This is a genomic window from Actinoplanes sp. NPDC048967 (genome assembly GCF_040649415.1).
Classification (GTDB): Bacteria; Actinomycetota; Actinomycetes; order Mycobacteriales; family Micromonosporaceae; genus Actinoplanes.
The window spans coordinates 1,339,168-1,454,510 of sequence record NZ_JBEZFL010000001.1 but is presented as its reverse complement, the minus strand read 5'-3'; the positions used below and the strand labels follow the sequence as shown (position 1 = coordinate 1,454,510).

At 71.9% G+C, this 115,343-nt stretch carries 91 protein-coding genes, 1 tRNA gene and 3 pseudogenes (2 of these 95 only partly in view); 63 read left to right on the top strand and 32 right to left on the bottom strand.

Annotated features, from left to right (window positions below; translation table 11 throughout):
* The 10 genes from AB0C12_RS06640 to AB0C12_RS06595 all read right to left on the bottom strand — a co-directional run.
* Window positions 1–272: the start of a hypothetical protein gene (locus AB0C12_RS06640; protein ID WP_360544877.1), read on the bottom strand. The gene continues 1,516 nt to the left of window position 1, outside the view; the window shows 272 of its 1,788 coding nt (coding positions 1–272); the start codon lies at window positions 270–272; the stop codon falls past the left edge of the window.
* Entirely contained in the window at window positions 272–547 is a 276-nt protein-coding gene (locus AB0C12_RS06635; protein WP_360544875.1) for a hypothetical protein, read from the bottom strand. Before AB0C12_RS06635 ends, AB0C12_RS06640 begins: the two co-directional genes overlap by 1 nt.
* Window position 548: 1 nt before the next feature.
* Window positions 549–1,955, bottom strand: coding sequence for a hypothetical protein (locus tag AB0C12_RS06630; RefSeq protein WP_360544873.1), 1,407 nt, complete (start codon window positions 1,953–1,955; stop codon window positions 549–551).
* Window positions 1,948–2,676: a hypothetical protein gene (locus AB0C12_RS06625; protein WP_360544871.1), complete on the bottom strand. Its 729-nt coding sequence runs from the start codon at window positions 2,674–2,676 to the stop codon at window positions 1,948–1,950. The genes AB0C12_RS06630 and AB0C12_RS06625 overlap by 8 nt, the downstream gene beginning before the upstream one ends.
* Window positions 2,673–6,167, bottom strand: coding sequence for an FtsW/RodA/SpoVE family cell cycle protein (locus tag AB0C12_RS06620; RefSeq protein ID WP_360544869.1), 3,495 nt, complete (start codon window positions 6,165–6,167; stop codon window positions 2,673–2,675). Before AB0C12_RS06620 ends, AB0C12_RS06625 begins: the two co-directional genes overlap by 4 nt.
* A 534-nt stretch (window positions 6,168–6,701) precedes the next feature.
* Window positions 6,702–7,370 (bottom strand): response regulator transcription factor, encoded by a 669-nt coding sequence (locus tag AB0C12_RS06615; protein WP_360544867.1) that lies wholly within the window; start codon window positions 7,368–7,370, stop codon window positions 6,702–6,704.
* On the bottom strand, window positions 7,367–8,473 hold the full coding sequence (locus AB0C12_RS06610) for a sensor histidine kinase (protein ID WP_360544865.1): 1,107 nt from the start codon (window positions 8,471–8,473) through the stop codon (window positions 7,367–7,369). Before AB0C12_RS06610 ends, AB0C12_RS06615 begins: the two co-directional genes overlap by 4 nt.
* A gap of 5 nt (window positions 8,474–8,478) precedes the next feature.
* Complete coding sequence (locus AB0C12_RS06605; protein ID WP_360544863.1) at window positions 8,479–9,300, bottom strand: ABC transporter permease; 822 nt, start codon at window positions 9,298–9,300, stop codon at window positions 8,479–8,481.
* Window positions 9,293–10,183, bottom strand: coding sequence for an ATP-binding cassette domain-containing protein (locus AB0C12_RS06600; RefSeq protein WP_360544861.1), 891 nt, complete (start codon window positions 10,181–10,183; stop codon window positions 9,293–9,295). The genes AB0C12_RS06605 and AB0C12_RS06600 overlap by 8 nt, the downstream gene beginning before the upstream one ends.
* Before the next feature lie 83 nt (window positions 10,184–10,266).
* Window positions 10,267–10,602, bottom strand: coding sequence for an SCP2 sterol-binding domain-containing protein (locus AB0C12_RS06595; protein ID WP_360544859.1), 336 nt, complete (start codon window positions 10,600–10,602; stop codon window positions 10,267–10,269).
* A 117-nt stretch (window positions 10,603–10,719) separates the two neighbouring features.
* Here AB0C12_RS06595 and AB0C12_RS06590 point away from each other — a divergent pair.
* The 10 genes and pseudogenes from AB0C12_RS06590 to AB0C12_RS06545 form a co-directional block, all read left to right on the top strand.
* Window positions 10,720–11,157: pseudogene (locus tag AB0C12_RS06590) on the top strand (hypothetical protein); the annotation flags it as partial.
* A gap of 575 nt (window positions 11,158–11,732) precedes the next feature.
* On the top strand, window positions 11,733–12,035 hold the full coding sequence (locus tag AB0C12_RS06585; protein WP_360544857.1) for a hypothetical protein: 303 nt from the start codon (window positions 11,733–11,735) through the stop codon (window positions 12,033–12,035).
* A 25-nt stretch (window positions 12,036–12,060) separates the two neighbouring features.
* Window positions 12,061–12,921: a TlyA family RNA methyltransferase gene (locus AB0C12_RS06580; protein ID WP_360544855.1), complete on the top strand. Its 861-nt coding sequence runs from the start codon at window positions 12,061–12,063 to the stop codon at window positions 12,919–12,921.
* The gene (locus AB0C12_RS06575) at window positions 12,918–13,805 is read left to right on the top strand and encodes an NAD kinase (protein ID WP_360544853.1); all 888 of its coding nucleotides are present in this window, start codon (window positions 12,918–12,920) and stop codon (window positions 13,803–13,805) included. The genes AB0C12_RS06580 and AB0C12_RS06575 overlap by 4 nt, the downstream gene beginning before the upstream one ends.
* A gap of 55 nt (window positions 13,806–13,860) precedes the next feature.
* A complete protein-coding gene (gene recN, locus AB0C12_RS06570) occupies window positions 13,861–15,618 on the top strand; it encodes a DNA repair protein RecN (RefSeq protein WP_360544851.1) in 1,758 nt (585 codons plus the stop codon).
* A 97-nt stretch (window positions 15,619–15,715) separates the two neighbouring features.
* On the top strand, window positions 15,716–16,894 hold the full coding sequence (steA, locus tag AB0C12_RS06565; RefSeq protein WP_360544849.1) for a putative cytokinetic ring protein SteA: 1,179 nt from the start codon (window positions 15,716–15,718) through the stop codon (window positions 16,892–16,894).
* Between the two features lie 27 nt (window positions 16,895–16,921).
* Window positions 16,922–17,851 carry a copper transporter gene (locus tag AB0C12_RS06560; protein WP_360544847.1) on the top strand — a complete coding sequence of 310 codons (930 nt, stop codon included), beginning with the start codon at window positions 16,922–16,924 and terminating at the stop codon, window positions 17,849–17,851.
* 97 nt (window positions 17,852–17,948) lie between these two features.
* On the top strand, window positions 17,949–18,815 hold the full coding sequence (locus tag AB0C12_RS06555) for a hypothetical protein (RefSeq protein WP_360544845.1): 867 nt from the start codon (window positions 17,949–17,951) through the stop codon (window positions 18,813–18,815).
* Window positions 18,812–20,437: a lipid II flippase MurJ gene (locus AB0C12_RS06550; protein ID WP_360544843.1), complete on the top strand. Its 1,626-nt coding sequence runs from the start codon at window positions 18,812–18,814 to the stop codon at window positions 20,435–20,437. Before AB0C12_RS06555 ends, AB0C12_RS06550 begins: the two co-directional genes overlap by 4 nt.
* Window positions 20,434–21,567 (top strand): glycosyltransferase family 4 protein, encoded by a 1,134-nt coding sequence (locus AB0C12_RS06545; RefSeq protein WP_360544841.1) that lies wholly within the window; start codon window positions 20,434–20,436, stop codon window positions 21,565–21,567. The genes AB0C12_RS06550 and AB0C12_RS06545 overlap by 4 nt, the downstream gene beginning before the upstream one ends.
* Window positions 21,568–21,787: 220 nt before the next feature.
* On the opposite strand, the gene AB0C12_RS06540 is transcribed toward AB0C12_RS06545, so the two are convergent.
* The gene (locus tag AB0C12_RS06540) at window positions 21,788–21,913 is read right to left on the bottom strand and encodes a hypothetical protein (protein WP_360544839.1); all 126 of its coding nucleotides are present in this window, start codon (window positions 21,911–21,913) and stop codon (window positions 21,788–21,790) included.
* 565 nt (window positions 21,914–22,478) lie between these two features.
* Between AB0C12_RS06540 and AB0C12_RS06535 the strand changes: the two genes are divergently transcribed.
* The 3 genes from AB0C12_RS06535 to AB0C12_RS06525 all read left to right on the top strand — a co-directional run bounded on the left by AB0C12_RS06535 (window position 22,479) and on the right by AB0C12_RS06525 (window position 27,169).
* On the top strand, window positions 22,479–24,689 hold the full coding sequence (locus AB0C12_RS06535) for a hypothetical protein (RefSeq protein WP_360544837.1): 2,211 nt from the start codon (window positions 22,479–22,481) through the stop codon (window positions 24,687–24,689).
* 141 nt (window positions 24,690–24,830) lie between these two features.
* Window positions 24,831–26,576 (top strand): CTP synthase, encoded by a 1,746-nt coding sequence (locus AB0C12_RS06530; protein ID WP_360544835.1) that lies wholly within the window; start codon window positions 24,831–24,833, stop codon window positions 26,574–26,576.
* Window positions 26,573–27,169: an NUDIX hydrolase gene (locus AB0C12_RS06525; protein WP_360544833.1), complete on the top strand. Its 597-nt coding sequence runs from the start codon at window positions 26,573–26,575 to the stop codon at window positions 27,167–27,169. Before AB0C12_RS06530 ends, AB0C12_RS06525 begins: the two co-directional genes overlap by 4 nt.
* A gap of 118 nt (window positions 27,170–27,287) precedes the next feature.
* Here the strand turns inward: AB0C12_RS06525 and AB0C12_RS06520 are convergent, their stop codons facing one another.
* A complete protein-coding gene (locus AB0C12_RS06520; protein WP_360544831.1) occupies window positions 27,288–28,292 on the bottom strand; it encodes an LLM class flavin-dependent oxidoreductase in 1,005 nt (334 codons plus the stop codon).
* A gap of 100 nt (window positions 28,293–28,392) precedes the next feature.
* On the opposite strand from AB0C12_RS06520, the gene AB0C12_RS06515 reads away from it, so the two are divergent.
* From AB0C12_RS06515 to AB0C12_RS06475, 9 genes are all read left to right on the top strand, one after another.
* Entirely contained in the window at window positions 28,393–29,016 is a 624-nt protein-coding gene (locus tag AB0C12_RS06515; protein WP_360544829.1) for an RNA polymerase sigma factor, read from the top strand.
* A complete protein-coding gene (locus AB0C12_RS06510; protein ID WP_360544827.1) occupies window positions 29,013–30,011 on the top strand; it encodes a CU044_5270 family protein in 999 nt (332 codons plus the stop codon). The genes AB0C12_RS06515 and AB0C12_RS06510 overlap by 4 nt, the downstream gene beginning before the upstream one ends.
* A 137-nt stretch (window positions 30,012–30,148) precedes the next feature.
* Window positions 30,149–31,264, top strand: coding sequence for an alanine dehydrogenase (ald, locus tag AB0C12_RS06505; RefSeq protein WP_360544825.1), 1,116 nt, complete (start codon window positions 30,149–30,151; stop codon window positions 31,262–31,264).
* Window positions 31,265–31,275: 11 nt separating this feature from the next.
* Window positions 31,276–32,184 carry a site-specific tyrosine recombinase XerD gene (locus AB0C12_RS06500; RefSeq protein ID WP_360544954.1) on the top strand — a complete coding sequence of 303 codons (909 nt, stop codon included), beginning with the start codon at window positions 31,276–31,278 and terminating at the stop codon, window positions 32,182–32,184.
* Between the two features lie 112 nt (window positions 32,185–32,296).
* Complete coding sequence (locus AB0C12_RS06495; protein WP_203774887.1) at window positions 32,297–33,229, top strand: AAA family ATPase; 933 nt, start codon at window positions 32,297–32,299, stop codon at window positions 33,227–33,229.
* 1 nt (window position 33,230) lies between these two features.
* Window positions 33,231–33,914, top strand: coding sequence for a hypothetical protein (locus AB0C12_RS06490; RefSeq protein ID WP_360544823.1), 684 nt, complete (start codon window positions 33,231–33,233; stop codon window positions 33,912–33,914).
* 125 nt (window positions 33,915–34,039) lie between these two features.
* Entirely contained in the window at window positions 34,040–35,176 is a 1,137-nt protein-coding gene (locus tag AB0C12_RS06485) for an RNA ligase RtcB family protein (protein ID WP_360544821.1), read from the top strand.
* Window positions 35,173–35,802, top strand: a complete 630-nt coding sequence (gene prfH, locus AB0C12_RS06480; RefSeq protein WP_360544819.1) for a peptide chain release factor H — start codon at window positions 35,173–35,175, stop codon at window positions 35,800–35,802. Before AB0C12_RS06485 ends, prfH begins: the two co-directional genes overlap by 4 nt.
* A 365-nt stretch (window positions 35,803–36,167) precedes the next feature.
* Window positions 36,168–37,145 (top strand): hypothetical protein, encoded by a 978-nt coding sequence (locus AB0C12_RS06475; protein WP_360544817.1) that lies wholly within the window; start codon window positions 36,168–36,170, stop codon window positions 37,143–37,145.
* On the opposite strand, the gene AB0C12_RS06470 is transcribed toward AB0C12_RS06475, so the two are convergent.
* Together AB0C12_RS06470 and AB0C12_RS06465 are read right to left on the bottom strand one after the other, a co-directional pair.
* A complete protein-coding gene (locus AB0C12_RS06470) occupies window positions 37,124–37,579 on the bottom strand; it encodes a hypothetical protein (protein WP_360544815.1) in 456 nt (151 codons plus the stop codon). The two genes, AB0C12_RS06475 and AB0C12_RS06470, sit on opposite strands and share 22 nt — an antisense overlap.
* A 36-nt stretch (window positions 37,580–37,615) precedes the next feature.
* Window positions 37,616–39,850: a molybdopterin-dependent oxidoreductase gene (locus AB0C12_RS06465; RefSeq protein WP_360544813.1), complete on the bottom strand. Its 2,235-nt coding sequence runs from the start codon at window positions 39,848–39,850 to the stop codon at window positions 37,616–37,618.
* A 92-nt stretch (window positions 39,851–39,942) separates the two neighbouring features.
* Here AB0C12_RS06465 and AB0C12_RS06460 point away from each other — a divergent pair, with 92 nt between their 5' ends.
* Window positions 39,943–42,039, top strand: coding sequence for a M6 family metalloprotease domain-containing protein (locus tag AB0C12_RS06460; RefSeq protein ID WP_360544811.1), 2,097 nt, complete (start codon window positions 39,943–39,945; stop codon window positions 42,037–42,039).
* A 3-nt stretch (window positions 42,040–42,042) separates the two neighbouring features.
* On the opposite strand, the gene AB0C12_RS06455 is transcribed toward AB0C12_RS06460, so the two are convergent.
* Window positions 42,043–42,642: a DUF6518 family protein gene (locus AB0C12_RS06455; RefSeq protein WP_360544809.1), complete on the bottom strand. Its 600-nt coding sequence runs from the start codon at window positions 42,640–42,642 to the stop codon at window positions 42,043–42,045.
* Between the two features lie 124 nt (window positions 42,643–42,766).
* Between AB0C12_RS06455 and AB0C12_RS06450 the strand changes: the two genes are divergently transcribed.
* Window positions 42,767–43,144 (top strand): VOC family protein, encoded by a 378-nt coding sequence (locus tag AB0C12_RS06450; RefSeq protein WP_360544807.1) that lies wholly within the window; start codon window positions 42,767–42,769, stop codon window positions 43,142–43,144.
* Between the two features lie 3 nt (window positions 43,145–43,147).
* On the opposite strand, the gene AB0C12_RS06445 is transcribed toward AB0C12_RS06450, so the two are convergent.
* The 3 genes from AB0C12_RS06445 to AB0C12_RS06435 form a co-directional block, all read right to left on the bottom strand.
* Window positions 43,148–44,434: an ABC transporter substrate-binding protein gene (locus AB0C12_RS06445; RefSeq protein ID WP_360544805.1), complete on the bottom strand. Its 1,287-nt coding sequence runs from the start codon at window positions 44,432–44,434 to the stop codon at window positions 43,148–43,150.
* Window positions 44,431–45,759 carry an L-fucose:H+ symporter permease gene (gene fucP, locus AB0C12_RS06440; RefSeq protein WP_360544803.1) on the bottom strand — a complete coding sequence of 443 codons (1,329 nt, stop codon included), beginning with the start codon at window positions 45,757–45,759 and terminating at the stop codon, window positions 44,431–44,433. Before fucP ends, AB0C12_RS06445 begins: the two co-directional genes overlap by 4 nt.
* Before the next feature lie 115 nt (window positions 45,760–45,874).
* On the bottom strand, window positions 45,875–46,759 hold the full coding sequence (locus AB0C12_RS06435) for a UbiA prenyltransferase family protein (protein ID WP_360544801.1): 885 nt from the start codon (window positions 46,757–46,759) through the stop codon (window positions 45,875–45,877).
* A 134-nt stretch (window positions 46,760–46,893) separates the two neighbouring features.
* Here AB0C12_RS06435 and AB0C12_RS06430 point away from each other — a divergent pair, with 134 nt between their 5' ends.
* Window positions 46,894–47,610 carry a VOC family protein gene (locus tag AB0C12_RS06430; RefSeq protein ID WP_360544799.1) on the top strand — a complete coding sequence of 239 codons (717 nt, stop codon included), beginning with the start codon at window positions 46,894–46,896 and terminating at the stop codon, window positions 47,608–47,610.
* A 10-nt stretch (window positions 47,611–47,620) separates the two neighbouring features.
* On the opposite strand, the gene AB0C12_RS06425 is transcribed toward AB0C12_RS06430, so the two are convergent.
* Complete coding sequence (locus AB0C12_RS06425) at window positions 47,621–48,535, bottom strand: NADP-dependent oxidoreductase (protein WP_360544797.1); 915 nt, start codon at window positions 48,533–48,535, stop codon at window positions 47,621–47,623.
* A 49-nt stretch (window positions 48,536–48,584) separates the two neighbouring features.
* Here AB0C12_RS06425 and AB0C12_RS06420 point away from each other — a divergent pair, with 49 nt between their 5' ends.
* Complete coding sequence (locus AB0C12_RS06420; protein WP_360544795.1) at window positions 48,585–49,211, top strand: helix-turn-helix domain-containing protein; 627 nt, start codon at window positions 48,585–48,587, stop codon at window positions 49,209–49,211.
* Window positions 49,212–49,215: 4 nt separating this feature from the next.
* Window positions 49,216–50,454 (top strand): MFS transporter, encoded by a 1,239-nt coding sequence (locus AB0C12_RS06415; RefSeq protein WP_360544793.1) that lies wholly within the window; start codon window positions 49,216–49,218, stop codon window positions 50,452–50,454.
* Here AB0C12_RS06415 and AB0C12_RS06410 read toward each other — a convergent pair.
* Window positions 50,417–51,403 (bottom strand): transcriptional regulator, encoded by a 987-nt coding sequence (locus AB0C12_RS06410; protein WP_360544791.1) that lies wholly within the window; start codon window positions 51,401–51,403, stop codon window positions 50,417–50,419. The two genes, AB0C12_RS06415 and AB0C12_RS06410, sit on opposite strands and share 38 nt — an antisense overlap.
* Before the next feature lie 61 nt (window positions 51,404–51,464).
* Here AB0C12_RS06410 and AB0C12_RS06405 point away from each other — a divergent pair, with 61 nt between their 5' ends.
* From AB0C12_RS06405 to AB0C12_RS06390, 4 genes are all read left to right on the top strand, one after another.
* On the top strand, window positions 51,465–51,953 hold the full coding sequence (locus AB0C12_RS06405; RefSeq protein ID WP_360544789.1) for a hypothetical protein: 489 nt from the start codon (window positions 51,465–51,467) through the stop codon (window positions 51,951–51,953).
* An 88-nt stretch (window positions 51,954–52,041) separates the two neighbouring features.
* Window positions 52,042–54,381: a S8 family serine peptidase gene (locus tag AB0C12_RS06400; RefSeq protein WP_360544787.1), complete on the top strand. Its 2,340-nt coding sequence runs from the start codon at window positions 52,042–52,044 to the stop codon at window positions 54,379–54,381.
* Window positions 54,382–54,436: 55 nt separating this feature from the next.
* Entirely contained in the window at window positions 54,437–55,111 is a 675-nt protein-coding gene (locus tag AB0C12_RS06395) for an ElyC/SanA/YdcF family protein (protein ID WP_360544785.1), read from the top strand.
* A 7-nt stretch (window positions 55,112–55,118) separates the two neighbouring features.
* Window positions 55,119–55,895 carry a glycosyltransferase family 2 protein gene (locus AB0C12_RS06390; RefSeq protein WP_360544783.1) on the top strand — a complete coding sequence of 259 codons (777 nt, stop codon included), beginning with the start codon at window positions 55,119–55,121 and terminating at the stop codon, window positions 55,893–55,895.
* A gap of 21 nt (window positions 55,896–55,916) precedes the next feature.
* On the opposite strand, the gene AB0C12_RS06385 is transcribed toward AB0C12_RS06390, so the two are convergent.
* Complete coding sequence (locus AB0C12_RS06385; protein ID WP_360544781.1) at window positions 55,917–57,089, bottom strand: hypothetical protein; 1,173 nt, start codon at window positions 57,087–57,089, stop codon at window positions 55,917–55,919.
* Window positions 57,090–57,335: 246 nt separating this feature from the next.
* On the opposite strand from AB0C12_RS06385, the gene AB0C12_RS06380 reads away from it, so the two are divergent.
* The 6 genes from AB0C12_RS06380 to AB0C12_RS06355 all read left to right on the top strand — a co-directional run bounded on the left by AB0C12_RS06380 (window position 57,336) and on the right by AB0C12_RS06355 (window position 62,822).
* Window positions 57,336–58,430, top strand: coding sequence for a segregation/condensation protein A (locus AB0C12_RS06380; RefSeq protein WP_360544779.1), 1,095 nt, complete (start codon window positions 57,336–57,338; stop codon window positions 58,428–58,430).
* Window positions 58,431–58,906: 476 nt separating this feature from the next.
* A complete protein-coding gene (scpB, locus tag AB0C12_RS06375) occupies window positions 58,907–59,788 on the top strand; it encodes an SMC-Scp complex subunit ScpB (protein WP_360544952.1) in 882 nt (293 codons plus the stop codon).
* On the top strand, window positions 59,775–60,515 hold the full coding sequence (locus tag AB0C12_RS06370) for a pseudouridine synthase (protein ID WP_360544777.1): 741 nt from the start codon (window positions 59,775–59,777) through the stop codon (window positions 60,513–60,515). Before scpB ends, AB0C12_RS06370 begins: the two co-directional genes overlap by 14 nt.
* A gap of 55 nt (window positions 60,516–60,570) precedes the next feature.
* Window positions 60,571–61,251 carry a (d)CMP kinase gene (cmk, locus tag AB0C12_RS06365; RefSeq protein WP_360544775.1) on the top strand — a complete coding sequence of 227 codons (681 nt, stop codon included), beginning with the start codon at window positions 60,571–60,573 and terminating at the stop codon, window positions 61,249–61,251.
* Window positions 61,248–62,654, top strand: coding sequence for a ribosome biogenesis GTPase Der (gene der, locus AB0C12_RS06360; protein ID WP_360544773.1), 1,407 nt, complete (start codon window positions 61,248–61,250; stop codon window positions 62,652–62,654). Before cmk ends, der begins: the two co-directional genes overlap by 4 nt.
* A 94-nt stretch (window positions 62,655–62,748) precedes the next feature.
* A tRNA-Pro gene (locus AB0C12_RS06355) sits at window positions 62,749–62,822 on the top strand.
* 69 nt (window positions 62,823–62,891) lie between these two features.
* Here the strand turns inward: AB0C12_RS06355 and AB0C12_RS06350 are convergent.
* Window positions 62,892–63,671 (bottom strand): annotated as a pseudogene (locus AB0C12_RS06350) (site-specific integrase); the annotation flags it as partial.
* Between the two features lie 232 nt (window positions 63,672–63,903).
* On the opposite strand from AB0C12_RS06350, the gene AB0C12_RS06345 reads away from it, so the two are divergent.
* From AB0C12_RS06345 to AB0C12_RS06335, 3 genes are all read left to right on the top strand, one after another.
* A complete protein-coding gene (locus AB0C12_RS06345; RefSeq protein ID WP_360544771.1) occupies window positions 63,904–64,107 on the top strand; it encodes a hypothetical protein in 204 nt (67 codons plus the stop codon).
* 150 nt (window positions 64,108–64,257) lie between these two features.
* Window positions 64,258–64,947, top strand: coding sequence for a nucleotidyltransferase domain-containing protein (locus AB0C12_RS06340; protein WP_360544769.1), 690 nt, complete (start codon window positions 64,258–64,260; stop codon window positions 64,945–64,947).
* Between the two features lie 356 nt (window positions 64,948–65,303).
* Window positions 65,304–66,203 (top strand): hypothetical protein, encoded by a 900-nt coding sequence (locus AB0C12_RS06335; RefSeq protein ID WP_360544767.1) that lies wholly within the window; start codon window positions 65,304–65,306, stop codon window positions 66,201–66,203.
* Between the two features lie 117 nt (window positions 66,204–66,320).
* Here AB0C12_RS06335 and AB0C12_RS06330 read toward each other — a convergent pair whose 3' ends face one another.
* Window positions 66,321–66,653, bottom strand: coding sequence for a hypothetical protein (locus tag AB0C12_RS06330; protein WP_360544765.1), 333 nt, complete (start codon window positions 66,651–66,653; stop codon window positions 66,321–66,323).
* A gap of 1,058 nt (window positions 66,654–67,711) precedes the next feature.
* On the opposite strand from AB0C12_RS06330, the gene AB0C12_RS06325 reads away from it, so the two are divergent.
* The 7 genes and pseudogenes from AB0C12_RS06325 (at window position 67,712) to AB0C12_RS06295 (ending at window position 77,975) form a co-directional block, all read left to right on the top strand.
* Complete coding sequence (locus AB0C12_RS06325) at window positions 67,712–68,617, top strand: hypothetical protein (protein ID WP_360544763.1); 906 nt, start codon at window positions 67,712–67,714, stop codon at window positions 68,615–68,617.
* A gap of 961 nt (window positions 68,618–69,578) precedes the next feature.
* Window positions 69,579–70,985, top strand: coding sequence for a non-reducing end alpha-L-arabinofuranosidase family hydrolase (locus AB0C12_RS06320; protein ID WP_360544761.1), 1,407 nt, complete (start codon window positions 69,579–69,581; stop codon window positions 70,983–70,985).
* A gap of 373 nt (window positions 70,986–71,358) precedes the next feature.
* A complete protein-coding gene (locus AB0C12_RS06315) occupies window positions 71,359–73,995 on the top strand; it encodes a ricin-type beta-trefoil lectin domain protein (RefSeq protein ID WP_360544950.1) in 2,637 nt (878 codons plus the stop codon).
* Between the two features lie 99 nt (window positions 73,996–74,094).
* Window positions 74,095–74,187: pseudogene (locus AB0C12_RS06310) on the top strand (IS5/IS1182 family transposase); the annotation flags it as partial.
* Between the two features lie 40 nt (window positions 74,188–74,227).
* A complete protein-coding gene (locus AB0C12_RS06305) occupies window positions 74,228–75,580 on the top strand; it encodes a hypothetical protein (protein WP_360544759.1) in 1,353 nt (450 codons plus the stop codon).
* Window positions 75,581–75,837: 257 nt separating this feature from the next.
* The gene (locus AB0C12_RS06300; RefSeq protein WP_360544757.1) at window positions 75,838–76,530 is read left to right on the top strand and encodes a response regulator transcription factor; all 693 of its coding nucleotides are present in this window, start codon (window positions 75,838–75,840) and stop codon (window positions 76,528–76,530) included.
* On the top strand, window positions 76,527–77,975 hold the full coding sequence (locus AB0C12_RS06295) for a HAMP domain-containing sensor histidine kinase (RefSeq protein WP_360544755.1): 1,449 nt from the start codon (window positions 76,527–76,529) through the stop codon (window positions 77,973–77,975). The genes AB0C12_RS06300 and AB0C12_RS06295 overlap by 4 nt, the downstream gene beginning before the upstream one ends.
* Before the next feature lie 416 nt (window positions 77,976–78,391).
* Here AB0C12_RS06295 and AB0C12_RS06290 read toward each other — a convergent pair whose 3' ends face one another.
* The 5 genes from AB0C12_RS06290 to AB0C12_RS06270 all read right to left on the bottom strand — a co-directional run bounded on the left by AB0C12_RS06290 (window position 78,392) and on the right by AB0C12_RS06270 (window position 85,590).
* Entirely contained in the window at window positions 78,392–80,479 is a 2,088-nt protein-coding gene (locus tag AB0C12_RS06290) for an MMPL family transporter (protein ID WP_360544753.1), read from the bottom strand.
* A 687-nt stretch (window positions 80,480–81,166) separates the two neighbouring features.
* Complete coding sequence (locus AB0C12_RS06285; RefSeq protein ID WP_360544751.1) at window positions 81,167–82,801, bottom strand: PQQ-dependent sugar dehydrogenase; 1,635 nt, start codon at window positions 82,799–82,801, stop codon at window positions 81,167–81,169.
* Between the two features lie 54 nt (window positions 82,802–82,855).
* Window positions 82,856–83,872 carry an SMP-30/gluconolactonase/LRE family protein gene (locus AB0C12_RS06280; RefSeq protein WP_360544749.1) on the bottom strand — a complete coding sequence of 339 codons (1,017 nt, stop codon included), beginning with the start codon at window positions 83,870–83,872 and terminating at the stop codon, window positions 82,856–82,858.
* Between the two features lie 184 nt (window positions 83,873–84,056).
* On the bottom strand, window positions 84,057–85,070 hold the full coding sequence (locus AB0C12_RS06275) for a S66 peptidase family protein (protein ID WP_360544747.1): 1,014 nt from the start codon (window positions 85,068–85,070) through the stop codon (window positions 84,057–84,059).
* 79 nt (window positions 85,071–85,149) lie between these two features.
* Window positions 85,150–85,590, bottom strand: a complete 441-nt coding sequence (locus AB0C12_RS06270) for a MarR family transcriptional regulator (RefSeq protein ID WP_360544745.1) — start codon at window positions 85,588–85,590, stop codon at window positions 85,150–85,152.
* A gap of 177 nt (window positions 85,591–85,767) precedes the next feature.
* Between AB0C12_RS06270 and AB0C12_RS06265 the strand changes: the two genes are divergently transcribed.
* Both AB0C12_RS06265 and AB0C12_RS06260 read left to right on the top strand, forming a co-directional pair.
* Entirely contained in the window at window positions 85,768–86,430 is a 663-nt protein-coding gene (locus AB0C12_RS06265; RefSeq protein WP_360544743.1) for a hypothetical protein, read from the top strand.
* A gap of 16 nt (window positions 86,431–86,446) precedes the next feature.
* Complete coding sequence (locus tag AB0C12_RS06260) at window positions 86,447–87,313, top strand: SDR family NAD(P)-dependent oxidoreductase (RefSeq protein ID WP_360544741.1); 867 nt, start codon at window positions 86,447–86,449, stop codon at window positions 87,311–87,313.
* 120 nt (window positions 87,314–87,433) lie between these two features.
* Here the strand turns inward: AB0C12_RS06260 and AB0C12_RS06255 are convergent, their stop codons facing one another.
* Window positions 87,434–87,907, bottom strand: a complete 474-nt coding sequence (locus tag AB0C12_RS06255; protein ID WP_360544739.1) for a MarR family transcriptional regulator — start codon at window positions 87,905–87,907, stop codon at window positions 87,434–87,436.
* Window positions 87,908–87,969: 62 nt separating this feature from the next.
* Here AB0C12_RS06255 and AB0C12_RS06250 point away from each other — a divergent pair, with 62 nt between their 5' ends.
* On the top strand, window positions 87,970–89,181 hold the full coding sequence (locus tag AB0C12_RS06250; protein ID WP_360544737.1) for an FAD-dependent monooxygenase: 1,212 nt from the start codon (window positions 87,970–87,972) through the stop codon (window positions 89,179–89,181).
* A 341-nt stretch (window positions 89,182–89,522) separates the two neighbouring features.
* Here AB0C12_RS06250 and AB0C12_RS06245 read toward each other — a convergent pair whose 3' ends face one another.
* Complete coding sequence (locus AB0C12_RS06245) at window positions 89,523–90,386, bottom strand: helix-turn-helix transcriptional regulator (protein WP_360544735.1); 864 nt, start codon at window positions 90,384–90,386, stop codon at window positions 89,523–89,525.
* 139 nt (window positions 90,387–90,525) lie between these two features.
* Here AB0C12_RS06245 and AB0C12_RS06240 point away from each other — a divergent pair, with 139 nt between their 5' ends.
* The 6 genes from AB0C12_RS06240 to AB0C12_RS06215 all read left to right on the top strand — a co-directional run bounded on the left by AB0C12_RS06240 (window position 90,526) and on the right by AB0C12_RS06215 (window position 100,082).
* Window positions 90,526–91,404 (top strand): aldo/keto reductase, encoded by an 879-nt coding sequence (locus AB0C12_RS06240; RefSeq protein ID WP_360544733.1) that lies wholly within the window; start codon window positions 90,526–90,528, stop codon window positions 91,402–91,404.
* 171 nt (window positions 91,405–91,575) lie between these two features.
* Window positions 91,576–92,559 (top strand): aldo/keto reductase, encoded by a 984-nt coding sequence (locus AB0C12_RS06235; RefSeq protein ID WP_360544731.1) that lies wholly within the window; start codon window positions 91,576–91,578, stop codon window positions 92,557–92,559.
* 83 nt (window positions 92,560–92,642) lie between these two features.
* Window positions 92,643–95,738: an FtsX-like permease family protein gene (locus AB0C12_RS06230; RefSeq protein ID WP_360544729.1), complete on the top strand. Its 3,096-nt coding sequence runs from the start codon at window positions 92,643–92,645 to the stop codon at window positions 95,736–95,738.
* Window positions 95,735–98,431 (top strand): ABC transporter permease, encoded by a 2,697-nt coding sequence (locus AB0C12_RS06225; protein ID WP_360544727.1) that lies wholly within the window; start codon window positions 95,735–95,737, stop codon window positions 98,429–98,431. Before AB0C12_RS06230 ends, AB0C12_RS06225 begins: the two co-directional genes overlap by 4 nt.
* Entirely contained in the window at window positions 98,428–99,372 is a 945-nt protein-coding gene (locus tag AB0C12_RS06220) for an ABC transporter ATP-binding protein (protein WP_360544725.1), read from the top strand. The genes AB0C12_RS06225 and AB0C12_RS06220 overlap by 4 nt, the downstream gene beginning before the upstream one ends.
* The gene (locus tag AB0C12_RS06215; protein ID WP_360544723.1) at window positions 99,372–100,082 is read left to right on the top strand and encodes an ABC transporter ATP-binding protein; all 711 of its coding nucleotides are present in this window, start codon (window positions 99,372–99,374) and stop codon (window positions 100,080–100,082) included. The genes AB0C12_RS06220 and AB0C12_RS06215 overlap by 1 nt, the downstream gene beginning before the upstream one ends.
* Here AB0C12_RS06215 and AB0C12_RS06210 read toward each other — a convergent pair.
* The gene (locus AB0C12_RS06210; RefSeq protein ID WP_360544721.1) at window positions 100,042–100,578 is read right to left on the bottom strand and encodes a hypothetical protein; all 537 of its coding nucleotides are present in this window, start codon (window positions 100,576–100,578) and stop codon (window positions 100,042–100,044) included. The genes AB0C12_RS06215 and AB0C12_RS06210 overlap by 41 nt on opposite strands.
* Window positions 100,579–100,634: 56 nt before the next feature.
* Between AB0C12_RS06210 and AB0C12_RS06205 the strand changes: the two genes are divergently transcribed.
* The 5 genes from AB0C12_RS06205 (at window position 100,635) to AB0C12_RS06185 (ending at window position 110,846) form a co-directional block, all read left to right on the top strand.
* Window positions 100,635–102,098 carry a 5'-methylthioadenosine/S-adenosylhomocysteine nucleosidase gene (locus tag AB0C12_RS06205; RefSeq protein ID WP_360544719.1) on the top strand — a complete coding sequence of 488 codons (1,464 nt, stop codon included), beginning with the start codon at window positions 100,635–100,637 and terminating at the stop codon, window positions 102,096–102,098.
* Window positions 102,099–102,100: 2 nt separating this feature from the next.
* Entirely contained in the window at window positions 102,101–104,941 is a 2,841-nt protein-coding gene (locus AB0C12_RS06200) for a tetratricopeptide repeat protein (RefSeq protein ID WP_360544717.1), read from the top strand.
* 232 nt (window positions 104,942–105,173) lie between these two features.
* Window positions 105,174–107,021, top strand: a complete 1,848-nt coding sequence (locus tag AB0C12_RS06195) for a hypothetical protein (protein WP_360544715.1) — start codon at window positions 105,174–105,176, stop codon at window positions 107,019–107,021.
* Window positions 107,022–107,043: 22 nt separating this feature from the next.
* A complete protein-coding gene (locus AB0C12_RS06190) occupies window positions 107,044–107,676 on the top strand; it encodes a hypothetical protein (protein ID WP_360544713.1) in 633 nt (210 codons plus the stop codon).
* Window positions 107,673–110,846 (top strand): DUF87 domain-containing protein, encoded by a 3,174-nt coding sequence (locus AB0C12_RS06185; RefSeq protein ID WP_360544711.1) that lies wholly within the window; start codon window positions 107,673–107,675, stop codon window positions 110,844–110,846. The genes AB0C12_RS06190 and AB0C12_RS06185 overlap by 4 nt, the downstream gene beginning before the upstream one ends.
* A gap of 5 nt (window positions 110,847–110,851) precedes the next feature.
* On the opposite strand, the gene AB0C12_RS06180 is transcribed toward AB0C12_RS06185, so the two are convergent.
* On the bottom strand, window positions 110,852–112,102 hold the full coding sequence (locus tag AB0C12_RS06180) for a hypothetical protein (protein ID WP_360544709.1): 1,251 nt from the start codon (window positions 112,100–112,102) through the stop codon (window positions 110,852–110,854).
* A 404-nt stretch (window positions 112,103–112,506) separates the two neighbouring features.
* Here AB0C12_RS06180 and AB0C12_RS06175 point away from each other — a divergent pair, with 404 nt between their 5' ends.
* Window positions 112,507–113,421 carry a 5'-methylthioadenosine/S-adenosylhomocysteine nucleosidase gene (locus AB0C12_RS06175; protein ID WP_360544707.1) on the top strand — a complete coding sequence of 305 codons (915 nt, stop codon included), beginning with the start codon at window positions 112,507–112,509 and terminating at the stop codon, window positions 113,419–113,421.
* Window positions 113,418–115,343, top strand: partial view of a hypothetical protein gene (locus tag AB0C12_RS06170; RefSeq protein WP_360544705.1) — the 5' portion only. The gene runs 39 nt beyond the window's last position; only the first 1,926 of its 1,965 coding nucleotides appear in the window; the start codon lies at window positions 113,418–113,420; its stop codon lies beyond the right edge, outside the window. Before AB0C12_RS06175 ends, AB0C12_RS06170 begins: the two co-directional genes overlap by 4 nt.

Sequence of the window (115,343 nt, the reverse complement as noted above, 5' to 3'; positions counted from 1 at the left end):
TAGACGAAGTCGACCTCATGCTCGTTGAAGGCCGGATCCAGCGACTCCGCCGGACGGTAGTTGCCGGCCAGCATCGTCACCCGCCACGGCATCCCGTTGCGGCCGTCGGGCGCGCCGACCTCGAGCCGGAACGACGGCGGCATCATGAACCGGCCGGTCTCCGGGTCCAGCGGCGGCTGGGCGGCGCCGAGCAGCTGCCGGCACACCGGGCAGGTGCTGCCGAAGCGGCTGGTCGGGTCCTCCGGCGGCGGGGGCGGCTTCGACCAGCGCATCAGCCGGCCAGCCAGACGACCAGGAACGACAGCACCGCCGCGGCGCCGCCCAGCACCAGGCCGGCGGCGGCGCCCCAGCGGCTCCCGGTCCGCGCGGCCACCCCGAGGTAACCGGCCACGCCCGCCTCGACCTCCACGAACGCCGGCTGCCCGGAGCCGGGTGCGGCATCGATCCAGTCGCCGAACTGGTGGCCGTACCCGGCGAAGTGCTCGTCGGGCTCGCCGCACTGCCGGGCCACCCGCTGCTCCAACGCCTCACGCCATGAACGGTTCACGTCATCCCCCGCCCGCCAGAACTCCCAGCGCCGCCCCGGCGACGACGCAACCGACAACCCAGATCGACAACCAGAGCGCGGCCCGGCGCAGGGCCACCGCTTGCGCCTGGCGGCCGATCGCGTCGTACGCCCGGTGCACCCGCTCGGGTCGCGTGGCCGGACCGTGCTGGGCGTACGCGCGGATCTGCTCGATGGCGCCGGCGAACGCGTACACCAGGTCGGTACGGGTGCCCGCCGCGACCGGAGCCGGCTCGTCCGCGCACCGCTGCTCGGCCGCGAACACCTCGGTCAGCCACGACTGCGCCCACGGATGCGGTGACTCGATGGCGATCTGCCCGCGCGGCCCGGTGCCGAACGGCTGGGCCAGCACGACGATCAACGGCTCCCAGCGGGGATCGGCCCAGTGCTCCCGTAGCGCCTTCAGCACCGCCTCCTCGCTGTCGGCCACGCGCTGCGCCGGGTTGTCGGGATCCGTGTGCAGCAGCGTGTGTTCCACCCAGTGCCGGCCGGCGAGCGCGCACAGCACCACGATGAGGAAACCGAAGCGGTCCTGGGCGTAGAGCAGGCCGGGCGTGAGGTTCCAGCCGCGGGCGGTGTCGTGCCGCATGCGACGGATGCCGCCGTACTCGTAGAGCTCGGTGCCGCGCAGGACGGCCGGCGGCGGGTCGGCCTGGGTGGCGGCGTCCGTGTCGATCAGCACGTAACCGCTGCTGTCCTGGTTGGCGCACCAGCAGACGTTCTCCGGCTTGATGTCGCAGTGCGCCCACTTGAGCTGGTGCAGCTGATCCAGGCCGGCGGCGAGCAGGCGGAAGTCACCCAGGTGCTCGGTGCCGGGCCAGCGCCGTACCGGCTCCCAGCGCAACAGGTCGATCTGCGGGGAGACAGCCAGCAGGTACAGGTCGGGGCGGGCGCCCTCGCCGATCCACGACGGCAACCGGCGGTGCAGCTGCGCGACGATCTGATCGGACGGGGTGCCGAGCCGGGTGGTGACCGCGCCGGAGAGCTGTTCGAGCTGGCCGTCACCGCGGACCACCTGCACCGGCACCACGGCCCAGGGCGGCTCGACGGGGGTACGGCGGTCCGTACCCCCGAGGTAGCGGTTGGCCCGCTGCAACGCCGTCGCCTGCTCATGCAGGTGCTGGCGCAGCGCCTCGGCGTCACCGAGGTCGGCGCAGCCGTAGATCTTCACGTGCCAGTCCGGCCAGCCGTTCCGCTCGTTGGTCGCGGTGGTGAAGATGACCTGCGTGTGGATGCGCCGCAGCTGACCGGTCGCCCCGCCACCGATCGGCGGCACGTCGAAGTCGACGCTCTTGCGTTCCCGCCCGCTGGGCGGGGCGACGGTCAGCAGCACCTGCCACTGCGGCCCGCTGAGGTCGATGACCATCGCGGGTTCGTCCGGATCAGCCATGGCCGCCCTCCCAGGCGAGGTGGTAGTCGAGCAGGGTGGACGACGCGGTGCCGTCCGTGTAACCGATCGAGCCGGCCGGCCCGGCCTGGATCAGCCGGCCGTCCGGGTGCAGCGGGGTGCCGTCGATGGTGACCAGGTAGTCGGGCCGGATCCGGGACCGGGCGAACTCGACGCGGTGGCCGTCGTGGCGCAGGTACAGCAGCTCGCCGCGGGGCAGGAAGGTGGCGTACTCGGGCAGGCGTACCGAGGCGTCGGGGCCGGCCCGTCCGGTCCAGCGGCCCAGCGGCACCCAGCCCGGGGCGGAGGCCAGGTGGCAGACCCAGCGGAAGTCGGCGCCGTACCGCAGGGTCAGATGCGCGGTCGCGGACGGGACCATCGGCGGCGGATCTGTGCTGGTCAGGGGCAGCGTCTGCTTCGGCGCGGGCAGGGCCGGTGGCTGGATGAGGAACTCGTGGCCGGGCTCGGGCAGCGCCGGGTCGACCGCGAAACCGACCGAGACGACCCGGGCCCGCGGGAGCTGCGCGTTGATGTGCTGGTGGACGATCCGGTGCACCTTGCCGCCGAACTCCCGGCTCATCGGCGTCCGGGTCAGCACGGACACCGAGACCCGCAACGAGCCCGGGTCCAGGCCGCCCGCGTTGACGATCGTGCAGTAGCGCCCGACCGCACGCCGGAACGCATCGAGGACAGCCCGTTCGAAGCGGGCGTCGGCCGTACTCATCGGGTCTCTCCGATCGCTGTGCCCATCACCGCGGCGAGCTGCCGGGCCCGCGGGCCGCCCCCGGCGTCGTCGCCCGCCTCCACGACGACCGCGTAACCGAGGGGACCGCGGGGGGTGTCCAGGAACCCGCCGGCCCACGAGTTCCGACCTGCGAAAACGCCGGTACTGCCGCGGGCCAGCGCAGCCCGCAGCTGCCGGCTCGTCGCCGCGCTGAGCGCCTGTTCCGGCTCGACGGTGGCCACCGGTGTGGTGCGGCCGGTGCCCGGATCGGTGACGCTGCTGATGAGCCGCGGATGCACGGCCCGGCCGCCGTTGGCGACAGCGGCCATGACCGCCGCCAGGGCCAGCGGGGTGCCGGCCAGCTGCGGTGACTCCCCGGCGTACGCGCCCAGTCCATCCACTGTGGGCACGCAGGAGGCGGCGGTGCCGACCAGGCGACCGGCCGGCCACGGATCGTTCGTGGGGCAGTCGCCGGTCTGCAGCCCGAACCGCTGGGCCTGGGCGGCGATCGCGGGCCAGCCCAGACGGCCGGCAAGCTCGACGAACACGGCGTGGCAGGAGGCGGCGAGGGCGTCGGGTACCTCCGTACCCGGGCAGTCGTCTCCGGCCGGCGGCTCGCCGGCGCGGTCGCTGTCCAGATACGCCGCGGCCACCACCACGTCGAACGCGGAACCGAGCCCGTAGCGGCGACCGAAGCCCCGGTTGACCTGCGCGTCCGCGTCGGCGGCGGGAGCCGGTCGCGGGGCGTGCGACCAGCGCCAGCACGAGTCCTGGCCGATGTCGTCCCGGCTGCGCCGCGGGCACCACGGATCGGGCCGGCCGTCCGCGAGCCGGCCCTCCGGATCCGGGCGCACGTAGTAGTTGTGCGAAGCGGCGAACTTACCGGCGGCTGCGGCCTCGGGGCGAGCAGGCATGACCTTGGTGGGCGCGACCGGAGTGCTGGCGCTGACGAGCACGTCACCGGAGGTCGCGTCCAGGACGACGATGCCGGCGGGGGCGCCACCGCGCAGCGCCTCGGCCGCGGCGTGCTGCCACCCGGGATCGAGCGTGAGGCGGACCCGGCCGTCGACGCGGCCGCCGGCCGGCGGGGGCAGCAGGCGGTCCCCGAGACCGGGCCCGGCGGTACCGGAGATCACGGCGGGATAGCTGCGTTCCACGATCCCGGCCGGGCCGCCGGCGACGCGGATCAGGCCGGTGAGATCAGCCGGGGTCAGTCCGGCCGGCCGGCTCGCGGGCACCGGCTGCCAGCCGTCGCCGGTGCGGTCGAGGACAAAACCGGGCCGGTCGCCGAAGCGCAGCTCGACCCGGGTGCGGGCCTGGGCGATGAGGTCGGTCGAGCAGGCTGCCGGGTCCGGCGCCCGGGCGGTGAGTCCGGCGCGATCAGCGGTACGGGCTGGGCACGTGACCCGATGCGGGTCGTAGACGGCCGGCAGCCGCAGGCCGGCTAGCCGCGGCGCCGAGTAGGGGACGAGGGTCAGACCCGCCACGACGGCGACCATCGCGCCGACCGTGACGAGCGAGGTGCCGACGCGGGCCGGCTCGGCGGGCTCTGTCCCGGCCCCGGCCAGGGCTCCCGGTCGGGCCTGGGCCCCCGGTCGGGCCTGGGCCCCCGGTCGGGCCTGGGCTCCCGGTCCGGTTCCGGGCCGGTTTCCGGGACCGGCCGCCCGGTTTCCGGGCCAGGCTCCTGCCCATGCTCCTGGTCCGGCTGCCGCCTGGGCTCCCGGTCCGGCTCCGGTCCCGGGCGCCGGCCGGCTCGGGGTGGCCGGGCCGGTCGTTCGGGTTGCCCGGTTCGCTGAGGTGCGGGCGGCCAGCAGGGTCAGGATGATGCCGAGCGCGACCGTGAGCGTCGACTGCCCGCCGCGGGACAGGAACGGCGCCGGGATACCGGTGTGCGGCACCAGGTTGGCCGTCGCGGCGAGGACGAACAGGAACTGCCCGACGATCATCGCGCCCAGTCCGGCGCCGAACAGCATGGCCAGCGGTGGCCGTTCGTAGCCGGGCGGGGGCGCGTTGGCCCGTACCAGTCCGGCGCCGAGCAGGACCACCAGCAGCCCGACGGCGATGACGACCAGGCCGCCGAGTTTGTTCCAGACGACGGCCAGCACGAAGTCGGTGGTCCCGGCGGTGACCGCCCCGGCGGCCGTGTCGCGCAGCCCGCGCCCCCAGAGCCCGCCGTCGGCGGTGGCCGCGATCGCCCGCGCGACCTGCGAGCGCTCACTCTCGACATCGGCGGCCAGTGACCGGCGGCAGGGCACCTGGCCGGCCGGGACCGCCGGGCCGGACTCCGTGCGCGTGTCGACGGCCATGCAGGGCGCGTCCCAGCGGAAGACCCAGGGATCGTTCCAGACCCGGCCCCGCTCCCCGACATAGTCGGTGCTGAAGAGGCTCACGGCCCCGACGATGAAAAGCACGGCAAGCGCAATGAAGATCCGGTACGCGGACAGCATCCGTACCGCCCACCCGGCCCGCCCGGGGTCCCCGCCCCGGTCCTGCTCCACGTTGCGCCGGGTGGCGGCCCAGGTCACCCCGGTCGTCATCAGCGCGGCGGGCACCACGGTGCCGAAGTCGTGCCGCAACCCGCTGGCCACGGCGACCAGCCCGAACAGGGCGAGCGGCAGACCGAGGAAACGACCGGCGCGATACAGGGCGCGCAAGGTGGAGCTCCGCCACACGCTGCCGGCGCCGTCACGGATGTCCCGCCACGTGTCCAGGACACTGACGGCCCGGAACCGGAAGCTGTCGCGGGCCACCACGAAGGCCAGGGCGGCGAGCAGGAGGAGTTTCCCGTACTCGGGGGTGGCGACCGGCCCGGCAGTGAGCGCGACCGACCCGGAGCCGAAGAACAGCGGCAGGACGAACGGCAGGAGAACAACGCCGGCGAGCGCCGCGGACAGGGCGGCGGAGTGGATGTGCTCCAGACTGTCGGTGCGGGTGGTCCAGGTGACGGCCCGGCGTACCCGCTGGGCTCTGCGGCCGGCGGACCGGCTCAGCCAGGCGACGAGTCCGAGCACGACGGCGATCCCGAGCGCCGGCTGACCCAGCGCCGACCATGCCTGCCGCAGGGCGTCGGGGGCGAAACCACTGGCGAACGTGCCGCCCGGATCACGCACCACGGCGAGCCGGACGACGAGCAGCGCGCCGAACTCCAGCAGCAGCGTCGAGACGACCAGTACGGCCAGCAGGGGTCCGGAGACGCTGAAGACCCGGCCGTCGTCGGACAGCCGCCCGCCCATCCGCAGTCCGGCGTGCCCGAGCCCGGCCACGGCGGCGACCACGACCCCGACCCAGAACGGGTACGGCGCACCGGCCAGCAGAAACGGCAGGGCGACGAGAACGTGCGGGACGGAGAGGGCGAGCGCGGGCCAGTCCCGCAGCCCCCGGCCCCGGACAACCTCGGGCCGCAACAGCCACCGGCCGGCGCCGGCAACGCCCCAGAGAAGACCGGAAAGAACAACAAGCGTGCCGAGAGCCGGCCCGGTGACAAGATCCACGATGACGATGTGCCGACACCTCCGCCCGGGTATCTCAGCTCAGCGGGAATTCCCTCCGGAACCGTGCGGACGACGCAGCCGGGGATACAAAAGGTAAGCCAGCGGCGGCCGATCACGTAAACGGCCGAATGGCCCGGGGCGGGCTCGGAAGGGTGATGAGCCACGACCGGGGTAAGCGGAAAGGCCGGAGCGGGTGGGCTGTGGATGGTGGTAGGTGGTCGGCCGTCCGGCTGTTGTCCGGCTCGGGATCGGCGACGCGGTGCAGGTCGGGCGGGTGGAGGGGGCCGGGTTCGGATGGCTGATGAGAGAAACCCTCCGGAATGGTGGTCCGGAGGGCATTCGGTGAGCTTCACCCGGGTGGATGACGGCCATTCGGTGGGTCCGGCGCGACGGAGTCCCGGCGATAATGCGGGCCGCGGCCGTGACATTTGTCGAGCTCGCCGAAATGCGTCACGCATTCATCTTGAGCGGCCCGCGCCGGATCCGGGCTGAATACGTTTCCCCGGCCGCCCGGCCCGTGCGGGGCCGCTGTGGTCAGTCGACCAGGCCGGACTGGTAGGCGAAGACCACCAGCTGGGCGCGGTCGCGGGCGGTCAGTTTCACCATGGCCCGGCTGACGTGGGTCCGGGCCGTAGCCGGGCTCAGAATCAGCCGGGCCGCTATCTCCTCGTTGCTCAGACCTTCGCCGACCAGGCTGACGACTTCGCGTTCGCGGTCGGTGAGGGCGTCGAGGCGGGGATGCGGTCGCAGCACGCGGGTCGGCCGGGAGGCGAACTCGCGGACGACCCGCCGGGTCACCGACGGCGACAGCAGGGCTTCACCGGCGGCCACCAGGCGGATCGCGCGGACGAGTTCGGCCGGCTTGGTGTCCTTGATGAGAAAGCCGCTGGCGCCGTGGCGGAGGGCGTCGAAGACGTAGGCGTCGATCTCGAAGGTGGTCAGGACGATCACCCGGGTGCCGGTCAGCGCCGGGTCGGCGGCGATGCGGCGGGTCGCTTCGATGCCGTCGATGCCGGGCATGCGGACGTCCATCAGGACCACGTCCGGGCGGTGGGTTCTGGTCTGCTCGACCGCGGCCAGCCCGTCTGCCGCCTCGCCGGCCACCAGCAGGTCGTCCTCGCTGGTCAGCAGGGTACGCAGGCCCAGCCGGACGAGGTCCTGGTCGTCGGCGATCACCACGCTGATCGGCCGGCCGGTGATCATCGGCGCACCGGGAGGGTCGCGGTCACGGCGAAACCGCCTTCCGGTCGGGGGCCCGCGGTCAATGAGCCGCCGAGGGCTGACACGCGTTCCTTCATGCCGGCCAGGCCGTGGCCGTGGCGGGCCGGGCGGGGCGGGCCTCCGCGGCCGGTGTCGCTGATCGAGACGGTCAGGTCGTCGCCGGTCAGGGCGACGCGGACCGAGGCGGTGGCCGTCCCCGCGTGGCGCAGGACGTTGGTCAGTGACTCCTGCACGATCCGGTACGCCGCCAGGTCGACCGCCGCGGGCAGCGAACCCAGCGGCCCGGCCACGTCGACCGCCACCGGGACACCCACGGCGCGGGTGCGGTCCACGAGTTCGTCCAGGCGGGCCAGGCCCGGGACGGGTGAGCGGTCGTCGGGGTCGTCGCCCCGGCGGACCGCGCCCAGCGTGGCCCGCAGCTCGTCGAGGGATTCGCGGCTGGTACGGCTGATCGCCGTCAGCGCGGCCTCCGCCTGCTCCGGTTGTTTCGGCAGCACGTGCAGGGCGATGTCGGCCTGCATCATGATCGCGGCCAGGCCGTGGCCGACCACGTCGTGCACCTCCTGGGCCACTCGCAGGCGCTCGGCGTCCGCCTGCCTGCGGGCCTCGTCGCGGCGATTCTGCAGGACCTGCTCGCGCCCCACCCGCACGGTCACGCCGATCGCCAGGGGGCCGGCCACCCAGGCGACCTGCGGGGCGACGGCCTCCATGCCGAGCCCGTCGCCGATCAGGCCGGCGATGATCAGCAGGCCGAGAGCGCCGGCTGCCGCGATGGCGGCCTGGCCGAGCGGTCGGTGGGCCGCGACCGTGTAGACGGCGATGGCCAGGCTCAGCAGGATCGGCCCGAACGGGTAGCCGCCCAGCAGATAGAGGGAAACAGCCACCGTCGTGACGGCCAGGACTGTCACGGGCAGCAGGCGCCGGGCCGCGAGCACCAGAGCCGCGGTGACCACCAGGGCGTACGCCCAGCCGGACACCGATGGGATGCCCTGGTTGCGGCCCGCGGGCGCGGTGCCGGCCAGGCCGACCGCCAGCAGAGCGACGGTGAGCAGCCCGTCCGTCAGGTATCCGCGTACCCGTTTCATGACGCTCACAGGATGTCACGGCGACGCAGCAGCGCGCCGCCCGCCGCCGCGAACACCAGCAGATATGCCCCCACGGTCAGCGCGGCCCGGCCGCCCCCGACCAGCGCCTCGACGCCGGGGGTGTCGCCGCCCGCGCCGAGGGCCGCGACCAGCGAGCCCGCGTTCGGGCCGGGCAGCGCCTTCTGCAGCTGCGCCACCCAGCCGAGCAGAGGCGCGGCTATCAGAGCCAGCAGATTCTGCACGGCGAGCAGCCACACCAGGCCCAGGCCGACCGGCAGGGCGACGCCGCGCAGGGCGATGCCCACCAGCGCGCCGAGGACCGTCCACATCGCCGCGATCAACCAGCCCCCGGCGATCCCGGCGAGCAGGTCGCCGGCGCCCGGCCAGGCGATCGCCCGGTCCTCGGCGGACGCGACGGCGACGCTCGCCACCGCGCCCGCGGCGAACACGGCGAGCACCCCGGCGAGCGCGGCCAGGCCGAGCGTGACCAGCTTGGCGGCGTAGACACGCAGGCGGACCGGATCCTGGGTGAGGACTGTCTTCCAGGTGCCCCAGGCGTACTCGCTGCCGACCGCCAGCACGCCGAGGATCAGCATCAGCGCCCCGAGGAACACCGGCAGGCCGCCGATGGAGTTGCCGACGAGCTGATCCGGCAGCAGCGCCGCCAGGCCGCGGTCGGCGCGGGGGCCGTCGGTGCCGCCCGCGTAGCCGGCATAGGGGATCAGATAGGTGAAGGTCAGGCTCAGACCGAGCGCGATGGCCAGCAACGCGCGGATCGCCGGGCGCCGTACCAGCTTGATCGTCTCGGCCCGGATGGCGTCACGCACGGCTTGCTCCGGAGGTCAGGGCCAGGAAGGCCTCCTCGAGGCTGCGTTCGTCGGCGCGCAGCTCGCTGACCGCTATGCCGGCGCCGACGAGGGCGGCGTTCACCTCGGCGGCGCGCTCGGGGGACACGGTGAGCCGCAGAGCGCCGTCGGTGACCTGGACGGCACGCTCACCGAGCAACCTCCGGGCCCGCTCCGCGGCGTCCTCCAGCGGCTCGGCGACCAGCCGCAGGCCCGGCTCGCCGCGCAGCTCGGCGACCGTGCTCTCCGCCACCAGCCGGCCGCCCGCGATGACGCCCACCCGGTCGCACAGCTCCTGCACCTCGGTCATCAAATGACTCGAGAGCAGCACCGTGCAGCCGGCCGCGCCGAGGCGGCGCACCAGCAGGCGCATGTCCGCCAGGCCGGCCGGATCCAGGCCGTTGGTCGGCTCGTCGAGCACGACCAGACGCGGATCCTTGAGCAGAGCGGCGGCCACCCCCAGGCGCTGCTTCATGCCGAGCGAGTAGGTCGCACAGCGGTCGCCGGCCCGGCCGGTCAGCTCGACCTGGTCGAGCACTGCCGCGACCCGGCCGGGCCCGACGCCGGCGTGGCGGGCCATGACCCGCAGATTGTCGCGGCCGCTCAGGTACGGGTAGAAGCCCGGCCCCTCGATGAGCGCGCCGACCCCGTCGAGCCGCCCCGGAGCCCGGCCGAACAGACGCACCGCACCGGACGTGGGCCGGATCAGCCCCAGCAGCATGCGCAGCGTGGTGGTCTTACCGGCGCCGTTGGGACCGAGAAAGCCGTAGACCTCGCCGGCCTCGACCCGCAGATCCAGACTGTCGACCGCGGTCAGGGTGCCGTAGCGCTTGGTGAGTCGCCGAGCCTCGACGGGTGCTGTCATGAGCCCATCGTGGCCGGCGACGGGACTGCGCGCGTCCGTCCAGAGGCGTCATTTCTCGTACGCCTCAGGTCGTACGGCTGGGGCTAGAGCAGCTTGCGCAGCTTCAGCAGATCGAAGGGGTTGGCCTTGATCGACACCTGCCGCGAGGCGATCGCCCGGGTGACGTCGAGCCGGCCCGTGACCAGCGCGATCAGGTCGTCGCTGGCCGCGATCAGGGCGATCTTGGCCTTCGGGTCGTCGCCGTCGGCGATGTCGACCAGGCGGCCGCCGGCCAGGCGGGCGTGGAAGGCCGTGTCCAGGTCACTCACCCGGCAGGCGAGCGTCCGGTCCAGGTCGAGCCGGCCGCGGGTCTCGGCGTTCGCGTCCAGCCGGGCGGCGAGATCGTGCAACGCCTGCCGGCACTCGTCCACGCTGGCCAATTCCGGACCTCCTCCACGACACCACCTCGACGCTCCGCACGGTACCGCAATGCACCTGCGGGTACGCCCGGTAGCGTTGCACCCGCACACGTGTGGCGCGAGCCGGAGGGGAGCAACATGCAGGACGCATGGCGGGCGTATCTGGAGATGGCGCTCGGACTGACCGAGGCACCGCGCAAGCGGGCGCAGCAGGTGGCCGGCGAACTCGTGAACCGTGGCGGCGCGACGGCCGCGCAGGTGCAGGGCCTGGTCGAGGATCTGATGTCGACCGGCCTGGCCAACCGCGAGGCGCTGACCAACATCGTGCGCTTCGAGGTGGACCGGGCGCTCGGCCTGGTCGGCCTGGCGACGGCCGACGAGGTGTCCGACCTCAACAGCCGGGTACGCGACCTGGAACGTCAGCTGCGCCTGGCGCAGGCGCGGGCCGGCACGGTCGAGGGCACGGACGGCGGTGCGGCTGCCGCTGACGTGACGCTGGCCGAGCCGGGCCCGGCCGACGTCGTGCCGCCGGCCAAGAAGGCTGTGGCGAAGAAGGCCGTGGCGCGCAAGGCGGTCAAGGCGACCCCGAACGCGATGCCGGCCGCCGCCGCACCGACGACGACCGCGAGGCCCGCCGGGGCGACGCCGGGGCGCAAGGCCGCGAAGGCTGCCCCGCCGGCGAGCAACGGCACTTCGCCCGCACCCGTCAAGGCGGCGACGCCCGGGGCCGCCCCGGTCAAGGGCGCACCGCCGAAGCCCGCGCCCAGCAAGGCGGGTCCGGCCAAGGCGGGGCCGAGCAAGGCGGGTCCGGCCAAGCCCGGTCCGGCCAAGCCCGGTCCGGCCAAGACCGCTCCGGCGAAGGCCGCTGCTCCGGCGCCGACCACCGGTCCGGCGACAGCCGCCAAGGCGGCGAAGGCCGCAGCCGCGGAACCGGCGACCCCGCCGGGAACCGTGGCCGCGCCGACCGCGCCGGTGAAGGAGGCCGCCGCGGCGACCGAGCTGCCGCCGACAGCCGCGAAGAGGACAGCCGCCAAGAAGACCGCGGCGAAGAAGACCACGCCGGCCGCGGGTGAGCCGGCTGCCGCCGAGAGCACCCCGGCCAAGAAGGCCGCGAAGAAGACGACCAACCCCGCCACGCCGGAGGCCACGCCGTGACGTACCCGAACCAGGCACCTCGTCCGGGCCCGCCGCCCGGCGGCTTCCGTCCGGGGCCGCCGCCCGGTGGTTTCCGCCCGGGCCCGTCCCCGCAGGGTGCCGGGCAGCCCGGCGAGCAGGCCGTGCGGCCGGACCCGGAGTACCGCCTGGACGCCACGGGCGGCACCGGCCACCCCGCCGTCGACGCCGTGCTGCAGTCGCTGGCCAACGCGGCCACGCTCGCCCCGGGCGACCAGATCGCCGAGTACGAGGCTGCGCACCAGGTGCTGCAGGAGACCCTGGCCGGCATCGACCGCTGATCCCCGTACCGGAGAAAAGGTTTTCATGGCCCGCCGTGCGCGTCTCGACGCCGAGCTCGTCCGCCGTAAGCTCGCCCGTTCCCGTGACCAGGCGGCCGCGCTCGTCGCGGCCGGCCGGGTGCAGGTGCGCGGCACCGTGGCGCAGAAGGTCGCCACCATGATCGACCCGGCCGATCCGGTGGTGGTCACCGGCGACGACCCGGCCACCGAGTACGTCTCCCGGGGCAGTCACAAGCTGGCCGGGGCGCTGGCCGCCTTCACCGGGCTAGCTGTCGAGGGCCGCCGCTGTCTCGACGCCGGGGCCTCCACCGGCGGCTTCACCGACGTGTTGCTGCGGCGGCGCGCCGGGCACGTCTACGCCGTCGACGTCGGCTACGGGCAGCTGGCCTGGCCGCTGCGCACCGATGAGCGCGTGACCGTGATGGAACGCACGAATGTGCGTACCTTGACGCCCGACGTTCTCGGCGGCCCGGTCGACCTCACCGTCGCCGATCTTTCCTTCATCTCCCTGCGGCTCGTGCTGCCCGCCCTCGCCGCCTGCACCGGCATCGACGGTGATCTCGCGCTGATGGTCAAGCCGCAGTTCGAGGTCGGCAAGGAGCGGGTCGGTTCCGGCGGTGTCGTCCGCGATCCGCTGCTGCGGGCCGAAGCCGTCCTCGATGTCGCCGCCACCGGCGCCCAGCTGGGGCTCGGCGTCGCCGGGGTGGCCGCGAGCCCGCTGCCCGGCCCGAGCGGCAACGTGGAGTTCTTCCTGTGGTTCCGCCGGGACGCCCCGCCGGCCGACGAGGCCCGCGTGCACACCGTGGTCGCCGCCGGCCCGTCCGGCGCGGTAGCCTCCGCCGGGCCGGCATCGACGCCGGTTTCGCCCCTGATGGAGGATTCGTGACGCGGTCCGCCTTGCTGGTCACCCACACCGGCCGCCGGCAGAGCACCCAGCATGCCCAGACCGTCGCCCGCGACCTGGTCGCGGCCGGTTTCGAGGTACGGGTGATCGCCCAGGAGGTCGCCGACCTGGAGTTGCCACCCGGCGTCACGCCGGTCGACGACCCGACGGCCGCCGAAGGTGTGGAGATCGTCTTCGCGCTGGGCGGTGACGGCACCCTCCTGCGCGCCGCCGAGCTCGCCCGGCCGGCCAAGGCGCCGCTGCTCGGCATCAACCTCGGCAAGGTCGGCTTCCTGGCCGAGGCCGAGCTGAACAACATCGACCAGACCGTGCGCGAGATCGTGGCCGGCGACTACACGGTGGACGAACGGCTCACCCTCGACGTCCGGGCCGAGTACGACGGCCGGCTCATCGCCGACTCGTGGGCGCTCAACGAGGTCAGCGTCGAGAAGGGCCAGCGGGCGCAGATGCTCGAACTGCTCGTCGACGTGGACGGGCGGCCGCTGTCCCGGTACGGCTGCGACGGTGTCGTGTGCGCCACACCGACCGGCTCCACGGCGTACGCGTTCTCGGCCGGCGGCCCGGTGGTGTGGCCCGAGGTCGAGGCCCTGCTGCTCGTGCCGATAAGCGCGCACGCCCTGTTCAGCAAGCCCATCGTCACCGCTCCCACCTCGACATTCGTGATCACCGTCGATCCGTACACGTCGTTCGCGGTGCTCTGCTGCGACGGCCGGCGCACCTGGGATCTGCCGCCGGGTGCGCAGGTCACGGTGCGGCGCGGGGAGCTGCCGGTCCGGCTCGTACGGCTCAACCCGCGCCCGTTCACCGACACGCTCGTGGCGAAGTTCGCCCTGCCGGTCGACGGCTGGCGCGGCAACCGCCGCTGACCGCCTGACCGGGCTCGGTGGGCAATTGTCGGTGGGCACCGATACTGTTCGCCCTGTGCTGGAGGAACTGCGCATCACCGGGCTCGGCGTCATCGACGACACGACCTTGAGGCTGACTACGGGCATGAATGCCATCACCGGTGAGACCGGTGCCGGCAAGACGATGGTGGTGACCGGTCTGGGGCTGCTGTTCGGCGGCCGCGCCGACGCCGGGCGGGTCCGCGCGGATCCGGGCCGGGCGGTGGTCGAGGGCCGCCTGCGCCTCGACGGGACGCTCGGTGACGCGGTGCAGACCCGCATCACCGACGCCGGTGGCGAGATGGACGACGACGGCTCGGTGCTGCTCAGCCGCACGGTGACCATCGAGGGCCGGTCGCGGGCGCACGTCGGTGGCCGCAGCATGCCGGTGGCCATGCTCAGCGAGGTCGGCGAGCAGGTCGTCGCCGTGCACGGGCAGTCCGACCAGCTGCGCCTGCTGCGTCCGTCCGAGCAGCGGGCCGCGCTGGACCGCTTCGCCGGCCCCGGGCACGAGAAGCTGCTGGAGAGCTACCGCGAGGCGTTCACCCGCTGGCGGGCCGTGGTCGAGGATCTGGCCGACCGCCGCCGGCACGCCCGCGAGCGCAGCCAGGAGGCCGACCTGCTGACCCTGGGTCTCGACGAGATCAGCCGGGTCGACCCGCAGCCCGGCGAGGACGACGACCTGCGGGCCGAGGTGCAGCGCCTGGAGCACGCCGAGGGTCTGCGCACGGCGGCCGCGATCGCCGCCCAGGCGCTGGCCGGCGGTGTGGAGGACACGGAGGAGACCCCGGACGCGACGCTGCTGCTGGGCACCGCCCGGCGCACGCTGGAGGCGCAGGCCGGCGTCGATCCGGCGCTGGGGGAGCTGGCCGCCCGGGTCGAGGAGGCCGCCACCCTGGTCGGCGACGTTTCCGCTGAGCTGTCGGCCTATCTGAGCTCGCTGGACGCGGATCCGGCCCGGCTGGAGGTCATCTACGAGCGGCGGGCCGCGCTGCGCGCGCTGACCCGCAAGTACGCCGACGACGTCGAGGGCGTGATCGCCTGGGCCGAGAACGCCCGCACCCGGCTGGCCGCGCTGGACAGCTCCGACGAGCTGCTGGAGGAGCTCGACAAGGAGCGCCTGCGGCTCGCCGCAACCGTCGGTGAGCTGGCCGCCCGGCTGACCGCCGCCCGGATCGAGGCCGCCGGCCGCTTCGCCGACCAGGTCAGCGTCGAGCTGGCCGGGCTGGCCATGCCGCACGCCCGGGTCGAGATCGTCGTGCAGCCGCGGGCCGGCGGGCGCGACGAGCCCACCGTCCCGGTCGACGGCACCGAGGTGGCCGTCGGGCCGGACGGTGGCGACGAGATCGAGCTGCGGCTCATCGCGCACCCCGGCGCGCCCGCGCTGCCCCTGCAGAAGGGCGCCTCCGGCGGTGAGCTCTCCCGGGTCATGCTGGCCATAGAGGTGGTCTTCGCCGGGGCCGGTGGCCCGCCCACGCTGGTCTTCGACGAGGTCGACGCGGGTGTCGGCGGTCAGGCCGCGGTGGAAATCGGCCGGCGGCTGGCCCGGCTCGCGCGCACCCACCAGGTGCTGGTCGTGACCCACCTGCCACAGGTGGCCGCGTTCGCCGACCGGCATCTCGTGGTCGCCAAGGACACCGGCGGGGCGATCACCACCAGCGGCGTGCGGATCGTCGAGGAGACCGAGCGGGCCCGCGAGCTGGCCCGGATGCTGGCCGGCCTGCCGGATTCGGATCTGGGCATCGCCCACGCCGAGGAGCTGCTGGCGGTCGCCGACAAGGAGAAGCGCGCCTGACCTGGGGCCCGGCCGGCTGGGCAATTCATACCTTTTGTCGGTGACCTTGTGCATGTCGCGTACGGCCGGGGTGAAACGGCGTGTCAGGATGGCCGGGATGCGACTTCCCACCTTGCGCCGGACCCGGAGCGTCGAACCGGGAGCGTTCTCCGGCACCGCCCGACTGGATCGCCGGACCAAGCGCCTGGTCGGACGGCTGCGCCCCGGTGACATCGCCGTGATCGACCACGTCGACATCGACCGCGTCGCGGCCGACTCGCTGGTCGCCGTCGGCGTCGCGGCGGTGCTCAACGTCAAGCCCTCGATCTCCGGCCGCTACCCGAACCTGGGACCCGAGGTGCTGATCCAGGCCGGCATCGTGCTCATCGACGACCTCGGCGAAGAGGTCTTCGACCGGATCAGCGAGGGTGACGTCGTCAGCATCGAGGACGACACCGTGCTGCTCGACGGCGAGCCGGTCGCCACCGGCATCCGGCAGGACACCCAGACCGTCGCCGCCGCCATGGCCGACGCCCGTGAGGGCCTGTCCGTGCAGCTCGAGGCCTTCGCCGCGAACACCATGGACTACCTCAAGCAGGAGCGCGACCTGCTGCTCGACGGCGTCGGCGTGCCGGACGTGCAGACCGGGATCGCCGGCCGGCACGTGCTCATCGTGGTCCGCGGGTACGACTACAAGGCCGACCTGGACGTGCTGCGGCCCTACATCCGCGAGTTCAAGCCGGTGCTCATCGGCGTCGACGGGGGCGCGGACGCGCTGGTCGAGACCGGTTACACGCCCGACATCATCATCGGCGACATGGACTCGGTCACCGACGACGTGCTGCGCTGCGGCGCCGAGGTGATCGTGCACGCGTACCCGGACGGCCGCGCTCCCGGCCTGGACCGGGTGCACGGGCTCGGCGTGCCCGCGGTGACCTTCCCCGCGGCCGCGACCAGCGAGGATCTCGCCATGCTGCTGGCCGACGACAAGGGCGCCACCCTGATCGTCGCCGTCGGCACGCACGCCAACCTGGTCGAGTTCCTCGACAAGGGCCGCGGCGGCATGGCCTCGACGTTCCTGACCCGGCTCAAGGTCGGCGGCAAGCTGGTCGACGCCAAGGGCGTGAGCCGGCTCTACAAGCAGAACATCTCCGGTTCGTCGCTGGTGCTGCTCGTGCTCTCGGCGATCGCGGCGATGGCCTCGGCGGTCACGGTCTCCACGGTCGGCAAGGCCTATCTCTCCGTGATGTCCGAGTGGTGGGACAATCTCGTCTTCCAGTTAGGACAGCTCTTCTAATCCGCGAGTGACCAAGAGGCTTTTGGCGTGATCAACTTCCGGTACCACGTGGTGTCGCTCACCGCGGTCTTTCTCGCCCTGGCGATCGGCCTGGTGGTCGGCACCGCCGCGCTCAACGGGCCGGTGGTCGACACGCTCAAGGACCGCGTCGACGCCCTCAGCAACGACAACACCAACTACCGTGAGCAGGCGAACCAGTACCGTAAGGAACTGAACAGCACCCAGGACTTCGCCACCCAGGTCTCGCCCGCGCTGCTCAACGGCAAGCTCACCGGTCGCAAGATCCTCGTGGTGGTCCTGCCCGGCGGTCAGGACTACGCCGAGGGCACCATCGCGATGCTCAAGGTCGCGGGGGCCGCGATCACCGGTACGGTCACCGTGCAGGACAAGTTCTTCGAGCCGGCGAACGCGTTCGAGCTGCTGGACCTGGCCGACAAGGCCTCGCAGCCGACCGTGCCCGCCGAAGGGCTCCCGCTCAACAGCGACGGCGTCGAGACGTCCAGCGCGCTGCTCGCCGTCGCCCTGCTGCAGAAGCCGCTGGCGGTGACGCCGGGTGACCTCACCGCCGTGCTGACCGCCTACACCGAGCCCGGCTACCTCAACGTCTCCGACGAGATCGTGCCCGGCGCCGAGGCCACCGTGGTGGTCTCCGGGCTGCCGCCGGTCGACCGGGACGCCGCCAAGAAGAACCAGAACGCGGTCACCCTGGCCAACCAGTTCCACAAGGACCGGCCGCTGGTCGTCGGGGGCAACGGCATCGGCGACGGCAACCTGGTCGCCGAGATCCGCTCCGACCCGACGCTGGTCAAGGAGATCTCCACGGTGGACAACGTCAGCACCGCGCAGGGGCAGCTGGCCACGGCGCTGACCGTCGTCGAGCGGATGGTGGCGGGCAAGGTCGGCCAGTACGGGCTCTCGGCCGGCGCCAGCGCGCTCGTGCCCAAAGCAGCGGCCTGAGTTCGTCCACAGGGTGCGCCGGGCGCGGGCCCGGACCGCCTAGACTCGGCGATCGGTCGCCGAGGGGCGCGGCCCGGCGAGGCGGGAGTGCAGGGACATGGCCGGCAAGGTCTGGAAGTCGTTCGGTACCGGGGCTGTGGTGGCCCGCGCGGCGCTGGCCTGGATCCGTCATGATCCGTACGCGGCGCGGCTGGAACGGACCAATTTCCACGGCCGCACGGTCACTCTGGCGGGTGGTCCTGCCCTCGCTCTGGGCGCCACCGCCGGAGCGGCGCTGGGAGCGCCCAGCACAGCCATGACCGCCGCGGCGCTCACCGCGGGTGTCACGGTCGGGGCCGTGGGCTTCTACGACGACGTGGTCGGCAACCGTCCGGAGCAGAAGGCCGCCAAGGGCTTCGCCGGGCACCTCGGGGCGCTACGCGAGGGCCGGGTCACGAGCGGCCTGGTCAAGATCGCCGGCGTCGGCGCCGCCGGATTGGTCGCCGCAGCTCTGCTCGCCACCGACCCGCGGGTGCGCGCCCATCCTGGCCGCCGCAAGGGCGGAGCCGTGCGCGGCGCCACCGACGTGCTGCTCGGCGCGGGCGTCATCGCCGGCACCGCCAATCTGCTCAATCTGCTCGACCTGCGCCCCGGCCGGGCGTTGAAGGCCGGCACGCTCATCGGAGTCCCGCTGGCCGTCGGCCGTGGGGGAGGGGTCGCCGCCGGCACGCTGGGGGCGGGCGCCGCCCTGCTGCCGGCCGACCTGGGCGAGGAGATCATGCTCGGCGACGCGGGCGCCAACGCCCTGGGCGCGCTGCTCGGCGTGGCCCTCGCCGCCCGCACCGGTCCGGCCGGGCGGGCCGTCGCGCTGACCGTGCTGGCGGCGCTCACCGCGGCCAGCGAAAAGGTCAGCTTCACCAAGGTCATCCAGGACACGCCGTGGCTGCGCGAGCTCGACGCGCTGGGCCGCCGGCCGGCGGAATGACCGAAACCGCACCTGCGCCGCGTTCCGGGGCCGGGCGCATCGCCGGGGCGGCCGCGCTCATCGCCGGTCTCACCGTGCTCGCCCGCATCGCCGGTTTCGGCCGCACGGTGGTGTTCATCAGCACCGTCCGCGACAACTCGCTCGGCGACCTCTACAACGCGGCCAACACCGTGCCGAACATCGTCTTCGAGCTGGTCGCGGGCGGGGCGCTGGCCAGCCTGGTGGTGCCGCTGCTGGCCGGGGCGGTGGCGGCGGGCGACCGGGAGCGGGTCAACGCGGTCGCGTCGGCCCTGCTGACCTGGACGTTGCTGCTGCTCGTGCCGCTGGCGCTGGTGGTCGCGCTGTTCGCCGGGCACATCGTCGGCCTGCTGCCGCACATGCCACCCGACGCCCACGAGGTGGGCACGCGGATGCTGCGGATCTTCGCTCCGCAACTCCCGCTGTACGGGGTGGGCATCGTGCTCACCGGCGTCCTGCAGGCCCACCACCGCTTCGCCTGGCCCGTGCTCGCGCCCCTGCTGTCCAGCGTCACCGTGATGGGCGCGTACCTCACGTACGCGCTGGTCGACGGCCGCGGCAGCGGACTCGGCCGCCTGACCACCGGCGGTGAGCTGGCCCTGTCCCTCGGGACCACGCTGGGCGTCGTCGTGCTCAGCCTGTGCCTGCTGATCCCGCTGCGCGGCCTGCGCCTGCGGATGCGACCGGCGCTGCGCTTCCCGGGCGACGCGGGGCGCCAGGTGGTCCGGCTCGGCTGGGCCGGCGCCGTCACCGTCGGCTCCCAGCAGCTCATGGTCGTGGTCGTGCTCGCCCTGGCGGCCGGCGACGGCGACCTGACCCGCTTCAACCTGGCCCAGGCGCTGTATCTGCTGCCCTGGGCGGTGCTGGCCGTGCCGCTGGCCACCGCCGCATATCCGACGTTGTCCGCGACAGCCGAGCGTGGCGACGAGGACGGCTACCGCGCCGCGCTGGCCGGGACAGCCCGTACGGTCGCGCTGCTGGCTTGCCTCGGCGGCGCGGCCCTGGTCGCCGTCGCCCAGCCGGTCGCCGCGCTGCTCGGCACCCCACAGGCAGCGCCCGGCATCGTGGGATTCGCGCCCGGCCTGCTGGGCTACGCCCTGTTCGCGCTGCTCTCGCGCGCCCTCTACGCCCGCGGCGCGACGGCGTCCGCGGCTGCGGCCACCGCGGCGGGCTGGGCGGTCGCCGCGCTGGCCGCGCTCATCCTGACCGCCGCGCTGCCCGGCGACGGCCGGGTGCTCGCGTTGGCCCTGGCCAACAGCGTCGGCATGCTCGCGCTGGGGGCGTTGCTGGTGGCCGCCGTACGCCGCCGCGCCGGCCCCGGAGCACTGACGGGACTGCCCCGCGCGACCGTCGTCGGTATCGTGGCGGCGGTCGTGGCCGGACTGGCCGGGTGGGGTGTGGTCGAGGGCCTGCGGCACGTGTCCGGGGCCACCCCGGCAGGCGGGGCGAGCCTGCTCTCGGGCATGCTGGGCGGTGTCGTGGTGGTCGTCGTCTTCCTCGCGGTGACCTACCCGCTGGACCGCCACGACCTGCGGCCCCTGGTCGCCACCGTGACCGGGCGGATCCGCCGGAAGCCGACACCCGACGAGAAAGGCGCAACGTGACCGACGCAGCGCGGGCGACGACGTGGCACGGCTCGGTCGCGCTGGTGCTGGGCTCCAGCACCGGCGGCGTCGGACAGCACGTGGCCTCGCTGACCCGCGGCCTGATCGCGGCCGGCTGCCGGGTGCTCGTGTGCGGGCCCACCGCGGCCGACGAGCTGTTCGGCTTCTCCGCGGCCGGGGCCCAGTTCGCCCCGGTGGAGATCCCGGCCAACCCCGGCCCGCAGGACTCCGGCGCGGTCCGCTCCCTCCGCAAGGCGTTGACCGGCCGCGACATCGACGTCGTGCACGCGCACGGGCTGCGTGCGGCGTTCGTGGCCTCTCTGGCCCGGCCCGCCGCCCCGCTGGTGGTCACCTGGCACAACGCGGTCCTCGCCCGCGGCCTGCGCGGCCAGGCCTCGGCGCTGGTCGAACGGATCGTCGCCCGGGCGGCCACGCTGACCCTGGGCGCGTCCGAGGACCTGGTGCAGCGCGCCGCGTCGCTGGGCGCCCGCAACGCGCGCCTCGGGGCGGTCGCCGCGCCGGCCCTGAGCGCGCCCAAGCGCAGCCGCGCCGCTGTGCGCGCCGAGTTCCGGCTCACGCCGGACACCCCGCTGATCCTGTCGGTCGGCCGGCTGCACCCGCAGAAGCGGTACGACGTCCTGGTCGAAGCGGCCGCCCGTTGGCGGGACCTGACGCCGGCGCCGATGGTCGTGGTGGCGGGATCCGGGCCCAGCTACATGCTGCTGGCCCAGCGCGCGTCGGAGCTGCGCGCCAAGTTCTTCCTGCTCGGCCACCGCAAGGACGTGCCCGACCTGCTGGCCGGGGCCGACCTGGCCGTGATCACCAGCGACTGGGAGGCGCGTCAGCTGTTCGCCCAGGAGGCGCTGCATGCCGGGGTGCCGCTGGTCAGCACGGCGGTGGGCGGGCTGCCGGGGCTGGTGGGGGACGCGGCGGTGCTGATCCCGCCGGGTGACGTGGACGCGCTGGACACGGCGGTGCGGGAGTTGCTGGCCGACCCGGCGAAACGGGCGGACTATGCGGCTCGGGGGCCGCGGCAGGCCGCTACCTGGCCGTCCGAGGAGGACACCGTCGCGGACGTGCTCGCCGCATATGCGTCGGTGACCACGAGCGCACGGGCAGGTCAGGGGTGAGGGACCGGAGCTCCGGCACCCCCGCACCCGAGCCGGCCGACGAGTCGACGCTCGAAGCGGGCGCGGCGAGGCCGAACGCTGGGCCGGCGGCGGGATCGGGCGTTGAGCCGGGTGACACGGTTGGCGTGACCGGACCCGCTGCGGCGGCCGGCGATGCGGAGCTGGGTCACAGGGCGAGCGTGACCGGACCCGCTGCGGCGGCCGGCGACGCGGAGCCGGGTCACAGGGTGAGCGTGACCGGATCCGTCGCGGCAGCCGGTGAGACGGCCACGGCGGCCGGGGTGACGCCGGATGGCGCGGAGTCCGCGACCGAAGCCGACCAGGAGAGTGCGGCGAAGGCAGCCACGGCCCGCACCGACCCTGGTCACGCCGGGGCGGCCCCCGTCGAGGCTGACTTGGCGAGCGTGGGAGACCGACAGAGCGGGGTCACTCCGCGGAACGATCCGGCAGCCCTGGATCCGGACAATTCGGCGAGTCCGAAGGGTGGCGCTCAATCGCCGCCGGTGGGTCTGCCAGGCCGCGATGCGGACGGTCCGGTGAGCGGCGAAGGCGCGCGCGCCGCGACGGTGGGTCTGCCAGGCCGCGATGGGGACGGTCCGGTGAGCGGCGAGGTCGCGCGCGCCGCGACGGTGGGTCTGCCAGGCCGCGTTGCGGACGGTCCGGTGAGCGGCGAAGGCGCGCGCGCCGCGACGGTGGGTCTGCCAGGCCGCGACGCGGATGGCCCGGTGAGCCGCGGAGGCGGCGCGCCGGCCGCGAAGCCCGACAGGCCAGGCCGCGACCCGAACCCTCGAAAGGCACGCCCATCCGCCGGGCCGAAGAGGACCGCGATCGAAGGCCGGGGCAGCTGGCCGCGAAGGGTCCGCGACACCCTGCGCCGGGGCATCAGGCCGGACTCCGCGCCCCCTTCCCGGATGCGGCGGGGGCGGACCTGGCTGCCGTACCTGTTGATCGTGCTCGCCGCGGCCGCCAGCATCGCCGGCCTCGCCGTGCGTCCCGCCACCGGCGCCCCGCAGGACACCGCCGACTACGTCATCCTGGCCGGCGCGGCCGGTCTGCGCTGGGAGGATCTCGACCCGCAGCGCACCCCCGCCCTCTGGCAGGAGGCCACCCGCGGCTCGATCGGCTGGCTCTCCGTGCGGTCCGCCCACTCCACCACCTGCCCGGCGGACGGCTGGCTCACGCTCGGCGCCGGCAACTATGCGATCTGGGCGAACACCCGTGTCACCGGGCAGTGTCCGCCCGTGCAGCCCACCCTGACCCAGCCCGACGCGCTCGGCGCCAATCTGCCTGAGCTGGGCGGTGTCGTGCGCGGCAATCAGGACAACCAGCCCTACGGCGCCCTGCCGGGTGCGCTCGCCGAGTCCGTCCGGTGCACCGTGGCCGTCGGGCCCGGTGCCGCTGTCGCTGCGGCGCGGCCGTTCGGGCGCGTCGACCGGTACGCGGCCACGCTTCCCGACGATCCTCGCGGTCTGCTCTCCTACTGTGTGCTCAGCGTGGTCGACCTGGGCACGATCACCGGTTCCGGCGCCGCGCGGCAGTCGCTGGTCGCCCGGGCCGATGCCACCTTGGCGCGGATCGTCGCCGCGCGGCCCGAGCGGTCGCTGATCATGGTGGCGGGGGTTTCCGACACCGACACCACCTCGCGGCTGCATGTGGCGATCGCCGAGGGGCCGGGCTGGCAGGGTGGCTGGCTGACCTCCGCCGGCACCGGCCGGGACGGCTACCTGCAGCTTGTCGATTTCGCGCCGACCGTGCTCACCGCGTTGGGCCGGCCCTCGCCGGAGGGGCGGTTCAGCGGTTTCACCGCGCTGTCGGTTCCCGGGCGTACCGCTGATCCGGCCGAGGCCGTCGGGGGCGAGAACAACGCCGACAAGCGGGCCGGTGCTCAGCTCGGGATCGCCGGGACGTTCTTCACCGGGCTGGCCGCCGTACAGTTGCTGGTTTTCCTGCTCGTGGTGCCGTTGATGATCCGGGCCCGGCGGCATGCCGGGCCGACCGGGCCTGCGGCCGCGCCGCGGCTGCTGGTGCTCGGGGTCGAGGTGCTGCTCGTCGCGGTGGCGCTGGCCATTCCGGCCGCCCTGCTGGCCGATGCGGCGCCCTGGTGGCGGGCCGGGCGGCCGGGCATCGTGTTCGCGTTGCTGACCTTCGCGTTGATGGTGCTGGGCACTGCCGCGGTCCGGCTCGCGCCGCGTTATCCGCGCACGCTGTGGCCGATGGGGGTGGTCTGCGCGGTCGGTGCCGCCGTGGTCGGGTTCGACCTGCTCACCGGCGCGCAGTTGCAGCTCAACGGGGTCGCCGGTTACTCGGCGATCGAGGGAGCGCGGTATTCCGGGGTGGGCAGCGTCGGCCTGGGAGTCTTTGTGGCCGGCATGTTGTTCCTGGCCGGCTGCGTGGCGCAGTGGGTGCGCCGGCCCTGGCGGCCGGTCGTGGTCGTGATGGTCGGCGGGCTCGCCGTCGTCATGGTCGGCAGCCCCTACCTGGGCGCCGATCCGGTCGGCGCGATCGCCGTCACCGCCGGGGTGTGCGTAGCCGCGGCGATCAGCACCGGCGGCTGGCTCACGTTCCCGCGTTTCGCCTGGGCGGCGCTCGCCGGGCTCGCGGTCACCATCGGCTTCGCCGTGCTGGACCTGCGCCGGCCCGAGCTCGAGCAGGGCAGCCTGGGGCGGGCCCTGACGGCCCTGGGCGACGGTACGGCGGGCCCGGCCATCCAGCGCGCGGCCACCTCCAACGGTCACGCTCTGGACAGCCCGTTGACGCTACTGGCGGTGATCGGCGTTCTCATGCTGGCCTTCAGCCAGTTCTCCCCGTGGGGCGGCCTCAACCGGGTCTTCGGACTGCACCCGGCCCTGCGCGCGGCACTGGCCGGCACCACCGTCGCCACGATGATCGCCGGAGTGCTCGGCGGGGCGGCGTTCGCGGTCGCGGGTGCCGCCGCGGCGGTGGCCGTGCCCTTGGCCGTGCTGACCACCTTGCGGGTGCTCGGACACGCGGCCGACCGCACCCGGCCCGAAGGAGGCACCGACGGTCCCGGCGGGCCCGGCCTGTCGATGCGGCCCGGTCCGGTGCCACCGCCCGCGGGCGACAAATCCGACTCCGCGGGCGTGACGGTGCGTCAGCTCTGACCCGGACACGCGTGACGACCAGCCCGAACGTGCGCGCGCCGGCGATGGTGTTACCGTGGAATCCCGTGGATGGCGCGATCTACCGATGAGGGTTGAGCGCCGGTCTGCACGATCGCATCTGACCGACCACGGGAGCAGGCCTTGGCTGCAACATCACGCGAGACGCGGCACATCTTCGTCACCGGGGGCGTCGCCTCCTCGCTGGGCAAGGGCCTCACCGCCTCCAGCCTCGGCAATCTGCTGACCGCTCGGGGACTGCGGGTCGTCATGCAGAAGCTCGACCCCTACCTCAACGTCGACCCCGGCACGATGAACCCGTTCCAGCACGGCGAGGTCTTCGTGACCGAGGACGGCGCCGAGACCGACCTCGACGTCGGGCACTACGAGCGGTTCCTGGACCGGGCCCTGGCCGGCAAGGCGAACGTCACCACCGGGCAGATCTACTCCTCGGTGATCGCCAAGGAGCGGCGCGGCGAATACCTCGGCGACACCGTGCAGGTCATCCCGCACATCACGAACGAGATCAAAGAGCGCATCTTCGCGATGGCCGATCCCGACGAGTACGGCCGCACCCCCGACGTCGTCATCACCGAGGTCGGCGGCACCGTCGGTGACATGGAGTCGCTGCCGTTCCTCGAGGCGATCCGCCAGGTGCGCCACGAGATCGGCCGCGACCACGTCTTCTACCTGCACGTCTCCCTGGTGCCGTACCTGGCGCCGTCGGGCGAGCTGAAGACCAAGCCGACCCAGCACTCGGTGGCCACGCTGCGCAACATCGGTATCCAGCCCGACGCGCTGGTCTGCCGCAGCGACCGGGAGATCCCGGAAAAGCTCAAGCACAAGCTGTCGCTCTACTGCGACGTCGACCGCGAGGCCGTGGTGGCCTGCCCGGACGCGCCCAGCATCTACGACATCCCCAAGGTGCTGCACCGCGAGGGCCTGGACGCGTACGTGGTGCGCCGGCTCGGGCTGTCGTTCCGCGACGTGGACTGGTCCAGCTGGGACGACCTGCTCGAGCGGGTCCACCACCCGCGCCGGACGATCACCGTCGCGCTGGTCGGCAAGTACGTCGACCTGCCGGACGCGTATCTGTCGGTCAGCGAGGCGATCCGGGCCGCCGGCTTCGCCAACCACGCCCGGGTGCAGCTGCGCTGGGTGCCCAGCGACGACTGCGACACCCCGGCCGGCGCCGCCTCCGCCCTGAAGGGCGTCGACGGCATCGTGATCCCCGGCGGCTTCGGCATCCGCGGCATCGAGGGCAAGATCAACACCTCCCGGTACGCGCGGGAGAACGGCCTGCCGATCCTGGGCCTGTGCCTCGGCCTGCAGTGCATGACCATCGACGCCGCGCGCAACCTGGCCGGCCTCGAGGGCGCCAACTCGCTGGAGTTCGACGAGCAGGCCCCGCACCCGGTCATCTCCACGATGGCCGACCAGGAGGACATCGTCGCGGGCAAGGGCGACCTGGGCGGCACGATGCGCCTGGGTGCGTACCCGGCGGCGCTGACCGAGGGCTCGATCGTGGCCGAGGCGTACGAGGGCACGGAGATCTCCGAGCGGCACCGGCACCGCTACGAGGTCAACAACGCGTACCGGGACCGGCTGGCCAAGGCCGGCCTGAAGTTCTCCGGCACCTCGCCCGACGGGCGGCTGGTCGAGTTCATCGAGCTGGACCGCGAGACGCACCCGTTCTTCGTGGCCACCCAGGCCCACCCGGAGCTCAAGAGCCGACCGACCCGGGCGCACCCGCTGTTCGCGGCGTTCGTCAAGGCCGCGGTGCAGTACGCGGCCGCCGACGAGCTGCCGGTCGAGGTCGCCGAGGGCGGCAAGAACGTCGCCGAGGGCGGCAAGGGCAAGGCCGGCAAGGCCGCGGTCGCGGCGTCATGACGGCCTTCGCCCACGAGACCCTCTCGCGCACCGAGCGGTACGCGGGCCCGATCTTCACGGTCTACTCCGACCAGGTCACCATGTCCGGCGGCGGCACCGCCGGGCGCGACGTGGTGGTCAACAAGAACGCGGTGGTCGTGGTCGCCCTGGACGACGTCGACCGGGTGGTGCTGATCAAGCAGTACCGGCACGCGGTCGGCAAGCGGCTCTGGGAACTGCCGGCCGGACTGTGCGACGTCGAGGGCGAGGACCTCGTCGTCACCGCCGCCCGCGAGCTGGCCGAGGAGGCGGACCTCAACGCCGGCCGCTTCGACCTGCTGGTGGACCTGCACCCGTCGCCCGGCTTCAGCGCCGAGAAGGTGCGGATCTTCCTGGCCCGGGAGCTGACCCCGGTACCCGAGGACCAGCGCCACGAACGCACCGACGAAGAGGCCGACATCGAGATCGTCTGGCGTGACCTCGACGAGGCCGTCGCCATGGTGCTGCGCGGCGAGATCACCAACGCGGCGGCGGTCAGCGGGCTGCTCGCGGCCGCCCGCGCCCGCGAGGACGGCTGGGCCACCCTGCGCCCGACCGACACGCCGCCGCTCTGAGCCGTCCGCCGGTACGCCCGCCCGGCGGGCGTACCGGCCCGGGGCCGGCCCGAAGGCCAGAACCTGCAAAGCAGCGGGCCGAAGCCCGGCCAGGACCGGGCCGGAAGCCCCGGCCGCGTCAGGCGGCCTTGAGGACGGCCTCGCCGGTCAGCTCGACCGAGCGCACCCGATCGTCGATCTCCGAGGCGTAGTGCGCCACGATCACCTCGTCGGCCCCGCACGACGCCGCGAAGTCCGTCAGGTAGGCCCGCACCTCCTCGGGCGTGCCGGCCGCCGTGTATTTCGTCATCGCGGCCAGCTGGCGCCCGTTCGGTGAGGCCAGGAACGCGTCGATCTCCGCGTCGGTGAAGTTGGTGCCGACCGCGCCCCGCGAGATCATCGCCCGGGTCCGGGCCCGGTACGCCACCGTCATCTGCCGGACCGCCTCGTCGTGGTCCTCCGCCGCGAAGACGTTCGCGCCCGCGATCACGTACGGCTGCTCGAGCTGCGCGGACGGCTGGAACGTCTCGCGGTAGATCTCCACCGCCTGGTGCAGGTGGGCCGGGGCGAAGTGCGAGGCGAACGCGTACGGCAGGCCGAGCTGGGCCGCCAGCTGCGCGCCGAACAGCGACGAGCCGAGGATGTACAGCGGCACCACCTCGGGCGCCCGGGGCACCGCCTGGACGCCGGGGACGCGGGTCTTGCCGCTCAGGTAACCCTGGAGCTCCAGCACGTCCTGCGGGAACGAGTCCGCCGACGTGGGGTCCCGCCGCAGGGCCAGCATCGTGTTCTGGTCGCTGCCCGGCGCGCGGCCCAGGCCCAGGTCGATGCGGCCGGGGAACAGGGTGGCCAGGGTGCCGAACTGCTCGGCGATCACCAGCGGTGAGTGGTTGGGCAGCATGATCCCGCCCGCGCCGAGCCGGATCGTGTCGGTGTGCGCGGCGATGTAGCCGATCAGCACGCTGGTGGCCGACGAGGCGATCGACGGCATGTTGTGATGTTCGGCGTACCAGACTCGCTGGTAGCCGCTGCGTTCGGCGGCGCGGGCGACGGCCACGCTGGCCTCGAAGCTCTCGCGCGCGGCCTGGCCGGCGGTGATCGGGGCCAGGTCGAGCAGGGCCAGGGGCAGGGGAGAGGCAGCCATTGGTGAATCCTCCGTCGTGGTGGTCGTGCCGCCAACCGGCGGCGACCAGGCGTGACGACCGCCACGGGAACCCGGCGACGCGAGCGGACAGGTAGTGGTTGTGAACCCATCCCACCGAGCCCGGATCCGCGCCGGCGATCCCGTGACGTTCGGGCAGCTCTTCGAGGACCACGCGCAAGCGGTGTACCGGCACGTCGTGCGGAGCACGGGCAATTGGAGCGCGGCCGAGGACATCGTGTCGCTGACCTTCCTGGAGGCGTGGCGGCTGCGCGGCAAACTGCGGCCCGACGGGGACAGCGTGCTGCCCTGGCTGCTCGGCATCGCCGTCAACGTGCTGCGCAACAACCGGCGTGCGGCCCGCCGGCACGCCGCCGCGCTGGTCCGGTTGCCTCCGGCCGAGGCGATGCCGGACTTCGCCGACGAGCTCGTCAACCGGATGCGTGACAGCGAGCAGCTGGCCGCCGCGACGGCCGCCCTGGAGCGGCTGCGGCCGGCCGAGCGGGAGGTGTTCGCGCTCTGCGTCTGGTCCGGGCTCGACTACGCGCAGACCGCGGAGGCGCTGGGCGTACCGGTCGGCACGGTCCGGTCCCGGCTGTCCCGGGCGCGGGCGAAGTTGCGGGAGCTGACCGCGGAGCCGGGCCGCCCGGCCCCCGGGCCGGGCAGTGGACAGGAACACCTCGGCCGCACCGATGCGACCCGATCGAACCAGGAGCACAAGCGATGAAGCAGTCACCACGGCTCGATCCGGCCGAACGGGCCGAACTGGCGCGCCTGTTGCCGCCACCGGGGGACCCGGAGCTGAGCCGCGTCCGGCACCGCCTGCTCAAGGACGCGTTCCTGCAGCACGTGGCCGAGCCCCCGGCCGTACGGTCCGGTCCTCGGCTCGCCCTGCTCGCCGCGCCGGTCGCGGCCGTGGTGCTGGTCGTGGTGATCATCGGGGTGGCGGTGCTCAACGGTCGTACCGGCAGCGGCGCGACCACCGGCCGGAATTCGCGCGTGGCCGTCGCTGTCGGCGACGCGACCGGCGTGGCGCCGTTGATGGACCGGGTGGCCGCGGTCGCGGGCCGGGAGCCGTCGGTGCCGCTCGGCCAGGGCCAGTACGTCTACGTCAGGAGCCGGGTGGCCTGGCTGATGATCAACGGAGATCCCGGCTCCGATCCCCAGGAGATCGGTGCCGCCAACGCCGTCCTCGACCGGGTGCACGACCGGGAGATCTGGCTGCCCGCGACGCGGGGCGACGAGGGCCTCATCCGGGAGCGGGGCGAGACGTTCGGTCTGTCCGGCGCCGAGCCGAACAGCACGTACGCGGAGCTGCCCACCGATCCGGCCGAGCTGCTCAGGCGGATCTACGCCGAGACCGAGGGCCAGGACAGCGGCCCGGACACCGCCGCCTTCGGTTTCCTCGGTGACGCACTACGGGAGTCGTTGCTGCCCCCGGCGGTGGCCGCCGCGATCTACCGGGCGGCCGCGCGGATCCCCGGGGTGGTGCTGGTGGCCGATTCGGTCGACGCGCAGGGCCGGCACGGGGTCGCCGTCGCGCGGACCCGCGAGGACGGCGAGCGGCAGGAGTGGATCTTCGACCCGGTCACCTTCGAGTACCTCGGCGAGCGTTCGTACCTGGTCCGGGACACCGAGCTGGGCCCGGCCGGCATGCTCACCGGCACGACCGCGGTCCTCCAGCGGGGCGTCGTCTCCGGCACGGGAGTGCTTCCGCGTTAGCCGGCGACCGGCTCCAAATCTTGATCTTCGCGCAACGGATCGGCAGTATCTTCCACTTGGTGGGACGGTAATCTGCTAAGCAGCCCGTCTCGGGTATGAGCCATCGACGTCTCTCCCGGAAAGGACGGTGTCGACTCATGAAGGTCGGCATTCCGAGCGAAGTCAAGAACAACGAGTTCCGGGTGGCGATCACCCCCGCGGGGGTTTTCGAGCTGAACCGGGCCGGTCATGAGGTGTTTGTGCAGGCCGGCGCCGGTGCCGGCTCGTCGATCACCGACGCCGACTATGTCGCCGCCGGGGCCACCATCCTCGACGGGCCCGACGACGTGTGGGCCACCGGTGACCTGATCCTCAAGGTCAAGGAGCCGATCGCCGAGGAGTACGGCCGGATGCGCGAGGGCCAGGTGCTGTTCACGTACCTGCACCTGGCGGCGTCCAAGGAGTGCACCGACGCGCTGATCGACCGCAAGGTGACCGGCATCGCGTACGAGACCGTCGAGCTGCCCGACCGCTCGCTGCCGCTGCTGGCCCCCATGTCGGAGGTCGCCGGCCGGCTGGCCCCGCAGGTCGGCTCCTACCACCTGATGCGTTCCGGCGGTGGCCGTGGCGTGCTCATGGGCGGCGTCCCGGGCGTGTACGCGGCCAAGGTCGTCGTCATCGGCGCCGGTGTGTCGGGTATGAACGCCGCCGCGATCGCGTTGGGCATGCAGGCCGAGGTGCTGGTGCTGGACAAGAACATCGCCCGGTTGCGCGCGGCCGATGCCGACTACCGCGGTCACCTGCAGACGATCGCGTCGAACGCGTACGAGATCGAGAAGGCCGTCATCGACGCCGACCTGGTCATCGGCGCGGTCCTGGTGCCCGGCGCGAAGGCGCCGAACCTGATCTCCAACGAGCTGGTGTCGCGGATGAAGCCGGGCAGCGTGCTGGTCGACATCGCCATCGACCAGGGCGGCTGTTTCGAGGACTCGCGGCCGACCACGCACGCCGACCCGGTCTACCGGGTGCACGAGTCGATGTTCTACTGCGTGGCCAACATGCCCGGCGCGGTCCCGCACACCAGCACGTACGCGTTGACCAACGTGACGCTGCCGTACGCGCTGGAGCTGGCCAACCGTGGCTGGCGCGACGCCGTCAAGTCCGACCCGGCGCTGGCCCTGGGCCTGAACACCCACGCCGGGCACGTCACCTACGGCCCGGTCGCCGAGGCCCACGGCATGCAGGCACTCTCCCTGGCCGAGGTACTGACCTGACGTCGGACAAGCTGCGGCGGGCCGTGCAGACGTATCTCGATCACCTGTCGGTCGAGCGCGGCCTGTCCCGCAACACGCTGGCCTCGTACCGCCGGGATCTGGACCGTTATTCCGAAACGCTGGCCGCGGCCGGCGTCGGTGATCTCGCCGACGTCACCGCGGCCCAGGTCACCGGGCACCTGGCCGAGCTGCGGGCCGGGTCGCCGGAGCATCCGGCGCTGTCGGCCGCGTCGGCCGCCCGGGCCGTGAGCGCGGTCCGCGGCCTGCACCGTTTCGCCGCCCGCGAGGGTCTCGTGGCGCACGACGTGAGCCGCGAGGTGAAACCGCCGACCCCGCCCAGGCGCCTGCCCAAGGCCCTCGACATCGACCAGGTCACCCGGCTGCTGGCCGTTCCCGGCTCGCTGCGCGACACCGCCCTGCTGGAGTTCCTCTACGGCACCGGCGCGCGGATCTCCGAGGCGGTCGGGCTGGCCGTCGACGACCTGGACTTCTCCGCCGACGCGGCGGTCACCCTGCACGGCAAGGGTGGCCGCACCCGGCTGGTCCCGCTCGGCCGCTACGCCCGCGCCGCCCTGGAGGCCTACCTGGTGCAGGGCCGCCCTGAGCTGGTCGCAAAGGGACGCGGCACGCCGGCGGTGTTCCTGAACCAGCGCGGGGGACCGCTGTCCCGGCAGAGCGCCTGGGCCATCCTGCACCGGGCCGCGGCGGCGGCCGGGCTGCCCGTGGAGGGTCCGCACGCCGTGTCGCCGCACACACTGCGGCACTCGTACGCGACCCATCTGCTCGACGGCGGCGCCGACGTCCGGGTGGTGCAGGAGCTGCTCGGACACGCCTCGGTGACGACCACGCAGCTCTACACCCTGGTGACAGTGGACCGGCTTCGCGAGGTGTACGCGACCTCCCACCCGCGCGCTCGTTAGAAGGTGAGCGTCAGTCCCTGCGACACGCCGAACGGCTGACCCCGGTCGGGCGGACCTTTTGGCGTACAGTCGGGCATCGGCTCCGGCTGCGGGTCGAGAGGGGGCTGGGGACGTGAGCGGAAATCATGATCGCGCTGAGGCGTGGACCAATGCCCTGCGCGATCAGCAGAGCTCGCTGGACCTCGGCGCCGACCTCGGCCCGGCCGACCCGACGGCGTACACCATGCGCCGGCCGATCCCCGAGCCGATGCCGACCGACCGGCACGGCCCCGCCCGGATCATCGCCCTGGCCAACCAGAAGGGTGGCGTCGGCAAGACCACGACGACCATCAACCTGGGCGCCGCCCTGGCCGAGTACGGCCGCAAGGTGCTGCTCGTCGACTTCGACCCGCAGGGCGCCTGCTCGGTCGGCCTCGGCGTCAACCCGCACAACCTCGACCTGAGCATCTACAACCTGCTCATGCAGGACGACGTCACCGCCGAGGACGTCATCATCAAGACCGATGTCGCCGGCCTGCACCTGCTGCCGGCCAACATCGACCTGTCGGCGGCCGAGATCCAGCTGGTCAACGAGGTCGCCCGGGAGATGGCCCTGGCCCGGGTGCTGCGCACCGTGCGCAAGGAGTACGACTTCATCCTGATCGACTGCCAGCCCTCGCTGGGCCTGCTGGCGATCAACGCGCTGACCATCGCGCACGGCGTGCTCATCCCGCTGGAGTGCGAGTTCTTCAGCCTGCGCGGCGTGGCCCTGCTGCTGGACACCATCGACAAGGTCCGCGAGCGGCTCAACTTCGACCTGGAGCTCGAGGGCATCCTGGCGACCATGTACGACAGCCGCACCACCCACTGCCGCCAGGTGCTGCAGCGGGTCGTGGAGGCGTTCGGCGACAAGGTCTACCAGACCGTCATCACCAAGACGGTCAAGTTCCCGGAGTCCACCGTGGCCGGCGCGCCGATCACCAGCCTGGACCCGGCCAGCTCGGGCGCCCGCAACTACCGCCAGCTCGCCCGCGAGGTCATCGCCGCCAAGGCGGAACGGGGCTAGCTTGCTCTTCGCCCTCGGCGAACCGGTCGCGTTCGTCGCGCTGGTCGGCGCCTTCCTGCTCGGCCTGCTGGTGCGGGCCTTCGCGATCCGGATCACCGCGCGCACGCTGCGCCTGAGTGAACGCCGCGACCCGGTGACCCCGCGACTGCGCGAGGACGTCGACCCGTTCGGCGCGGTCGCGGCCGCCGTGGGCGGCATGGGCTGGGGCAAGACCATCTCGGTGGACGAGGTGCCCCGCTACCACGGCCGGGGCCGCGCGGCGGCGGTCTTCGCGTCCGGGCCGGTGGCGTGCATCGTGGTCGCGCAGGTGCTGTTCCTGGCGTACGTGCTGCTCTTCCCGGACAACCTGCTGTCGGTGCTGAACATGTCCGACGTGCTGCGGGGCTTCACGCTGCCGCTGGGCGAGCAGGTGCTGCTCTGCCTGGCGGTGGGGCTGCTGGCCTTCGGCTTGCTGGCGCTGATCCCGATCCCGCCGCTGGACGGCTTCGGCATCCTGTGGTCGGCGCTGAAGCGGCCCGGGAACGGCGCGCAGCAGATGCGGCTGTGGCTCGAGGAGAAGAACCTCGGCGTGCTGATCCTGCTGATCTGCTGCTTCTTCCCGCTGAGCTACCCGTTCCTGCTGATGATCCTGAACGTGCTCGGTGTCCTCTTCCTGCGCCTGTGGGGCGGACCGGTCCCGCTCTGACCGCGCACCCGGGGAAAAGCGGTTGCCGCCGATGGCTGGTCTCCCGCAAGCTGCCTGCATGACGTACTGACGCGCACCACCTCGCCCAGCCTGCCGCGCCCGTACGTCTCCAGAAAGAGCACTCCTTGTCTCAGCACCAGTCTGCCTCCGTCACGGTGTTCGCCTCCGACGGGAGCTGGATCGAGTCCGACGCCGTCACGCAGTGCCACCAGGTGGCCGCCCTCGACGGCATGCTCCACGTCGCCGCCCTGCCGGACCTGCACCCCGGCAAGGGCGCCCCGATCGGCGCCGCGATGGCGTCGACCGTCCTCTACCCGCACCTGGTGGGTTCCGACATCGGCTGCGGCATCGCCGTGTTCCCCGTCGACCTCAAGCGGGCCGTACCGGAGCGGCTGGCCGGCCGCTTCCCGGACCTCGACCGACCGGTCGGGCCGGACGACCCGGCCTGGGCCTACGTGGACGCCGACATCCCGGCGGGTCACCCGGAGAGCCTGGGCACGGTCGGGCGCGGCAACCACTTCGTCGAGCTCGCGCGGGTTCGCGGGGTGCTCGACGCCGGCCACGCCGCCCGGCTCGGGCTGGCCGCCGGTGACCTCGTCCTGATCGTGCACAGTGGCTACCGCGGCCTGGGGGAACGCATCCTGCGCTCGCACACCGAGGTGCACGGCGCCGGTCCCGCCCCGGACCCGGACGACTACCTGGCCCGGCACGACGAGGCCGTACGCTGGGGCTCGCTCAACCGCCGGCTGATGGCGGCCCGGGTCGCACTCGCCCTGGGAGCCGCGCCCACCGCGCCGATCGTCGACGAGTGCCACAACCTGGTCGAGGTCCGCGACGGGGTGTACCTGCACCGCAAGGGCGCCGCCCGCGGCGACGGCCGGGACGTCCTGGTCGCCGGCACCCGGGGCACGCCGTCGTACCTGGTGGCGGGGCACGCCGGACCGGAGGCCAACCACTCGGTCGCCCACGGTGCCGGGCGCAAGATGTCGCGCGCCGACGCCCTGGTCCGGGGCCGGGTCAAGCATACGGTCGAGGAGCTGCGCCGTACGCCGCTGGGGTCGCTGGTGGTGTGCGGCGACCGGCAGCTGCTGTTCGAGGAGGCGCCGACGGCGTACAAGCGGATCGAGCGGGTGGTCGGGGATCTCGTCGCGCACGGCCTGGCGACGCCCGTGGCCGAGACCGTACCGGTGGTCACCTACAAGACCGCGGACCTCGGCCGCGCACCCCGCCGGGACCAGCGTCGCGGGCGGGTCCGGTCGTGAGCGAGCGTGTGCATCTGCTGCTGTCGGCCGGGCGCGGCCCGCAGGAGTGCACCTGGGCGGTCGCCCAGCTCGCGCGCCGCCTGGAGGCCGGCGCCGGCCGGGACGGCCTGACGACCCGCCGGGTCGAGACCGTGCCGGGCGAGCGACCGGGGACGTTCCGCTCGGTCCTGATCCAGATCTCCGGTACGGGCACAGCCCGGTTCGCCGCGTCGTGGACCGGCACCCTGTGCTGGCAGGCGCCCAGTCCCTACCGCACGAGCGCCGGCCGCAAGAACTGGTACGTCATCGCGCAGCCGTGCGAGGTGGACGCCGCGCACACGGCCTTCGCGGAGGCGGACGTCGACATCGTGGGCTGCCGCACCGGCGGACCGGGCGGCCAGCACCGCAACAAAGCGAGCACGGCCGTACGGGCGACCCACCGGCCGACCGGGATCGTCGTGGTGGTCGACACCGAGCGGCAGTTCAGCCAGAACCGCCGCCTGGCCCTGGACCGCATCCGGGCCCGGCTGCGGCGCGACGACCGTGCCGCGGACCGGACGTCGACCGGTAACCGCCGACGGGTCCACGACCAGCTTGTGCGAGGTGACCCGACCCGCACCGAACGTCCGAAGTCGTCGGCGGGCTGAGCCGCTCAAGGGCGGTTCGGTGGCCGGCTCGACGGCCTGGGCCGCCGATCCGCTGGGGGAGAGGCGGGTTGCCGGGTGGGCTCAACGCCCGGGGACGGGCTGAGCGAGTCCGCCGGCGAGACGGAAGGGGACGGGTTGTCGTCGGCCGCGCCGAGAAACAGCAGGGGCCGCGGGATGGAGCACTGCGTGATCGCCGGCCGGGCCGATGAGCCGCCACCCGGTTGCAACGATGTGCAGGGCACCAGAACCGTGGTGCCGAGGCGGAGGTAGGAGCCCGGCATCTGGGCCGAGTCGTCCCAGAGGACTGTGGCCAAGGGCGGATTGATACAGTTGACGATATATATCGTCCACCGTACTATCGCCGCGTGCCTGCAACCATGTTCCGCGATCGAGTGCTCCTGGCCGCGTACCCGGCCCGCCTGCGCCGCCGGCACGGCGCCGAGCTGATCGCCACCTTGACCGAGCTCACACAGGGCTGCCCGTCTCGCGCCGACCGCCTGCACCTGATCGCCGACGGGCTCCGCGAACGCTTCCGGCTGCCGGTGCGGTGGCCGCTGGGCGTGGTCGTCGCGGTGCTGGCCGCGCTGGCCGGCGGGGCGTTCGGCCTGGCCGCCGGTTCCTGGGCGGGCGAGCAGACCTACCCGTCGATGCCCGCGGCGGCTTCCGCGGCCCGCCAGATCCTGGGCCCGGATGCCCGGCCCGACCGCCTCGAGCGGACGCGATTCGACCTGGAAGTCACCGAGCGGCTCGCCGCACCGGCCCAGGTGGAGCGCAGGGTGCGGGAGATCCACCAGCGCCTCGGCGGCACGGGCTGGAGTGTCACCCCGGTCGACGAGCACGGGACCTTCTGGGCTCAGTCCGGCGGGCTGCGGGTCTCGGTATCGGGGCTCGCCGGCCCGGACCCGTCCGTCGAGGTGCTGGGATATCCGGTGCGCCCGGCCCTGTACCTGCCCCTGGTCCTCAGTGGTCTGCTGGTGGGGCTGCTGGCCGGTTGGCTCGTGGGAGCGGCTCTGGCGTTTCGTTTGACGGCCTCGCGTCAGCGCGTCCCGGCCGTTGTCGTGGCGGGTCTCGGGGCGGTGACCCTGGCCGTGCCCGCCGCGCGGCTCTACCAGGGCCTGGTCATTTTTCTGCGCCGGGACGACGGCTTCGGCGCCGGCGCGCTGGTGCACGACGCGCTCGCCTGGATGCCCTGGCCCCTGCGCGACCCGGCCGTGTTCCCGGACTCCGCCGGACCCGGCCTGCGGACGCTGCTGGCGGGCTCGGCGCTGGTCGTGCTGGCCGTGGTGATCGCTTCCCGGCCGGGTGCCGGATCCGGCGTGCCTCAGTCGGCGGCGGGCGAGTAGCCCGGGGTCCAGCCCGAGACGTCGCACAGCCGGCCGCGCCACAGGCAGCCGCCGCGGCCCGCGTGGTCGGGGGAGTGGATCCGGGCGTTGCGCAGGTGGATGTAGCTGGTCGGCGCCATCAGGGCCGTGTACTGCCGGTGGGTCACCTCGCCGCCGGTGTCGCGCAGCTTGACGGCGGCGTGGGCCAGGTCGGACTGCTCCTTCACGTGCTCGGCCATGCCGGTGTAGAAGGCGTCCTCGTTGTTGGTCATCTCGCTGACCTCGGCGAACCACTGCCACTGCGGGATCAGTTCGCCGCTGACCAGCAGGCCGTGCACCGTCAGGCTGAGCTGGACGCCGGGGTCCACCGGCTCGGTGAGCCGGTCCATCTGCGCGACGTAGGTGTCGAGGACCTTGTCCGGCCCACCCCAGTCGGCCCGCATCCGATCGGACACCGTGCACCCCCCGCTCAGGCTTCCCCGGATCCGACTCTAGGTCAGCACCTCCCCGGCCCGGCCGGTAACCGCGAATTCGGCCTTGACCTCGACCGGGATGCCGTTCAGGACGCTGTTGCCGGAGAGCTGGTCGATGACGGTCTCGTCGGTGAGCAGGTTGCTGTTCACCCCCGGGTGGGCGGCCGCCACCGTCATCCGGGTGCCGGCCAGCCCGTGGCCCCAGCCGTGCGGCAGGCTCACCACGCCGGGCATGACCCGGTCGGTGACTACCACGCGCGCCGACAGCGTGCCCGCCCGCGAGGTGACCCGGGCGTCGCCGCCGTCGGTCAGCGCGAGCCGGTCCGCGTCGGCCGGGTGGACCTGCAGCGTGCAGCGGTCCCGGCCTTTCACTAGGGCGGGCACGTTGTGCATCCAGCTGTTGTTCGAGCGCAGGTGGCGCCGGCCGACCAGGACCAGGTCCGCGTGGTCGCGCCCGAGCGCCGCGCGCAGCCGCGCGACGTCGGCCGCGATCGGCTCGCCGGACAGCTCGACCTTGCCGCTGGAGGTCTGCAGCACCTCCGGGAGCCGGGGCTGCAACGGGCCGAGGTCGACACCGTGCGGGTTCGCGAGCAGCCGGTCCAGGGAGAGCCCGTCGGGGTGAGCGCCGAACCGGTCGCCGTACGCCCCGATGCGCAGGGCGACGTCGAGCAGGCGCTCGGCCGGATGGTCTCCACCGACCAGCGTCCGGAGCTCGGTCGCGGCGCGTCCGGTCGCCGCGGCGGCCCGCTGCAGGGCCTGCTCCAGCAGCTGCTCGTGCAGCACCGCCGGGTCGGTGCCGGCGCCCTGGCCGGCGGCGATGAGCGTGAGCCGGGCCAGGATGTCGCACTCGTCCATGCTCGCCGGGTCGCCCGGCAGCACCGGTGGGGAGTACGCGGCGAAGTTGCGCACCGCCAGCGCCAGGAACGAGAAGTCGTAGTGCCCCTTGCGGGCCGGGTCGGTCGGTGGCAGCACGACGTCGGCGTGCCGGGTGGTCTCGTTGAGGTACGGGTCGACGCTGACCATGAAGTCGAGCCCGCCGAGCGCCCGGTCCAGCCGGTCGCTGTTCGGTGTCGACAGCACCGGGTTGCCGGCCACCGTCACGAACGCGCGGACCTGCTCGTCGCCGGGGGTCTCGATCTCGTCGGCCAGGGTGGCGACGGGCAGCTCACCCTTGACCTCGGGCAGTCCCCGGACCCGGCTGTGCCACCGGCCGGTCCGGAAGCCCTTGCCACCGGCGCGCGGGCGCGGGCTCACGTGCGCGGCCAGCGGGAACATGACGCCGCCGGGCCGGTCCAGATTTCCGGTGAGCACGTTGACCACGTCGACGAGCCAGCTGGTCAGGGTGCCGAACTCGACCGTGCAGGTGCCGATCCGGCCGTAGACCGCGGCGGTGGGCGCGGCCGCGAGCTCCCGGGCCAGCCCGCGGATTCTTTCCACCGGTACGGCGCAGACCGCGCTCACCCGCTCGGGCGTGAAGGCATCGGCGAGCTCCCGCACCTCGTCGACGCCGGTCACGTGCCCGGCCAGCCCGCCCAGCTCGACCAGGCCCTCGGCGAACAGCGTGTGGACGATGCCGAACAGCAGGAACGCGTCCGTGCCGGGCCGGATGAACAGGTGCTCGTCGGCGTGCTCGGCGGTGCGCGTGCGGCGGGGGTCGACCACCACGAACCGGCCGCCGCGGGCCTGGATCGCCTTGAGCCGCCCGGGGAAGTCGGCCGCGGTGGCCAGGCTGCCGTTGGACTCCCACGGGTTCGCGCCCAGCACCAGCAGCAGGTCGGTCCGGTCGAGGTCGGGCACCGGGATGGTCAGCGGGTTGCCGTAGAGGTAGCCGCAGGACACGTGCTTCGGCATCTGGTCGACGGTGCTGGCGGAGAAGATGTTGCGGGTGCCGAGGGTGCGCAGCAGCGGGGTCAGGTAGAGCCCGCCGGCCATCGTGTGCACGTTCGGGTTGCCCAGGTACAGGGCCACCGCGTGCGGTCCGTACCGGTCGATGATCGGGCGCAGGCCCTGCTCGACCGCCTGGAACGCCTCGTCCCAGCTCACCTCGACGTGCTGGTCGCCCCGGCGGACCAGCGGCCGGCGCAGCCGGTCGGGGTCGGCGGACAGCTCGCCGAAGGTGGCGCCCTTCGGGCAGAGGAAGCCGTGGCTGAACACGTGCTCGCGGTCGCCGCGGGCGGCGACGATGCGGTCGTCGCGAACGGTCAGCTCCAACCCGCACGCCGCCTCGCACAGCGGACACGTCCGAAACGCCATGTCGATCACCCGTCTCCCGGTTACTGGTCAGTATCCTGCCATGGCGGCGGCGGGTCCCGAAGGGATTGATAGGTATCACTCAGACTGCGAGGATGGCTCAGGTGACTGGTGGCGTGGTGGCAACCGTGCGGCGGGCCGTGGTCCCGGCGTTCTCTGCGATGGTGTTGGTGCTGGCCGGAGCGTGGACGGCGACGCCCGCCGCGGCCGCCCCGCCGGGCGGCGACCCGGATCATCCCTGGCGGATGCGGCACTGGCCGCAGACCCAGCCGTGGCAGCGCGACCAGCCCGCCGCGCGCCGGGCCGGCGCGGACGCCCCGCAGCCGATCGACCCGCAGAACTACGAGCTGCCGGACACCATGACCTGGGACGACTACCGGGCGGTGCCGGGCACTGACTGGTCGGATCCCGCCGTGCCGGGCTCGGAGCGCAACTTCCGTGGCGCCCTGGTGCTCGTGGACTTCCCCAACCAGCCGTTCGTCGTGACCCAGCCGCCGAACTCCACGGTCTTCGGCAATCCGTCCACCGTGCACGATCTGCCGCGGGCCGACGTCCCCGCCTTCTACCGGGACTTCCTCAACAAGCCCGGCGAGCTCAACCGGGGCCACACCATCCACGAGTACTGGATGGAGGATTCCGGTGGTCGCTACGGCATCGGCCTGGGCTCGTTCGGCGTCTACCAGCTGCCGGCCAAGAGCCACGAGTACGGCATCGAGAACTCCATGCAGCGCGGCCTCGGCTGCCCGGCCGGCGACAAGTGCGGCCGTGACCTGCGTGCCGACGCCCGCGCCGCCTGGCTCGCCGATGTCGGCGAGGAGGTGGCCGCCCAGTACGACTTCGTCTTCTACCTGGCCGCCGGGCAGGACGAGTCGTCCACCTGGCAGGAGTTCGGCCAGATGAAGTTCGCCGGCCCGGACAGCGTCTCCGATGCCTTCGGGCCGCCCGACGAGGCGCTGCCGAACTGGAACGCCACCCGATACGTCGACTGGACCTCCTGGCAGGCCTCGGCCACCGTCTGGCCGAACGCCGCCAACGGCAGCTCGGTGCAGGCGGAGAGCTCGGGCATGTCCACCTACGCGCACGAGTTCAGCCACATCCTGGGCGTGGGGGACAACTACAACAACCCGTACTCGGTGCCGGCGCGACGTGACTACAGCGGGCCGTGGGAGATGCTCAGCCGGGGCACGTTCAACGGTCCCGGCGGCCCGCACAGCCGCTGGCTCATCCCGGGCACCGCCGGGTCGTCGATGGGCGCCCAGCACATGCTGCGCAACAAGATGAAGCTCGGCATCATCGACGACGCGGCGGTGCTGCGGCTCTCCCGCGACGCGCTGACCGGCTCGGGCGTCGTCGTGGCGCGGGTGAAGGCCCGGGCGGTCCAGCCCGGCCAGGGGCTGTCGGGGGTCAACGTGACGCTGGACGGCGGCGACCGGAGTCCGGCCTGCGACACCGCCGCGGACCCGTACTGCGACGGGGGGAAGTACGACAACTACACCGTCGAGGTGGTCGACCGGATGGGCTTCGACTCGTTCACCCCCGACTCCGGCGTGCTGCTGGCCAAGACCAAGAACGCCGACTCGGCCCCGTTCATCTGGACCGTCGACGCGAACCCGCAGGACATCGACAAGGTCGACTTCGTGCTGCCGGACGGGACCCCGCAGAAGATGACCGTCGGCGACTACCGGCAGCTCTCCGACGCGCTGTTCCACGCCGGCACCGGCTCGGGCAGCGAGTACGAGTACGTCGACACCGCCAACCGGCTGCACTTCTACGTGCTGGACGTGCGGCGGGACCGGGCCGGCGTGCTGTCGTACACGGTCGCGGTCCGATCGCTGGACGGCGCCGGACCGCAGGCTCGCGGGGTGGCGGCCGGCCCCGCTGTCGCCGCCGTGGCGTCGTCCGGCTGGGCGCGCTGCCGCATCCCGGTGCGCAACACCGGCCGCGCCACCACGACCGCCGGCCCGCTCGGCGCCTACACCGGCTCGGACGTCTACCGCGTGTCGGCCGCGGCCGGCCGGGGCTGGACGTCCTGGCTGCCGCGCGCGGTCACCGATGTCGCGAACGGCCGCAGCGCGTCGGTGGACGTCTACGTCAAACGCCCGGCCGGCGCCCGGGGAACCCGGGTCGCGGTCACCGTCACCTCGGAGAGCAACCCGGCCGCGACGGCCACGACCTCCTGCCGGGTGCGCTGACGGCTACCCGAAACGGGCGACGGACAGCAGGGCAAACCCCACAACCGCCAGGGGTACGGCGAGCAGCAGCGCGACCAGGCGGCGCCGCCACGTGTCCACGACCAGCACCGTGAGGAGCACCCCGAGCGCCACGTCGATGAGGACGGGCCACAGCGGGTCGTCACCGTCCCGGCGCGTGAGCATCGCCGCCTCGGCGAACATGACCGCCGCGGGCATGGCCGAGGCCGCGATCTGCCACCGGCCGGGCTGTCGCGCCGCGATCCCGGCCCCGCCGAAGACCACTCCGGCGATCACGGCGAAGCCCATCCAGATGATCGCGACGGTGTTGTACATGTTCGAGACGTCGTCGTTCTGGATCACCGCCGCCGCGAGGTAGTAGCTCGGCACGGCGACGACCAGCATGACGACCGCCGCGGCGATACCCCGCGCCCAGCCCCACCGCCCCCAGTACGTGAACAGGAAGCCGGCCACCGCCCACACGGCCAGGGAGTTGCCCAGCCCGCCGAACGGGAACGGCACGTACTTGATCCACACGAAGTCGAGGGCCCCGAGCAGCAGGCCGGCGATGGGCGCCGCCACAGCGGCGTACCGGTTGATCTTCACCTCCGGGAGCTTAGGCATCCGGTGGGCCGCGCGGATCGGGCCCCGGACCGGGATCGCTGCCATGTGATCGGCCGAAAGGCCGACCGGGCTGTCGATTCCGCGCCGGTTGCTTCGTCGTACCGGTATGTCTGATCAGATCCGGCTCAGTGCCGTCACCCTCGACTGTCCCGACCCGCGCGCCCTCGCCGAGTTCTATGCGGCCGTCATCGGCGGCACGGTGACGTGCCGGGACAAGCAGTGGGCCACAGTGCAGGGCTCGAACGGCCGCATCGACTTCCAGCGCGTCCCCGGCTACACGCCGCCGGCCTGGCCCGACCCGACCTCGTCGATCATGATGCACCTCGACTTCCTCGTCACCGACCGCGCGGCGACCGAGGCCCGGGTGCTGGCCGCCGGCGCCACGAAGTACGACCACCAGCCCAACAGCGGCCAGTGCTTCGTCTACGCCGATCCGGCCGGCCACCCTTTCTGCCTGACCACCTGGGACGGGGTGATGTCCTGACGGTCAGCGCTGCGGGATGCGGCCCTGGGAGACGGCGTTCTCCAGGTCGGCGGCGAAGGCGCCCGGGTCCCGGGTCCGGATGTAGGTCGACACCGCGTCGTAGAAGCCCTCCTGGAACGCCGGGCTCATGGACTCGCCGTGGGTGACCGACAGCAGCACCGGCGCGCTCCAGAAGGTCTTCGACGCGTCGCGCTGGTACGGCGGCAGCACCGACACCTCCACCGTGCGCAGCACCGGGATCGACCCCTTGGCCCGGCTGAACGCGACCTGGACCTCCGGCTTGCTGATCTCGGTCAGGAAGGCGAGGGCGTTCCTGGCGTTCTGCGCCCGGGTCGCGGCGACGAAGACGTCGACGACGGCCAGGTAACTGTCGTCCGTGCCGGGGAACGCGACGCCGCGGAAATCGGTGCCTTCCCGGGCGCCGCCGGCGAGGAGCTCGCCGTACGCGGAGTCGTTCATGGATTCGAACGCGCAGCCGCCGGTGGCCAGCTTCTTGGTGGCCGCGTCCCAGGTCAGGCCGCCGGCCTCCGGGTCGGCGTAGGTGAGCAGGCCGCCGAAGGTGCGCAGGGCCGACGCCACCCGGGCGCTGCGCCAGTCGAGCCGGTCGGCCGTCATGTCCCGCCAGCCCTGCACGCCGATGGTGCTGAGCAGCACGTTCTCGAACAGCTCGACGGTGGTGAACGGGTCCTTGCCGCCCAGGCACAGCGGCGTGGCCCCGGCCGTCTTCACCTTCTTCAGGTCGTCCAGGAACGTCGCGAGCGGATAGCCGGCGCCCGGCGGGGTGACGCCGGCCCGGGTGAGCACCGCGGGGTTGAACCAGAGGACGTTGCTGCGGTGGGCGCCCGTCGGCACGCCGTACGGTTTGCCGTTGCGGCGGACGGACTGCAGGATCGCCGGCTGCATGCTCGCGTCCAGCCCGCCGGCGGCGTAGACGGACGAGAGATCGCGGACGGCACCCCGTTCGGCGTAGCCCTGCACCGACTTGCCGGCGAAGGTCTGCCACACGTCCGGCGGGTCACCGCGTTGCAGCCGCTTGGCCAGCGCCACGATCGCCTGGGAGCCGGCGCCCCCGGCCACCGCGCCGTTGACGGCGTCGACGCCGGGATCGCTCCGGCGGTACGCGCTCAGGACGGTGTCGAGCGCGGCGGCCTCCGACCCGGAGGTCCACCACGACACGACCTCGAGCTTGCCGGTCCGGGTCGTGGCGCTGGTCGGCTCGTCGGTGCCGCAGCCACTCGCCGCGAGCACGGTCAGCGCGGCCACGGCCGCCAAGGCCCGCCGGGCGTTCATGCCGTCCTCCCCGCGCTCGGCCGGGTCCGCAGGTCGTAGAGCGCGTAGAGCCCGACCACGGCGAAACAGGCGGCCGGGACGATGAACGAGAAGGCCGCGCTCGTGCTGTCCACGAGCGTGCCCTGCACCACCGGCATGATGGCCCCGCCCACGATCGCCATCACCAGCCCGGCCGCGCCGAACTTGGTGGCCGGCCCGAGACCCTTGAGCGCGACGCCGTAGATCGTCGGGAACATCAGCGACAGCGAGAACGACAGGCTCACCACCGCGATGACGCCCGCCAGGTTGGGACTCACCATCGCGAAGACGCACAGCACGACGGCCAGCGCGGCGAGCGCCGCCAGCACCTTGGTCGCCCGGATCCGGCCGATCACCCACGTCATCAGGAACCGGGAGGCGAGGAAGACCAGCAGACTCAGCTGCAGGTAGAAGCCGCCCTTCTCCAGGCTTCCGCCGAGGGCCTGCTGGACATACTGGATCAGGTAGGTCCACGCGCAGACCTGGGCCGCCACGTTGAAGAACTGCGCCACGACGCCGTAGCGGTACTGCTTGTTGCGCCACAGCACCCCGAACAGGCTCCCGACCCCGCCCTCGTGCGGGCCGGCGTCGGGGAACTCCTCGACGATCGGCGGCGCCTTCTGGCTGGCGATCGCCACAGCGATCAGCACCAGGACGAAGGCCAGCCCGAGGTACGGCGCCATGACCGCACCCAGCTCACCCGCCCGGATCGTGTGCACCTCGGCCGGGGTCAGCGTCGCGATGTCCACCGGGTCGGCCAGCTTGGGCAGGATCAGCGTCGAGGCGAGCAGGACGCCGATGTTGGTGCCCAGCGGGTTGAACGCCTGGGCCAGGTTGAGCCGCCGCGTCGCCGTCTGCTCCGGACCGAGCGAGAGCACGTACGGGTTGGCCGAGGTCTCCAGGATCGAGCAGCCGGCGGCCATCGCGAACAGGGCCACCAGGAAGGCCTCGTACGTCATGATCTTGCTGGCCGGATAGAACGAGAAGGCGCCGATCGCGGCCAGGCCCAGCCCGGTCAGGATGCCGGTCTTGTAGCCGAAGCGCCGGTTGATGAAGGCGGCGGGCAGCGCGAGCAGGAAGTACGCCCCGAAGTAGGCGAGCTGCACCAGCGAGGCCTGGAAGGTGCTCATCTCGAAGATGCGCTTGAAACCGGCCACCATCGGCGTGGTCAGGTCCTGTGCGACGCCCCAGGCGGTGAAGCAGCCGATGAGGGCGATGAACAGCACCACCATCCCGCGCCCGAGCAGCGGCTGACCGCGCGCGGCCTCGATGTCGTCGGTGATCGGAGCCGGGGCGATACTCGGCATCCGCGAACCTCCGCCCCGGACGGCGGCACCCCGCATGATTGCGAAGCGTCACCAGTCCATCACGGTGACGCTACCCCCTCCCTTCATCGATGGGAACCACTGGGTTGGGCGGTGATCAGGAGCCGACGTAGGCGAGGGCGAAGCCGACCGTCGGGACGCCGAAGAGCACCGAGATCAGCGCGAGCTTGGTGATGGTCGGGCGGCGGGTGAGGATCGCGTACGCGGCCAGCAGCACCGGCGCCATCCCCAGTTGCGCCGCCAGGGTGGACCGCGGCACCAGCACGTCGAGCCACGCGCACAGTATCGAGATCGCCAGCGCCCCGGCCCACAGAGCGATCCCGAGCCGGTGGGCGAAGCGCGCGCCGAAGCGCACCGCGAAGGTGGTGTCCCCGGCGCCTGCGTCGGCGGCCAGGTCCGTCACCGTCGTCGGCAGATACAGCGCCGCGGCGAAGAGCAGGCCGATGAGCCCGAACTGCCACGGGAACTCCCACGGCGTTCGGGTGATCGCCCAGCCCGCCGCCGGCGAGACGACCCCGACGACCAGCGCGTTGACCGCGACGTCCCAGCCCGGCCGCGTCTTGAGCCGCAGCGGCGGCACGCTGTACGCCCAGCCCAGCGCCAGCACCCCGGCGACCCCGAGCACGAACAGCGGCCCCACGAACAGAGCGCTCAGGATCGCGGCGCCGGCGATGCCGTGGTACCACCGCCGCAGCCGGGCGGCCGACACCGCGCCGGTGACCAGGGGAGCGGTGGCCTTGCGCGGGTTGGCCCGGTCGCTGCGCAGGTCGTGCAGGTCGTTCTGGGCCAGCACCGCACCCCAGACGAGCGGGCCCAGCACGAGCAGGGCCACCAGGGCCCGGGCCGTGTCGGCGCGGGCGGGCAGCCAGGCGTGGCCGGCCAGCACGGTGCCCAGATAGGCGGGAACCCAGGAGACCGGCCAGAACCAGGGCCGGGAGACCAGGACGAGCAGCGCGGCGGGACGGTCCAGCACCGTAGTCATACCCGGCATGGTCCATCGTCGTGTCTGTGGGCGGCCTGAGAACCCGCCGCCCGTTAATCGGCTGCGGGCGACCTCAGCCCGCACCTAGGCTCCGATCGACAGCAGTCAGTTCCGCGCACGGGGGATGGTCGGCGATGACGAGCCAACTGCACGCGATCTGCTTCCTGGCCGAGGAACCCCGGCGCCTCGCGCGGTTCTGGGCCGAGTTCCTGGGCCGCGAGCTCGTCGACGACGCCCGCGACGGGGTCGCCCTGCTGCCCGACGCGGACAACGCGTACCGGATCCGGTTCATCGCGCACGACGAGCCCAAGCGCGGCCAGAACCGGGCCCACTTCGACCTGACCAGCGCCTCCGAGCAGGACCAGCGGCAGAAGGTGGCCCGGGCGCTGGAGCTCGGCGCCCGGCACACCGACGTCGGCCAGCTCCCCGAGGAGGGGCATGTGGTGCTCGCCGATCCCGAGGGCAACGAGTTCTGCGTCATCGAGGCGGGCAACAACTTCCTGGCCGGCTGCGGCCTGATCGGCGCGCTGGCCGGTGACGGTACGCAGGCCGTCGGCTACTTCTGGAGCGCGGCGCTGGGCTGGCCGCTGGTCTGGGACCAGGACGAGGAGACGGCGGTCCAGTCACCCGGCGGCGGCACGAAGATCACCTGGGGTGGTCCACCGCTGATGCCCCGGACCGGCCAGGACCGGCTGCGGCTCGATCTCGCCGTACCGGTCCACAGTGATCTGCCGGCCGAGCTCGACCGGCTGATCTCCCTCGGCGCGAAGCGCGTCGAGACCGGCCCGGGCGACGACGGCCGGGTGCTGCTGACCGATCCCGACGGCAACGAGTTCACCGTGCGCGGCTGAGCCGGCCGGGTCAGAGGGTCAGCACGATCTTGCCGCGGGCGTGGCCGGTCTCGCTCAGCTCGTGGGCGGCGACGGCGTCCTTGAGCGGGAACGCGGCGGCGAGGGGCACGGTGAACCGGCCCTGCTCGGCCAGGGCGGCCGCCGCCGCCAGCCCGTGCAGCGCCTGCGGATCCGCGCCGGGACCGCCCGAGCTGGACAGGTGGACCCCGTACGCCGCCGCGTTCAGGTCGGCCACCGTGACCACCCGGTCCGGGCTCCCGGCCAGGTCGACCAGGTCGGGCAGCGAGCCCGAGCCGGCGCAGTCCAGCACGGCGTCCACCGTGCCGACGCGGTCGCGCAGGCCCGGCCCGTACGTGGTCGGCGCCGCCCCCAGACCGGCGATGAAGTCGTGGTTGCGGGTGCTCGCCGTGCCGATGACCGTGGCGCCGCGGGCCACCGCGAGCTGCACGGCGACCGAGCCCACGCCCCCGGCCGCCCCCTCGACCAGCAGGGTCAGGCCGGGGCCGGCGCCCAGCCGGTCGAGGACCCGGGTGGCGGTCTCGACGTTGGCGGCCGCGCCACCGGCCTGCTCCCAGCTCAGCGCGTCCGGCTTGGCCGCCCAGCCGGTCAGGACGGCGTACTCGGCGTTCCCGCCGCCGAGCCGGGCCACGTCGACGACGCCGAAGACCGCGTCACCCGGCCGGACCCCGGTCACCCCCGCGCCGACCTCGTCGACCACTCCGGCGGCGTCGGCGCCGAGCACGTGCGGGAAGGTCAGGGGCAGCCAGTCACGGAACCGGCCGGACCGCAGGTACCAGTCGGCCGGCGTGACCCCCGACGCCTTCACGGCGATCCGGACGTGGCCTGCCCCGGCGTGCGGCTCCGGTGCCTCGGCGACGCGCAGGACGTCGGCCGGGCCGTACTCGTTGAACTGCAGAGCTCTCATGGGCCGGACGCTAGCGGAGCACCCCGTCCACTTAGCTAAAGTGAGACGCATGCCGGAACGGTTGCCTCACACCCTGCGCTCCGACGCCCGGGACAACCGCGAGCGGATCCTCTCGGTCGCCCGCAGCACGTTCGCCGATGCGGGCCTGGACGTGTCGATGCGCGAGATCGCCCGCCGCGCCGAGGTCGGGCCGGCCACCCTCTACCGGCGTTTCCCGACCAAGGAAGCGCTGGTCACCGAGGCCTTCACCGAGCAGATGAACGCCTGCACGGTCGCCGTGGAGGAGGGCCTGGCCGACCCGGACCCGTGGCGCGGCTTCTGCCACCTGATCGAGACGGTGTGTGCCCTGCACGCCCGCGACCGGGGTTTCACCGCGGCGTTCATGTCGTCGTTCCCGCACGCGATCGACTTCACCGCGGCCCGCGAACGGGCGCTGCGCTCCGTCACCGAGCTGGCCCGCCGGGCCAAGGCCGCCGGCAAACTCCGCCCCGACTTCGTCGTCGACGACCTGGTGCTGATCCTCATGGCCAACAGCGGCATCCGGGCCTCCTCACCGGCCGCCGCGGCCGCCGCGTCCCGCCGCCTCGCCGCGCTGCTGATCCAGGGCTTCTCCGCCGAACCGGGCCCGCGGCCCCTGCCCCCGGCGGTCCGCCTGCCGCTCATGCCCGTGGCGTGATCCCGTGACGGCATCGGCCCGGACCGCGCTCGCCGTCCCGGGAGCGCGGCCGGCGGCCGCGTGGTCGCTGCTGGGCCGCTTCGGGTTCGCGATGAACAACCTGAGCCTGCTGCTCCACGTCGCGGCCCGGACGGACTCCTACGCCGTCGCGGGGACGATCTCGGCGGCCGGCCTGATCGGCACGGCGGCGGGCATCATCGCGCAGAGCCGGCTGCTCGACCGGTACGGGACCACCCGCACCCTGCTGACCTGCACCGTCCCGTACGCGGTGCTGAGCGTCGCCGTGCTCGTCGCGATCGACGCGGGCCTGGCCACCCTGCCGCTGGCCCTCCTCGTCGCCGTGCAGTGCGTGATGCTGCCGACCGTGCAGGTCGCCTCCCGCGCGATGTGGAGCCATCTCGTCCCGGCCGGTCCGGTCCGCGACGCCGCCTACAGCTACGAGGCGATCAGCTTCGAGATGTGCTGGCTGCTCGGTCCCGCGGTCGCGGCCGTGCTCGCCACCTGGCTGTGGCCCGGATCGGCCCTGCTGATCTCCGTCACGCTGAGCACGGTTCCCGCTGTCGGCTTCGCACTCACGGCGGCGGCCCGCTCGCACCGCGGTGCGACCGCGCCCGAGACCTCGGCGGCGGCAGCCCGTTCCGCTGAAGGCCGGCGGAAGGCGGGTCTGGCCGTCCTGCTCGTCGCCACCTGCGCCTTCGGCCTGACCATCGGCTTCGTCGTGGTCGGGGTCACGGCCGGCACCCGGGCCAACGGCGTGCCGCAGCTGGCCGGGGTGCTGCTGGGCCTGTGGTCGATCACGTCCGTGCTCAGCGGGGTGGTCTACCAGCGTGCGCCCTGGCCGCGGCCGCTGCCGGTCCGCCTGCCGGTGCTGATGGCCGCGTTCGGGCTCTTCCTGGTGTTGCCGGCTGTCGTCGGCGACATCCCGGCGCTGACGGTTGGCGTCGTGCTGGCCGGAGCGACCCTCGTGCCGCAGGTCACCGCGCACAACACCCTGCTCGACGGGCTGGTGCCGCCGCGCCGGCTGTCCGAGGCCTTCGGCTGGATCACCACGGCCATCTTCGCGGCCAACGCGGGTGGCCAGGCCCTGGGCGGGTTCGTGATCGAGCGGTACGGCTACCAGGCCGGCTTCCGTACCGCGGCGGCGTGCGGGGTCGGCCTGGCCGCGGTGGTGTGGTTCGGCCGCCGCCACCTGCTGCCCGATCCGGTCAGCGAGTCGCGCCGTAGCGGTGGGCGAGGGCGGTGACGGTCGAGGCCATGGCCCGGCGCAGTTCCGCCGGCCCGGTCACTTCCACCTCGGCGCCGAGACGCAGCAGTTCCTGGCAGGCGTGCCGGACGTTCTCGGTCGGGATCGTCGCCGCCACCCAGCCGTCCGCGTCCGGCTCGCCCGCGGACCCGGCGACCGCTCGTACCACCGCCGGGTCGAGCAGGTCGGGCAGCCGGGCCAGGCCGTCGGCGGACAGCCGGATCGTCGCGGTGCCGGTGAACCGCCGGGCCTCGAACTCGGCGAGGTAGGCCGCCCAGTGTGTCGCCAGGTCGAAGCCGGCCGGCCGCTCGAAGCGTTCGGTGGTGACGGCGACCTCCCGCAACTGGGCGACCCGGTAGGTGGCGGCCCGGGCGGCGTCCCCGGTGGCTGCCACGAGATACCAGGTGCCGGACTTGAGGACCAGCCCGTACGGCCGCAGCCGCCGCTGGACCTCCTGCGGCGCCCGCCACCGCCGGTAGCCCACGTCGACGGCGAGCTGCGCCACGACCGCGTCCATGAGCAGCGTCAGGAACGGCTGGGCCTGCGCCTCGTGATACCAGCCGGGGGCGTCCAGGTGGAACACCGCGGCCGTACGGGCGGCCTGGTCACGCAGCTCGGCCGGCAACGCGGCGAGCAGCTTCAGCCGGGCCGCCGCCACCTCCTCGGCCAGCCCCAGGTCAGCCGCCGGGGCCGGCAACCCGGCCAGGAACAGCGCCCGCGCCTCGCCGCCGCTGAGCCCGGTCAGCCGGGTCCGGTAACCCTCGACCAGCCGGTAACCGCCGTGCTGGCCGGTCTCGGCGTACAGCGGCACCCCCGCCGCCTGCAGCCGGGCCAGGTCGCGGTACGCCGTGCGTACGGAGATCTCCAGCTCCGCCGCGAGCTGGCCGGCGGACAGCCGCCCGCGGGTCTGCAGCAGCAACAGCATCGACAACAGGCGACCGGCAGGCATGCGCTGATCATGCCGCTCAACCCTGACAGGTACTGACACAGCCCGGTCATACGGTCTCGGCATGACACACGACGGCACCACCGACTTCGACTTCCTGATGGGCCGCTGGACGGTGCACCACCACAAGCTGGCCGACGTCACCGATCGGGACTGCACCGACTGGATCGACTTCGAGGGCCTGGGGGAGGCCCGGCCGGTGCTGGCCGGCACCGGCAACGTCGACACCGTCACGGCGACGCTGCCCGACGGGCGTTCGTTCGAGGGCCTGACGCTGCGCCTGTACGACCCCGGGGCCGACCTGTGGCGCATCTGGTGGTCGTCGACGACCAACCCGGGCCGGCTGGACCCGCCGGTCGAGGGCCGCTTCCGGGACGGCCGGGGCGTCTTCCTGGGCGAGGACGAGATCGGCGGCAAGCCGGCGCTGGTCCGCTTCCTGTGGTCGGCGATGACTCCTTCGTCGGCGCGCTGGGAGCAGGAGTTCTCCTTCGACGGCGGCCGCACCTGGGACCCGGTCAACTGGATCATGACCTTCACCCGTCGCGACGGCTGATTCTCCTCAAGGACGGGGCGCGGGGGCCGATGGTGCTCTCACCTGTGACGTGCCCGCCACGGGGTTCCCCTCCCCCCGGAGCAGTCCCATGTCGAATCGGTCCCGGCGCCCCGGCACCAAGGCTGCCGCCACGGCGGCAGCCACCCTGACCGTCCTGTCCTCGGCCCTCGGCGCACTGCCCGCCGCCGCGGCGGACCCGGCCGCCCCGGGTACGTCCTCGATCATCGTCGGGGTCCGGCCCGGGGCGAGCACGACCGCGGTGGTGGGTCAGCTGGACGCCCGGCCGGGCATCGAGGTGCTGGAGTCCGACCCGATCGGCCGGCTGGCCGCGGCCGACGTCACGGTCCCGGCCGCCGACCTGAGCGCGGCCCTGCAGCAGCTGCGCAGCAACCCGAGCGTGGCCTACGCCGAACTGAACCACCAGGTGCGGATGACCGACGTCACGCCGAACGATCCGGCCTTCGTCGACCAGTGGGGGGCCACGCGGACCGCCCAGCCGGCCGCCTGGTCGCGTTCCACCGGCAGCGGGATCACCGTCGCCGTCGTCGACTCCGGGGTCAGCCCGATCTCCGAGCTGGCGGGCCGGCTGCTGCCCGGCTACGACTTCGTCAGCGACGACAGCGACGCCACCGACGTCAACGGCCACGGCACCAAGGCGGCGAGCGTCATCGCGGCCAAGGGCAACAACGCCACCGGTATCGCGGGGGTGTGCTGGGACTGCAAGATCCTGCCCGTACGCGTCCTGGACGGGAACGGCTCCGGCTACGACGACGACGTCGCCGCCGGCATCACCTACGCCGCCGACCGGGGCGCGCAGGTCATCAACCTGTCCCTGGGCGGGCCCAGTTACAGCCAGCTGACCGAGAACGCCGTCAACTACGCCGTCGCGAAGGGCGCCGTCGTCATCGCCTCGGCCGGCAACTCCGGGGTCAGCGCCCGCAGCTACCCGGCCGGGCACCCCAACGCCATCGCCGTCGCCGGCTCGACCAGCGCCGACGGCCGGTACAGCTGGTCCAACTACGGCACCGTGGCCGACCCCTGGGTGGATGTCGCGGCCCCGGGCAGCAACATCGCCCAGGGCATGAACGGCAGCCTCTCCTGGTACGACGGCACCAGCTCGGCCGGTCCGGTCGTCGCCGGTATCGCCGCGCTGGCCCGGGCCGCGGCCCCGGCCGCCACCGTGGCGCAGATCCGCGCGGCGATCGAGAGCGGGGCCGACCCGGTGGGCACGTGGGTCGCCAAGGGCCGGGTCAACGCCGGCGCCACCCTGGCCGCGCTGTCCGGCACTCCCGCCACCCCGAACCCGGTCCCGAACCCCCCGGCCACCCCGGCCGGTCCGGTCATCACCGGCCTCGGTCTCACCGCCGGGCAGCTGGTCCGCGGCACCGTGACGTTCACGCCGTCGATCACCTCGGCCACCGCCCTGGCCAAGGTGCAGCTGCGCACCCAGACCGGCACCAAGGAGGCCACCACCAACCTCGCGCTGACCGGCACCCGGCAGGTCTCCTGGAAGACGACCGGCTTCACCGGCCCGGCCACCCTGACGCTGACGGTCACCGACACCGCCGGCCGTACCGCCACCGCGCAGGTCAAGGTCACCGTCGACAACACCGCACCGGCCGCCACGGTCACCAGCCCGGCCGCCGGCGCGACGGTCACCCGGACCGTCCCGGTGACCATCAGCACCGCCGCCACCGACGTGGTGAAGGTGGAGCTGCTGGTCAAGAACGCGATCGTCGCCACCGCCACCACCGCCCCCTGGGCGCTGACCTGGGACAGTGCCGGGGCCAACGCCGGCGTGAGCCTCACCGTGCGGGTCACGGACGCCGCCGGCAACATCACCACGGTCACCCGCGCCGTCGTCGCCGACAACGCCGGACCGGCGCTGAGCTGGCGGACACCGGCGGCGGACGCCGTCATCGGCGGGACGCTCAAGGTGGAGGCGGGCGCCACCGACGTCTCCGGGGTGACGAAGGTCGAGCTGCTGCGCGGCGACACGGTGCTGGCCACCGACACCACCGCGCCGTACTCCTTCGCCTGGAACACCGCCGGTGCCGCCGGCCGGACCGCCCTGGTCCTGCGGGCCACCGACAAGCTGGGCTACGTCTCCACCGCCGCGCGCACGGTCGTCGTCGACAACAAGGTCCCGGTCGTGACCTCGGTCAGCCCGGCCGCCGCGACCTCGGTCACCGGCACGCTGACGACCAGCCTGACCGCCACCGACGAGCAGGGCGTGGCCGCCATCGACCTGCTCGTCAACGGCAAGCGGGCGACCGGCGTGCGGAGCCGTACGACGCTGCTCTTCTCGTTCCCGGCCGGCCGGCTCACCGGCACCCCGACGCTGACCTGGACGGTCACCGACAAGGCGGGCAACGTCACCACCGTCACCCGCACCGTCAGCATCGCCAAGGCGGCCGGCCAGAAGTAGGGAACCCCGGGCCGCCCGGGAACGGGCGGTCCCGGTGCTCTGGCAGGATCGACGGGTGGAAGACCGCAGGACCGCCGCCGTGCTGCTGGTGTTCGGGCGCGGTGTCATCGGCGCCGGCGAGCACTACACGCTCACGCCCGCCAGCGCCGCCCGCGTCCAGGCCGCCGCGGACTACGCGGTCGCGCACCCCGGGGTCTCCCGCATCGTCTTCACCGGCGGCTGGGCGGAAGCCACCGAGGGGGCAGGACAACCCCCGGCCGGCTGGCGGGAGGGCGACCTGATGCTGCGCGAGGCCCGGACGGCCGGCCTCGACCGGTACGCGGACCTGCGCGCCGAGACCCGTTCCCGCAGCACCCTGGAGAACCTGGTGCACACCGTCGAGGACGGGCTGCTCGCCGGGTACGCGTTCGACGCCGTACACCCGCTCGGTCTGGTCTCGCACCGCGAGCACCTGCCGCGGATCCGCCTGCTCGCCGCCAAGGTCCTCACCCTGCCCGCGCGGGCGCTGCTGGACGTGCCCGCCACCGGGGGAGAGACGCCGTTGCCGTGGCGGTCCGAGCGGGCCGCCCGGGTCATCGCCCGCCTCGGCTTCCTCGGCACCCGCGACCCGGCCGCCCTGCTGCGCCGCGAACGCAAGATGGTCGCCTCGCTGCGCCGCGCCGAGCGCCTGTTACGAAACCCACCGAAGGAATTACGCCGGACCCGCGACGGGCGGGGCCCGGCTGGGTAAGGAGGGGGTGCCACCGGACCACGGACGGGCCGGCGACACCACCGAGGAGAACCACGTGCACGACGAGAACCGGTCCATGGTCGTTCTCCTGCCGGTCTACCAGCCGAGCCACCACCTGCCCACCCTGATGACCGAGCTGGGCCGGGCCGCCCCGCGGTGCCACTTCGTCATCGTCGACGACGGCAGCGGCCCGGCCGCCGCCGAAGTGCTGCGCCAGGCGGAGAACCTCGGCGGCACGGTCCTGCGTCACCCGCGCAACCAGGGCAAGGGCGTCGCCCTCAAGACCGGTTTCCGGTACGCGGCGCAGCAGCATCCCGGCCTCGACGTCGTCTGCGCGGACGCCGACGGCCAGCACGGCGTCACGGACATCGTGCGGGTCGCCGACCGCGTCGCGGCGACCGGTCACACCGTGCTGGGGGTCCGCCGCTTCGCCGACGACGTCCCGTTGCGCAGCAAGGTCGGCAACACGGTCACGCAGGCACTGTTCCGGGCGGCCACCGGCCGAGGCGTGCAGGACACCCAGACCGGGCTGCGGGCGTACCCGTCGGCTCTGCTCGACTGGCTCGGCACGGTCCCCGGCGAGCGCTTCGAGTACGAGATGAACGTCCTGCTCGAGGCCGCCCGGACGGGGCACCGGATCGAGGAGGTCGTGATCACCACGACCTACCTCGACGACAACGCGTCCTCGCACTTCAGCGCGCTGAGCGACTCGGCCCGCATCTACTGGCCGCTGCTGCGCTACGCGGCGGCCGCCCTGCTGACGCCGGCCCGGGCGACCCGCTGACCGCCCGGCCCCGGCCCCGGCTCAGCACCAGGTCAGGGTGGAGTTCGACCGGGTGACGTTGCTGATGGTGTTGTTCGTGCCGGTGCACGGGCTCCACCGGATGTTGGTGTTGCTGACGCTGAGGTTCTGGAACCGGATGTTCGACGACGGCGGGAAGTCGGTGCGCGAGGAGATCCGTACCTCGCCACCGCCGCTGATCGTCCCGGACACGCCGGCCAGCACCACGTTGTAGCAGTTCTCGATCAGCACCGAGTTGTTGCCGGTGTTGGCGATGTCGACCCGGTCGATGACCGCGCCGCCGCTCTCCGAGACGCAGAAGACGCCCCGGCCGCCGCCGCGCGCCTTGACGGTCCCGACGCGGATGTTGGTGTTGTAACTGCTGCCGATCCGGCCGTTGCGGTTGGCCATCCGGAACGCGGCGTAGCCGGTGCCGGCGCCCGCGTTCTCCGCGTCGACGGTGCCGACGGTGGCGTTGACCGTCTGGTTGAGCAGCAGCCCGGACTCACCGACGTTGCGCGCGGTGACGGTGCCGATGGTGATGCCGTCGACCCCGTAGGTCTCCACGGCGTGCGAGCTGGCCCCGGAGACGTAGGCGCTGTCGATCCGGATGTTCCGCGACGGCACGCTCTTGTCACCGTAGTTGTCGATGCGTACACCCAGGCCGCTGGACAGTCGCATGTCGATCTGCCCGAGGATCAGGTTGTCCACGCTGCGCATGAAGATGCCGTACAGCGGGGCGCCGGTGACGTTGAGATGGGCCACCTCGACGTCGCGGGTGCCCCGGGAGTAGATCGGGGCCTGGTCGCCGGAGCCGGTACCGGTCACGTTGATCGTGCCGCACACGTCCAGCAGCGTGTAGCTGGGCAGCGAGATGCGGGAGTTGGCGCTGATCGAGCCGGAGCCGCGGACCAGCACGTTCTGCTTGGCCGTCCGGCTGGGCAGGCTGCTGATCGCGGCCTGCACCGCCGCGCGCATGTCGGTGCCGGTGTAGACGGTGCTGCTGCCCCGGCGCGCGGTCCAGGTGCTGCCGCTGAGCGTCGCCTCGGCTTGGTACGACAGGGCGCCGCAGGCGGCGGCCGAGGCCGGGGAGAGGCCGACGGCGACGCCGGCACCGGAGAGCACCAGCGTGGTGGCGGCCAGCAGGCTGGTTCGCCGGCGCCGGCGCGACGGGGTCTTCGGGCTTGGGGAGGTCATGACTGCTCCAAAATCTCGGCTGACGAGCTGACCGCCGTGCGCCCTCACGGCTGTGTCGCGATGCCTCCGGTAAGCGCTTTCCATACACGGGCATCGATGTGAAGGAGATGTTAACGGTCACCCCTCCGGTGTCAAGGCCGGCCGGACCGTGACCGGCGGCACCCAGCGGCGTTGAACCATCGCGGAGCGGTGTTCCGCAGGGCCGGCGGGGGTACGGGGTTGAGCGGGGAACAGCTTGTCGAGCCCGTGGTCTACGGTCTTCACGTGCCTGAACAGCCAGTCTCAGAGTCGGCCGACGCCGCGCCGGAAGCCGGCGTTCCCGTCGAGGCCGAGGCCGACTCCGGCAAGTTCACGGTCCGGCTGACCAACTTCACCGGACCGTTCGACCTGCTGCTGCAGCTCATCGGCAAGCACAAACTCGACGTCACCGAGATCGCGCTGCACCAGGTCACCGACGACTTCATCGCCTACATCCGGGCCATGGGCGACAACTGGGACCTGGGCGAGACCAGCGAGTTCCTGCTGGTCGCGGCGACTCTGCTGGACCTGAAGGCGGCCCGGCTGCTGCCCTCGGCCGAGGTGGAGGACGAGGACGACCTGGCCCTGCTGGAAGCCGGCGACCTGCTCTTCGCCCGCCTCCTGCAGTACAAGGCGTACAAGGAAGCCGCGGCCGTGATCGCGGATCTGGAGGGCGTCGGCACCAGACGCTGGCCGCGTGCGGTCTCCCTGGAGCCCCGGTACGCGGAGGCGCTGCCCGACCTGGTCCTCGGCATCGGGCCGGAACGCCTGCTGAAGATGGCCCTGAAGCAGTTCCTGCCCAAACCGGGACCGCCCGAGGTGTCGATCGCGCACATCCACCAGGTCCGGGTCAGCGTCCGCGAACACGCGACCCTGATCCGCGACCGCCTCCGCCGCGCGGGCAGCGCGACGTTCAGCCTGCTGATCGCCGACTGCGAGAACACGCTCGAGGTGGTGGCCCGCTTCCTGGCGTTGCTGGAGCTGTACCGCGAAGGGCTGATCGATTTCGAGCAGCCGGTGTCACTGGAGGAGATGACGGTCCGCTGGATCGGCGGCGACCAGGTCGAGGGCGACCTGGACATCGACGACTACGAGGGCACCCCGCCGGAGCCGGACACCGCGGCGATGGAGCTGGACGAGGAGGACGCCCACTCCGTGCCGGGGGCGATGGCCGCGGTAGCGGAGGACGAGGGCGACGACGCCGACGACGCTGATCTCGACGACTTCGACATCCCGGAGATCACCGAATACCCCGGCTCCGCCGCTGATTCCGCCGACGACCGCACCGCAGACCGTGTTTCGACCGACGAGGAACAGTCATGAGCGACGAGCGTCCCGAGTCCCTTGCCGCGCAGGCCGCCTCCTGGGTGCCGCCCTGGGAACGGGCCCCGCGGCCGCCCGACCGGGACTTCGAGGCCAGGGTCCGGGCCGGGGAGAACGACGACGAGGAGCTCACCGAGTCGAATCTCACGGATGACGACGACGACTTCGATCCCGCTTTCGAGGGGGCGAACCCGTCGCCCGGTGACGGGGTGCCGGCCGAGTTGCCGCCGTTCCCGGAGGAGGCCGGTGGGCCGCCGACCGTGGACGCTCCCCGGGAGATGCCCGGCGACGAGGAGCGCGAGCCGACCGACGTCGGTGTCGGGCCGGAGCTGCCGCTGCCGGGTGCGATCGAGGAGGCCGCTGAGCACGAGATCGGCAACGCCCCGCTGGTCGACGCGCCGCTCGACGGTGACGACGCCGGGGACGTCTTCGACGTGGCCGCCGATGATGACGTCGGGGACGACGCGGAGGTCGACCTGCCGTTCACCGAGGAGGTGCCCGGCCCGGAGGAGGACGACGAACCGCCCGCCGGCGAGCAGCCTCAGGAATCCGCGTCGACCACCGGGGCGCTGACGGCCGACGACGAGCCGGTGGCGCCCGGGGGCGGGTTGGTGCCCGCGGATGCGGCCGATCGGGGGGCCGCCGATGTCGAGGCCGCGGTGACCGCCGGGGCCGTCGCGAGTCAGCCTGTGGCCCGGGCGCGGCCGAGTTCCGGGATTCCCGCGCAGGGACGTGGCAGCAAGGGGGGCGCCGCTGCTTCTGTGGCGTCGTCGACCCGTACCGGAGAAGAAGCGGAACCCCTTCCGCCGATGGACGATGCCGAGTTGCGGGCGGCGCTGGAAGCCATTCTGCTCGTGGTTGATGAGCCGGTCGCCGAGATGCAGCTCGCGCAGATCGTGGAGCAGCCGACCGAGCGGGTCGCGGGCATGTTGGAGGACATCTCGGCGCGGTACACCGCGGCCGGGCACGGGTTCGACCTGCGGCGGGCCGCGGGTGGCTGGCGTCTCTACACGCGGCCGGAATACGCGGCCTACGTTGAGCGGTTCGTACTGGATGGCCAGTCGGTGCGGCTCACCCAGGCCGCGCTGGAAACGCTCGCTGTAGTCGCTTACAAGCAGCCCGTCACCAGGTCGCGCATCTCGGCCATCCGCGGTGTGAACTGTGATGGCGTCATGCGTACGCTTACCACTCGCGGCCTCATCGAGGAATGCGGCACTGAGGGCGAGACCGGGGCATTCCTGTACCGCACCACGGCGCTGTTCCTGGAGAAGCTCGGCCTCAACTCGGTCGACCAGCTTCCGCCGCTGGCCCCGTTCCTACCCGACGATGTGGAAGAAGTGCTCGATGCCTCAGGCTGATCCGGACAGCTCCGTGCGGCTGCAGAAGATTCTCGCCACCGCGGGAGTCGGATCCCGGCGCGCGTCCGAAGATCTGATCTTCCGGGGGCGCGTCACCGTGAACGGCAAGGTCGCCAAGCTCGGCGACAAGGTCGACCCGGCCAAGGTGGAGATCCGGGTGGACGGCGCGCGGATCATCACGGACACCAAGCTGGTCTACCTGGCCATGAACAAGCCTCGCGGCGTGGTCTCGAGCATGGACGACGAGAAGGGCCGCAACGAGCTCGCCGACTTCCTCGGCACGTTCGAGCAGCGCATCTTCCACGTCGGCCGGCTCGACGCCGACAGCGAGGGCCTGCTGCTGCTCACCAACGACGGCGGGCTCGCCCACAAGCTGATGCACCCGTCGTACGGGATCGCCAAGACCTACCTCGCCGAGGTCGCCGGCCCGCTGCCGCGCAACGTCGGCCGCCGCCTGCAGTCCGGCGTCGAGCTCGAGGACGGCCCGGCCAAGGTCGACACGTTCAAGCTGATCGACGCGATCGGCAAGACCGCGCAGATCGAGATCACCCTGCACGAGGGCCGCAAGCACATCGTGCGCCGGATGATGGACGAGGTCGGGCACCCGGTGTCGCGCCTGATCCGTACGGCGGTCGGCCCGATCCGGCTCGGCGACATGCGCCCGGGCGGCTTCCGCCGGCTGTCGAACGCCGAGGTGAGCGCCCTCTTCAAGGCCGTCGGCGACTGAGCCGGGCGCGCCCGGCACAATAGGTAGTTGTCCGTCTGATGTCCTGGAGGTAGCGGTGGAGCGAGCAGTGCGGCCCGAACGATGCGTGGTGGCCGTCGACGGTCCCTCGGGATCGGGCAAATCCACCGTTTCCCGGCGGCTCGCCACCGCGATCGACGGCATCTACCTGGACACCGGCGCGATGTACCGGGCGATCACCTGGGCGGTGCTGCAGGCCGGCGTCGACCTGCAGGACCCGGACGCGATCGCCAAGATCTCCCAGGAGACCACCCTCTCCGTCGGCACCGATCCGGTGTCCCCGCACTTCCGGGCGAACGGCACCGACGTCGACGCGGCGATCCGCGGGCCCGAGGTCACCGGCGCGGTGTCGGCCGTGGCGGCCGTCCCAGCGGTACGCCGTCAGCTGGTGCGCCTCCAGCAGGAGATCATCACCGCCGCCCCCCGCATCGTCGTCGAGGGCCGCGACATCGCCACCGTCGTCGCCCCGGACGCCGACCTCAAGGTCTACCTGACCGCGTCGGCCGCCGCGCGCGCCCAGCGCCGCAGCGCGGAGGACGCCACCGATGTGGCGGCCACCGAGGCCGACCTGAACCGCCGCGACAAGCTCGACTCGAGCCGCGCGGTCGACCCGCTGCGCCAGGCCGACGACGCCGTCACGCTCGACACCACGGGCATGGGCATCGACGAGGTCGTGGCCACGCTCCTGAGCATGCTCAACAGCAAGGTGAGTTCGTGAGTGACTTTTCTTCCGAGGTCTCGGCCTTGGAATCCGCACTGCACCAATCCATGGCGGAGGAAGGCCCCGTACCGGTCGTCGCCGTCGTCGGCCGGCCCAACGTCGGCAAATCGACCCTGGTCAACCGGATCATCGGCCGCCGCCAGGCGGTGGTCGAGGACAAGCCGGGCGTGACCCGCGACCGCGTGCCGTACGACGCGCAGTGGAGCGGCCGCCGCTTCACCGTGGTCGACACCGGCGGCTGGGAACCGGACGCCCGCGACCGCGCGGCCGCGATCGCCGCCCAGGCCGAGATCGCCGTCCAGACCGCCGACGTGGTCATCTTCGTGGTCGACGCCATGGTCGGCGCCACGGACGTCGACGAGAAGGCCGTCCGGATGCTGCGCCGCAGCCACAAGCCGGTCATCCTGGTCGCCAACAAGGCGGACAACCAGAACATCGAGAACGACACGGTGTCCCTGTGGGGCCTGGGGCTGGGCGAGCCGTTCCCGCTGTCCGCCCTGCACGGCCGCAACGCGGGCGACCTGCTCGACAAGATCCTGGCCGCGATGCCCCCGGCCCCGGCGATCATCGAGAACGCCCCCCGGGGCCCGCGCCGCGTGGCCCTGGTCGGCCGCCCGAACGTCGGCAAGTCGTCCCTGCTGAACCGCCTGGCCCGCGAAGAGCGCGCGGTCGTGGACTCGGTGGCCGGCACCACGGTCGACCCGGTCGACAGCCTGGTGGAGATGGACGGCGAGGTGTGGCAGTTCGTCGACACCGCCGGCCTCCGCAAGCGGGTCAACCAGGCGTCGGGCACGGAGTACTACGCGTCGTTGCGGACCGCCGGAGCGGTCGAAGCCGCCGAGGTCGGCGTCGTCCTGCTGGACGCGTCGGAGGTCATCAGCGAGCAGGACCAGCGGGTGCTCACGCAGGTGGTCGAGGCCGGACGCGCACTGGTGATCGCCTTCAACAAGTGGGACCTGGTCGACGCCGACCGCCGGATCTTCCTGGACAAGGAGATCGACCGCGAGCTGAAGCGCATCCCGTGGGCGATCAAGGTGAACATCTCAGCGAAGACGGGTCGCGCGGTCGACAAGCTGGCCCCGGCATTGCGCAAGGCCCTGGACGGCTGGGAGAAGCGCATCCCGACCGGGGCTCTGAACCAGTGGCTGACGGCCCTGACTCAGGCGACTCCGCACCCCGTCCGAGGCGGACGGGCCCCGCGGATCATGTTCGCAACGCAGGCCGGGGTGGCGCCGCCTCGGTTCGTGCTCTTCACGACAGGGCCGTTGGATGCCGGGTACCAGCGGTTCATCGAGCGGAAGCTGCGGGAGGAGTTCGGGTTCGAGGGGTCACCGATCGAGGTGTCGGTGAAGCCGCGGAAGAAGTTGGGGCCTGGCGGGCGGGGCAAGGCCCACGGGTAGGTCGCTCCGTCCTCGGCATGCCGGTGTTAAGTCGGTCGGGGGGCTGGGGTAGGGTTGTCGTGTTGCCGCGCACTGGGGTTCCGGGGCGTGGCATCGGGCTGTAGCGCAGCTTGGTAGCGCACTTGACTGGGGGTCAAGGGGTCGCAGGTTCAAATCCTGTCAGCCCGACACAGGTCAGAGGGCATATCCCATTGATGGATATGCCCTCTTCTCGTTCCCGGGTGACTAACTGGGTGACTACGCCCCGTGGGTGTCGTCTGAGCCGAAGATCCGGTCCATGGCGACGGCTCCGTTGAGCAGGACCGGCCGGAGCTGGTGGCGGTAGACGCTCTCGGTGATGGACGTGCCGGAGTGCCCGCACAGGTCGGCGATCTCTTCGAGGCTCACGCTGTTGTCGGACAGCAGCGACACGAAGCTGTGCCGCAGTTCGACCCTGGCGTTCGTATTGGTGGGTGAGGACTTGGACGCAGCGGGCGGGTAGCGCGAGAGACCGGCGTGATTTGCGGGTCTTGGTGTCGCCGTCGGCGCGTACGGAGCGCCAGACGTGGACCGAGGGCGGGATCGGCGGATCGTTGTCGGTCGCCCTTCGAGGTCGACGTGTGCCCAGGTGAGGGCGCGAAGCTCCTCGGTGCGGGCACCGGTCATCAAAGAGAGCACGACATGAGCGTGCAGGGTGCTGTGCTCGGCAGCGGCGAGCAGCGCCTTGGCTTGGTCGAATGTCAGAGACTTTGACGTGCGGCCGGCTAACCCCTGCGGCACAGCGCACAGGCTGACGACGTTGCGCATGACCTTGTCGCGGGCCATGGCCCGGTTGACGGAGCGGTTGAGGATCGAATACAGAAGGCGCAGGGCACGCGTGCTGAGAGCCTTCGATTTGGTGGCTAGCCACCGGTCGATGTCGTTGGCGGTGAGGTCGCGCAGTTTCCGGGCACCAAGGTCCGGTGCGATGTGGGTGCGCGACAACACGGTGTAGTTACCGACGGTGTTCGCGGACTTGCCGCTCAGCCCGTAGGCCAACCGCCTTACTCAAGGGTGACGTCGACCTCGCAAGTGCGTACGGCACCTGTGCGCTGGAGTCGACCAACGGTTCGACCTCGCATCGGTCGCATCAGCAGCTGGTCGACCTCCGGGATCGTCTCAAGCCCCACGCGAAGCTAGCGTCCGTAGCCGACGTTCATGAGCGGAATCGACCGCTCCTGGCGAGCTGGTCGACTGGATCCCGGCACATGGCGGATGGCCGGATGGCCTCATGTTCGTCTTCGACGGAGATCGTTTGACCGGCGAGGAAGCCGCGAGCTTGAAACATACGGATGACGAGCTGGTTGGCCTGAAACTCTTGACGTACGAGCAAGCGCAACCGTTGCTGCGACCATCGATGGCCCGTCGGATCGACTCGGCGATCGGTGCGCTTACTGACGACGGTCCGCGCTACCTGGAGTTCGGACGCTCCTGATCAATCATCAACCCGCATCCGGCAAGCGGGAGCGCAGCCGCAGGGGGTCGGCGTCGGCCGACGATGTCGGGCTCCACTTGATGCATGACGCCTCTGGCTAGAGCTGGCGGCCGACGAGGCGTAGCGAATGAGGTTGCGGACGCGAGGATCATGAGGACCGTGACCGACATAGATGAACTCGTGGCGCAGGCTGAGGATGACCCAGGCGTCGTCGGCCTGGTGCTGACCGGCTCGCAGGCCCGAGGGCTGGCCACCCGGCACTCGGACATCGATCTGTGCGTGGTCGTCAGCGAGCGCAGTGGGTCGCGATGGCAGGGCCGGCGCACCGCCCAGGTCGACGAGTTCATCCGTACTGCCGACGAACTGGCCGACACCTCCGACATCTGGCAGCGCTACGCGTTCCGCGGCGCCCGGGTACTCCTCGACCGGCTGGACGGCGCCATCACACACCTGGTCGACCGTCAGGCTGCTCCCACAGAGGAGGAAGCGCACAGGTGGGCCCGCGACGGCCTCGATGGCTACGTCAACTTCCTCTACCGGGCCGCCAAGAGCCGTCGTGACGGTGACCTTACGGCCGCCGCCCTGGACACCGCTGAAAGCGTTTCCTGGCTGACGACCACCATCTTCGCCTTGCACGGGCGGTTGCGCCCGTACAACAAGTACCTGCGTTGGGAACTGACGACCTACCCACTCGATGAGCCGTGGAATGCCGCCACATTGCCGCAGCGACTGCTGCATGACCCGGCGGGGCTCTTTCCCGACATCGAGCGGCTGGCTCGCGAACGCGGTCTCACCGACGTGCTCGACGCCTGGGGCGACGACCTACAGCTGCTGCGGTGAGCGTCGACGGGCAATGTTGTAACGCATCATGTGGCGCCAACCTGTTTGAGTCTACGCGGCCAGCGCTGAATGTTTCGTACTGCCTCTCGATGCTGGGCGGCCTGGCGGGTCTCCATGCCCATCCGCGCCAGCAGCGCGTCCAGGAAGCCCCGGGACGGGCACACGTTGACGATCGACCTCGAACCGAGTGACAAGCTCACCGATCTGTCCGTACGGGCGGCCGGCAGGCGCGCCCATCTCCTCTCAGAGTTGTTCTGCCAAGCCGGCGCTGTGCGCACACGGCCGATGAGCCTGGCCAGGATGGGCTGCCTCCGGCCGGCGCCCCGGCCGTGACGATAACCATTACAGTCGCATTCGTGAGCGCAGATCAGGGTCTTGTCCGGGTGTCCGATTCGTTCGGCGTACGCCGTACCCGAGCCGGATCGATCCTCGCGGATGACGGGACGAACTATCGGGTCAAGTGGGATGACACCGATGAGGAAGAGTCTGTCCCACGGGGCGCCGGCGTTCACGTCGCGACGAGGGGTTCGCTGCGTTTCCTGGCTCTGTCCGATTCCCGGCTGTTCCACGCCGTCTTCGCCCAAGAGCCCCTCGCGGTGGTTCTCCACCTGTTGGCCGAGTCATCGGGCCCGCTGAAGGTGCGAGAGATCCGGGAGCGTCTGGCCGAGCTCGGTCTCCGGAACGAGACCTGGGCCCGGCACGGACCCCGCGCGCTGGCGGTTCTGCCCAAGTGGCCAGATGTCGTCCGACGGCAGAAGGGCGACACTCTGGCCTACGCCTGGGTGGGGGACGACCTTCCCGAACTCCCGTCAGAGGCCGAGCCTGAACCGGAGCCGGCACCTACGCCCGCGCCTGTGTCGAAGCCCGCTCCTTCTCCGACCAAGCCGATCGCGGCTGCGACACCGGCCGAACCGGCGGTGCCGTCCGCCGAGCGCCTTCGGCGCCAGATGAGCGCCGCGCGGAGCCTCGGCGAGGTCGCTCGCCTGCTCACGCTCCCGAGAGAGTTCGTGGCTGAGTTGTCACCGGAGGTGGTCGCCTCCGCGCTCCGCCGGGTCGCCGCTGAGGATCGGCTGGTCGCGGGCTGGCTCGACGCCCTGACCGCCTCAGGACCGATCGGTGCGCTGACCGAGGAACTGGCGACGGCCCGGGCGGCGAACGCCGCACTCCAGAGCCGGGTCGATGAGCTGGAGGAGTGGTGGACGGCCCTTGAGCAGAGCACCGATCCGGGCGCCGCAATCCGTCAACCGGGTAGCTGAGAGGCTTTCGGTGCGCCGACTCGGAAGTGCGCAGGTAGGGCAATCCGCACCGCCTTGTACCTTCCCTCGCTGGAACACGCCGCTTCTGTGCCCCGCTGGCGGGACACGGAGGAATCTTCAGCCTCTTGGCCTCACGTAACGGCTCGCTTGCGCGGTCTGTCGTACTTTGAAGCGCCTGTCGGCGCTGAGCTTCGCGAGGAGGTCAGCGACCGCGGTGTCGTTCATGGCGTGTTGCCGTGCCGCGGCGTCTGCGAGGACGAACCGCACTCGGAAGCTCTTGTCCGCCGCCAGCGCGTTCAGAGTGGTCGCGTATCGCTGAGGCTGTCGTACGCACATGGTTGCGCTCAGTTGTCGGACATTGACGTGCGGATGGGTGGCAAGCAGGACGGGATCAAGATCTTCGGTGATCGTATCGGGCAGGTGCCGCAGGACTCGGGCTGCGCGTTCCACCTCGCTCTCTTCGTCGCTACGGAGAAGTTCCAGAGCTTGGTCTCTTACCCATCTGCGGTCTGTGTCGTCGCAGACGGAGGCTCTCGCCAGCCGAAGCCCGTGGCCGCGCGGGTTGCAGAGCCAAATGAGGTGCGGACGGAGCTGAGCGGGTGGGGGCGCTGCCGTCCTGGTCGCCGGTGGCGAACGGTTGGCTACGGGAGAAGACGGTTGCGCGGATCTTATGGTCGGCGTCCTGGACGAGGTTGGTGACTGCGATCAGAGCCATAGGTGCCGGGGGAGGGGTCGTGGCCCTCGTTTACCCCTCGAAAAGACTCGACAAGTGATGCAAGCGCCCCTGGGCGCCTAGCTAGAGTTTATGCAGCTGGACGCGCGTTGGTGATAAGCGATGAAAACCCGGAGGTCGTGCGACTCAGTACAAGGGGTCGCAGGTTCAAATCCTGTCAGCCCAAGTGGCGCCCGTCGTAGCGCACCCTGACCGCGGGTCCAGAAATCCGCAGCAAGCAAGTGTTACTGCCTACTTGGTCATTCTGTGTATCAAGGCGCCGCTGACGCGGCGACCGTGCCCGCTCGCGCCCGGACTGCTGGCAGCCTCCGGCTGGCATCGGCCGGCGGCAGTCCTGCGGACCCCGGAAGGCCCCGGGCGACAACTCGCTCGGCCTTCCCCTCTCGCCTCAATGGTCCAGCACCGGCACCAGGTGACAAGGACGCTCCGCGTCGCTTCGCGATGGCCTCCGGCCACCCATAACCCCTGGCATCGGTGCTGGTGGAACGCTCTTGAGAGGGCCCGGCCGAAGAAGCGTTGGCGCTGCACCTAACAATCCGGCCGTTCCTGGTGGTGATGAACAGGCCGTCCCAGGGACCGCCGCTCTGTTGTAGGGATTCGGCGCTGCGGCGTAGCTGGGCCGTGCGGACGTGGGCGCGACGATCCCCTCGGCCGCAGGCCCCGGGAGCCGCGTTAAAGAAACTTTAAGGAAGGCTTGCTCAGCGTCATGAACTGCTGCCACAGCATTGCTCGTATATCTCGGCACAGGCAGTACCGAGACGAAGAGGAGCCGTGCATGTATCGACGCGGAGTCAGCAGCCGGACGCGCAAGCTGGTGATTGGAAGTGCCGCCGCAGCGCTGCTCGGCTCGGCGCTCGCAGTCGGCACGGGGATGGGCCAGGCCGCCGAACAGGGCAACGCCAGAGCCGGCTCCGGTAACGTCAACGCTTTGGTGCCGGCGCTGGGCTTCGACCCGGGCGATCCGAACGCGACGGCCGACCGCGTAGGCCCGACCGGGGTGAAAGTTCCCGGTCGCTGCCCGCCGACTCAAGCTCAGGTGAACGCGCAGGTAGCGCTCAAGAATGCGAACCTTCCGAGTGGAACGGACCTGGAAAGCCGCATCCAACGTTTCGAAAAAACCTTGTCGGCGATTCAGGACTTGAAGTGTCCCGCATCTTCCACGACTTTGCTGGGCCGCTTGAATTCCTTGACCGCGCTGCGCGGAAACGCGAACCGCGACAATGCCCTGCGTGGCTTGGCTTTGAACGAAACGCCGGCGGACAGAGCCGCCGCCACAGGATCCGGTGACGCGGCCGCGAGCGGAGCGACCGGGAACGCCGGAGCCGGCTCCGGTAACGTCAACGCTTTGGTGCCGGCGTTGGGTTTCGGCCCGGGCGATCCGAACGCGACGGCCGACCGCGTGGGCCCGACCGGGGTGAAGGTTCCCGGTCGCTGCCCGCCGACTCAAGCTCAGGTGAACGCGCAGGTAGCGCTCAAGAATGCGAACCTTCCGGGTGGAACGGACCTGGAAAGCCGCATCCAACGTTTCGAAAAAACCTTGTCGGCGATTCAGGACTTGAAGTGTCCCGCATCTTCCACGACTTTGCTGGGCCGCTTGAATTCCTTGACCGCGCTGCGCGGAAACGCGAACCGCGACAACGTCCTGAGTGGTTTGGGTTTGAACGAAACGCCAGCCGGATAAAGCCGCGGGGAATGCGGGCGCCGCAGAACGCGCCAGCGAAATGAGCGGCGCCGCGGACAACGGCAACCTGATCCACCGCACGGAACCGCCTCGCCGGAGGCCCTCGCACCAGGGGGCCTCCGGCGCGTCCGTGTGTGGGTCATGCGCGCGGCGATCGACCCCGGCGCTGAGGAGTATCGCGAGCCCCTCGCGCACCGCACCGGCAAGCTGCTCGGCGTCTGCCGGCCACGGTTCTGGGACGCGCTGGCCGGGAGCTACGGCAAGCGCACCATGGGGGTCCACGGCGGAACGGAGAGCACGCTGAGGCGGTGGCGCTTTCCCGCGGAGCGAACCCGTCATCCGCCCCGCTCCCCGTCGCGCTCGCGCATCACCGGAGAGGTCATGCCCGCCTCCGCAAGCCGCGGCACCATCCGCTCGGCATCCTGGCGGAACTCCGGCGGCGGGGGCTCCAGGTCGGCCTGCTGAGCGACTGCGGTGCCGAGGTGGCGGAGTGCTGGAGCCCCACCGCGTTCGTCCCGCTCGTCTTCTCCTGGCAGGAGCGATGCCGCAAGCCCGCCTGGGGGTCGAGGGGTCGCAGGTTCAATCCTGTCAGCCCGACAGCGAAGGGGCTTCCGCGGTTCAGATGACAACCCGGCCCCGGCGTGGACCGGCAATCATCCGCAGACCACCCGGCTGGGCCGGTACCGGAGCGAGTACGCCGGGTCGCCGCCGAGATGGGCGACCGTCGACGCTCTGAGCGACTGACATCGCCGTAACAGCGTCTGCTCGGCCGGCCGTAATAGCACGGATGGCGTGATGACGGGCCCCAAGAACGTTTAATTTATCGATACTCGTCACTTGCTGGCCGGTTCTCATTGAAGGTCCGGCAACGCTCTCGTAACATGCGAGCCGTGGTTGTTAACGGTAACAATGACGGCGGCCCGCTTTTGGGAGTCGCCGCCCCCTACTCAGGAGAGAATCCGTGAACAGATCCAGACGTACCAATGTCGTTCTGGCCTCGGCCGGCGCCGCGCTGCTGGGATCGGCCGCGCTTGCGGTGGCGCTGCCGGCCAGTGCCGCCGCGGCGGGCTGTGCGGTCAACTACACCGTGGGTTCCGAGTGGCAGGGCGGGTTCACCGCCAGCGTGTCGGTCAAGAACCTCGGCGACGCCGTGAACGGTTGGTCGCTGACCTGGACGTTCGCCGCCGGGCAGACGGTGAGCCAGGCGTGGAGCACCGAGCTCACCCAGAGCGGCTCGGCCGTGACGGCCCGGAACGTCAGCTACAACGGCGCAATCGCCACGAACGGCGAGGTGTCGTTCGGCTTCAACGGCGCGTCGACCGGCAGTAACCCGGTTCCGACCGCCTTCGCCCTCAACGGCGTCGCGTGCACCGGTCAACCGACCACCACCACGCCGCCGGTCACGCCCCCGTCCGAACCGCCGGTCACGCCCACAACGCCGCCGCCGGCCACCTGCGCGCTGCCGACGTCCTACCGTTGGACGTCGACCGGTCCGCTGGCGCAGCCGAAGTCCGGCTGGGCGTCACTCAAGGACTTCACGATCGCCCCGTACCAGGGCAAGCAGCTGGTGTACGCCACCACCCACAGCAGCAGCGCCACCGGCGGCTGGGGTTCGATGAACTTCGGCCTGGTCGACAACCTCAACCAGCTCGGCTCGGCCGCCCAGAACACCATGAGCCAGGGCACCGTCGCGCCGTCGCTGTTCTACTTCGCGCCGAAGAACATCTGGGTTCTCGCCCACCAGTGGGGCCCGACGTCGTTCTCGTACCGCACGTCGACCAACCCGGCCAACGCCAACGGCTGGTCGGCCGCGCAGACCCTGTCCACCGCGAAGATCACCGATTCCGGCACCGGCGTGATCGACCAGACGATCATCGGCGACGACCAAAACATGTACCTGTTCTTCGCCGGCGACAACGGCAGGATCTACCGCCAGATCATGCCGATCGGCAACTTCCCGGGCAGCTTCGGCTCCACCTACACGACGATCATGACCGACACCTCGGAGAACATCTTCGAGGCACCGCAGGTCTACAAGGTGCAGGGCCGTAACCAGTACCTGATGATCATCGAGGCCAGGACCAGCTCCTGGGAGCGCTACTTCCGCTCGTTCACGGCGACCAGCCTGAGCGGCACCTGGACGCCGAACGCGACGACCTACAACAACCCGTTCGCGGGCAAGGCCAACAGCGGTGCCACCTGGACCAACGACATCAGCCACGGTGAACTGCTGCGGACCAGCGCGGATCAGACCAACACGATCGACCCTTGCAACTTGCAGCTGCTGTACCAGGGCCGCGCCACGAACTCGGGCGGCGACTACGGCCTCCTGCCGTACCGGCCGGGTCTGCTGACCCTGCGCCGCTGATGAACAAATAGGTGATGCACCGAGGCGGGCCCGGATTCCACCGGGCCCGCCTCTCCTGTAACGGTCTCGCCGTCGGCGATCAGGTGCTGGGCGCCGTGTCGGCCGATCGCGGAGCAGCCCTCGACTACCCGGATACGGCCCTTGTGTTAACGGCGGCGGCAAGGCTTTTTAGCGCACCATGAAAATGCTTTCAAAAAGTGTTACGCCGAGGCCTCCGGGCGACCACACCTTCATTAAAAAGCCTGCTTGTGAAGCGCGAAATCATCTGTCTATATTGTCGTCGCTCAATGACGTGCGAGCAGTGTGACCGATCCTGGATGAAGCGAGGGAGCGCCACGTGAAGAGTCTGGGGAAGTCGCTGCTGGCCGCCGCGATGGTCATCGCCGCCACGTCTGTGGCTGTGGCCGGCCACAGCGCTGCCGCCGCCGCCGCGGTGCAGGCGACCTACTACGTCGCGGCCGACGGAAACGACGCCGACCCGGGATCGATCTCGGCACCGTTCCGGACCTTGCAACGCGCTCGCGACGTGGTCCGGACCGTCAACGGGAACATGACCGGTGACATCCAGGTGTACGTGCGCGGCGGCAGTTACCCCGTGGGCAGCACCATCGAATTCGGGCCGGGCGATTCGGGAACCAACAACCACCGGGTCGTCTACGCCGCCTATCCCGGCGAGACCCCGATTCTCGAGGGCGGCACCCGGGTGACCGGCTGGAGTCAGCACACCGGCAACATCTGGAAGGCGCCGCTCGACCGGGCCACCAAGCTGCGTGCGCTCTACGTCAACGACAAGCGGGCGTACATGGCCTCGAAGACGATCGCCTCGTCCGGCTGCCAGGGGTCGTACACGATCACCGCCGGGCAGGCCGCATGGGCGTGGGAATCGGGGTCGCAGTGCGCCGGCTCGCGATACAGCACGTCCGACTTCCCGGCCATCGCCGCCAACCAGGACGACATCGAGATCGAGACGTCGACGACCTGGACCTCGGCCATCGTCGGGGTTCGTCAGGTGACCACCGAGGGCGGCAGCCGGGTCGCGCTGTTCCAGCAGCCGGGCGCGGCCATCGCCCAGGGCGCCTTCAACGGCAACGCGCAGGTCGGTGGCTCCCACAAGGTCATGAACGCCTACGAGTTCCTGGACGCGCCGGGCGAGTTCTTCTTCGACAAGACCAGCCGGACGCTGTACTACTACAAGGCCGAGGCCGAGAACATGTCGACCGCGTCGGTCTTCGCGCCCGCCAACGTGACCACCCTGCTACGGGTGTCAGGCACCTCGACGAGCAGCCACGCCCGCAACATCACCTTCTCCGGTCTCACCGTCCAGCACTCCGACTGGAATCTCTTCAATGTCGCCGGATCGTCGTTCAAGCAGGCGCAACAGGGCAATCTCGGTGCGATCGCGTACGCCAAGCAGAACTTCCACGCCTACTACTACCGCAACGTCGACGTCACGCCCGCCATGATCGAAGTGCAGAACGCCGACGGGATCCTCTTTCAGCGCAACCGCGTCCAGCACACCGGCGCCGACGGGATCAGCCTGCTGAACGACGTCCAGGGCAGTCAGCTGATCGGCAACTACACCAACGATGTGGCCGGCTCCGCGGTCTCGGTCGGGCACCCGCAGCACGTCTACATCGGCGACCACACCTCCGCCAACCGGGAGAAGTACCCGGCCCAGGTCGAAGGACTGCTGAAGAACATCGAGATCAAGAACAATTACCTGTACGACAGTGCGGTGCTCTTCAACGGTCACAGTCCCGTGTCGGCGTACTTCGTCGACACCCTGACCGTGCAGCACAACCGGATCGAGAAGGCGCCCTGGTCCGGCATCACCCTCGGTTGGGGATGGTGGAACTTCGACGGGTCATCCGGCTCGATCGCGCCGAACCGTCCCACCACGACGGCACGGAACAACACGATCAGCCAGAACCACATCATCGACACGGTGCAGCGCCTCAGCGACACGGCTCCGATCTACACGCTCGGCAGTCAGCCCGGAACCACCATCACCGACAACTATCTGCAGGGTGTGCCGGCCGGCCACAAATACGGCCTGCATCCCGACGAGGGCTCGGCGTACATCACCTTCCGGAACAACGTCCTCAGCGTCGACAAGAACGTCACCTGGCTGATCAACTCCGACGACTTCGGCCGCAAGCACGACCTGAGCCTCACGCAGACGTACGGGCCCATCAACAAGGTGTCGAACAAGAACCTGCCCAACAGCACCGTGCAGGACATCCTGGTGTCCTCCGACTATGTCTGGCCGGCGGCGGCGTACGCCATCGCGGTGAACTCCGGGTTGGAAGAGTCTTTCCGGGACCTGGCTCCGCGCGTCTCGCCCGACCACGTCCTGCCCGCCAGCACCTTCGTCGGCAGCGGGAGCGCCGCGATCCCCGTCCGTAGCACCGGCGACGCGACGCGGACGATCTGGCTGGCGCCGTCCGGCACGACGACCTTCGCGGCCGGACCGACGATGACGTCGGCCGCCGGGAACGCGACTTCGATCGCTGTTCCGTCGTCGCCGGGGGACTACCGGCTCTTCGTCCTCGACGCCCAGGGCAACCGGTCGGCCGAGTCCCGGTCGCTCGTCCGGCAGCAGGGTGGCGGCAGCACCCCGCAAGCCGGGCAGCTCGTCGGGGGCCAGTCCGGCCGGTGCGTCGACGTGCCCAACGCGGCAACCACCAACGGCACGCAGGTGCAGCTGTGGGACTGCGACGGCAGCACCAAACAACGGTGGGCCTACGGCACCGGCAAGCAACTGACGGTGTACGGCAACAAGTGCCTGGACGCGTACGGCAACGGCACGGCGAACGGCACGGCGGTCATCATCTGGGACTGCCACGGCGGTGCCAACCAGCAATGGAACGTCAACTCCGACGGCAGCATCTCCAGTGTCCAGTCCGGCCTGTGCCTGGACGCCAGCAACGCCGCCACCGCCAACGGCACCAAGCTGATCCTCTGGTCGTGCAACGGTGGTACGAATCAGCGCTGGACCCTCCGTACCTGAATCTGATCCGACGGAAACTCCGGCGGTGGGCGGAGGTCCAGAACGGGTCGCGGGTTGGAGTCGATCAGCCGGACATTCGGCCTCGCCGCCGACCACCTATTCGACCCGTAGCTCTACCAGCTGCGTCACGCCGTCGAGAACGGCATCGCCTTTCTCAAACGCCACCGCGGCGTCGCCACCCGCTATGACAAGTTGGCGGTCCGCTTTCTGAAACACGGCTTAGTCTCGGCGCATGACCGTTCTGGATGTTTACGACGACTTTTTTACGGTCGCCGAGGGCACGGCGTCCGTGACCGCGCCGGTCGCCGCGCTGGTCGGCCTTGTGCCGTATGCGGAGCTTCGTCTCGGTCTGCAGGGGTTCGGCCCTAATCTGGTGTCGCGTCTCGAGGCGTGCGTGCGGGAGCTGGCGGGCCGCGAGAAGCGGGTGGTCAGCAAGATCACCGGGCTGTACGACGACCGACTCGGCCAGGTAGCCGACTGGTGCACCGACCTGGGCATCGACCACGAGGAGCAGACACAGCATCGCGGCCGGATCCGCCGCGTCGTTCTCGACCGTCTGCGTCCGGCCGAGGGTGAGTACAACCGCACCCTCTACCTTGAGATCGTCGGCTCCTCCCGCCTGCGGTTCCACGAGTCGTACCAGCGTGGCGACGACCCGGCGACGCTCCACACGGCCGAGGCGCCGCTCGCCGAGGCAGAGGATCGTGTCGTTGCGACGCTCAGAGAGCTGGTCGCCGGCGGCGAGTTGGGCATCCACCTGCCGTTCCGTGAGAGCCGCGACCGCGTGTACCGGCGGCATGCCGAGGCTCGCCGGCTGGGATCGATTCGCTGGCATCAACTCGATCGAAGTGGTGATCTGTCCCTGGCGGTCACCACCACGACGCTGGGTGATGCTCCCACCATCGAATTCCGGCAAATGCTGTTCGTCCGTGGCGCCGAGCCCGAGACGTCGGCCGTGCGGACGCCGTTGGGTTCGATGGGTGAGCTGATCACATTCCTCGAGCGTCGACTCGACCGGCCGGAGGGGCCGCACACCGAGGACGAGCTGTTCGCCTGTTTCGCCGAGCTGACCGGGCGCGGAGACCTGGGCGCCGCTGCGGGACGGGAGAGCGCCGAGAAGGTGGCGCGGCTGTTCGCCGAGGCGGGCGTGCCATGGGAGTCATCCGGCAAGCGGAAACACACGCTGCTGTCGACCTATCGGGAGGCGACGGGCTGCGACTTCAGCCTGCACCTGACGGTCGAGATCCACCGCCGTCCTGGCGCCGCGGTGGCAGTGGGCCTGCTGTTCACGGAGTACTACGACTACACGGCAAGGCCGGGCGACTCGGGCCGCGAGTTCGGCTACTCCGCAACGCTGGAGCCGTTGCCTGCCGATGAGTTGGTCGATGGCCTGGAACGCCGCCTGGGCCGGATGCCGACGTCGGGAGAGCCGGATGAACACGTCGTGGCGTGCTTCCAGGCGATGCTCGATAGTGGCGAACTGTCCGCCGCCCTGCCTCTGAAGGAGAACAGGGACCGGGTGGCCGCGGTGCTCCGGTCCGTGGGTACCGTCACGACCGACTCATCAGTTTGGGTCAACAGCTGAGGTCTTGGGTCAGTTGCGTGACAGCAGCGCGAACGCGTGTGGCCGGGGGAGGTTCTTGTGCCGCAGCGTCTGGGAGACCCGGGCGGTGGGAACGCCGGCCCTGAGCATGATGGCGGCGACATGGCGCAGCGTGGACGACTTGGGTATCCGTAAGAGCACGCCCCGCAGGCACCACAGCGGCTCCGTTTCTAATGCTGGCCTCAGGTTGATCGGGGAGGATGAGCGGCAAAGCATCCACTGGAAGGGGGCATGCCGGCGTGCGGATCATGATCGCGGATGACGAGGCGGCCATCCGTGAGTCGCTGGAGCGGGTGCTCCAGGTCGAGGGTTACGACGTCAGCACCGTCGCCAACGGTCTGGCTGTGCTCGACGGGGTCGGTGGGGCCGGCGGTGACACGCTGGATCTGCTGATCCTCGACGTGATGATGCCCCGCCTCGGCGGGTTGGAGACCTGCCGGCGGTTGCGGGCCGCGGGTCGGGATCTGCCGGTGCTCATGCTGACCGCCCGTGACCAGGTCTCCGACCGGGTCGCCGGGCTGGACGCGGGCGCCGACGACTACCTGCCCAAGCCGTTCGCCACCGAGGAACTGCTGGCCCGGGTACGGGCCCTGCTGCGCCGGCGTACGCCGGGCGACGGGGAGTCGCAGGTCCTGTCGTTCGCCGACGTCCGGCTCGATCCCGACAGGTTCGAGGCGTGGCGTGGCGAGCGGCCGCTGCGCCTGACCCGGACCGAGTTCTCCCTCCTGCAGGTCCTGGTGCGCAACGCGACCCGGGTCTTGACCCGCGACGCGCTGTTCGAGGCGATCTGGGGCTTCGACATGAGCGCCACCGCCAACAACCTTCAGGTTTACGTGAGCTACCTGCGCCGCAAGATGGAGGCCGAGGGTGAGCCGCGACTGATCTACACGCTGCGCGGCCTGGGATACACGTTGCGGGAGACTCCTCCGTGAGCAGGTCCACCGGCCGGGAACCGCGCCGGCTGACCCGATGGTGGCGCCGGCAGTCGCTGCGGACCAGGATGACGGTGATCGCGGCGACGGCCATCGCGGTCAGCGTGTTCGTGTCCTTCCAGGTGGCCAGCGAGCTGATGGACCGGAAGCTGCGGGACACCGCCGAGGATCAGCTACGCGCCGACTCCCGCGTCCTGGCGGCGAACGCGGAGCGCGCCGGTCTGGCGCAGGTCCAGCTGCCGCCGTATCCGGGATCCGGTCGGCTGGTGCGGGTCATCCTGCCCGACGGTTCGACCCGGACGCCGGCCGGCCAACCCGCCCTGCCCCCGCTCAGCGAGGACGCCGGGCGCGTGGCGCACGGCGCGTCGACCGACCTGCTGGAGTCGGACGACTGGAACGACGGCTACCGCATCTACACGCTGCGGGCCGGCGACGGCGCGGTCCAGGTGGCCGACCTCGCCGACGACACCCCGATCAACCAGTTCGGGTTCGGCATGCTGCTGATCGGGCTGCTCTGCGTGGTCGGCGGCGGCCTTGTCGGGCGGACCGTGGCGCGGACCGGGCTGGCGCCGATCGACCGGCTGACCGCCGCCGCGGTACGTGTCGCGCGCACCCGGGATCTCGACGCCGACATCCCGGATGAGGGAGGCGGGGAGATCCGGCGGCTGATCCAGGCGATCAACGACATGCTCGCCGCGCTCAGGGACTCCCGGCGGGCCCAGCGGCTGCTCGCCGAGGACGCCGCCCACGAGCTCAAGACCCCGCTCACCAGCCTGCGCCTCAACGTCGAGCTGCTGATCCGCCTCGATCGGCGCGGCACCCTGGACAGCGCGCTGCCGGCGGAGAGCCGGACCCGGCTGCTCAACGATCTCGGCGCCCAGGTGGCCGAGTTGAGCACCCTGGCCGCCGAGCTGACCGACCTGGCGCGCGGTGACGTCAGCGACGAGAGCACCGAACTGCTTGACCTCGCCGACGTGGTCCTGGCCGCGGCGACCCGGGCGCGTTCCCGGGTGCCCGACATCGAGATCACGCTCGACGTGACCTCGGTATGGGTGAGCGGGCGTCCCGCCGGGCTGCAACGGGCGGTGCTCAACCTCATCGACAACGCCGGAAAGTGGTCCCCCGCGGACCAGCCGGTCCAGGTCCGCCTCGGGGCCGAGGGCGCGTCGGCGGTGCTGGAGGTCGACGACGCCGGGCCGGGCATCGACGCCGCCGACGTACCGAGGGTGTTCGACCGGTTCTACCGGGCCGACAGCGCTCGGGCGTTGCCGGGATCCGGTCTGGGGCTGTCGATCGTGCAGCGGGTCGTCGACGCCCACGGCGGCCGGGTCGGTGTCGCCCGCTCCGCACGCGGTGGCGCGCTGCTCCGGGTCGACCTTCCGGCCGCGGCCCCGCCCGCCCCGATCGCGCGGCTCACCGCCGGGGAGGACCCCGCGATGCGCTGACCCGCCCGGAGGCGCGGCGAAGGGCACCGGAACGGAGTTTCCTAAGCGTGGCCCTGCGCGGCTCACTGTCGGGGACGGGTTCTGGCCACGCGCGGCGCAGGTCGAGGGACGGCGTTCCTCAGGCGTGGCCTCACGCGGTCCACTGCCGGGGCAGGACACTGCGGTGCGCCGGCTTCGGCTCCGGCCCCGCGTGGTGCAGGTCGAGGGACGGCGTTCCGCGGACCTGGTCCCACGCGGCTCACCGTCGGGTCCAGGACTCTGCGGTGCCCCGACCTCGCCCCCTCCGGGCAGGACACCGCGGTCCGCCGACCTCAGCCTTTGCGCGTGGTGCAGGACCGAGGGCGTCGGCCGTCGGCCCATGAAAAGATCCGGGACGGGCATGGTGCCCGTCCCGGATCTCGTACGTGCCGCCGCGCTTACCGTTGCAGCGCGGGCTCCTGTTCGTCCACCAGCGGCCGTGGACGATCCGGGAGCTCCATCGGTCGGGACAGCCGGCTCGGCCACCAGATCCGCCGGTCGATCAGCAGGGTGAGGGCAGGTACCAGGACCGACCGCACCAGCAGGGCGTCGAGCAGCACGCCGAAGGCGACCAGGAACCCGAGCTCGACCAGCATCACCAGCGGAAGTGAGACGAGGACGGCGAAGGTGGCCGCCAGGACCAGGCCCGCCGAGGTGATCACGCCGCCAGTGGCCGAGAGGGCTTTGAGCATGCCGTCTCTGGTGCCGAGGTGTACGGCCTCTTCCCGGGCCCGGTGGGTCAGGAAGATGTTGTAGTCGACGCCGAGCGCCACCAGGAACATGAAGGCCAGCAGCGGCACCGAATAGTCGATGCCCTTGAACCCGAGGATGGTGTCGAAGACGAACACGCTGCCGCCGAAGGCTGCGGCGAATGAGACGATCACGGTGGCCATCAGCACCAGCGGGGCCACGATTGCGCGCAGCAGCAGCCCGAGGATGATCAGGACGACGGCGAGTACCAGCGGGATCACCACCTTCTGGTCGCGCCCGGTGGTCACGTCAGTGTCCAGGTGCTCCGCACTCGGCCCGCCAACGATCGCCTCCGCCCCGTTCACCGTGTGCACGGCGGTGCGCACCCGCTTGATCGTGTCGTACTCCGCGGTGGTGTCCGGCGCGTCGGCCGGGTACACCGAGATGTCGACCCAGCCCCCCTTGGCCTCACCCAGGTCGGTCTGAGTCACACCGGGGACGCCCTTGACGACCTTGAGAACCTGCTCCTGGTACGCCGCCCGCGTGTAAACCGTCATCGGCTGGCCGCCGAGTTCCGGGAAGTGCTCGCGCAGAACGGTGAAGCCGGCGACCGACTCCGGCGTGGACAGGAACTGGTCCTGCTCGCGCAGGATGCTGGTGTTGCCCGTCAGCCCGACGGTGAGCACGCCGAGGATTCCGAGCGAAGCGAGCGTCGCCACCCACGGGCGGCGGCTGATCGTGGTGCCGAGCCGTCCCCACAGCCCTGGCTTGGCCTGCATTGCCGTGTTGAAGCGGGGGATGGCCGGCCAGAAGATCCGCCTGCCGAGCACCACCAGCAGCGCCGGGAACAGCGTCAGCATGGCCACCAGCGCGCAGACGATGCCGGCCGCACCGATCGGGCCCAGCCCGCGGGTCTCGTTCAGGTCCGCGGCGAGCAGGCAGAGCAGGCCGGCGACCACGGTGGCCGCGGATGCGACGATGGCCGGCGCCGCGCGGCGTAGTGCGTGCAGCATCGCAACCCGGACGTTTTCGTACTGGTGCAGCGTCTCCCGATATCGAGCGATGAGCAACAGCGCGTAGTCCGTGCCGACGCCGAACACCAGGATCGTCAGCAGCGCCGAGTTCTGGCTGTTGATCACGAGGCCGAAGCCCTTGACGAGCAGGTAGACGGTCGCCATCGCGGTCAGCGCGGCCACGCCCACAGCTACCAGCGGGACGAACCACAACACCGGGCTGCGGTAGGTGAGGATGAGCAGGATGGTGACGACGATGATGGTGGTGAGGAAGACCTGCACGTCGATGCCGTCGAAGACAGCGTCCATGTCGGCGTCGATCCCGGCCGGGCCGGTCACGTCGAGGTCCAGGCCGGCGGGGCGGTCCTTCGCGATGTCACGCATCGAGCCGATGATGACCGCCGGTTCGCCGTAGGTCGTGCTCACGTTGAGGGTGAACAGCATCGCCTTGCCGTCGTTGGAGCGTTGCGTCGCCGGGCCCTCGTCGTCCTCGCCGGCCGACGGTGCCACCTTCGGCGGGTACCGCTTGGCCAAGGTGTTGTAGTGACGCTCGACCGCCGCGCGGTCGTCGGCGGTCACACCGCGGTCGCGGTGGTACACGAAGACGAACGTGTTGTCCTCACCACCGGGAAGCTTGTCCTCCAACGCCGCCACCTTGGTGGAGTCGGCACTGGCGGGCAGGGCGTCCACGGCTCTGTCTTTGGTGACCGAGCCCAACTTCCCGCTCAACGGCACCATGACCACCGCCAGCGCCACCCACAACCCGATCACCAACCACGGCACCCACCGAGCGGCCAACCGACCGGGCGGCGCGTCCCCGGGCTGCGCTGCGTTGACTGACATTCTGGCCTCCTACAGGCGTGTCGCATCGCTTGTCTGACGCCTACTTCGTACCGAGCGAATCTGAGACGATCATTAATCGGGCGCACAGGCCGGTCGGCCGAACCAGGTGCCCAGCGCACGCATCAGCGCGGTGCCGTCGTACCGCCTCTCGCCCGAGGGTGACGACCGTGGTACGACGAAACGGCACGGACCTGGGCCTGACGTTCAGGCCATGACGAAAGTCGACGGTCCACTGCGGAGGGTCCGGGCGGCCACCACGGCTCTGGCGAGGGTGTTCACCGTCGCGGCCTGCGGGTCGGACGCCGACAGCAGCGCGGGCCCCCAGCGGGTGCCAGGTGATCGATCCGGGCCTGACCAAGGCGCAGTCCCTGACTGTTACCCGATTCACACCGGAGAACCTCGCCATCGCGCACCACGCCATCGTGTACGCGATGCCGCCGGACCGCGCAGCCCTGGTGCGTAAGCAGGGCGCGAAGACGCCCGGCCTCGGACCTGGGCGCCGGGCGCCACGGAGACGCTGTTCGCCCAGGACTCGGCTTCAAGCTGATGCCGGCAGCGTGATCATCCTCATCGACGACAGCACGAATTAGGCGACAGCCGTCCCGTCACCCTCGGCGAGTTGGGGGATCAGCCCTGCCCCAGGGTGATTTTGAAGATCTTCTCGTTGCTGTTTCTGGGGATGCTGTCCTTGTCGCCGCCGGTGCTCGTGGTCAGCCACAGGTTGCCGTCGTTGGTCGGTTCGACCGTGCGCAGCCGGCCGTAGGTGCCGACGTAGTACTGCTGAATTCCGGTCAGGTGGTCGCCGTCGATCACCGCTCGGTACAGGCGGGTGCCGCGCAGGCAGGCGATGTACATGACATCCCGGACGATGGCGATTCCGCTGCACGACGCCGCCGCAACGGGATAGGTCTGGGCCGGGGCGATGAAGTTGGCGCAGGCGTCGCCGATGGTGCCTTCACAGGCGGGCCAGCCGTAGTTGCCGCCCTTGACGATGAGGTTGGTTTCGTCCATCACGTTGTTGCCGAATTCCTGCTCCCACAGCCGGCCCTGGGAGTCGAAGGCCAGGCCCTGCGGGTTTCGGTGGCCGTAGCTCCACACCACGCTGCCCGGGAACGGGTTGTCGTCCGGGACGGTGCCGTCCGGGTTGAGGCGCAGGACCTTTCCGCCGAGGCTGGCGAGGTCTTGTGCTTGGTCAGGATCCTGACCGTCTCCGGCGGCGGCATAGAGCTTGCCGTCCGGGCCGAATCGGAGGCGACCGCCGTTGTGGTACTTGTTGCGGGGGATTCCCGTCACCAGTATTTCGCGGGATTCGGTGCGCAGCGTGCCGTCGTACTGGAAGCGGACGATGCGGTTGTCCGTCGCCGTGGTGTGGTAGACGTACAGCCAGTGATCGGTGGCGAAGCCGGGAGAGACCGCCAGGCCGAGCACGCCGCCTTCGCCGTTGGTTCCGGCCGCGTCCGGGACCTTGCCGATGCTGTGCTTGCCTGTGCCGTCCGCGGCCATCGCCTGGATGGTGAACAGGTCGCGCTGGCCGTAGAGGACCGTTCCGTCCGGTAGCTGTACCAGGCCCCAGGGGAGGTCACGTTCCGTGGTCACCTGGGTGGCGGCGCACACGGCGGCGCAGGAGCTTCCGGTGTGGACCTCGACCGGGTCGCTGGGGGCCGACGTGTTGCTCTGGGCGTCGCGCGCGGTCACCGTGTACGTGTAGGTCGTGTCCGGGGTGAGGCCCACGTCGGTGAACGTGGTGGCGGGTGGGCTGGCTGCCGTACCGGTGAGACTGCCGACCTTGACCCCGCCGCGCCGCACGTCGTATCCGGTGACCGCGACGTCGTCGGTCGCGGGCGACCACCGCAGGGTCACCGCGGTGCCGACGGCACTGCCGGTGAGGCCGGCCGGGACGCTCGGCGCGGTGGTGTCCGACGAGCAGAACGGCGGGGTGACCGTCACGGTGTTGCTGGCCTGCGACACATTGCCGGCGGCGTCCCGGGCGTTGACGTAGAAGCCCCACCGGGCCCCGGGGACCACACCGAGCGTGATCGTGCGAACCTCGACGGTGGTCGAGCCGATCGCCTGGCCGTCGTGGTAGAGGTCGTAGAACGCGACGCCGGTGTCGTCGGTGGACGCCGACCAGGTCAGCGTGACCGAGGAGCAGCTCAGGTCGCTGGCCGCGAGGCCGGTCGGGGCGGTGGGCGGCCGGGTGTCGGCCGCGGCGGCCCGGACCGGAGATCCGGCAGCCAACGGTACGCCGATCAGAACGGCCACCAGAGCGAGAAAAGCGCGCGATGCAGTCACGAGGGGCCTTTCAAGAGCGATATTTCAGTACGGGTAGCCGGGCACGCCCAGGTGCACGCTGTACAACCCGGAATCGCCCGTGCGTCCGGACGTGATGAACAGCGTCTGCCGGTCCGCACCGCCGAATGCCACGTTGGTCGTTCCCGCACCGGAGGCGATTGTGCCCAGTTGCGTGCCGGTGGGACCGAAGACGTGGACGAGGCCGTCGGAGCCGGATGCCCAGTACACATTGCCGGCGCAGTCGATTGTTCCGCCGTCGGGTCCGGCGATCGAGGCGAACAGCGTTCGGGTGCCGGTGCTGCCGTCTGCCCGTACCGGATAGCTGTAGATTTTGTTCTCGCCGTAGGCGCCGACGTAAAGAGTGCTGCCGTCGGGGGACAGGGCGATGCCGTTCGGTTGCCGCAGGGCGTCGTCGACCAGCGAGACCGTGCCGCCGGAGACGCGGAAGACGCTGGTCCGGCCATTCATCGCGTCGGCTCGGCGGCCGCGCTGGAAATCGGGGTCGGTGAAGTAGACGACGCCGTCGGAGCGGATCGACACGTCGTTCGGCGAGTTGAATGCCGCGCCCTGGAAGTTGGCGGCCACCACTTGCCGGGACAGGTCGGAGAGCTGATAGCGGGAGACGCTGCGCTGGTCGTGGGTGGCCGCGACGATCGACTGGCCGTCCGGGGAAATGGCCAGGCCGTTGCTGCCGGACTCGGCGATCACCGTTTCGACCGTTGCTGAACCGGGGGTGTACCGCAGAATGGTCGACGGTTGCACGCGCTGGGGTCCGGTCGCCGCGCGCATGTCGGACATCAGCAGGTAGCCGGGATCGGCGACCCAGGCCGGGCCTTCGAGGAATGTGCGGCCGCCGATGAGTCGCGAAGCGGTGGTCGTCGGCGAGGCGAGCGGGGGCCCGTGCTCGGTGCCGGTCGGGCAGACTCCGGGCGGGGCGCCGGGCGGGAGGTCAGCGGCCTGCGCGACAGTCGCCGCGGTCGTGCCGGCGACCAGCAGGAGGCCGGCCGCGCCTGCGGTCACCAGCGCACTTCGCGTTTTCATGGACGTCCTCGTAATGGGTTCAGACATTGACGACGTTCGAACGATAACGCACCCGTCGGAGTCCGTCGACCGATACCGATTCATAGATAATTGTTATGTCATGGTGGGTGTCCGAGTCGGGTCGTCGGCGGCCGCGTCCGTGCGCCATCGACACTGCCGAAGTGTCAAGGGGCCTGCCGGGAGTTCAACGCCGGTTGCCTCGATCTGGGTGCGGATTTCTGGTCGCCGGTTCGAGGAGGGACAGAGTTCGCTGCTGGGCGTCGAGGGCGGCACGGATGCCGACCGGCATCGGCAGGTTCGGGCCGGCGTGTCCGACCTCGACGTTGCCCAGGACCGGGATGTCGCGGTCGCCCAGGACGTCGAGGACTATTTCGCGCAGAGTCAGTTCTTCCAGTCCATCGATCTCGCGGGGAACGCCCACGACCATTCCCGAGATTCGATCGAGGATGCCGCTGTGCCGCATCACCTGCAGATAGCTCCACACGTACGATGCCTGCCCGCCTATTTCCTCCCAGAACAGCACCGCACCGTCGAAGCTTTCGAGCGGCAGCGCGAAGCGCGTCGCCTGGGCCAGCACAATGCGGTTGATGACCCCGCCGATCAGTGGGCCCTCGGCGCGCCCGGCGCGCCAGCATTCCCAGTTCTCGCCGGCCGGTAGCGCGCCGATCGCCTCGGTGCTGGTCAGCAGTCTGGTGTAGAGATCCTCGAGTTCCGCTCGGCGCGGCGCCGGCGCGGTCTGCCAATTCCCGCCGAAGCCGGGGGTGGCCATGTCGGCGTGAAACCCGACCAATCCCGTACGGGCATGAAGCACCAGATGCAGCAGTGAGATGTCGCTGTAGCCGAGGATCGGTTTGGGATCGGCCCTGATCGCCGCGAAGTCGATGAGATCGAGGTAACCGAGTGCCGTCTGGCCGCCGTCGTTCGCGATGATCGCGCGCACTTCGGGGTCGCGCAGCAGGGTGTTCAATTCCGCGGCGATCTCCGCCGGTGTTGCCGCGCTCCACCAATGGTGGCGTCCTGCTCGGAGCAGTGGCGCCCGGCGTACGCGGAAGCCCATCCGTTCGAGCACGAGCACCGTCTTGTCGACGTTGGGCTCGTAGCCGGCCTGGAGTGGCCCGGACAGCGCCGCGATGACAACGAGATCTCCGCGGCGGAGGGCGCGGGGCCGGAGCAGCGGAGGCTGTGCGGGCCTGTTCACCGACGCAGTATCCCGACCCCTCCCCAGGCACGCGACGCATTTTGGGGTCGGGGCGCCGGAAGCGGCGCGACGGTGTGAGTCACCGCGCGGGGTCCGCCTCGGGTGACGCCATGGCCTTGGTCAGCAGGCTGTGCAGGCGGCGCTGTTCGGCGCCGGTCAGGCGGGCGATCGGCGTGCGGGTTGTCGCTGTCTCGACCAGGCGGTGCCGGGCTGCGCGGCCGGCGTCGGTCAGATGCAGCGCCTTGGTGCGCCGGTCGCCGGGGGCTGCCGCGCGGACGGCGTAGCCCAATTGCTCCAGCCGGTCGGCGATGAACGTCACCGTTGACGGGTCGCAACCCAGTTCGGCGGCCATCTGGCGCATCGACGGCGCCGGCGCCGACGGCTCCAACTGCCACAGGGCGTCGGCCAGGGCGTGGGTGAGCTTCAGCTCGGCGAGGACGTCCTCGATCCGAGCGTTGGTCGCGCCGTCCATGGCGTGCACCAGCCGCAGCAGCTGATACGTCAGCGACTCACCGTCCATGGCCTCATCGTACCCAGAAGCTTGGACACTCCAATACTTGACTGGTCCAAGCTTTGTCGGGAGGATTGCTGATGCTTGGAGAGTCCAAGCATCTCGGATGGAGGAGCCGGCATGGACGTGCGGGCAAGGGGGCGGGATTCGGTGCGGGACCGAGTTCGCCGGCGGATGCTGACGAGGTTGCTGAGTTCGATCGACAACGATGCGGCCATCCGGCGTGCGGCCACCCTCGAACCGGGTCAGGCCACGGCGAACCAGGGGAACGGGCCGTACTACGTGCCGGGGTCGCCGCTTCGGCGTGACGTCCGGGAGGGGCGCGACGGAGTTCCGCTGCTGATGCGGATCCGTACCGTGGAGGCCGAAACGCTCGCGCCGCTCATCGGCGCGATGGTCGAGATCTGGCACTGCGACGCCGACGGCATCTACTCCGGCTACCAACGCTACGGCGCGGACAGGTTCCCGGCCCTGGTTTCGTTGACCCTGCGGCGGTTCCGGCCGACGGACACGGCGACCTTTCTGCGCGGCCGGCAGGTCACCGACGATTCCGGGTACGTGGAATTCCAGACCATCGTGCCGGGCTGGTACACGCCGCGGACGTTGCACATCCACGTACGGGTCAGTGCCGGCGGCAAGGAACTGCTGGGCACCGAGTTGTACTTCTCCGACGACTTCGCCGCGCACGTCCAGTCGCTGCCGCCGTACGCGGGACGCGGCCGCGGCCCGTACCGCAACACCACCGACATCGAGATCCGCATGGCCAAGGGTTCGCCGGGCAGCTGGCCGGCCGTGCAGCCGGCCGGGGACGGACATCAGGCTGACGTCACCCTCCGGATCCTCAGCTGAACCAGGGGTTGCTGCCATGACCACACGCACTGCTGTCATCACCGGCGCGGCCGGGGGCCTCGGGCATGCCACGGCCCGGCAGCTGCTGGCTGCCGGCTTCGACATCGTCGCGGTCACTCGTGACGCGGACAGCGCGCTCGCTGCGCGACGGGCCCTTGCCCCGGATGCCCGCGATCGCACCGTCCAAGCGCTGCATGCCGACCTGATCGATCGCGACGACGTCCACACGCTCACCGCGCGGCTCCGGGAGTCCGTCGAGCGCGTCGACGTGCTGATCAACAACGCCGGAGCGGCGTTTCCCCGGTACGCGGAGACGGCCGACGGCGTGGAGCGCACCCACGCCCTCAACCATCTCGCGCCGTTCCAGCTCACCCACCTGTTGCTCGCCGACGGCCTGCTGGCCGCCGACGCTCGCATCATCAACATCTCCAGCGACCTGGTGGCCCGCGGGCGGCTCGACGCCGACGACCCGGACGTCACCGGCGTCTCCTGGCGCGGGCGGTTCTCGCAGCTCGCCGTGTACGGCACCGCCAAGCTCGCCGGAGTGCTGGCGACCGTCGCGCTCGCGGAGCGGCTTCCGGCCGGCATGAACGCCTACAGTGCCAACCCCGGCGTCATCAGGACCGGCTTCAGTGCCAAGTCCGGTGGCCTGCTCAAGGCCGTGTCCTGGGTCAGCGGCCTCCTCGCCCAGGCGCCGGACCAGGCGGCCCGGACTCCGGTCCTGCTCGCCACGGCCACCACGCCTCCGGCCCCGAACGGCGGCTTCTTCGCCAACGGCGTGAGTGCGACTCCGCCCGCGCCGGCCCGCGACACCGAGCTGGCGGCGGCTGTCTACGAACGCACGGCGCGCCTGATTGGCGTTGACGCCCTGCCGCGCGGATAGGGCGTGCACGGACCAGTCGCTCCACCGGGCAGGTCGACGAGGTTCGCACGCGGGCGCGTCTCCTGCCTTTCCGCGCCCGCCCAGGGCGGCGAGCCGTTCCCGCAGTGCGGGCGAACGGCTCTACCGGTCGTCCGGGCGGGCGACTTCCTTGATGTAGCCGTTCATCGTGGCGACGAAGTCGCTGATGAAGCGTTCCGCATGGGCCAGTTCCTCGGGGGAGTACCGCGCCATCATCGTGTCGACGTGGCCGATGAGGGGGCCGAAGAAGCTCGCCAGCATTCCCTCGACCCCTTCGGTCGCGCGCAGGGTCACGATGCGGCGGTCCGCGCTGTCCCGCACCCGGATCACGTGGCCGGCTTTCTCCAGGCGGTTGAGCAGCGAAGACGTCGCGCCGGGGGTCAGGCCGACGCGGTGACTCAGGGCGGCCTGGGTCAGGGGTGCGCCGCGGTCCTCCGCCGACAGGATCTCCACGATCGCGTTCGCGTCGGTGGTGTGCAGGCCCATCCGCGTACCGAAATGGCGGCCGAGCTCCGCGAAGGCCATGCCGTGGTCGCGGAGGCCTTCGAGCAGGCGGTCTCGCTGGGTTCCGGTCACGCCGGAACCTTACCATCGTCAAATAGTTTGACGGTGTAACAATCACGCGGTAGAACTGTTCCATGACCGTCACCGCGCCACGGGCGCTCGTCTCGGGGGCCAGCATCGCCGGCCTCAGCACCGCTTTCTGGCTCGGCCGGGCCGGGTGGGATGTCCAGGTCGTGGAGCGGTTCGGCGCGTTCCGCGACGGCGGACAGAACATCGACGTGCGGGGTGCGGCCCGGGAAGTCCTGGACCGGATGGGACTCGCGGAAGCGGTACGCCGCCAGAGCACCACCGAGGAAGGCACGAGCGTCCTCGACGGCGCAGGCCGCGTCATAGCGAGATTCCCCGTCGAGGACCCGGACGGTCCCACCGCGGAACTGGAGATCCTGCGCGGCGACCTGGCCCGGGTCATCCTCGACCAGCTGCCCGACCGGGTCTGCGTGCGGTACGGCGAGCAGATCGAGACCGTTCGCGACGAGGGCTCCCATGTGGAGGTGACGCTGCGGTCGGGAGCGGTCGCGCAGTACGACCTGCTGATCATCGCGGAGGGCGTCCGGTCCCGGACCCGGGACCTCGTCTTCGGCTCCGCGGTCTCCCGGCGCGAGCTCGGGCTGACCATGGCCTACGGGACGATTCCCCGGACCGCGGACGATGACCGTTGGTGGCGCTGGTATTCGGCTCCGGGCGGCCGCCAGATCACCCTGCGTCCTGACAACAGGGGCACCGCGCGCGCGACCCTGGCCTTCACCAGCCGTGAGCAGAACCTTGCCGACCTGCCGCTCGACCAGGCCCGTGCCGAACTACGCCGCACGTTTCAGGACGCGGGGTGGCAGGCCGACCGGGTCGTCGCCGGCTTCGAATCCTTCGATGACGTGTACGTGGATCACCTCACCCAGATCAGGTTGACCTCATGGTCGAAGGGGCGGATCTGTGTCACCGGTGACGCGGCCTGGTGCGTGACTCCGCTGGGTGGGGGCGGGACCTCGCTGGCCATGGTGGGGGCATACGTGCTGGCCGCCTACCTCAGCCGGGCACAGTTCGCCGAGCTCGGCGCCGCGCTTGCTCGTTACGAGGCCTGGATGCGGCCACTCATCGAGGACGCGCAGAAGTTGCCGCCGGGGACGCCGGGGCTCTTCTACCCGAGGTCCGAGGTCGGTGTGCGGGTCTTGCGGCTGGCCGCACGGATCGGAAGCTTGGGCGTGCTCCGCAAGCTGACGTCACGCATCGGGCACGTCGCCCGGGCGGGGCAGGCCCTGCCGTCGATGAATATCGAGCAGAACGTGCGGTGAACCTGATCCAGCTCAGGCTCAGGTGAGCCTGAGCTTGGGGTCCCTGACGTTATCCCTTTCCGCGGGGGCTCCCCTGGGTGCCGCGTTTCCGGGTTGCATGCACGGTATGGATGAGAGCGGCAGGTAATCGCGGCGGGGGGCTGAAGGGAGGTGCGATGCTTGGCGCCTGCACCGATGCTCCGGCTTGCCTGCCGGCAGATTTCGCGCCGGCGGGTTCCCTGTCGCAGGCTTCCGCGCCGTCGTATTCGGGCCCCGGCCGGGAGAGACGGCGTTCTGGAGGTTGACCGCGCGAGGCCGCGGACGGCGCTCACCCGCTGACGGCGCTCACCCGCTGACGGCGCTCACCCGCTGACGGCGCTCCGCTGCGTCGCGGCCCAGCTAGCGAGCAACTCCAGCCCATCACCAGACGGCGTGCCGGCCTCGGCGGAGTACGTCAACACCGTCAGGTTGTCGTCACCGGACAGCTCGAGCACCTCGAACGCCAAGTCCAACTCGCCGATCGCCGGATGGCGGAAACGCTTCCGGCCGTGCCGGTGCACGTAAACATCCTGAGCCGCCCACCAACTACGGAACGGCTCGCTGCGCATCGACAGTTCCCCGATCAGGTTCATCAGCTGCGGGTCGTCCGGGTGCCGGGCCGCCGCGGTCCGCAGCGCAGCGACCGCGGAGCGCGCCACCTGCGGCCACTCCGGATAGAAGGCCTGCGCGTGCGGGTCCAGGAACGTGAACCGCATGGAGTTCACCGGCAGCTCCGGACTCGCGGCCACCATCGGCGCGTAGAGGGCCAGGCCGAGCGAATTCCCGGCCAGGACGTCGAAGCGGTGGTTGCGCAGGAACGCCGGTACGCCCGTCATCGAGTCCAGCATGTGGCGGATCGCCGGCCGGATCTCGGGCGCCTTCTCGCGGCGGAGGCGAGCCGGCGGCCGGCCCGCGGCGCGTGCCAGGTGGTGGAGGTGCGCCGACTCGGTGTCGTCGAGCCGCAGCGCGCGGGCGATCGCGTCCAGGACGCTGTCCGAGGCGCCGGCGAGGTTGCCGCGTTCCAGGCGGGTGTAGTACTCGACGCTGACCCCCGCCAGCGCCGCGACCTCGCCGCGGCGGAGGCCGGCGACCCGGCGGCTGCCGTACGCGGGGATGCCCGCCTGTTCCGGGCTCAGCTTCGCCCGGCGGGAGCTGAGGAACGCGCGGACCTCGCTGCGGTTGTCCATGCCCCCAGGCTAGGCAGTTCGCCCGGCGGGAGGGGGTCCCTGCCATTACCCCTCTGCACGGGGTCTCCCAGCCGCATCTGTTTCAGCGCAGGCTCTCGGGATACGTCACTTGCTGACCGGCAACCGAGAGGAACGTTCCATGACCACCGTCCCCAGCCTGACGCTGAACAACGGGGTCGAGCTGCCCGCCATCGGCCTCGGTGTCTTCCAGACCCCGCCGGAGGAGACCCGGGCTGCCGTCGAGGCCGCCCTGGCGACCGGCTACCGGCACGTCGACACCGCCGCTGCCTACGGCAACGAACGGCAGGTCGGGGAGGCCGTCGCCCGCTCCGGCGCCGAGGTCTTCCTCGAGACCAAGATCTGGATCAGTGACTACGGGTACGACGAGACGCTGCACGGCTTCGACAAGAGTGCCGGCAAGCTCGGTGTCGACCGGATCGATCTGTTGATCCTGCACCAGGCGCTGCCGTCGGCGTTCGACAAGACCCTGGACGCTTACCGGGCGCTGGAGAAGCTCCTCGCGGATGGCAAGGTCCGCGCCATCGGGGTCAGCAACTTCATGGTCGACCACCTCACCGCGCTGCTGGAGCAGGCGACGGTCGTGCCCGCCGTCAACCAGATTGAGGTTCACCCCTACTTCCAGCAGCGCGACGTGCAGGAGTTCGGCGCCCAGCACGGCATCCTGACCCAGGCGTGGGCTCCGATCGGCGGCATCACGTTCTACCGCGACAGTGGGCACACCAGCACGCTCGAGGATCCGGTGATCGGTGCGATCGCCAAGGCGTACGGGAAGACCCCGGCGCAGGTCATGCTGCGCTGGCATCTGCAGCAGGGACGTCAGGTGATCCCGAAGTCGACCAGGGCGCAGCGGATCGCGGAGAACTTCGACGTGTTCGACTTCGACCTCACCGGTGCGCAGCTCGCCGCGATCGACGCCCTGGACACCGGCAAGCGTGGCGGCCCCGAGCCGGCTGACATCACCCTCGACACCTTCGGCCGCGCCATCCCCGAGGCCTGAACCGCACCGAGGCCTGAACCGCACCGAGGCCTGAACCGCACCGAGGCCTGAACCGCACCGAGGCCTGAACCGCATCGAGGCCTGAACCGCATCGAGGCCTGAACCGCACCGAAGCCTGAACCGCACCGAAGCCTGAACCGCCCGACCCCGCCAACCACACGGAGGACGATCATGCGTACCGCGAAGCTCGGCGACCTGGAGGTCGCCCGGATCGGACTCGGCGCGATGGGGATGTCACACGGCTACACCGGCGCCGGCAGTGACGACGCCGAGTCGATCCGCACCATCCACCGGGCCGTCGACCTGGGCGTCACCCTGATCGACACCGCCGAGGTTTACGGCCCCTACGTCAACGAGGAGCTGGTCGGCCGGGCCCTGCGGGGACGCCGCGATCGGGTTCTCCTGGCCACCAAGTTCGGCCTGATCTCGCACACCGGCCGGGCCGCGGGCCGGCCCGACAGCAGCCCGGACAGCATCCGCGCCGCGGTCGACGGCTCCCTCAAGCGCCTCGGTACCGACCACATCGACCTGTACTACCAGCACCGCGTCGACCCGGACACCCCGATCGAGGACACCATGGGCGCCCTCGCCGAGCTGGTCCGGGACGGCAAGATCCGCCACGTCGGGCTGTCCGAGGCGTGGACCGGCACCATCCGGCGGGCGCACGCCGTCCACCCGGTCACCGCCGTGCAGTCGGAGTACTCGCTGTGGACGCGTGACCAGGAGCTGCTCCTGCCGGTGCTGCGTGAGCTGGGCATCGGGCTGGTGGCGTACTCGCCGCTGGGGCGGGGTTTCCTCACCGGGGCGCTGCGGTCGCCGGCGGATCTGGAGCAGCTGGACGACAGTGACTTCCGCAAGGGCCACCCGCGCTTCACCGGGGAGAACTTCCAGCGCAACCTGCGCATCGCCGACCGGGTGCAGGCCGTCGCCGGCCAGGTGGGCTGTACGCCGGCCCAGGTGGCGCTGGCCTGGCTGCTCGCTCAGGGGGAGGACGTCGTGCCCATCCCGGGAACCAAGCGGGTGAGCCGGGTGGAGGAGAACACGGCCGCGGACGCGGTGGAACTCAGTGCGGAACTGATCGCCTCGCTCACCGCACTGCCACCGGCCGAGGGCGGTCACCACACCGACGACCAGATGCGGCTGATCGAGCGCTGAGCAACCGCCACGACCGGAACCCCGCACGTCGCGAGCGGCACCATGCCCCCGGACCGGGTGGGTGATCTGGCAAGATCGCGCGCATGATGCTGCGGCGCGCACGGGGAGCGGCGGCTCTGCTGCTGGCCGCGGCCGGGGTGGCGCTGACCGCGGCGACGCTGCTCGCCGCGCTCACCGTCTACAGCGCGGCCGTGACCGGGGCGAGCGTACGCACCGCCGTGGCCGCCGCCGACCCGGCCGAGCGCTCGGTGCTCGTGCGCGGCTCGGCGGGTGACGACCCCGCCCGGCAACAGGAGCGGGACGCCACGCTGCGCCGCTCGTTCGAGGGCGGGCTGGGTGGCGTGCCCGTCACCGTCACCGGTGCCGAGTACGGCGTCGGCTGGGCGCTCGCCGCGCCGACCGGGCAGGCCCGGCCCGACTCGTCCGGGGTCGCGTACGCGTCGGTTGTGCACGTGGATGACCTGCCCGGGCACGCCCGGCTGACCGCCGGCCGGTGGGCCGCGCCGGGGGCGTCGCCGGCCCAGGCCATGCTGGCCGAGCCGGCCGCCCGGCTGATGGGCCGCACGGTCGGTGACAAGATCCCGCTGGCCGACCGGCGCACCGGGCGGGTCACCGAGGTGGTGGTGGCCGGGGTGTGGCGGCCGGTGGACGCCGGTGATCCGTACTGGCGGCTGATGCCGGAGGTCACCACCGGCGTACGCCCGCAGTCGGCTACCTACGGGCCGCTGGTGGTGGACCGGGCCGACTTCGCGGCGCGTTTCGCCGCCTCCGCGTCCGCCGCGTGGCTGGTGACCCCGCGACTGGACGCGACCACGCTGGATGAGGTGCGGCGGGTCGCCGTCGCGGCGACAGCGGCCGGGACCGGACTGCCGCCGTCGCGGGGGCTGGACGAGTCGGCGACGGCCGAGACCGGCCTGCCCGAGCTCGCCGCCCGGTTGCCCCGGGCCGACCTGGTCGGCCGGTCCACGCTGGTCACGCCCGCCCTGCTGATCATCGTGCTGGCCGGGTACGCGCTGCTGCTCATGGCCGTGGTGCTCGCCGAGGACCGGCGCGGCGAGACGGCGCTGCTGCGAGCCCGTGGTGCGTCCCGCGGCTGGCTGGCCGGGCTCGCCGTCCGTGAGGCGCTGCTGGTGGTGCTGCCCGCGGCGGTGTTCGGGCCGGTGCTGGCGTTCGGGCTGGTCGAGCTGGCCGGCCGGGCGCCGGCGCTTTCCGCCGTTCTCGATCTGCGTCCCCGGCTGGCCGCCTCGACGTGGCTGGTGGCGGCGGTGGCCGCGGCGGGGTGTGCGCTGGCCGTCGCGGGTCCGGCGGCGCGGCGGGGGCGCGCGTACGCGGCCGAGCTGGCCGCCCGTTCACGCCCGCGCACCCGTTCCGTCATCCTGCGCGCGGGCCTGGACGTGGTGCTGCTCGCCCTGGCCGTACTGAGCTGGTTGCAGCTGCGTCAGTACGCGTCCCCGTTGTCGGGTGCGGGCGCGGGCGGCGCCCTGGGCATCGACCCGCTGCTCGCCGCGGCCCCCACGCTCGGGGTGATCGCCGGTGCCGTGCTGACACTGCGGTTGCTGCCCCCGGCGGCGCGGTTCGGAGCCCGGCTCGCGGAGCGGACGGCTGACAGCGCGGCGGTGTTCGGTGCCTGGCAGGCCGGTCGCCGGTCGCACGCGGGCCCGATGGTCCTGGTGGCGCTGGCGGTCGCCGCGGGCACGGTCTCGTGGTGCCTGGCCGGCACGTCCGAGCGTTCCGCCGCCGATCAGGCCGACCTGCGCGCCGGCGCCGACCTGCGGCTGGTCGAGAACGCCGGGATTCCGCCCGCGGACCGGTCCACCGAGCTCGGCGCGCTGCCGGGGCTGGTGGCGGCGCTGCCCGGTGTGCGGACCAGTGTCTCTCTCGGCAGCGGCGGCGGCACGGGCGACTTCATCGCCGTGGACGCGGTGGCCGGGCCGCGTGTGCTGCGCATCCGGGACGACCTCGCCGGCGGCGATCCGGAGGGCCTGTGGCGCACGCTGGCCGACGCCCGGCCGGCCGCGGACGATGCCCGGGGGCCCCGCTCCGGCACCGTCACGGCCGGCCCGGGAGTGCAGACGACGGCTCTGTTCGCCGATCCCAGCGGCCGGCAGGTGCGCGCGCCGGTCGAGCCGGACGCCGCCGGCCGGTTCACCCTGACGCCCCCGGCGGACGGCTCGTGGCGGCTGGCCGGGTTCCTCGTCGTGGCCCCCGCCGCGGCATCCGGGTCCACGGTGGACTGGCGGCTCGACAGCCTCGACGTCCCGCTGTCCCCGCCGAACTGGCAGGTGGCGGACCGTGAGTTCACGGCGCCCGCCGCCCACCCCCGGCCGGACGCCTTGACCGCGGCCTACCGGGTGCCCCGATCGGGCCGGGTGGACTTCGCGGTCGTGCCGGCCGTCGCCGCCACGCCGGTGCCGATCGCGGTCACCCCGGCCGCGCTGGCCGAACTGCGGCTGCGGACCGGTCAGACCACCACCCTGAACGTCGAGGGTGTTCAGGTGGACGTCAGGATCGCGGACACGATCGAGGCGGTACCCGGCACGGACGGCGGTCCGGCGATGCTGGCCGACCTCCCGACGCTCAATTCCCAGTTGCTCGGCCGGCGCGGCGTGGTCTCGGCGACCCAGGAGTGGTGGCTGGCCACGCGGCAGGACACCCACGCCGCCGCGGCGAGTGCCGCGGCCCGGCTGGACGGCATCCAGGTCGTCGACCGGCGGGCGCTGGCCGCCGCGAGCAGCGACCCGTTCGGTGCCGGGGCCCGCGCGGCGCTGTTCGGAGCGGCCCTGGCGGCCGTCCTGCTCGCCGCGGTCGGGGTCGCGGTGGACGTGCAGGCCACCACCCGGCGCCGCGCCGGTGAGCTGGCGGTGCTGCACGCCCTCGGTGCGGGTCCGCGGCTGCTGACCCGGTCGTTGCTCGTCGAGCAGGCGTTCCTGGCCGGGATCGGCGCGCTCGCCGGGCTGCTCACCGGGGTGCTCGTCGCGATCGCGGTGGCCCCGCTGCTGGTCCTCACGCCCGCCGCCGCCCGGCCCGTGCCCGTACCGCTGCCGGACATCGAGTGGCTGCGCGCCGCCGGTACGGGTGTGGTCCTGGTCGTGCTCGCCCTCGCCCTGACCGCCCTGGCCGCCGTCCGCATGCACCGCCGCCTCGCCGCGGCCCCGCCCACCTGGGGGCAGGACCAATGACCGCCCTGCTGCACCGTGCCCGCGCGTTCGCCGGTGGACTGGCCCTGCTCGCGGCCCTCGCCCTGGTCGCCGCCCTGCTGGTGAGCGGCGTGCCGAAACTGGCCAACGGCAACACGGACGCGGGTCTGCGGGCGGACATCGCCAAGTTGCCGCACACTGCTCGTGACCTCACCTTCGGCAGCGTGCGTGCTCGTTTCCCGCTGGACCCCACCGCCGATGTCGTCCGCGACGGCCCGCAACGGCTCGACACGTACCGCACGCAGCTCAGTGCGCCGCTGCCCGGGCTGATCAGCGACCAGTGGTACACCGCGCGGGTCGGGCCCGCCGGCGTGCGTAGCAGTGGCGACGTCGCGCCGTTCCTCGGCAACTGCACGCCCAGCCTGTCGGTGCGCACGCTGACCGGCGCCGACCAGGCGATCCGGATGGTCGAGGGCCGGCCACCGGCCTCGGGCGGCACCGTCGAGGCGACGGTGGCCCGCCCGGCCGCGACGGCGATGAAGCTGCGGGTCGGCTCGACCTTCACCCTGACCGGCTCGTACGGCCAGGTCCCCGTGCAGGTGGTCGGCATCTTCGAGCAGACCGACCCGGGGGCGCCGATCTGGGCCGACATGCCGCTGACCCAGACGGCCTGCCCGAACCCGGACGACGGGGTCACCGTGCGCGCCGGCCTGCTCACCGACGACGCCGGCCTGCGGTTCGCCGCCGAGCGCACCGGCGACGTGGTCCACGAATGGCGCTACCGGCTCGCCGAGGACCGGCTGTCGGCGCCGGACGTGCCCGCGCTGGCCGCAGCCGTGGCCGCCGCCCGGCGCGAACCGCCGCCGCGGACCGTGCTGACCAGCGGCCTCGAGACCTCCCTGAGCCGCTTCACGAACGAGCAGAGCGCCGTCGCCGCGCTGCTGGCCGTCGTCCAGGCCGGGGTCCTGGCGACCCTGCTCGGCCTGATCGCGCTCGCCGCCGGACTGGTCGTGGAGCGGCGCCGGGCCGAGTTCGCCCTGATCCGGGCGCGCGGTGGCGCCGCCGCGACCATCGGCGGCCGGCTGCTGGGCGAGACCCTGCTGGTCGTGCCCGCCGCGGTGCTCGCCGGTGCGCTCGCCGGTGCGCTGGTGCCCGGGCGGGCGCCCGCGTACGGCTGGCTGCCGCTGCTCGCGGTGACAGCCGTGGCCACGTTGACCGCGCCGGTGCTGGCCACGGTGACGCAGCGGCATCCCACCTTCGCCGGCCGGCGCCAGGACCTCACCCGGTCGCGTCCGTCGGCGCGCCGGCTCGTGGCCGAGGCCTTCGTCGTGCTGCTCGCCGCACTCGGCGTGCTGCTGGTACGCCGGCGAGGGCTGGCCGCGTCCGACGGCGTGGACCCGTACCTGGTCGTGGTGCCGGTCCTGCTCGCGGTGGGCGTGGCCCTGATCGTCCTGCGGCTCCTGCCGTGGCCGTTGCGGCTGGCCGGCCGCCTGACCGCGCGGGCCCGGGGTGCCGTGCCGTTCCTCGGGCTGGCCGGGGCCGGCCGCGGCTCGCCGGTGCACACCGCGCCGCTGGCGGTGCTCGTCGTGGCGGTGGCCACCGGTGTCTTCACCGGCACGGTGGCCGGCTCGATCGCCGACGCCCGCGACCGCGCGACGGACCAGGAGGTGGCCGGGGACGCGCTGATCATCGGCGCCGGGTTCGGGGCGGACACCGCGCGGACTCTGGCCGCCGTTCCCGGCGTGACGGCGGTGGCGCCGCTGTGGGTCGCCAACGGTGTGGCGCTGCGCAGCAGTGGCGGCGGCCGGGCGCAGGGTCAGGTGAGCGTGCTGGTCGTCGACGGCCCGGCTGCCGAACGGGTGCTGCGTGACAGCGGCAGCAGCATGCGCCTGCCACCGGCCCTGACCCGGGCCAGCCGCGGCGGTGACCCGGTGCCAGCACTCGTCTCACCCGACCTCGCCGCGCCGGTCGGCACCGAAGGCGCGGTGGACGTCCAGGGCACGCCGTACCGGTTCCGGGTCGCCGCGACCGCCGCCGAGGTGCCCGGGCTGGGTGTGGGCGCACAGCGCTTCGTCGTCCTGCCCGCCCAGGCGTTGCCCGCCGCGACCCAGCCCTTGCGGTTCAACCGGCTCGTCGTCGCCGGCCCGGACGCCGATCCCGCTGCGCTGCGCCGGGCCGGGGACGCCGGGCAGCTCGCGTACCTGACGAGCGGGCTCGGCCGGGCGCCGGCCGACTGGGCGCTGCCACCGACAACCGTCACGACGTGGCAGGGCCGGCGGGCGTCCCTCGAGGACAGCGGGGTCAACCGGGTGCTCAGCTTCACCTTCACTGCCGGTGCCGCCAGCGCGGTCCTGCTGGCTCTGCTGGCCGTCGCCTTCGCCGTGCTCGCCGGTGCGCCGGTCCGTGGCGCCACGCTGTCGCGGCTGCGGACCCTGGGACTGTCCGCCGGTCAGGGGCGCAGGCTGCTGCTGTACGAGCTCGTACCGCTGCTGACCGTCGCCCTGGTCGCCGGCGGCCTGGTCGGCGTCGCACTGCCGAGGCTCCTCGGTCCCGCCCTGGGACTGTCAGGATTCACGGCGGGAGTGCCGGCTCGCGACCGCATCGACCCGGTGCTCGTCGCCGCCGTGCTCGCCGTGGTGATGCTCGTCATCGCCGCGGCGCTGCTGGTGGAGAGCGCCGCGAACCGCCGGATGCGCCTGGGTGAGGCGCTGCGGCTCGGAGGGGAGTACGGATGACCGAGGATCTCGCCGCCCTGGAACGCCGCGCGGCACAACGGGCGGCGGACCGCGCGGGTGGTGCCGACCGGCTGGCCGGGCACATCGTGTGCGACGGCCTGGTGCGCATCTACAAGACCGACGGCGTCGAGGTCGTCGCCCTGCAGGGCCTGGACCTCGTCGTCGACCGCGGGGAACTGCTGGCCATCGTCGGCGCGTCCGGCTCCGGCAAGTCCACCGTGCTCAACATCCTGTCCGGGCTGGACGTGCCAACCGCCGGCGTCGCCCGGGTCGCCGGTTACGACCTGCTCAGCATGTCGGCGAAGAGCCGGCTCGCGTACCGGCGGCGCACGGTCGGCTTCGTGTGGCAGCAGACCGCGCGGAATCTGCTGCCGTACCTGGATGCCCGGGAGAACGTCGAGCTGCCGGTGCGGCTGGCCCGCGGCAGCCGCAAGGCGGCCCGGGCCCGCGCCGACGAGCTGCTCGAGCTGGTCGGCCTGGCCGATCAGGCGGACCGCCGGCCCGCCCGCCTCAGCGGTGGCGAGCAGCAGCGCTGCGCGGTCGCGGTCGCGCTGGCCAATGATCCGGAGGTGCTGTTCGCCGACGAGCCGACCGGCGAACTGGACGAGGCCACCGCGGTGGAGGTCTTCGGCGCGCTGCGCACGGTGAACGCCGAACTGGGCGTCACCGTGGTGGTGGTGACCCACGACCGCAACGTCGCCGGCGAGGTCCGCCGGGCGGTCGCGATCCGCGACGGACGGACCGCCGCGGAGGTACGCCGTTCGGCGCGCCGCGGCATCGACGGGGTGGAAGAGCTGGTCAGCGAGGAGTACGCCGTCCTCGACCGCAACGGCCGCCTGCAGCTGCCGGCCGCGTTCGTCGAGGCGCTGACCTTGCGCGACCGGGTGCGGCTGACCCTGGAACCCGACCACGTGGCCGTCCGGCCCGGCGAGGAGCCCTGATGTCCGACACGGTGGTGCGGGTCAGCGACCTGGGACGGGACTTCCCGGCCGGCGACGGTGTGGTGCACGCCGTCCGCGGGGTGTCGTTCACGGTGGCCCGCGGTGAGCTCGTCGCCGTCCGCGGCCGGTCCGGGGCGGGCAAGTCGACCCTGCTGAACCTGATCGGCGGCCTGGACCGGCCCACCAGCGGCCGGATCGAGGTGGCCGGGCGCGACGTCGGCGGGGCCACCGAGCGGGAGCTGCTGGAGCTGCGCCGGACCACGATCGGTTTCATCTTCCAGTCGTTCGGGCTCATCCCGATCCTGTCCGCGGCCGAGAACGTCGGCGTGCCGCTGCGCCTGGCCCGGCGCCCGCCCGCCGAGCGCGACCAGCGGGTCGCCGTGCTGCTGGAGTTGGTCGGCCTGGGCGCGCACGCGGCGCAACGACCGTACGAGCTGTCGGGCGGCCAGCAGCAGCGGGTGGCTGTGGCCCGGGCCCTGGCCAATGAGCCGCTGTTGCTGGTGGCCGACGAACCCACCGGCCAGCTCGACTCGGACACCGGCCGCTCGATCATGGACCTGCTCCGCGCGGTGGTCGACGCGCACGGCATGACCGTGCTGGTCGCCACTCACGACACGAGCCTGATGGACCGCGCCGACCGCGTGCTGACCCTGCGCGACGGTGCCCTCGTCAACGGCCCGGACGTGGCGGAGAAACAGGGAGCGCGCTGACTCCGGCCTGCACGTTGGCCAGCGCCGCCCGCAGCTCCGGCAGGCGGTCCACGGTGCTCGCGGTCAGCAGCAGCCGGACCGGTAACCCGGGCTCGTGCACCAGCGCGTTGCTCAGCAGCCAGCACAGTTCCGCCGCCGACCAGTCGTCGGCACCGTCCACGATGATCACCACGCCCGGTGTGCCCCGCGGCAGGAGCTGCGCCGGGTGTTCGGCGGTGCCGTGCTCGATCCGCGCGCTCAACACCACCCAGCCGTTGCGGGCGAGGTCGGCGGCGGCGGCTTCGGCCGCTTCACCCGTACGGGGAAAGTCCGGCCCGTGCAGCCACAGCGCGGCGAGCCGCGTGCCGGGCCAATCGGGTCGCACGGGGGTCCGGGCGGGCTGCGGCGCGATCCGGGTGAGCCGGTACGAGGCCGTGCCGCGACCGTGGATGTGCAGGTCAGCGTGCATGACCGCGTACGCGGTGCCGCCCCGGGCGACGACCCGTTGCTCATCCATGGGTCCATCATGCCTCCGGTAGGCTGGGAGACCGGCCGGCGGCGGAGTGGGGATCAGTGAGCACGGACGACGGGGCGCGGATCGTGGTGCTGACCGCTCTGTCCCTCGAATACGCGGCGGTCCGCGAGCACCTCGGCGGGCTGACCCGGCGATCGGCCCGGTCCGGCACCCAGTACGAGGTCGGCCCGCTGGGCGGGGCGCGGGTGGCGATCGCCGAGGTCGGGGCCGGCAACGTGGACGCGGCCCTGGTGGCCGGCGAGGCGATCGACCTGTTCCGGCCGGAGGCGCTGTTCTTCGTCGGGGTCGCCGGTGCCCTGAGCGACAAGATCGCGCTCGGCTCGGTGGTCGTCGCGACCCGCGTCTTCGCGGTCCACGGCGCCAAGGAGCAGGACGATCAGTCCTACGCGCGGCCCCGATCGTTCGACGCCGACCACGAGCTGCTGCAGCGGGCCCGGGTGGTCGCCCGGGAGTTCCAGCAGCGCCCGGACGCCCCGGAGGTCCACTTCGCGCCGATCGCGGCCGGTGAGGTGGTGCTCAACTCCCGGACCACACCGCTGGCCCAGCAGCTCAAGCACCATTACAACGACGCCGTGGCGATCGAGATGGAGAGCGCCGGGACGGCCCGCGCGGCCCACGTCGGTCGCGTCCGGATGCTGACCGTACGGGGCATCAGTGACCAGGCCGACGGGCTGAAGGCCGCGGCGGACGCCGCCGGCTCGCAGCCTCGCGCGGCGCGCCACGCCGCCGCCTTCGCGGTCGAGGTGATCACCGACTTCCTCTCCCGGCCCGCCGAGGAACGCCCCGGGTCGGTGCAGAACGTCACCGCGAACGGCGGCACGGCGTTCGGGGTCATGCACGGCTCCATGTACGTCCACAGTGCCGAGCCGCCGAGCTCGGTGGAGTGGCGGCAGGTCAGCCGGCCGCCCCAGGTGACCTGGCGATCCGAATTCGTCAACCGGCCGTCCTCCTTCGAGCGGGCCGCCCTGGAGCTGCACCTGGTGCCCGCCACCGAGTCATCGTTGATCGAGTTGCGCCGGCTGCGTGAGCTGGCCCCCCGACTGGCCGGGGAGCTCCCGGCCATGACGCAGCTGGTGACCGGGCACGACGACCGGGCGGCCTGGGCCTGGACGACCGACTACCGCAGTGGCCCCGCCGGGCGGGTGGTCAGCCGTTCCGGGCAGCGGTCGGCCTGGGAACCGCTGCCCGGCGACTCGCTCGGCGCGGTGCTGGACGAGGAATGGATCATCGCCTGCCTGCGGCGGATGATCGCCTCCCTCACCGAGCTCGACCTTCCGTCCCCGGTGCGCTGGGCGCTCGCCCTGGGCGTCGAACCGACGATCATGCTGAGCGTCGGCCGGGCGGACTCGCTGCCCCGTACCTCGGCCTCGATGGGACGCGGGCGAGGTCCACTGCAGGTGCCGGCTGAGGAATCCGTCCCGGCGAGCCATCTCGCCGCCCTGGCGGGCGAGGTCGCCGCCGAGCTGGCCGCGCGCCTGCTGGCCGCTCACGGCCGTCGCTGACCATGGGGTACGCGTACGGGACGGTGGGCGCCGACCTGCACGTCGACGCCGACGGCTCCCCGCTCTACCTCCTCACCCGCTGGGAACGAGCCGCCCGCCCGTCCACCGAGTGGCTGTCCGAGCTGCCCAGCCGCCTGCTGAACGCCCGGCACCGGGTGGTCACCTTCACCGGCCGCCGGACCGAGCTGGCCGAATACCAGCAGTGGCTCGCCGGCCCGGCGTCGATCGCGGTCCGCTGGCTGTACGGGCCCGGCGGCCAGGGCAAGACCCGGCTCGCCGACGAGGTGGCCGGCCGGGCGCAGGACGACGGCTGGCTGGTCGTCTCCGCGAGCACCGGCGCCGGTCCGGTTCAGCCGCCGCCCGGCCGCCAGGACCTGCGGGCCGGCCGGGCGACCGGAATTCTGCTGATCGCCGACTACGCGGACCGCTGGCCGCTGTCCTCCCTGGCGCTGCTGCTGGACAACAGGCTGCTGACCGAGGCGACTGTGCCGGTACGGGTCCTGTTCCTCGCCCGCACCGACGCGGCTTGGCGGGGGCTGGCGACGGCTCTGGATCCCGGCCGGCTGGCGCTCTCGGACGAGCGGCTGGCCCCGCTCGCCGCCACCGGGGCCGCGCGCCGGCAGATGTTCGAGGCCGCCCGGGACGGTTTCCTGGCCCACTACGGCGCTGCTGTGCCCGTACCGGTGGATCTGCTCGCCGGCCCGGAATTCGGGCTGACCCTGGCCGTGCACATGGCTGCTCTGGTCGCGGTCGACGCGCGCCGGCGCGACCGGCCGTTGCCCACCGACCTCGCCGGGCTCACCCTCTATCTGCTGGACCGGGAGCAGCTGCACTGGGCCGACCGGCACGCGGCCGGCGGCCGGTTGCGCCCCGACGCGATGAGGCGGGTGGTCTTCATCGCCACGGTCTGCGGCACCCAGCCGGCCGACGCCGCGGTCACGTTGCTGCGTGGCCTGCTGCCGGACGGCGTTGATCCCGCCGTGGCGGCCGACGACCACGCGGCCTGCTATCCGAGTGAGGCCACCGCCGCCCGGTGCGAGCCGCTCTACCCCGACCGGCTGGCCGAGGACTTCGTCGCGCTGACCCTGGCCGGGCACGGGGTCGCCTATCCGGCCGGCGAGTGGGCCGGCCCGCTGCTCACCCGGCTGCTCGGACGCGAAGAGGACGGCTCACCCCGGCCCTGGCTGCGGCGGGCGGTGTCCACGCTGGCCGCCGCCACCCTGCGCTGGCCGCACGTCGGTGCCGGTCACCTCTACCCGGTGCTGCGCGCGGACCCGCGGCTCGCTGTCGAGGCCGGCGGCGACAGCCTCGGCACCCTGACCGCCGCCGACGGCATCGACCTGAACCTGCTGGCCGAGATCGAGGAGCACCTGCCCAAGGGCCGCTACCTGGACCTGGACGTCGCCGCGCTGGCCGTCCAGCAGCGCCTCGCCGACCAGCGGCTGGCCGCCGCGAGCAGCCCCCGCGAACGCGGTGACGTGCACGCGGACCTCGGCTACCGGCTCAACGTCACCGGTCACCGTGACCCCGCCCGCGCGGAGATGGCCGCGGCGGTGGAGTGCTACCGCGTCGCCGCCACGCCCGGCGAGCCGGACGCGGACCTCGCCCACGCGCTGATGAACCTGGCCCACACCGAGCTCGACGTCGGCCGCCGGCCGCAGGCCCTGGCCAGTGCCGAGGAGGCGAGGGATCTCTACCGCGCCCTGGCGGGACACGAGCCCGACCTGGCGTACGCGTGGTCCACGCTCGGCACCGTCCTCGCCGCCCTCGGCCGCCACGAGGAAGCGGCAGACGCCTGCACCGAGTCGGTGCGCCTCTACGAGGACCTGGCCGAGGCCGACCGGGACCAGTACGAGACCGAGCTGGCCGGTGCGCTCGGCAACCGCGGATCCTGGCGGCACAGCCTGGGACAATATGCGGAAGCGTGGGCCGACGCCCGCCGGGCCACCGCGATCTACCGTCGCCGGGCCGCGCAGGATCCCGACGCGTATCTGCACGAGGTGGCCGCGGCCCTGGTCAACGAGGGCATGCAGCTGGACGGCCTGCGCCGCTACGCCGAGGCCGCCGAGGTGATGACCGAGTCGGTGGCGGCCTTCCGCAAGCTGGCCGACCTGCTACCCGACTCGTTCGAGCACTTCCTGGCGACCGCGTTGAGCAACCTCAGCGAGCCGCTGTTCCACGTCGGACGCACGGCTGAGGCGCTGGCCGCGTCGGCCGAGGCGGTGGAGATCCGGCGGCGGCTGGCCGCGGCGAGGCCCGGCGTCTTCACCGCCGATCTGGCCATCGGCCTGAACAACCACGCGGTCGACCAGCTGGCGGCCGGGCAGGCCGAGGAGGCGCTCGGCACGGTGACCGAGGCGGTCGCCATCCGCCGCCGGCTCGCGGCCGACGACCCGGTCACCTACGAGGTGTACCTGGCGTCGTCGCTGAACAACCAGGGCAAGATCCAGCTGGCGCTGGGCCGCGACGCCGAAGCGGCCGGGTCCTACCGGGAGGCGACCGCGATCTACCGGCGCCTGGAGGCGAAACGGCCGGCCGCGCACCGGGTCCACCTGGTCGCGACGCTCACCGGTCATGCCCGGGCGCTGCTCGCCCTGGACCGCACCGACGACGCGGTGACGGCGGCCGGGGAAGCGGCCGGACTCAGCCGCGAGCTGGACGCGGTTGATCTCGCGACCGGACTGACCGTGCTGGCCGTGGCCCGGCACGCGGCGGGAGCGGCCGACGAGGCGCGGGCGGCCGCCGAGGAGGCGGTGGGCGTCTACGCGGCGTTGCCGGCCGAGGTGCTGGCCCGGCCGGAGGTCGCGGAGCTGCGCGCGGAGGCCGAGGCCCGGCGCCGGTAGGAATGCGGTAGAGAAACGGTAGGAATGCTTGGCAGCATTCCCCGGTTGCCCACCGAATTCCGCGCTGAATCAGCGCTGGTGATCTTATCCAATCGTGCGGTAGCGTTCGCTCCATCGTCGGCCGCCGATCATCGGATCGCGGGTGCAGGAAACCGTCTCGGCCCTTTCCGGGCTTGGAAAGAAGGCGATGGCGCGTGCGGATGTGGCAATTCGCTCCCGGGATGATTCCCTAGTGTCGCTCGACCGGCTGCGCGTCGACCTGGCGATCCCACGTGAGCTGGGAATTCACAGCGCCATTCCGATGGTGGGCAGCGACGACGACCTGCCGACCTACGTCGAACGCGAATTCGATTTCCAATTGCGGACCGCACTGGCCACCAATCTGCCCGACCGGGGCAGCTTCGTCGTCATGGTCGGCGGTTCCTCGACCGGCAAGACCCGTTCTTTGTACGAGGCGATCTATCAGCTCGTGCCGGAATGGGGACTGGTGCAGCCGGCCGACGCGTCCGCGCTGCTGGACGTCAAGAACGCACCACCGCGCGAGACCGTGTTCTGGCTCGACGAATTGCAGCAGTATCTCGGCGGTCACCCACCGCTGACCGCGGAGTGCGTGCGCGCGCTGGTGCGCCACGGCAACCTGGTCGTCGGGACGCTCTGGCCGGACCAGTACGCCAAGTGGACCGCCGGCCGCGACGACGTGCACCGGCTGGTCAAGAGCGCCTTCGTGATCCCCGTGCCGGACGCGTTGAACGCTGACGAACGATCCAAGGCGGAGGCCATCGCCGAGCAGGACACCCGGATCCGGGACGCTCTGGAGGCGGGCGAGGTCGGGCTCACCCAGGTCCTGGCCGGTGGGCCACGGCTGGTGATGTGCTGGGAGCAACCCGCCAACGCCTACGCGCGGGCCCTGATCACCGCGGCCGCGGACGCCCACCGGCTCGGTGTGCAGGCCCCGCTGAGTGTGGAGCTGCTGACCGGCGCCATGTTCGGCTACCTGCGGACCTACCAGCGGGTGCGGCCGACGGCCCACTGGATGTCCGAGGCGCTGCCCCACGCCACCGAGCCCCTCTACGGCGACGTGTCACCGCTGTTCCCCGTGGACGACGGCCGGGCGGGCACCCTGGCGGGCTACACGATCGCGGACTACCTGGCGCAGCACGTGCGACGCAAGCGCCGGACCGAGGCCCTACCGCACCACGCTTGGCAGGCCCTGGTGACGCACCTGCGCCAGCCGCAGGACCTGCGGCGTCTCGCGACAAGTGCCCTGGCCCGGCTGCGCTACTGCTACGCCGAGCCCGCGCTGACCCGGCTCGTCGACGAGTTCGACGACGGCCGCGCCGCCGCCGAACTCGTCGACCTGCTGGTCCGGCAGGACCGCCTGGCGGAGGCCGTCGACGTCCTGCACCGCCAGCTGCGGGCCCACCCCCACGACCGGCTGGCCGTCCGGAAGCTGGCCCACGTGCAGGAGCTCTGGCAGCGCGTGGACGAGGTCCGGCCGCCGGCCGGCCGCCGCACCCGCGACATCCCCGCCGCGGTCGCCGACATCCTGGCCGACGGCGGGGTCTGCGACGAGCTGCGCCGGGAGGCGGAGGCCGGCGACACGATCGCGGCCGAGCGACTCGTCGAGCGCCTGGCGGAACGCGGCTGCCTGCGCGAGATCCGCGACCGTGCCGAGCGAGGTGAGGTCCGGGCGGCGGAGGCGCTGGCCGACCTCTACCTGGCCTGGGGCGAGGTGGAGCTGCTGCGCGACCGCGCCGACGCCGGGGACCGCGCGGCCGGCCTGCGCCTGGCGAAGATCCCCCGCCTCTCGGCCCGGCGCGCGGCCGCGCTGTACGAGATCGCCGAGCTGCGGGCGGCGGTCGACGAAGGCCGGCCCGAGGCGGCGCTGCAACTCTGCACCCTGCTGTTCGAGCTGCGCGACGAGAAGAACCTCAAAGCCGAGCTGAACGCCGGCACGACGGGGGCGGCGGAGCGGCTGATCGCCCTGTACACCGCGCAGGAGCATCGGTCGCTGATCCGGCTGCGGGCCTTCGGCCTGGACGCGGACGGACAGCTGGTCACCCCGGAACAGACCCCTTGACCGTACGTGGAAAGGACCATCGATGGCCGCCGAGCTGACCGCCGCGGAATACGCCTACCTGATCATCCTGGAGGCGGAGGGCCGGGAGATCTCCAACAACGAGATGGCCGAGCTCTACGAGGTCCGGCTGAGGAAACCTGACTACGAGAAGCTCAACGCGGACGGCTACGTGATCTCCACGACGAAGCGCAATCCCTTCCGGCACGTCATCACCGATAAGGGCAGCAAAGTTCTCGGCGAGGCGCTGACCATCGACCAGTATCGAGCCGGGGAAGGTGTGAAGCGCTCGGCCGGGGAGCGGCAGCTGTTCTGGGCCGCAATGGTGGCGCAGCAAAAGCTGTTGCTGGCGAAAAGAAACGGCACTTCGGCCGTGATCAAGAAGCCTGAGCCGGCGGATCTGGACGGCAGGATCCGGGCCGCCTACACGAAGCTGGCCGGTGCCCCGGGGGACTATGTCAACCTGACCGAGCTGCGGCCGCTGATCAGCGACGCCTCGAAGGGCGAGGTCGACAAGGCGCTGGTGCGGCTGCTCGACTCTCCCGACGTGCGGCTCGAGCCGGAGCCGTTCGGGCACCGGATCGGGGCCGAGGAGCGGAAGGCTGCCGTGCACATCGGCGGTGAGGACCGGCACAAGCTGGCGATCGGCCTGCGATGAACGAGCAGGAACGCACGGTACTCACCGCGCTCCGGCTCAGCTGGGTGCTGGCGCCGGACGACGTGTGGCGACGCTCGCCGTTCCACGTGGATGGGCTGCACGAGTCTGTGGTCCGTGATGTGCGTGACGGCATTGCGGCGGCCGAGGCCAGCGCCGACGCGAGCCCGATCGGCCTGGTGCTGGAGGGACGGCACGGCACGGGCAAGACCCACCTGCTCGGCTGGGTCCGGGAGCAGGTGCAGCAGCAGGGCGGGTACTTCTTCCTCATCGGTCTGTTCGACGGCCGGGACTTCTGGGACGGCCTGCTGGTCTTCCTGCTCGACGGGATGGCCCGGGAGGTGCCCAACGGCGAGACCCAGCTACGGCTGCTGCTGCGTCGCCTGGCCTCCCGCGTCGGTGCACCCCGGGCCGACCGGCGTGCGGTGATCGGGGAGACCGAGCTGAACCGGGCCGCGCTGGACGCCTTCGTCGGCGGCCTGCGGGAATACGACCGCCACGTCGCCCACCAGTGCCGGGACACGTTGCGGGCGCTGGCTTTGCGCGCCTCGGACAAAGAGGAGCACCAGGACGTCGCGGACAACTACTTTGCGGGCAGCGGGGAGGGCACGGAGGGGGAGCGGCAGGCCTGGGGGATCCGCAACAGGCCCCGGACAGCTCAGGAGATCGTGCACGAGATCTCCTGGCTGCTGGCCACGACGGGACCGTCGGTGATCGCGTTCGATCAGATCGACACCGCCGTCGCCCAGTCGGCCCTGCAGGAGGATCTGGCCAAGTCATCCTCAGGTGAGGCTGATCTGCGTCTGGCAAAGCTGACGGCCGGCCTGGCCAACGGCCTGAGCGACCTGCGGGACACCACGCGCCGCACCCTGACGGTGGTGGCCAGTCTGTCGGTGACCTGGGAGCAGATCTCGGCGCGCGCACCCCAGTCGTTCCCCGACAGGTTCCGCCGCTGCCTGGCGCTGCAGGGCATTCGCACGCCGCAGATCGCGCGCCAGCTCATCGAGAAGCGATTCGCCGCTCGCTTCGCCACCGTTCCGTTCACCCCGCCCTATCCGACGTGGCCCATCAAGGAGCAGGTCTTCGAGGAAGCCACGGAGTACACCCCACGACGCTTGCTGGTTGCCATTGATCGCCACATCCGGGCGTGCCTGATCGACGACGAGGTGCGGGAGCTGAGCCACCTCCGCGACGCCCCGACCGAGGATCAGGTGACCAAGGCGCCGGTCCGGGCGGCCCCCGGCATCTCCGACGACGAGCTCGGCCGGATCGAGGCGCGCTTCGAGAAGCTCAAGCGCAACGCCGACATCACCTCGCCCCTCGAACACGACACCGAGGACCGGACCTTCCCGGCGCTGCTCGCGGCCGGGTTGCAGGCCTGGATCGTCGAGCGCGGCGACGGTGGCGAGAAGTTCAGCATCGATCCGCCACCCAGCTCGAAGCCGGACCTTCATGCTCGCCTCCGCCGGAACCTCGACGAGCGGTCCGAGGAGGAGCGGGAGCGGTCCGCCGACCAGTCCCGCACCGAGGACCAGAGGCACTGGTCGTTCCGGGCGATCAGCGACACCCATCACGGCGTGGCCGCGCTGCACCGCATCCGCCGGGCCCGCACCGCCGCCGGGCTCAATCCGGACGTCGCCAAGCGCAAGCTCTTCCTCCTGCGCAACGGCCCCTGGAGCCAGTCCGCCAAGACCCAGGAGGTCGTCCGCCAGCTCGAACGCGACGGCGGCGTCACCCTCAGCGTCGACGACTCCGACCTGCGGGTCCTCGCCGCCCTGCACGGCCTGCGGGACGAGAACCCGGCCCAGCTGCACGCCTGGCTCGTGCGCTACCGGCCCACCGAGCAGATCACCCTGTTCAAGGAGGCCCTGGCCGACGCCGACGCCTGGACCGGCGAAGCCACACCGCCGCAACGCGCGCCTGAGCCAGATGAGGCGGAGGTGAGGACGAGCGGCTTCACCATCGGCTACGGGGTCGACGACGATGCGCCCGCCCCGCTGTCCCTCGAAGCGTTGCGTAAGCACGCGGCCATCTTCGCCGCCTCGGGTTCCGGGAAGACCGTGCTGCTGCGCCGGCTCGTGGAGGAGTGCGCGCTGCTCGGTGTCTCGGCCATCGTGCTGGATCCGAACAACGACCTGGCGCGGCTGGGGGATCCGTGGCCGGAGCCGCCGACCGGCTGGCGTCCCGGCGATGCCGAGCGCGCGGCCCGCTACCTGGCCGGGACCGAGGTGCTCACCTGGACGCCGCGGCGGGAGTCGGGGCGGCCGTTGAGTTTCCAGCCGTTGCCCGACTTCGCCAGCGTGCTCGACGATCCGGACGAGTTCGGGGCGGCGGTCGAGGCCGCGGTGACCGCCCTGGCTCCGCGGGCCAACCTGGTCGGCCGGACGTCCCGGGTGCATCTGGGTACGGCCGTGCTGCGGCGGGCGGTCGAGCATTTCGGCCGGCAGGGTGGCCGTGACATCCGGGCGCTCATCGCGTTGTTGTCCGAGCTGCCCGACGGGGTCAGCGGGCTCGACGACGCCACCAAGATCGCCGCCGGGCTGGCGCAGACGCTCACCGCCTCGATGGACAACGATCCGATGTTCGGTGGCGGTGGCACCCCGGCGGATCCCGGCATTCTCTTGACCCCGTCGCCCGGTAAGCGGGCCCGGATCTCGGTCATCAGCCTCGTCGGATTGCCCGCGGACGACGCCCGGCAGGGGTTCGTCAATCAGCTCCAGATGGGGCTGTTCGCCTGGATCAAGAAGCATCCGGCCAAGGACCGCCCGCTGCTGGGTCTGCTGGTGATGGACGAGGCGCAGACGTTCGCGCCGTCGGGAGCGATGACCGCGTGCACCCAGAGCACGCTGGCTCTGGCCTCACAGGCCCGCAAGTACGGCCTCGGGCTGATCTTCGCCACCCAGGCGCCGAAGAACCTGCACAACCGCATCCCCGGCAACGCGGCGACGCACTTCTTCGGGCGGCTCAGCGTGCCCATCCAGATCGACGCCGCCCGCGAGATGGCCAAGGTCAAGGGCGGCGACGTGCCGGACATCGGCAACCTCACCGCGGGCGAGTTCTACATCGCGCTGGAGGGCGAGGCGCCGCACAAGACGCGTACGCCGATGTGCCTCAGCCATCACCCGAGCAGCCCGCTGACCGACGAGGAGGTCATGGCCCGCGCGCGGGCCTGAAGTCTTCACTCGTACGGGCGCAGCAGCGCGGCCAGCTCGGCGCGGCCGATCTCCTCCAGGGCGCCGGGCAGGTCGGACAGCCGTCCCCGGTTCTCCAGCCAGCCCCACAATTCACGGGGCTCGTCGCCGGACCGGAACCGGCGCACCTCGTACGAGGGCACCCCGACGACGTCGGCCAGGTCCTGCCAGTCGTAGGTGAGCCGCCGTACGATCTCGAGTTTCACCCGGCCGGGCAGTTCCACCGCGGGCGGCCGGGGCCGGGTCGGGGCGGCCGCGACCGGCAGGAGCTTTCCGAGCAGGGCGAAGAGCACCTCGGCGGACGCCTTGGCGGCGAAGGCCTTGAACCGGTCGTCCTTGGCGAAGTTCGCGTGGTCCATCACGCCCTTGGCGACCAGCCAGTGCGGCACCTGCCGCTCGTGGGCGACCGTGGCGATGGTCGCCGCCTCCATCTCCAGGGCCAGGATGTTGCGCTGGGTGACCTCGAGCCGGTCCCAGATCCGCGGGTCGGCCATGACGGCGCTGCCGCTGGCCATCGGTCCCGGGACGACCACGAACGGCAGTTGTTCCGGCCCGTCGACGTCGTCGTACAGGCGGCGCGCGATGTGGGTCCGGCCGGCATCGGTCAGCGCCCAGCCGGCGCCCTGCCGGGTGATGAGCCCCTTCGACTGGAGCTGCTCCAGCCCCGGCACCCACGTGCCGTGCGGGAAGTAGCGCTTGCGGGCCGGATGCGTCCGCGGGTCCTGATCTTTGTGAAGCTGTTCCAGATACCAGAGCGCCGCCTCCTCCTCTGTCGCGGTGCCGTGGCTCGGCAGGCCCGCGGGATCGAAGTCCTGGACCGCCCGGGCCCACCGGGTGTCCTGCGGGAACTGCTGATGATCGGCCTTGAAGACGTCGCCGTAGTCCTTGCCCTCGTCCCACTCGTAGGCCGGCGCCGCGATGATCACATCGCCCGCGGCGGTGTCACTGGGGTTGCCCGCGCACACCCCGCACATCGCCAGGCAGGTCGGCCCGAGCTTCTCGGTCAGCGCGGTGGTGATGGGGCTGGTGCCCCGGCCACCCATCCGGACCGGGCGGGCGAGCGCCACCGAGAGCCGTACCCCGGTCCCGGGCTCGTAGCCGGCGGTGGCGTAGGGCTGCGGGCCACCGGCCCCGTGCTCCTGCCACGGCGACATCCCGGCCACCGCCTTCGCCGCGTCGTACTCCTCTTTCAGCGCGGTGATGACGAGGACATCCACGCGTGCGCTCTGCTGGGTCATCGGACCGTCCGGGTTCGCGGAGGGACAAGGGACGCTGGCGACTCGACCGCCCGGATCTTAGACCGGGCCGGACCCGATCGGGCGACCGTCACCGGCCGACGGTGGAAATACGGTAGAACCGCGCCTCAGCATGTGTGGGGTGCCCGGCGCCGGCGCGGTGGTGGCGGCCGCTGGTCGGTGCCGGGCACCCGGCCACGGGGGCGGCCGGCGCCACGCCGGCCGGTCCGGCCCCAGGGAGGGACGCGCTGCGCGGGCGCCGGTGACATGCCCGGTAGGGCTCCGGTAGATCGAGATATGACGATGTAACCGTTCGCTCCGGGGGTCGGGAGAGCGCGGGGATCGGGAAAGCGCGACGGCCGATCTGTCGCCGGGGTTCTTGTTACTCTGACAGCAAGGTGGCCGCCATGAACGGACCTCGAATTTCTCGTCCACCGATCGTGATCCTCACCGCCCTGGAGGTCGAGTACGCCGCCGTCCGGGCCACGCTCGCCGATCTCCGTCAGCCGCCGCCGGTTTCCGGCACCCGCTTCGAGGTCGGCTCGCTCGGCGGCGGTGCGGGCGAGGTCGTGCTGGCCCTCACCGGTGCGGGCAACCACGGATCGGCCGTCATCGCCGAGCGGGCCATCCGCGAGTTCACCCCGGCCGCCGTCCTCTTCGTCGGCGTGGCCGGGCGGCTGCACCCCGGCCTGGCGCTGGGCGACGTCGTGGTGGCCACCCATGTGTACGCGTACCACGGTGCTGCCGCCCGTACCGGTGGTCTCAAGTCCCGGCCCCGGGTCTGGGAGATCGACCACGGCATCGATCAGGCCGCCCGCCAGATCGCCCGGCGCGTCGACCGGGCCCGCGATCTCCGCGTGGGCGCGGAGGGCCCGCGGGTGCACTTCGGACCGGTGGCGTCGGGGGAGATCCTGCACGACGCGAAGGTCTCCCAGCCGCTGCGGTGGCTCCGGGAGCACTACGACGACGCGCTGGCCATCGAGATGGAGGCCGCCGGGGTCGCCAAGGCCGGGCACCTCAGCGCGGCTCCGGTGGCCGTCGTGCGGGCGATCAGCGACTTCGCCGACGGCACGAAGTCCGGCACCGACGGCGCGCAGTGGCAGGCGAGGGCGGTGCGCAACGCGGCGACCTTCGCGACCGCACTGGCCGCCGACCTGATCGCGCACCATCCGGCCCGGGCCGGACAGGACCGGTACCGACCGGAGGTTCAGGTGAGCACGAAGGGCGGTAGCCACGGCGCGGTGGCCGGGGTCATCAACGGCGGCGTCCACAACGACCAACGGACCGGCCCGGCCTGGCGCGAGGAAGGAGGCTGGTCGTGAAGGGCGACGGCGGTGGCCCGACGGTCACGGCGAACGGCGGCAGTCACGGCGCGGTGGCCGGCACCGTCCACGGCGGCGTCCACAACAACTACTACCAGGTCCCGCCGGGCGCCTCGCCGTGGGAGAAGTTCGACATCGCGCTGCGCTACCTCGCCTCGGGACAGGCCACGACCGCGCGCAAGCTGCTGGCCGAGGTCACCGTCGAGATCCGCGGCTCGACCAAGGTGTGGTTCCACTGGCTGCTCGCGTACTTCAGTGAGCGGACGCTGTGGGAGCTGTCGCTCGAGGACCGGGCCGCGCTCAAGGCGGCTCTCGACCAGATCGACGAGCTGCCCCGGGAGTACTGGACGCCGGGCATCGAGGCGATCCGGCACCTGGTGTCCGCCAGCAAGTCCCGCGACGCCGACCACGCCGCGATCTCGCGGGTCCGGCACGAGATCGAGGACCTCGACGCCGCGATGCGCAAGGAGGTGCTGCGGCACCTGGAGCGGGTTCTGCAGGGTTCGCTGAAGGACGAGCTGTGGCACGAGGACGTCCGGCAGGCCGGGGCCGGCCGGTGCGCCGAGCGCCGCCGGGAGCGGGTGTGGAAGTTCTTCGAGCCCGACCCGGCGCAGCCCCGGACCCGGCCGGTGCGGCCGGTCGACGTCTCCGGTGGCGACCTGGCCGTCGCCTCGGTGCTGGCCACCGCGGTCTCGGGTGCCGTCGCGATGATCGGCTGGCTGGCGCTGCAGCGCGACGACACCTCGGCGATCATCGCGCTCACGGTGGCCCTGATCGCCGCCGGCGTCGCGGTCACCAACGGCGCGGAATGGCGGTTCCGGGTCGACCGGCTGCGAGCGGAGAAGCGGCAGCTGCGGGCCCAGCGGCTGCCCAGCGACGCGGCTCACCCGGGCGGTTTCACCTATCAGGTGGACCGGCTCTACATGCGGTACGCCGACAGGTACGCCCCCAAGGGTCCCGACCGGGCCGCCTGGCTGGTCGACGCGTACGGGCCGATGAGTCGGCTCCGCGACGAACTGGTGGAGGTCTACCGCGAGAAGCGGGTCAAGGCCGAGGCCGTCAAGTGGCTCATCCGGTTCCAGGTGCGCGAGCTGCGGCGCGAGTGGGACGCCGGGGCGCTCGTCGAGCAGCGTCGCCGCTGGACCGTCCCCGCGGCGGTCAAGGCCCTCACCGTGATCGCGGCCCTGGCAGCGGTGTCCGGCCTGATGTGGGGGATCCAGTCCGCCGCCCGGCAGAACCTGCTCCAGACGGCCGGAGCCCTGGTCGCGGTCGTCGCCGCGGGCTGGACGGTGACGCTCGTCGGGCTGCGGATCCTGGCGGAGAACAAGCGGGTGGTGTTCGACGAGTCCGAACGCGAGCAACGCGAGACGACGTACTGGTTCGAGTACCAGCGGTGGGAGCGGCGGCTCTCCGACCGGCCCCACGACGTGGAGATGGCGCAGTGGCTGGACTGCGACCGCCGGATCCTGTTGCAGCACGCTCTGGCGGCGTACCAGCTGAAGTGGAGCGACATCAGCGCGTACGCGTCGATGGAGGCCCGCGGCGACGGCAGCAGGCGAGCCCGCGCGAAGAACGGCCCGTGGCGGTACTCGCGCTACAAGCTGCTGGTGTTCCTGCTGACCGCCGACGGGGTCCGGCAGATCTCCGTCGACCTGGACTTCGCGCAGACCACCTTCCACCACTGGGAGCGCACCAACTACCGCTACGACGCCGTGGCGGCGGTCCGGGTCACGGCGCTCGACGACGGCGCCCGCGAGTTCCAGCTGTTCCTGGTCAACGGCGCCGACATCGAGGTCGCGGTGACCGAGCCGGGGCAGGCCGGCGCGGACGAGGACTCGCGCATCCTGGCCGACGGCGCGCAGGACGCCACGGGCCTGCGCAACACCCTGTTCGTGCTCGAGGGCGTCGCCGCCGAGGGGCGC

Coding starts and splice junctions, on each gene's coding strand:
- AB0C12_RS06450 (WP_360544807.1), top strand. CDS start 42,767: ATGTCTGATCAGATCCGGCTCAGTGCCGTCACCCTCGACTGTCCCGAC.
- ald (WP_360544825.1), top strand. CDS start 30,149: ATGAAGGTCGGCATTCCGAGCGAAGTCAAGAACAACGAGTTCCGGGTG.
- AB0C12_RS06385 (WP_360544781.1), bottom strand. CDS start 57,089: ATGACCTCCCCAAGCCCGAAGACCCCGTCGCGCCGGCGCCGGCGAACC.
- AB0C12_RS06245 (WP_360544735.1), bottom strand. CDS start 90,386: ATGGACAACCGCAGCGAGGTCCGCGCGTTCCTCAGCTCCCGCCGGGCG.
- AB0C12_RS06190 (WP_360544713.1), top strand. CDS start 107,044: ATGGCCGCCGAGCTGACCGCCGCGGAATACGCCTACCTGATCATCCTG.
- AB0C12_RS06405 (WP_360544789.1), top strand. CDS start 51,465: ATGACACACGACGGCACCACCGACTTCGACTTCCTGATGGGCCGCTGG.
- AB0C12_RS06220 (WP_360544725.1), top strand. CDS start 98,428: ATGACCGAGGATCTCGCCGCCCTGGAACGCCGCGCGGCACAACGGGCG.
- AB0C12_RS06520 (WP_360544831.1), bottom strand. CDS start 28,292: ATGGCTGCCTCTCCCCTGCCCCTGGCCCTGCTCGACCTGGCCCCGATC.
- AB0C12_RS06630 (WP_360544873.1), bottom strand. CDS start 1,955: ATGGCTGATCCGGACGAACCCGCGATGGTCATCGACCTCAGCGGGCCG.
- AB0C12_RS06555 (WP_360544845.1), top strand. CDS start 17,949: ATGGCCGGCAAGGTCTGGAAGTCGTTCGGTACCGGGGCTGTGGTGGCC.
- AB0C12_RS06525 (WP_360544833.1), top strand. CDS start 26,573: ATGACGGCCTTCGCCCACGAGACCCTCTCGCGCACCGAGCGGTACGCG.
- AB0C12_RS06400 (WP_360544787.1), top strand. CDS start 52,042: ATGTCGAATCGGTCCCGGCGCCCCGGCACCAAGGCTGCCGCCACGGCG.
- AB0C12_RS06615 (WP_360544867.1), bottom strand. CDS start 7,370: ATGATCACCGGCCGGCCGATCAGCGTGGTGATCGCCGACGACCAGGAC.
- fucP (WP_360544803.1), bottom strand. CDS start 45,759: ATGCCGAGTATCGCCCCGGCTCCGATCACCGACGACATCGAGGCCGCG.
- AB0C12_RS06410 (WP_360544791.1), bottom strand. CDS start 51,403: ATGCCTGCCGGTCGCCTGTTGTCGATGCTGTTGCTGCTGCAGACCCGC.
- AB0C12_RS06535 (WP_360544837.1), top strand. CDS start 22,479: ATGCGGCGGGGGCGGACCTGGCTGCCGTACCTGTTGATCGTGCTCGCC.
- AB0C12_RS06370 (WP_360544777.1), top strand. CDS start 59,775: ATGCCTCAGGCTGATCCGGACAGCTCCGTGCGGCTGCAGAAGATTCTC.
- AB0C12_RS06580 (WP_360544855.1), top strand. CDS start 12,061: ATGGCCCGCCGTGCGCGTCTCGACGCCGAGCTCGTCCGCCGTAAGCTC.
- AB0C12_RS06340 (WP_360544769.1), top strand. CDS start 64,258: ATGAGGACCGTGACCGACATAGATGAACTCGTGGCGCAGGCTGAGGAT.
- AB0C12_RS06225 (WP_360544727.1), top strand. CDS start 95,735: ATGACCGCCCTGCTGCACCGTGCCCGCGCGTTCGCCGGTGGACTGGCC.
- AB0C12_RS06435 (WP_360544801.1), bottom strand. CDS start 46,759: ATGACTACGGTGCTGGACCGTCCCGCCGCGCTGCTCGTCCTGGTCTCC.
- AB0C12_RS06305 (WP_360544759.1), top strand. CDS start 74,228: ATGACCGTTCTGGATGTTTACGACGACTTTTTTACGGTCGCCGAGGGC.
- AB0C12_RS06240 (WP_360544733.1), top strand. CDS start 90,526: ATGACCACCGTCCCCAGCCTGACGCTGAACAACGGGGTCGAGCTGCCC.
- AB0C12_RS06425 (WP_360544797.1), bottom strand. CDS start 48,535: ATGAGAGCTCTGCAGTTCAACGAGTACGGCCCGGCCGACGTCCTGCGC.
- AB0C12_RS06610 (WP_360544865.1), bottom strand. CDS start 8,473: ATGAAACGGGTACGCGGATACCTGACGGACGGGCTGCTCACCGTCGCT.
- AB0C12_RS06550 (WP_360544843.1), top strand. CDS start 18,812: ATGACCGAAACCGCACCTGCGCCGCGTTCCGGGGCCGGGCGCATCGCC.
- AB0C12_RS06270 (WP_360544745.1), bottom strand. CDS start 85,590: ATGGACGGTGAGTCGCTGACGTATCAGCTGCTGCGGCTGGTGCACGCC.
- AB0C12_RS06600 (WP_360544861.1), bottom strand. CDS start 10,183: ATGACAGCACCCGTCGAGGCTCGGCGACTCACCAAGCGCTACGGCACC.
- AB0C12_RS06230 (WP_360544729.1), top strand. CDS start 92,643: ATGATGCTGCGGCGCGCACGGGGAGCGGCGGCTCTGCTGCTGGCCGCG.
- AB0C12_RS06235 (WP_360544731.1), top strand. CDS start 91,576: ATGCGTACCGCGAAGCTCGGCGACCTGGAGGTCGCCCGGATCGGACTC.
- AB0C12_RS06315 (WP_360544950.1), top strand. CDS start 71,359: ATGGTCATCGCCGCCACGTCTGTGGCTGTGGCCGGCCACAGCGCTGCC.
- AB0C12_RS06430 (WP_360544799.1), top strand. CDS start 46,894: ATGACGAGCCAACTGCACGCGATCTGCTTCCTGGCCGAGGAACCCCGG.
- AB0C12_RS06460 (WP_360544811.1), top strand. CDS start 39,943: ATGGCTCAGGTGACTGGTGGCGTGGTGGCAACCGTGCGGCGGGCCGTG.
- AB0C12_RS06180 (WP_360544709.1), bottom strand. CDS start 112,102: ATGACCCAGCAGAGCGCACGCGTGGATGTCCTCGTCATCACCGCGCTG.
- AB0C12_RS06325 (WP_360544763.1), top strand. CDS start 67,712: ATGTATCGACGCGGAGTCAGCAGCCGGACGCGCAAGCTGGTGATTGGA.
- AB0C12_RS06200 (WP_360544717.1), top strand. CDS start 102,101: ATGGGGTACGCGTACGGGACGGTGGGCGCCGACCTGCACGTCGACGCC.
- steA (WP_360544849.1), top strand. CDS start 15,716: ATGCGACTTCCCACCTTGCGCCGGACCCGGAGCGTCGAACCGGGAGCG.
- AB0C12_RS06185 (WP_360544711.1), top strand. CDS start 107,673: ATGAACGAGCAGGAACGCACGGTACTCACCGCGCTCCGGCTCAGCTGG.
- AB0C12_RS06210 (WP_360544721.1), bottom strand. CDS start 100,578: ATGGATGAGCAACGGGTCGTCGCCCGGGGCGGCACCGCGTACGCGGTC.
- AB0C12_RS06280 (WP_360544749.1), bottom strand. CDS start 83,872: ATGAAAACGCGAAGTGCGCTGGTGACCGCAGGCGCGGCCGGCCTCCTG.
- AB0C12_RS06260 (WP_360544741.1), top strand. CDS start 86,447: ATGACCACACGCACTGCTGTCATCACCGGCGCGGCCGGGGGCCTCGGG.
- AB0C12_RS06215 (WP_360544723.1), top strand. CDS start 99,372: ATGTCCGACACGGTGGTGCGGGTCAGCGACCTGGGACGGGACTTCCCG.
- AB0C12_RS06510 (WP_360544827.1), top strand. CDS start 29,013: ATGAAGCAGTCACCACGGCTCGATCCGGCCGAACGGGCCGAACTGGCG.
- AB0C12_RS06625 (WP_360544871.1), bottom strand. CDS start 2,676: ATGAGTACGGCCGACGCCCGCTTCGAACGGGCTGTCCTCGATGCGTTC.
- AB0C12_RS06445 (WP_360544805.1), bottom strand. CDS start 44,434: ATGAACGCCCGGCGGGCCTTGGCGGCCGTGGCCGCGCTGACCGTGCTC.
- AB0C12_RS06250 (WP_360544737.1), top strand. CDS start 87,970: ATGACCGTCACCGCGCCACGGGCGCTCGTCTCGGGGGCCAGCATCGCC.
- AB0C12_RS06175 (WP_360544707.1), top strand. CDS start 112,507: ATGAACGGACCTCGAATTTCTCGTCCACCGATCGTGATCCTCACCGCC.
- AB0C12_RS06345 (WP_360544771.1), top strand. CDS start 63,904: ATGTTCGTCTTCGACGGAGATCGTTTGACCGGCGAGGAAGCCGCGAGC.
- AB0C12_RS06465 (WP_360544813.1), bottom strand. CDS start 39,850: ATGGCGTTTCGGACGTGTCCGCTGTGCGAGGCGGCGTGCGGGTTGGAG.
- AB0C12_RS06420 (WP_360544795.1), top strand. CDS start 48,585: ATGCCGGAACGGTTGCCTCACACCCTGCGCTCCGACGCCCGGGACAAC.